Consider the following 98940-nt stretch of genomic DNA (forward strand, 5'->3'; position numbering starts at 1 on the left):
TATTTTTTTACTGTTTGCCTGAAATGTCAGCTATAAGCGTTAAAAACATACATTTTCTGGCCAGAAATTAACAATCAACACTCTTTTATCTATAATTTACGTTCTATAACTATTTTATTGGGTCCGTAATGACAATTAGAAGCTATAAAGGTGTAGAGCCAAAAATCAATTTAAATACCTATATAGACGAGTCGGCTGTATTAGTTGGTCAAATTGAAGTTGGCGCCGATTCAAGTATCTGGCCATTAGTTGCCGCGCGCGGTGATGTTAACTATATAAAGATTGGCGAACGTACAAATGTACAAGATGGTTCGGTGCTTCATGTAACGCGTAAAAGTAATTCAGTGCCAAATGGCTATCCGTTAATTATTGGCGATGAAGTCACAATTGGTCACAAAGCCATGTTACATGGTTGCGTACTAGGAAACCGCATCTTAGTTGGTATGGGCGCAATTATAATGGATAACGCGGTGGTAGAAGATGATGTCATTATTGGTGGAGGATCATTGGTTCCACCGAATAAAACGTTAGAGTCAGGTTATTTATATGTAGGTAGCCCAGTTAAACAAGCCCGAAAGCTAACAGAAGCAGAATTAGCTTTCCTTAAAGTATCTGCTGATAACTACGTTATATTAAAGAATGAATACCTAGAAGAGCTATAATAGCTCTTCTACTTTTATCTCGCCTTGATCATTGTATAGTTCGTCTTCAATTGCGCTTTCAGCAATATCTTCGTAGTCGAACTTTTTAGTTTCAAAGTCTTTTATTGCGCTTTCTTTAGATTGCTTGGTTAAATAAAAGCAGGTAATCAACTGTCCACTTACCTGTGCAAAAAAGTTTATACGTTTTGTATCCTCTATATATTCAACGCGGTCGACAAACAAAATAGACTGGTTCATTACAAAATTCCTGATTTTAGCTTTGCAATCACATTATCGGTTAACGGCTTAACACCTCGCCACACAAAAAATGCCTCAGCGGCTTGCCCCACCAGCATGCCAGAACCATCTAGCGTTGTTGCGCTTGGGTTTATGCTTTTAACCCAATCATTAAATGATGTGCGTTGTTGGCTATAAAACATGTCATATGCCAGTTCACACTGGGCAACAAAACGCTTAGAAATTGGCGGTACATCGCCTGTTATACTTGCTGAAGTAGAGTTGATTACAATATCGTAATCAATTTCAGGTTCGTGCTCGAAGCCATAGGCATCGATATCACCATATTTTGCAAATTCGTCTCTTAAGGTTTGCGCTTTCGCTTTTGTTCTATTGATTACTGTTAGCTTAGCTGGATTTTGTTGTAATAGAGGTAGCAATGCTCCTCTTGCTGCGCCGCCTGCACCAATTACCAATACTCGCTTTGATTGCAGCGTAAAGTTATTACTTAAGATGTCGTTTACTAAGCCAATACCATCTGTGTTATCACCAAGCAACGAACCATCTGAGCTAACCTTTATTGTGTTAACTGCGCCCGCACATTTAGCTCGCTCCGAAAGTTCATCTACTAACGCAAATGCTTGCTCTTTGAATGGCACAGTCACATTTGCTCCCTTACCACCACGTGCGACAAACTGCTCTACCGATTCCTTAAAGCCGTCAATCGGTGCTAAGATTGCGCTGTATTCGATTTGCTGATTTAGTTGGCTGGCAAACTCACTGTGAATTTTCGGTGATTTTGAATGCTCTATCGGGTTTCCGAATACCGCGTATTTATCCATTAGTTTTCTCGCATTGAGTTAGAGTTATGAAACAAATTTTAAGACGTATGTTTGGCACGACACAAAAACAAGATAAATCTCATCAATCTCCCTCTCCTGAAAAAACACCTTATGAGTTAATAGGACAAGAACAGGGTGCCCGCGCGCTAGCTAATCGATTTTACGACATTATGGCTGAAGAGGAATACGCAAAACCATTATATGATATGCATCCTCAACCTTTAGATAGAATTAGACAAGTGTTTTTCGAGTTTTTATCAGGTTGGCTTGGTGGACCTGATTTATTCGTAGAGAAATACGGGCACCCTATGTTGCGAAAGCGTCATATGCCCTTTCCTATTGATCAAGACTTGCGAAACCAATGGATGTTTTGTATGAACAAAGCACTTGATATTGAAGTTGATAACCCCGTATTGCGCGAAGGGCTTAAACAATCACTAGCGCAACTTGCGACACATATGATTAATCAGGGACGTTAACACTCATCATTAGATTGCGTTAAATCAATGCAGCTTCGTTGTTAATTGCGCATACTCAGTTTACTTAGTGCTTGAGAAAACTGTTATGCGTCACCACTCTATTCAACACAAAATTTTTGCATTACTTACGCTTACGGGTATTTTGGTGCTGGTTGCTAGCCTGCTTACTGGGCAAAAGCAACAAAGCGAACTTGCTCATCAAACCATTGAGCAAAATATCAAAATACTTGCCGACAACTATTTTGATTCGATAAACACCATGATGCTTACTGGCACTATGGCAAACCGAGAAATTTTGCGTCAAAAAATACTCAGTGAAGAACAGATAAAAGATATCCATATCATTCGCGGAGATAAAATAAATAAATTTTTTGGCCCAGGTGAAGCTAATCAAGCACCACAAAACCAACAAGAAAACGAAGCTTTAAACGGCACCGAACAAATCCACTTTAGCAAAAGCGAAGACGGCAGTAATTTAATTACATACTTAAAACCAGTTGTTGCCAGCGAAAATTATCGCGGCACCAATTGTTTAGGTTGCCATCAAGCCACTGAAGGCGAAATACTCGGTGCGGTGAAGATCAGTTACTCGCTTGATAAAGTAGATGCGGCAGTTACTCGTAATTCATGGGTTAGCTTTGCCATTCTGACAACAATATTCGTTATTACCTTTGCTACACTTGGCTGGTTATTTAGAAAGTTCTTAATTGAACGTCTTCGTGTAATTGGCAAATCAATGCGCCTAGCATCGCAAAATAACGATTTAACCATTCATGTAGAAGATAAAATCAATGATGAACTTGGACGTTTAGCAAATAACTTTAATTTAATGATGGCTGCATTTAAGGGAAATATTAGTCAGTTATCAGAGTCGTCCAAGGTGCTTATTCACAGCGCTGAAAAAATTTATGCATCAGCTGAAACAACAGAACACGCAATCAACCAGCAAAAGCAAGGCACAGACTCAGTTGCCGCTGCAATTAACGAGTTAGAATCTTCGTCGTCTGAAGTACGCAATACCACACATTTTGCATCGGAGCGTTCAGATACCAGTAATCATCTTGCTGAAAACAGTTTAGAAATTGCTGAAAGCACAGAAGAGAGCATTAACGGCCTTGCGTTAGAAGTGCGCACTGCAGCAAAACAAGTCAGTGAGCTACAAAACCGCACATTAGAAGTTGGCAAAGTACTGGAAGTGATCAGTAATATTGCAGAGCAAACTAACCTACTCGCGCTAAACGCAGCTATTGAAGCTGCGCGGGCAGGTGAAGCTGGCAGAGGATTTGCCGTTGTTGCTGATGAAGTACGCACACTCGCAAATCGCACCCATGACTCAACCGATGAAATAAAACGCACCATTGAGAATTTACAATCTGAAGCGTTAGACACTGTAAATACCATGAATCGCTCTAGTGAGGATGCGGATCAGCGAGCAGAACAAGTAAAAAAAGTAGCGTTAGCACTAAAAGATATTTCAGAGCATATGAAAGAAATTAACCAACTGAATACGCAAATTGCCGATGCAACAGAACAGCAAAACTTAGCGGCAGAAGAAATTAATCAGAGTGTGATTGCAATAAGTGATAACGCAGATACCTCGCTTGTGGATGCTCATGAAAGCAAGCAAGTTAGTGAAAACTTATTGTCGCTAGCAAGAGAGCTTGATCAACAAGTACGTAAATTTAAATTATAAGCACAAAAAAGCCGCAGAATTGCGGCTTTTATTAACCTCATATTTTTATAAGAAACTCTGAGGTTATTATTAAATTTGCAACCAATCCTTTGGCGACAAGTAATTCTCGTAGAGGTTGGCTTCTAAGCTATTTGGCTCAGGTTTAAAATCATATTCCCAACGCGCAAGCGGCGGCATAGACATTAAAATAGACTCAGTACGACCGCCTGTTTGCAACCCAAATAGTGTTCCTCTATCCCATACCAAATTAAATTCCACATAACGGCCACGGCGATAGAGCTGGAATTCACGTTGTTGCTCGGTGTGTGGGAAGTCTTTACGTTTTTCTATGATTGGTAGGTATGCGTCTAGATAACCGTTGCCAACAGCACGCATAAAGGCAAAGCAGCGGTCAAAGCCCCACTCATTTAAATCATCAAAAAATAAACCACCTACGCCACGGGTCTCATCGCGGTGCTTTAAGTAAAAGTATTCGTCACACCACTTTTTGTAGTCATCATAAACGGTCTCACCAAATGGCAAACATAATTTACAGGCTTCTTGGTGCCAATGTTTTACGTCTTCAAGCACAGGGTAAAAAGGTGTTAAGTCAAAACCACCACCAAACCACCAAATTGGGTCTTCACCTTCTTTTTCAGCTATAAAGAAACGAACATTGGCATGTGATGTGGGTACATGAGGGTTTTTTGGGTGGATAACTAACGATACACCGCATGCATGAAAACTTCGACCAGCAAGTTCTGGGCGATGCGCAGTAGCAGAGGCAGGCATTGATTCACCAAAGACGTGCGAATAGTTTACGCCTCCCTGCTCAATTACCGCACCATTTCTAATCACGCGTGTACGACCACCACCACCTTCTTCGCGTTGCCAAGCGTCTTCGACAAATTTAGCGCTACCATCGGCTTGCTCTAAAGCATCACAAATTTTGTCTTGTAAGGCCAATAAAAACTCTTTTACTACTTCTAAGTTAACGTGCGACATAATTACTCTCTAAACAACTGACCTGTAAATGCATCTTTAATCTGGCTTGGTTTGGTGTTGCCACCAAGTGCACCTTCAACATAAGCTGATACTTTATCGCCAAATGCACTTTTTGCTTCTTCTAATGTTAAAACAGGATCTTGTCCCGTTAGATTTGCGCTTGTTGATACTAATGGTTTACCAAACTCTTGGCATAACTGTTTTACTACTGGATGAGCTGTGACCCGAACAGCGATTGTATCAAACTGCCCCGTTAGCCATTTTGGTGTACTTTTTTTCGCTGGCATTACCCAAGTTACTGCTGCTGGCCACGACGAAAATATATCAGCGCGTTTATCCATGGGTATTTTATCATCATCAACATAGTCTAACAGTTGACCATAATTATCAGCGATGAGGATTAACCCTTTTTCTACTGGACGTTGTTTTATATCTAATAGCTTCATTACCGCAGTTTCGCTGTCAGGATCACAACCCAAACCGTAAACGGCTTCTGTAGGGTAAACAATTACACCGTCACTTTTAAGTGCAGATACAATCGGGTTTTCTAATAACTCGTTACTCACAACTCACTCCAATTCATAACGAGACTTTGTGGTTACAATGCTTTTGTGGGCACTGTAACATTAAGCCTTTTGCTGTTTTTTTCTCAACCATCACTTGCCAACCGCATTCAGGACACGATTGTGCAACTGGTTTATTATTTATAATATATTTGCATTTGGGGTACCCCCCACAGGAGTAAAATGTTTTACCCGATTTATTGCTGCGTTCAACTAGCTCAGATTTATTGCAGCTAGGACAAATAGGTAATGACTCTTTCGATTCTTCTTGTGCGACATAATGGCACTCAGGAAAGTTTGTGCAGCCAATAAACATGCCAAAGCGGCCATTTTTTACTGCTAAAGGCGATCCACAAAGAGGACATTCGCTGCCATCAAGTACTTTAAGAAGTGTTTCATGGTGTTCGACTAATGGGCGAGTATAATCACAATTAGGATAATTATTACATCCAACAAAGGCACCTTTTTTACTGTGCTTCACACTCGTTTCAGAGCCACACTTCGGACACACTTCGTGCTCTTTTTCTAAAGCATGTTCGTGAACAGAAAATAAAGAATGGTCAATCTTGCTCATAATTGTCAAAACGCAGGCGTAATTTTCGCAGAATTATACCATGCAAGCCTTGGCAAGATGCAAATTTAAACATTCTCGCTAGTGAATAGTACCGTTTTGCTCTTCAAACAGCAGGTCTTCCATTTGCGCATAGGCAATTTCTTTGCCTGGCACGTTAAACAACACCATTAGCACAACCCACTTTAAATCATCTAACTCGATAATTTCTTTATCAAGCGCAAAAATACGATCGATCACCATCTCTCGCGTGGTTGTGTCAATAACCGAAATTTGCTCCAAAAACATTAAAAAGCCACGACAAGTCAGATCCAGTTTGTCGCATTCTTGTTGCGTATAAATACGTACTGACTTGCCAGGGACGCGATTTAAGTAAGGGCATTCGTCGCTGTGTTGTAAATCTGCTAATTGTTCAAGCCAATCGAGCGCTTTATAAATTTCTCGATGATTAAACCCGGCTCGTAATAATTCATCTGTTAATTCACTTTGTTCAACGAAAATCTCTGTTTCACTGTGAATATAGTTCTCAAACAAATACATGAGGATATCAAACATTTTCAACTCCTCCCTATTCGGGTATAACCATCTAGTACACGAACAACTTGACCAGATAGCTCTAGATCTAATAATCGGGATAGCAGTTCATCCATTTGAATCCCTGAAAGTTGTTGCAATTTATCTACCGACGTCACTTCAAAGGTTAGGTGATCTAAAACAGAATCTGAAATCACATTTTTTTCAGTTTCATCTACTTTATATAGACAACTTTTTGGTAAAACGCTTAATTCTGAAAAAATATCATCGCAATTCTCTATTAATTTAGCGCCTTGTTTTATTAACGCATGGCACCCTTTTGCCAGTTCGTTATACACAGAACCTGGTACAGCAAAGACTTCACGGTTTTGCTCTAGTGCATATTTGGCAGTAATTAATGAACCGCTTTTTTGCTCTGCTTCAACCACGATAGCCCCCATGCAAAGCCCAGAAATAATGCGATTTCTACGCGGAAAGTTTATCGCTTGGGCAGAGGTTCCAGGTTTATACTCTGAAATTAACAAGCCATGCTCTGAAATGCTCTCATACAATTTACTCGTACGTTTGGGGTAACATAGGTCAACGCCAGTACCGAGTACGGCAATGGTTTTACCCTTTGCTTGCAATGCGCCTCTGTGCGCACAACTATCAATACCTCGGGCCATGCCAGAAACAATACAGAATTTATTAATCGCAAGACTATGCGCTATATCAAAGCTGACTTGCCTGCCGGTTTCAGTTGCATTTCTAGAACCAACAATTGCCAACTTAGGTGAGTCAAGTAATTGGATATCACCTTTACAAAAAAGCACCAAGGGTGGAGCGGGAATTTCTTTTAGTAATGCAGGATAATCAGAATGATGTAAATGGATAATTTGAATGCTCAACGCTTTGCATTGTTGAATAATTGAATCAACTTGCTGCCATTCAAAAGTCTCAATTGCGGTGGCTACTGCAGATTTGAGTCCTAATTCGCATAGTTCGTTACACGAGCGAGAGAAAAGCGCCTCGAAGCTTGTATGCGTTAGTAACTGCTTAGCAGTTTGAAAGCCGATTCCTTTAATCAAATAAAAAGCGAGCCAATATTCAAGCTCGCTTCGTATATTTCTTTGCATCTTCCCTCCTTAGAAGACGCGCCAAATATTTTTAGTTATCTACATGGATTGTGTCGCCAACGCGAACAGGTTCTAATGTTTTAGTAACGATCGCATAACTTACTTTATCGTAAACTTTAAACACCATTAACTCGCCAACTTTCTCTTCTGGCATCTCCCATTCGCGGCTATCCTCTCCGTCACCAAAAATACTCATTGCACGCTCGTATGCTGAAGCAGAGTCTTTATATTCAGGTCCATCTCGACCTACTACAACTGTAGGTGATGCTCTACGAATGTCCAATATATGGCCAGGTTTAAGCGAATTAATCTCACCGCGGTTAATTACAACTACATCCATAGTGCTAAATTCACGTAGTTTAGAAGTAGTATCTATAATCGTTCCCGAGATTGCAGAATCAGGACGCTGCATCATAAAGAATGCCGGTAAGGTTTGCCCTTCTAATGCAGGCATTAAGAAGTCACCCTGGCGTACTTCTCGCTTAACATTTTTCACGCGAGCTGACGCAGGTACTGCATTTTCTGCATCACCGGTTCTAAATGCACGCCCAGTGCCTACCAAAATAGCTTCATGGCCCAGTACTTCGTCGGTATCAGGATCGATATAAGGGTCACCTTGACGATAGATGCCATAGTACTGAGAACGCTCCAAGTTACCTTTCACGTAAATAATATTGTCTGTCTTCATATTTTTTACGCTGTGATTTGCCCCCAAAACAACTGGCCTTGCATCGATATCTTCTTTATCTAACGCTTGCTCATAAGTTAAGAAAGGACGAATTACTTCCAAAGGTAACGTTGGAATAGCATCACCTTTTTTCATAGTTTTACGAACACCAGGAGATAATCGCTTAAATTTTTGATTAATCACAAGCATTGGTCGCCCCTGTGAATCATAAACTAATGACAGTTTATCACCTGGGTAGATAAGGTGAGGGTTATCAATTTGTGGATTAAGGCGCCATAACTCAGGCCATAACCATGGCTGATCAAGATAAATGGCTGAGATATCCCAAAGGGTATCGCCTTTTTCTACAACATATTCTTTCGGGGCGTCCTTTCTGATCTGAAGCACATCAGCAAGAGTTGGAAACGCCATAGTTAATGCGACTATCGCAGCTGTCAGCTTTTTGACCATAACTAGCTTCCTTGAGCTGTTTTTTATTATTATTTACTTAAACCTGTAAAAGGTGAAGACAAATGGCTAAAATAAAAACATATCATAATTTGATGATTTTCGCATAGTTAAAATTAAGGTAAATATGGCTATTTTAGAAGTTTTACGCTTTCCAGACGAGAGATTACGCACAGTCGCACAAGAAGTTGCGCAAATTAATGATGATACTAAGAAAATTGTATCAGACATGCTTGAAACCATGTATGACGAAAACGGCATTGGTTTAGCCGCAACGCAAGTTGATATCCACCAGCGCATCGTTGTTATTGATGTATCAGAAGAAGGTGATGAGCCTTTGGTGCTCATTAATCCAGAAATCATCAAAAAAGATGGCAGTAAAATTAGCGAAGAAGGCTGCTTATCTGTACCTGGTTCTTACGCAAAAGTAGACCGCGCAGAAACAGTTACAATTAAAGCGTTTGATGAGAATGGCAACCAATATGAAAAAGATGCCGATGGCTTGCTTGCTGTATGTATTCAACATGAGTTAGACCATCTTAAAGGCATACTTTTCATTGATTACCTTTCACCTTTAAAGCGCCAACGTATTCGTAAAAAGCTAGAAAAAGAAGCAAAATTAGCAGCACGTGCTGGCTAACCTACCTGGAGTTAAAACTTGAGCAAACCTTTAAAAATTGTATTTGCGGGTACCCCTGATTTTGCCGCACAGCACCTCGATGCTTTGATAAAATCGCACCATGATGTGATCGCCGTTTACAGTCGGGCAGATCGCCCAGCTGGACGCGGAAAAAAGCTAAAAGCAAGTGAAGTAAAACAACTTGCTTTAACCCATGACATTCCAGTGTACCAGCCAGAGAATTTTAAGTCAGACGATGCCAAGCAGCAGTTAGCTGATTTGAATGCGGATATTATGGTAGTGGTTGCGTATGGCCTACTACTATCAAAAGCAGTTTTGGAAACACCTAAACTAGGCTGTATCAATGTGCATGGTTCAATTTTACCTCGCTGGCGTGGTGCTGCACCGATTCAACGCGCTATCTGGGCTGGTGATGCCGAAACAGGTGTAACCATTATGCAAATGGATGAAGGTTTAGATACCGGTGATATGATTTCCATAACCACCTGTCCAATTGAGGCGGCAGATACAAGTGCAAGCCTTTACAGCAAGCTTGCTGAACTTGGTCCCACAGCACTCATCGACACGTTAGCCACAATTGCCGATGGCACTGCAACTCCTGAAAAGCAAAATGATGAGCTTGCCAACTATGCGAAAAAACTAAGCAAAGAAGAAGCGAATATCGATTGGCACATGCCAGCCCAACAAATCGAACGTAATATACGCGCATTTAACCCTTGGCCAATTTGTTTTACGCAAATGCAAGGAAACACTGTAAAGATATATGCTGCTCAATTAGTTGAAAACACTGGTAACCCAGGTGAAATATTAGCAGCTGATAAAACAGGCATTACCGTTGCGACCACTGAAGGCGCGCTAAAGATCACGCAGCTTCAACCACAAGGTAAAAAGCCAATGTCGGCACAAGATTTTTTAAATGGTCGTGCTGATTGGGTAGCGGTTGGTTCAACTTTAGGTGACAACAATGAGTAGTGTTCGAGCTTATGCAGCTGAAACACTGCATCTTGTGGTTGATAAAGGCCATTCATTGTCGCAAGTATTGCCAAGGTACTCTGATAAACTACCGCCAAAAGAGCGCCCGCTTTTACAACAACTTTGTTATGGTGTGTTACGCTACTTACCAAGCTTAGAAAACTACTGTTCTCACTTGCTTGAAAAACCACTAAAAGGCAAGCAGCGCCCATTTCAGTTTTTACTTTATGTCGGTATTTATCAGCTTCAGCATATGCGTATTCCAGCGCATGCGGCACTTGATGAAACAGTAAATGCGGTTAAACCAATGCGTGCACCAGGCCTTAAAGGTTTAGTAAACGCAGTACTTCGCAACTTTCAGCGCCGCCAAAGCGAGCTGGAAAATTTAGCCGACCAAATTGACGCCTGCAAATACAACCACCCTGGCTGGTTCTTGAATAAGCTAAAGGCTGCTTATCCTGATAACTGGCAAGATATTGTTGAAGCAAACCAAGTGCAAGCACCAATGTGGCTGCGCGTTAATGGCAACTACCGTTCGCCTAAAGAATACCGCGAATTATTGCAAGATGCAGATATTGAAGCACATTTAGTTGAACAATTTGATGATGCGTTAGTACTTGAAAATGCAGTTGATGTATTTAAATTACCAGGCTTCGAATTAGGCCATAGCTCAGTACAAGATGGTGCAGCGCAACTTGCAGCAAGATTACTCGAGCCACAAGATGGCGACAAAATTCTTGATGCTTGCGCAGCGCCTGGTGGTAAAACATGCCATATTTTGGAGCTAGCGGAGTGTGATGTTACTGCTCTTGACCACGACGCAACCCGTCTTGAGCGCGTACAACAAAACCTAGAACGTATCGGCCTAAGCGCGAAGCTAATTAGTGCAGATGCCAGTCAACCCGACGATTGGTGGAATGGTGAGCAATTTGATCGTATTTTGTTAGATGTCCCCTGCTCTGCAACTGGTGTAATTCGTCGTCATCCTGATATTAAGTGGTTACGCCGAGCGTCTGATATTGAGCAGCTAGCACAATTACAAAGGCAAATACTTGAGCAAATCTGGCCATTATTAAAATCTGGTGGCACATTGGTGTATGCAACATGCTCTGTTTTACCGGAAGAAAATACCAACCAGATAAAACAGTTTTTAGCACAGCATGCTGATGCTAAGCATATCGCACTCAATTTAGCAGATACCATCGAGCAACCAGGCTGGCAATTACTGCCAGATGAGCATGATGGCTTTTTCTACGCGAAAATTGAAAAATTATAATTAAGGCGAAGCTCGCCAACTAAGCGATTGACAGTATGAAAATTATCATTTTAGGTGCCGGACAAGTTGGCGGTACCTTAGCAGAAAACCTTGTCGGTGAGAAAAACGAAATCACCGTGGTTGATATTAACCGAGAAAAGCTACGCGTATTACAGGATAAATATGACCTGCAAGTCGTATCAGGCCACAGCGCTCACCCTGAAATATTACGCCAAGCAGGTGCTGAAGATGCCGATATGATTATCGCCGTTACCAGTTCTGACGAAGTTAATATGATTGCCTGTCAAATCGCTTACAGTATTTTTAATACGCCAACAAAAATTGCGCGTATTCGCTCAGAGCAATACCTCAAATATAAAGAGCAGCTATTCCACAATCATGACCTACCGGTTGACCACTACATTGCGCCAGAACAACTGGTGACCCATTACATTCATCGCTTAATCGACTACCCAGGAGCACTGCAAGTGCTGCAATTTGCCGAAGGTAAATTATCACTGGTAGCGGTAAAAGCGTATTACGGTGGTTTGCTTGTTGGTTATGCACTATCAGCACTAAAAAAACACATTCCTAATGTTGAAACACGCGTTGCGGCAATTTACCGAAAAGGTAGACCAATTAAACCGCTTGGTACTACCGTAATTGAAGCCGATGACGAAATCTTTTTCGTTGCAGCAACAAAACATATTCGTGCGGTCATGAGTGAACTGCAAAAGCTTGAACAATCGTACAAAAAAATAATGATTGTGGGTGGTGGTAATATCGGCGCAGGCCTTGCCCGTACGCTAGAAAAAAGCCACAGCGTAAAGCTAATTGAACGCAACCCAGAACGAGCAGAATACTTATCAGGCAGACTGGATCGTACCGTGGTTTTTTGTGGCGATGCATCAGACCAAGAACTGTTATCTGAAGAGCATATCGAACAAGTTGATGTATTTATTGCCGTTACTAACGACGATGAAGCAAACATCATGTCTGCCATGCTGGCAAAACGCATGGGCGCACAGAAAACTATGGTGTTAATTCAACGTGGCGCATACGTTGACCTAGTACAAGGAGGTGAAATTGATATTGCTATTTCTCCACAACAAGCAACTATTTCAGCCTTGCTAACACATGTCCGACGCGGTGATATTGTTAACGTATACTCGCTACGTAAAGGCGCAGCAGAAGCGATTGAAGCGGTTGCTCATGGTGATGAAAACACCTCGAAAGTTGTCGGCAGAGCAATTCAAGACATTAAATTACCAGCAGGCACAACCATTGGTGCAATCGTGCGAAACGATGATGTTTTAATTGCCCATGACGATACAGTGATCCTCTCTGGTGACCACGTCATTATGTTCCTTATCGATAAAAAGCAAATTCACGTAGTTGAAAAACTGTTCCAAGTAAGTGCTATTTTCTTATAAATTTAAAGTAAAAATAGCACTTCCTTGCAAAGGTTTATTTATAAGCATTTCATTATAATTTCTGTTTATTTATTAACCTTTCGTTACATTATTGACTATTTACTCTAACTTGGAGCTAATAGGGGTACACATGAATGTGTAATACTACTATTGGAGACAAGTGAATGAATAAAAAAATAAAATCGTTGCTACTGAGTGCACTCGCACTACCATTTGTTAGCGCTGCAGCAATGGAAACGACAAGCCAAGAGCGTTCAGTACAAATCGCTGAGCAAAAACGCGCTCTAGCTCTGTCATTTGCAGAAAACTACGCAAGGCTAAAACCAAGCATTTTAGCATCAACATCAAGTTATGATTTAACCATTGAGACCTCTGAGCTGTCGTTAGCAAATAAAGAGATTCACACTCTTAAACAAGTTGAAACTCGCATTCGATCGGCAAAAGGCCTACCGCATAACCCTAGCTCAATTACCCAGCTAAGAGTTGCTGACTCAAGCATGCTTAACTCGTTAATGTCTGAAACACCGTTATTTGCATGGGCACCAGCAGGTAATGAGAAATCATGGCAATTTATTGAAGCATTTGATACCCAAGGTAACACCTATCACTTACCCGTAAATGAACTACCTGAACGCCCTGTGTTAATTGTTGAGCTAGACAACAAACAAGCATTATCGGAAGGTATTTCTGTACTAAAAAAAGCGCTGAAACCATTTAGCAGCGAACCAAAATTAGCATTGAATTCAACAACTCAATCAACAACAAATCCAATTCAAACCTCGGTGCTTAAATCCATTCATTTACAACATGATGAAGAGCCATGGGTATCAGGTAAAGCGGAAGTGTATAGCATTGTTACTGGTGTGAGTCCGTCTCGTGATGAGCCAGTGCTAGATATTGTCGATATGCCTTATCTTGATTACGATGGCACTACCTATAACCCTAATCAAATTATCATTTATTGGGACCGCTACCGTTGGCAAGCTGCTGATATTTTAATGATGGAACAGGATGACAACACAAACTATAAAGAACTAGCGAGCCGCTTGCTTGACGTTGCGACCGAGATTCTTAAAGCGATTCCAGACCCTGAAGTACAAGGCTATGCCATCATCCCACAGTTAACCAATAAAGTACTAGCAGCAATGCCTGACTCATGGTTTACCAATGATGATGACTATGTGGATGTATATTACACTTTGTTTGAAGGTCAACGCTATTCAAATCACAAAGGCGCTAGCTCAAATGCAACCATCACACTTGAGCCATTAACTATTCAGCCGCGTTAATCAACAGAGTACATTTAAACCAGAACCAAAGAGCGTCAATGACGCTCTTTTTTGTTTTTTGAGAGAGTTAAAGTTAATCATTCTGACGCTTTTAAAAAGTGCGTCAAAATTCGTCCTTGAAGCAATATTTCATGCGCGTTGCGCAGTAATTTTCACCCCTGAAAAGCGTTCGCGCCTAGGGAAACTTCGTTAGGTCTGGAATCAGCAACATAAATATTAAGTCGTCCTGACGTTATATTCCGGCTCGAAATCCATTTCTCGCGTTCGGCCAGCTGTGAAACTTCCTTTCGGTCTGGAAGAGGCAACATAAATACTAAGTCGTCCTGACGCTATATTCCGGTTCGCCCATCCAAGGGCTCACATTCGGCTCTAGTCTTGCTGTGCGCACTCGCAAGCCTCAAGACGAGCCTTATCCACGCCAGAATGTTGGGGTGAATAGTACGAGTAATGTGAAGATTTCGAGTCGGCCAAATACCATAGCGAGTGTCAGAATCCATTTTGCTGTATCGGTGATATCACCAAAGTGCGCTGCTACATCGCCTAAGCCGGGGCCTAAGTTATTTAAGCATGCAGCAGTTGCTGAGAATGCCGTAATGTTGTCCATTCCCGTTGCTAATAAACACAGCATAATGATGACAAATACCAAAGCATACGCTGAGAAAAAGCCCCATACAGCTTCGACTACTTTATCAGGTAACGCTTTGCGCCCAAGCTTAATAGAGTAAATTGCACGTGGGTGTACCAAGCGATTTAACTCACGAATACCCTGTAAGTACAGCAGGAATACACGCACTACTTTCATCCCGCCACCTGTTGAGCCTGCACAACCGCCAATAAAGCTTGAAAAAATAAGTAGGATAGGTAAAAACAGCGGCCACTGTGAGAAGCTATCGGTGGCAAAACCAGCCGTAGTACTAATTGAAACTGCTTGGAAAAGCGCTTGATCAAACGCTTGATCAGTCGAGGTATAAATACCCGCAGAAGTAAGCACAAAGAAACACAAAAGCACTAAACATGTTTGAATAAATAGGAATACTTTGAGCTCTGGGTCACGCCAATAAACACGAAAGTTTTTATTAGCTACTGCCGCATAATGCAGTGAAAAGTTCACGGCAGCGATTAATAAAAACACCACACAAATAATATTAATTAGTGGACTATTAAAATGGCCAATTGATGCATCATAGGTAGAAAAGCCCCCTATCGCAATAGTCGAAAAAGCATGACAAATGGCATCAAACCAATTCATCCCTGCCGCCCAATACGCCAAAGTACAGGCTGCAGTAAGTGATACATAAATGTACCAAAGGTGTTTTGCTGTATCGGCAATGCGCGGGGTCATTTTAGAATCTTTTACAGGCCCCGGTGTTTCAGCGCGGTAAAGCTGCATGCCACCTACACCAAGCATTGGCAGTACAGCGACGGCAAGTACGATGATACCCATACCACCAAGCCATTGCAGTTGCTGACGATAGAATAAAATCGCTTTCGGTAAATATTCAATACCCGTTAGAACAGTCGCCCCTGTGGTGGTAAGGCCCGAGAATGACTCAAACACCGAATCAGCTATAGATAGATTAGGTTCTTCTAAAAAGATCAGTGGTAACGAACCAAAGCTGCCCAGTACCAACCAAAATAAAACCACAATTAAGAAGCCTTCACGGGCTTTCAAATCCCCTCTTTGCTTACGGTTTGGGTAATAGGCAATTAGGCCGATAATGATACTGAAGACAAATGCCAGAACAAACGGCACACCACCACCATCTTTATAGATAAGCGAAACGAGCGCAGGCGGGATCATGGTGATACTGAATAAGGCAACTAACTGCCCTAAAATTTTAATTATTGTTCTGTATTGCATTACAAGAGTAAGAAACGAGCTATTTTAAGCTATTCTCTTACTGTTTTACTTTTAACTCAACAGCGCCATTGGATATTTCATAAATATCTTTTATTGCTTGCTCTGCATTTCGCTCATCTATCGCAATCTGCCATGCAATATTGGCGGAAAATTCTTTTTTAATATTACTGCCACTAAACTGGCTATTAATGTGCTGTTCAATTACGCCTTGTAGTGCATAACTCGATTCGCCAAGTAACGTCACCATAGGTACGCGAGTTAACAACTCAATATCACTCAATGCATTATTAAGCGAACCACCATATGCCCGCACCAGACCACCCGTGCCTAGCTTAATACCACCAAAATAACGTGTGATTACAGCGGTGATTTCTCCCAAGCCTGAGCCCATCAGCACATTCAACATTGGCTTGCCCGCCGTACCATTGGGTTCACCATCGTCAGAAAAACCCAACACATGACTGCCGCCAGGCTCGCCCGCTACATGTGCCCAACAGTTGTGACGCGCATCTGGGTATTCTTGATTGATACTTTTAATAAACGCTTTCGCATCGGTAATAGTTGGCGTATGCGCAATGTGCACAATAAACGTGCTTTTTTTAATTTCTTCACGATACAAGGTTCGTGTTGCTGGGTACTGGTATTCTTGAGTCATAACTTACAAAATAAAAAGGAGCCGAATGGCTCCTTAAAGTGTATCACTTGCTAATTAGATTAAGCTAAACCTAAATCGCGTGTCATATTTTCATTGCGGTCTTGGTGCACAATCACATTATCTTCAATACGAATACCACCAAATGGCTTAAACGACTCAACGGTTTTCCAATTGATATACTGATTGTTATCTGTTTGCGCCAAGTCGGCTAACAGTGAATCAATAAAGTACAGACCAGGTTCAATGGTAAACACTTGGTTCGCTTCAATTAAGCGCGTACAACGTAAAAATGGATGCCCCTCCGGTGGCGCTTGATGTGTACCGCGAGTATCTGCCATAAAGCCACCCATATCGTGCACTTGTAAACCTAAATGGTGGCCTAAACCATGTGGGAAGAAGGTCTTTGTAATGCCTTTTTCAACAATGGCATCAGCCGATAAGTTAACAATATTAAAGTCACTTAGAACTTGCGCTACTCGTTGATGGCAATCTAAATGAAGCTCACCGTACTTGATGCCTGGCTTTAACCCTTCACATAATGCTTGTTGGTGCATATTCATCGCACTCACTAACTCTGCAAACTGACCTTGCTGTTTAAAGTCATAAGTACGCGTAATATCAGCCGCATAACCGTTGAAATTTGCACCCGCATCAATCAAAAATGATAAATGTTGATCGGGCTTCGCAATATCTAAATGAGTGTAATGTAAAATCGCGCAGTTTTTGTTAAGGGCAACAATATTACCGTAAGGCATTTGGTTTTCAGTATGCTGCGTTGCCACAAGATACGCATGCTGAATTTCGTACTCCGAACCACCAGCAAAAAATGCGTCGCGCGCCGCTGTATGTCCAAGTACCGCTAAACGGTTTGCTTCGCGTAAACAAACTAGCTCGTAATCTGTTTTATAAGCACGGTGGTAGTGTAAGTAGTTTAAAACGCCTTCAGGGTTAATTGCGTTAAACCCTAACGCTTTCGCTACTTCAATATACTCACCAATATAAGCAAACCCTTCTTTATCATAAGGCAGTAATTGCTCAACTTGCTCTGGAGATTTTAATAAACAAATATCAAAGTATTCAGCCCAGAATTCATTTGGCTCATCTGGCACTTTATGCCAAAAGTCTACGGGGCGGTAGAAAATCAATTTTGGCTTATCAACGCCGTTTACCACTAACCAGCAATGAGGATTATCAATCACAGGTAGCCAAGCTTTAAACTGCGGATTTACTTTAAATGGGTAATCCATATCATCTAAGAATTGGCGTTTTGCTTGACCTGAGTGAATGATCAGACCATCAAGTCCTTCACGCGCTAAAACATCTTTGGTACGTGACTGTAAGGTTGCTATATGCGCTGCATAAGTTGTTGAAAGTTTATCCATTATTAATCCAGTTCAGTGTGTTCTAAAAACAAGTGTATCATCTTGGTCCACCATTCTTAAGGGGTGGACAAAAATCGAAAACACTTACTCTGTAAATTGATTAGCAATATATTTGCCAAAACTACCTTTTGATTTTCATTGAAATGAGTTCATCAAATAGGTTTTCTTTATTGCCTGAGCGCGTTGCATACACTTGACGATAAGCGTAAACATTTTTTACGTACTCACGTGTTTCACGATACGGTATTGCTTCAACCCATAGATCAAAATCGACCGCTTCTTGAGGTAACCAACGTTTCACTTTGTGATAACCCGCGTTATACGAGGCTGTCGCAATCACCTCGTTACCTTTACTTTTTTTCTTTAAATACTTGAGATACTGCGTACCCAAGCGAATATTAATATGAGGCTTTTTAAGTTGATTACGGCTGACGCTGCCTTTATTTACGTAGCGTGCGGTGCTTGGCAATAACTGCATTAAACCAATTGCCCCCGCGCTTGAATGAGCATCTGAGGCAAATGAGCTTTCACGTCGTGAAATCGCATAAGCCCATGTTTTATCAACCTTACTACGGCTACTAAACCGCTCAAACTGATCGCTGTAAGGCGTAGGAAAACGGAAATCAAGCATATTGTAAGCCTTTAGTTGGCTCATCACGCGAATAACACTATCATGCCACCCCATATCATTCGCTAAACTGGCTGCCGCTAGCTTTTCATCATCGGTAGAGCCTGCAATTAGCGAATTCCATTCACGGCGCGCTGAATAAAAACGATCTAGTTCATACAATGCTTTTGCTCGTTTAAAACCAGGGCTTTCACTAACAAGTTTTTGTGTTTGAGGATCAACAACCACGGGTTGGTATTCAAGCGAAACCGCTAAATCTAACCGTGATGCCGCTAAAAAGCCGTAGTAATCGCGCTTTTGGGCTAGCTCTTTCCACAACTGATTAGCTCGCTGTGTGTCACCAATCTTATGATATGCATATGCCAACCAGTATCGATAACCGTTATTCAGTGTTTTTCCCGTTGAATAGGCAATAATCCCTTGCCAATCTTGCTCGCGCAACATATTACTAAGCTGCCATTGCATTAGCTTGCTATCGTGTCTTTCTGGCGCCACTTTATTTAAGTAAAACTTTGCTTCTTTATGTTTTCCCGACGCCAACGAAAGCGCAAAAATATAATACAACGACTGTTTTTGTTGCTCGTTATAATCGAACATGGTTTCAAGCTTTTGCCATGCACGAATCGCTAAATCGCGATCGCGCCAAACCAAACGTTTAACGCCATAAAGTGCTATTTGGCCTTCTTTATCGGTACGCTTTTTGAAGCGATAAAGTCCGGCGGCGGCGGATGGATCTCGTCGTACTGTTTTATACAAATCAGCCAAGTAACGCTCGTTCTTCGGTAGCAAACGACTCAGATAGGCTAACAAACTGGTATTGCCTTTCTCCGATACCTTGGTAATACGTTGCCACACCAGTTCTTGATTTAAATGCCCTGCTTTTTTCCATTTTGAAAAAAGCACATCACATTCTTTAGGCTGTGATTTAGCAACGCTCCAAAGCTCATCCACTTGGTTAAAAATGGCCTCTTTGGGTGCACCAAGTTGTAACTGATAGTTTAGATAGGTGCATTGATACTCCGCTTTTCTGGTCGGACGATAAGCGTCGATATAAAGTGCTTTTTTATTGCTTTTCTTTAAATTATCTAACCATGCGTAACGCACTTTCCACTCAAGTGGAGTGCCTTGATAGGTATCTAAAAACTTTTTAATTTCTTGCTGGTTAGCAAGCCATGGTGAATTAGCGAGATAAGTGGCCTCAGCATAAGGCGCTAGCGGATGTGACGACTGTTTTAGCGCACGATAAAAATCACGCTTATCATTTTTCTTGGCGAGCTTTTCAAGTGCCAAGAAGTCTTTGTGCGCGGCTTTATCCGCGCTTGCGTTCAACGCTGAAGAAGAAAGTACCAAGCTAACAAGCGCTGTTAAAATCACCGATTTTTTCACTGTTTTGCTCTCTTTACCACAGAAATAAAAGGCGCTGTGGTTATCTATTTAAATAAATTTAAAAATGCGCTGCATAATTCTAGCGTTTACGCTAACTGCAGTAATGCCATCTTAATCAATGCAAACCTAAACGTCAGCCTTTTAAGCTTAATCCCCTTATTGATACGACCACTGACAACACTTACGTTAATTTTTTTGTCCGGTTTTTAATCTTATGTAAAAAGCCAACTAAAATTTTAATTGCAATTTAATCGCAAAGAAGCGACACTGCGTAAAAACCAAACTCATCGTACCAGTTGCGGTGCGAGAAATTAGGGAGCAATAATATGCTATTTCAAAGCGAATCTTTTCAGGTTGCTTTTGTTAAAGACAACATTGCTGAGTTTAAGTTCTGTGTTCCAGGCTCAGTAAATAAGCTTTCTCAGCAAACTCTTAGCGACTGTGGCGCTGCATTAAAAGAGCTAGCTGCTAACAAAGACATTAAAGGTATGATTTTCACCAGTGATAAAGATCACTTTATTGTTGGTGCTGACATTTTTGAATTTTTACCTACCTTTAAAAAATCTGAAGAAGAACTAACTCAGTGGATTAAAAATGCCACTGACGTTTTCGACCTACTCGAAGATTTACCTTTCCCAACTATTTCAGCAATCAATGGCATGGCCCTTGGTGGTGGTTGTGAATGGGTACTTGCTACTGACTTCCGCGTAGCGAGTGAAGAATTAAAAATGGGCTTACCTGAAGTTAAACTAGGCATTATGCCGGGCTTTGGTGGTACTGTTCGTCTACCGCGTATTATCGGTGCAGATAATGCGATGACGTGGATTACAACAGGTAAAGAACACCGTGCTAAGCAAGCGCTTGCTGTAGGTGCAGTTGATGCCGTTGTAGCAAAAGACAAACTGGTTGACTCAGCTATCAAAATGGTTGAGCTTGCGGCAAACGGTAAACTTGATTGGCAAGCAAAACGCCAAGCAAAGTTAGACCCACTTGCAATGAACCAAATGGAACAAGGCATGAGCTTTGCGACAGCGCAAGGCATGGTATTTGGTAAAACTAAAGGCCATTACCCTTCTCCGCTAATGGCTGTTGCAACGATTAAAACGGCTGCAAACCACGGCCGTGCTGAAGCTATGGCAATTGAGAATATAAATTTTGCAAAGCTAGCTAAAACTGATGAAGCAGCGGCGCAAGTAGGTATTTTCCTAGCAGACCAATTTATTAAATCTAAAGCTCGCAAACTTGCTAAAAACAGTTCAACTGATATCAAGCAAGCTGCTGTATTGGGTGCAGGTATTATGGGTGGCGGTATTGCATACCAGTCTGCTTATAAAGGCACGCCAATCATTATGAAAGACATCAACCAAGCTGCCCTTGATCTTGGTATGCAAGAAGCATCAAAACTGCTTGGCAATAAAGTTCAACGCGGTCATATGAAGCTTGAGCAAATGGTTGCAACTTTAGGCGCAATCAAACCAACGCTAAGCGATGACGATGTTAAAAAAGCAGACATCATTGTTGAAGCGGTTGTTGAAAATCCAAAGATTAAACAAGCTGTTCTTTCTCAACTAGAAAAAGACATGCCTGAAGGCACAGTGCTAACATCAAATACTTCAACAATTCGTATTGATGAATTAGCAAGTGCACTTGAAAAACCAGAAAATTTCTGTGGTATGCACTTCTTTAACCCTGTTCACCGTATGCCACTAGTTGAAATTATTCGCGGTGAAAAAACATCTGACGAAACCATTAATGCCGTTGTTGATTACGCATTAAAACTTGGTAAGTCACCGATTGTTGTAAATGACTGCCCTGGCTTCTTTGTAAACCGTGTTCTTTTCCCTTACTTTGCCGGTTTTAACCAATTAGTGGTTGAAGGTGCTGATTTTGCGAAAGCAGATAAAGTAATGGAAAACGTGTTTGGCTGGCCAATGGGCCCTGCTTACCTACTTGATGTTGTTGGTCTTGATACAGCAAATCACTGTACAGGTGTAATGGCAGACGGTTTCCCTGAGCGTATGGCTGAACAAGAAAAAGATCCTGTTGCACTGCTTGTTAAAGAAGGTCGTTTTGGTCAGAAGAACGGTAAAGGTTTTTACCAATATGCACCTGACCGTAAAGGTAAGCCTAAGAAAGCAAAAGATGCAGATGCAATTGCGCTACTAAGCACTATTTGCGATGCACCTAAGGAGTTTAGCAAAGAAGAAGTCATCGACCGTTGTATGATCCCTATGCTGAACGAAGTACTTCTGTGTTTACAAGAAAACATTGTTGCTTCACCACAAGAAGCAGATATGGCGCTTATTTACGGCTTAGGCTTCCCTCCATTCAGAGGTGGTGCTTTCCGTTATTTAGACCAAATTGGGTTAGCTAACTTTGTAGCAAAAGCGGATCAATACGCACACTTAGGTGCGATTTACCAAGTTTCTGATATCACGCGTCAGTGGGCAGAAGAAGGTCGTCAATTTTATTCAGTAGAGGGTGCATAATATGAAAACACCAGTAATTGTTGATTGTATTCGTACACCTATGGGTCGTTCTAAAAACGGTGTTTTTAGAAACGTACGTGCCGAAGATTTAAGTGCACAACTAATGAAAGGGTTAGTTGAACGTAACCCTGCTTTAAATCCAGCTGATATTAATGATATCTACTGGGGTTGTGTGCAACAAACCCTAGAACAAGGCTTTAACGTTGCGCGTAATGCGCAGCTGTTAGCAGGTATTCCTCACAGCGTACCAGCCACTACGGTTAACCGTTTATGTGGTTCATCAATGCAAGCATTACATGATGCAGCACGTGCAATTATGACTGGCTGTGGTGATGTTTATCTAGTTGGTGGTGTTGAACACATGGGTCACGTACCAATGAACCACGGTGTGGATTTCCACCCAGGATTATCAAAATCAGTAGCACAAGCTGCAGGCATGATGGGTTTAACTGCTGAATACCTAGGTAAGCAGCACGGCATCTCTCGTCAGCAACAAGATGAGTTTGCAGCACGCTCGCATGCACGCGCTCACGCAGCAACCGTTGAAGGTCGTTTCAAAAATGAAATCTACCCGATTACTGGCCACGATGCTGACGGTGCAATGATTTTAGTTGAAGACGATGAAGTTATTCGTCCTGAAACAACTGTAGAAGGCCTGTCACAACTTCGCCCTGTGTTTGACCCAGCAAATGGTACTGTAACAGCTGGTACATCATCAGCGCTTTCAGACGGTGCATCTGCAATGCTTATTATGAGCGAAGAAAAAGCTAACGAACTTGGCTTAACTATTCGTGCAAAAGTAAAAGCCATGGGTGTTGCTGGTTGCGATCCATCAATTATGGGTTACGGCCCTGTTCCAGCTTCTAAAAAGGCTTTAAAAGCTGCAGGCTTAACTATTGATGATATTGATGTAGCAGAGCTTAATGAAGCATTTGCGGCACAAGCTTTACCGGTACTGAAAGACTTAGGTTTAACTGATGTGGTTGACGCAAAAGTTAACCTAAACGGTGGTGCAATTTCACTTGGTCACCCACTTGGTTGTTCAGGTACACGTATCAGCACAACGCTTATTAATCTTATGGAAGACAAAGACGCAAAATATGGTCTTGCAACAATGTGTATTGGTTTAGGCCAAGGCATCGCAACTATTTTTGAACGCCCGTAAGATTTAAACAAAAACCGATTTATTCTTGGTGATAAGGCGCTGTCTCGAAAGAGCAGCGCCTTTTTTTATGCGCTGACAACTAGTTTTCTACTGTGTTGAACTAAAAAGCCCCATTCTTATGTGGGGCTTTTGTTTTTATCTCGAAAGTTGAGGCACTACTCTTTAATAATACCTATAACTCTGTCGTTTATTTTTAAATCGCCAGAAAGCAATTTCGTCGATTCAGTAGTGCCACTTGTATACCATAATTGATAGCCAAATTGATTATTCGGAGATGCGAAAAATACAATATCATCACCGCTTACTTGGTGAATATGGTCTTTTGATAACCGGTTTAATTTTAATGTCTCTGTTAGATTTACTAATTCACTTTCACTACCTTGTATATTAATAGTCCACAGAGATGTGTCTGAAATTAAGTAAATTCGCTGATTTACCAACTTGTAACTAAATTTCTCACCAAGATCACCAATAGAGGTCAGCTCGCCGTTTTCTATTCTGAATAATTCTGTATTCAATCTCGCAAAATCAATACCCGACAGTCCAAACACTTCGATATCTCCCTCTAAGTTTGAAATATCTAGTATTTGTTTCGTGCCACTTTCTGTGCCGTCGGTTCGCCATATCTGAGTACTATCATTGATAAAGTAAAGCAAGTTTTTAACTCTGTTAAAAAGGTGTCTTTTATAACAGTGGGTGTAGCTACAATAATCCGAAGGCTTTATATTCTCTTTAAGCTTTACCTCTTGTTTGGTTTGGTCATTCATTACGAAAAGATCAACAAGTGTGTTATCTCTTGTAAACTCTTCATTTTTTCTTGTGAAGAAAATATTTTCAGAATATCGATTTGTGTATGGCCATTCATATAAAGAGTAAGAATCAGATATTTTCAAAGGTGCACTTTTTGTTTGGTAATCAAATATAAATATTACATTGCCATCACTATAGACAAGTGCATTTTTTGACTTAAACAGTTCGTCTGTGTGTCCATAAATTTTATTGTCTTGAAGCACACTTTTTTCATTACTACCATCAAACTCAATTATATCTGAGAATGATCTGTAATAAATTTTGCCATCAATTTCATGTCGGTAGCGCTTGGGGATGTCAAACAATGAAATCCCATTAACCTCTTTCTCTATGGTGCCTTGCGCAGTGCCATCAGTGCTAGTTATTTTAGTAAGGTTATAACCCAAACCAGAGCATAAATATGTATGCACCTGATTGCTAGCAACCGCTAAATCATTAATACATGCACCTGCTTTTTCGAGTTCAGCAATACTTCCCTTAAATTCATATGCAAGCTCAATATTTTGATAGTCAAAGGCATAAAGACTCATTTGCTGGTCTGTAAGCGACATAAAATAGGCTATTTGATTTTCATCATCAACAACTGGATAACCCTTATATAAATTTGAAAGTGCTCCAGGTAATACTCGTGTTCCTGCTAATGTGCCATCAGATATCCAAGTATGACTATCACCACTTTGATTTTTGGCTAAATAGTAATGACGCTGACCAAGTTGAAATACATGTTGAAATTCAGTCAGATCGGCACTTAAATCTTCTATCATGAATGTTTCAGCATTTTTTATGCTGTTACCTTCATGCTCAAAGCTCACTAGCACTTGATTCCAACGCAATGTTACACGCTCACCAAGTAATCTAGCCTCAAGACTATAATTAGGCTTTTCGTTTTCTAAAAGCGTGGTTACTAAAACCGGTGACGTATTTGGACCACCTAAGAACCAAATTTCATTTTGGCTATTAGCCCAAACAATTGTGCCTCCTACATTTGCTGTTTCTTCTATTCCAAGGCCATGCTCAGATGAAATAATCAAAGAATGCTCGCCTGTTATGTTATCTAAGGAGTAAATTGCCTTATCAGAACTATAAATGAGCGCATTTCCAACAACACCCATAATTTTAAATTCATTTACAGGCACACTAACTTTGAATGTGCCAGCTTCAGTACCATTTGTAGTCCACAGCTCATCATATCGATTAGCATAATAACCTACTCCGAAGTAGAGCTGATTATCGACCCGAAAAAGTTCTGAACTTTCAGTGTCTCTGGCCCTCTGGAATTTAATAGAAAATAAACTTTCGGCCGTTTCGTTAGCAATGTTAGTAACGTTTAGCTCAGGGTACCTGTCATCATAATTTAAATAATCTGTATCGATAATTTGTTTTAGCGAAACGTGTTTATCAAGTAAAAACAAACCTTCGTTAGAACTTTCGATTTTACTTAACTTATCAAGTAACTTTTCTGTTCCTTGGCGTATAGAGGTGCCATTAGTCTTATATAAAGTTGTTGATGTTCCATAGGGAGTATTGTAACCCGCTCTAAAACGCAGTTCGTTATCTGCAATATGCACATCATTAAGAATGCTGCCATATAATGCGCCAGGATCTATATCAATATCGCCGCCTCTCACGGATGAAGAAATACCTAAATCTTGTAAATCCAGTACTGTACTGAGTTGTTTTGTTACCAAGTCAAATTTTATTAATGCGCCTGAGTTGGATGAATAGAAACTATTCTTATAGATGACGCCTTTTTGTTGCTTGATATATCCTGATGATTTGTTTTTAGTTAGGTCTTTTATTAATTGCGGAGTATTTTCAACGAAGTTTGAAACTCTCAACTCATTCCCAAACTCTTGATCTTCTGCTGTAAAAATCAGTTTTATATGGGGACTCTTAACCTTAAATAGCCCCTCTACCGAGCCAATATTGACAACAGTTGTATTCGTCTCTGAGTATTCATTTACCATGGTCCTAACTGAAATTTTTTGACCGTTATTCACTGTTGAGCTGCTACTACGGTACTCCCCTCCATCAATACGATATTCGCCATTTTCAATCGAAATTGCTGTTGCAGTGTTAATACCTGAAATTGTAATAGCTTCAGATTCAATCCATTTATTTAACAGAGCATTTTCAACCGTCGTAAATGTAAAGTTGTCTGGAATGCTATCAACAACTTCAGTTGGTGGTTTAGGTTTATCATTTGAAGAGCCACCACAAGCTGTGATCGCGAGAGAGATAACAGAAAGCAACAAAGCCGATTTAAGCTTCATTCTAACATTCCTTGTTTTTACTAATAAATTCAAACCATTGTATTTGATTAAGTTCTCTATTTAAATGAGTATTCTCACCTATTTTCGAATACATCAGGTATTGAGCGAATAGATTTATTCTTGGTGATAAGGCGCTGTCTCGAAAGAGCATCGCCTTTTTATGGGTAACTTTAAATAAGCTTAAAAAAGCACCTATTAAGTGACCCTAAAGGTGCTTATTAACTAGTCCGTATTGCCAACTCAACTAACAGTTAAGTTTCTAGCGTGCTAATGAGTCAGTAGAAAATGTACTTAGACTACCTAAGTCTGGTGCTAACCATACTCCTACGAATTTTAAACTAGAGCGAAACAACAGTACGATGAACTATTTCACCCTGCCACAATTTATTTAACTGGTGGTCTTTGTCTCTTATTTGCCACACAGTCCCCTCGTGATAGTTATAACTGCTCTTTCGTTTGTTATATCTAAGCGACTGTAGGTAAAGAGCATTTTTATCATCACTCTCGATAAATAAAATATAAAATGCATCTTTTTTATCTGCATTCATAAGTTGTTGTACTTGGTTTGTTGCTAAATCAACTGAAACTAGCGTGTGATATGTTTTTGCTACACCAGCTAAACTCTCCGAAACAGAAAGTTTCAAATAAAGCTTATTTGCCAAGACTTTTACCTGAAAACTATTATTCAAATCGTAATGCGACGCTGTGTATTTTACATTTAGATCAATAAAGCTTGATTCACCCTGGCTATCAACAGAAAGCAAACTTAAGTTGTCGCTGGCATCTTGGCAAAGTAACACGACTTTGTTGTGTTCACTGACTAAAACGCCGTGACTAACATCACATTGAGGTGCAATTTCAAACTTGTCTTCAGAGCTATCCGTAATACGGTGTATGTATAAAGGCATGTTTCCGCCTTCTACTTTACTTACAAGCGTTAGCGTACCTTTTTCAAATATTGTATTTTTTAACTTTGCTGGCTCTGTTACATCTCTAATGTAATAACTAACTTTATTTTCAAACCTTTCTCGCGTTCCCTCTTTAGTGCCATTACTTAATTTCAGTTTGCCATTGGCATACCTATAGTAAATCTGTGAACTATCCGTATTTGCATTAATTTGAACTAAACGAGCGTCATTAAAATCCACATCAATTTGCTCTTCTAATTTAGTTATGCTGCCAGTTGCAAGTGATATCGACCACACTTGTGTTGTCCAAGTCCAATTATCTATTTGATTTACAAAAACGAAGAGGTGCGTTTTTGTAAAATGCGTACGAATATCACCATGTTGATAAGCATCTTCATTATAGCGTGTCACTATCATGGTTTCGTTGTCATTATCTTGCGAACTTGCAAGCAAGAAGTTAGTGACTTTATTAGTCCCTGCACTGGTGCCATCAGAGCGCCATAATTGGTGAATTAGTTGCTCATCTGATAATTTTTCTACAGTGGTATAGTACAAGTTATCCTCAATCACAGTGGCATTTGCGAAGCGGCTGTTTTCATGGTTGTAGAGATCTAATATTTCATCATTTTTATAATTTTTTAACTCTGCCTGCCAAGTATTATTGGCAGTAAAAGCATAATCTTCAGCTAATTTTGAACCACTAAAAAACAACGAATTTAAACCTAGCTTAAAGGTGAGCAACTCGTCACTCTCCAAACTCGATAAACTGTACTGATGTTCATTTAATACATGACCAGTACCCCACAAGCCGTTACGACTAATGTTAACCAAGTTTTGTGTTGTAACATCATATTTGTACAGTGCTAGTGCTGAGTTTGAATTCGCACCATCTCTAACGTGTAAGAAAAGCCCATTGTTGAAAACATCGTAGTCTTGTAGCTGAAAACTGTCTGAGAAACTCAAAATTGATTGATAACCTCCTCCAGTAGTAGGCGCATAAAAGTCACTCTCATCAAAATAGAAAAGCCTATTATCAAACAACACTATGTCATTGGCATTTTCAGCGACTAAATTTACTACTTTGCTCGTTAAGCTAACTTTATACAATGCGCTGTGATTGCTACTTGATGGTTTAAACAGTACAAATAAATCATTATTAAGGCGCTGCACTTTTCGGATGTTTGATACAGACAGAGTGTCGGGAAATGCATCGCTAACTAAGCGATAAAATTCGCCAGTTAATAAATTCAAGTCAACTAACGCGGTGCTAGACGCAAGCGCCGGCGCTATTATTACCTGATTGTTAGAGGAATGAACAATGTAAAACGCTTCACTCGCTTGATACGAAACTTCAAACGACTGCTGTTTATTCATTGTGACAACCTGTGGATTCTCAATACCATGTAAATTTAAAACAAGACTATTATCAGCCACAATAAGTTGGGAAATTACGGCCATTGGGAATGCAGTCACAAGCACCTGCTCTCCCGAATAAGGATCTAAACGGAAAATAGCCGCGCCAGATTCATTATTCACCGTAAAGTAAAATGCCCCATTGAAAGACACAAGTTTATCTCGTTGAATTTTATCAATTTCAAATAGTAATTCGCCTTGTTCATTGTAAGCATAATGAACATCTGGACGATTAAAGATGCCATCGCCATAACTCGTAAACAAAATACTATTGTCAGTTTTTGCCTCAAACCGTGTAACATACTCTTTGTATATATCACTTCCCAAATCAAACTGCTCTAGATAAGCATGTCTTAATTTTGTTGTTTCATTTTGAACAGAGTTAAACAACATCAAACGATTGTTATCAATGTAAAACAATGAATCCCCCAGGCCTAGGTACTCATTTTTAAATTTCCTGGACTCAACAAACCCTTCGGCGGTGAGTGGAATAACTGGGGTAACTAAGTTGTTATCGGGTGAGATATGCCAAATTGAATCACCATAAGCAAAGTGCACTTTGCCTTGATAGTTGAACACTGTGTATTCCGTGCTGGAATAATGTTTTTTGTCTATCTGTTGGTTGGTGTCTGCAACTAACGCGACAGTATTACTTTTACCGTCGTATTTTCTTGGCTCAAAGCCATGCTTATATTCATAGCCTAAAAAGAACAACTTATGAGATTTCGTCGTCACATTGAGTGCCGCATCTTCCGATCCAATAAAAAGCTTTGCAGTTTCCATAGCTAAATAGTCAGATGGTGTTTTTAGCCTAATCTTCACCGTTTGATTATTGGTTATGGTTGCGGCATCTTTGACAAACTCACCACCGTCGATACTAAACTCTCCATTTTCGATCGAGATGGGGCTCGCGCTATTGATACCTGTCACGGTTACGGTTTCTGACTCAACCCACTCGCTTAACGGCGCATTTTCAATCGCCGAAAATGTAAAACTATCGGGAGTTGTATCAACAACGACAGTCGGTGGTTTTGGATTTTTATTAGATGGCCCACCACAAGCGGTGAGCGTAAGAGACATTGCAGAAAGCAATAAAGCATATTTAAGCTTCATTTTAACATTCCTTGTTTTAGCTAATAAATTCAAAATATTATGAATTAAATAAAGTGTAAATTCTATACAGAATAAGTTTGAGTTGGATATTCAGCAAACTACAAATTCGCTAAGGTTACTTTAGTTTTGTCACTCTGTAGTGGTCAACTAATTTTGGCCACAGTTTTAGAATCTTTATATCTTACTTCAGACTCATTTGGTGCTAGGCCAGCATTATAGTGATGCGGCCTAACGTAGTTGTAATATTCATTTATATAATCGCTAATACTGAATTTAGCTTCTTTAAAATTCTGATAGCCAACTGTTGGCATCCATTCTGTTTTAAAGCTTCTAAAAAAGCGCTCCATTGGTGCATTATCCCAGCAATTACCTCGACGGCTCATGCTTTGCGTGATTTTATAGCGCCATAATCTTTGACGATATTTCAGGCTTGTATAATGGCTGCCTTGGTCTGAATGGAATATCAGTCCGCTAGGCTTAGCACGACTTTCATAAGCTATTTCTAATGCTTTTAATGTTAGATTGGTGTCAGGCGAGAATGACATCGCCCATCCCACAACCTTGCGAGCAAATAAGTCGATAACAACTGCTAAATATGCCCAACGGTTTCCAGTCCAAACATAAGTGACATCACCGCACCACACAGTATTTGGCTCAACAACATCAAACTTCCTATCTAGTTTATTAGGTATCTCAAGATGCTCATTGCCACCACGTTTATATTTGTGCTGTGGTACTTGGCAGCTTGTTAAATTCAACTTGGTCATCAGCTTTGTAGCGCGATAACGGCTTAACTTATAACCATTGTTTGTAATTATTCCAGCAATGGTACGTGCGCCAGCAGAGCCATTGCTCAGCTTATGAATTGCTTTCACTTCAGCTTCTAAACGAAGTTGCTCCGGTGAAGGGGATGTGTCACTTTTAGCCCAATATTTATAGCTACTTCGGTGTACACTAAACACCTTACACAATACTGTGACAGGGTAACGCTCTCGTTGATTTAACTTCTCAATTAGCGAGAATTGTTCAGCGAGTCCGACATCAAGAGAGCTGTAGCCTTTTTTAGAATGTCCTTTTCTAATTCAATGCATTGTATTTGGGATATAAGAGATACAAGTATCGATTGCTTTAAACGCATATTGCTGTCCTTTGCTTGATTGTATTATTTTAACACTATCATCCTTTTCCGGCAGTATTAAAATCTGTTCATATTGTAATGAACGTATTCAATAAAATAACTATTGTCTTTCAAAAATTGTATTTTTGACTCTGTATGTGTATGTCTTTATCCTTACTTATTATAGCTATATGACCGAACTCCTTTTTTAAACACTACGGTTTACATCACACGCTTAGCCACCTACAATTCCGCCTCTACTTTTTAACAGGGCTAAATTTTCCATGACTGACTTTTCAAATGCAGATCACACGCTTGATGCAATTGGCTTACGTTGCCCTGAACCGGTGATGATGGTGCGTGGTGCAATTCGAAAAATGCAGCACGGAGAAACTTTAGTAGTGATTGCAGATGACCCATCAACAACACGTGACATCCCGTCTTTTTGTCGCTTTATGGATCACACCTTATTGGCACAAGAAGTAGAAAATGAACCGTACAAATATTTAATAAAAAAAGGGCTTTAAACGCCCTTTTTTTATTGCTCATAGCTAAGATAAGAGCTTGTTTAATTTAGCTCAGTTGCCTATTCAAAAATTTGGTTAATCGTTACCAGCGGCGTACTTTTGTTACGGAAGTTTATTGATACTTCATACCAACCCGCCTCATAAGGCGTAAAACTAAAATAGTTATACACACTGTCGCAGTTTGCTTGTACTGGAATACCTACTTCTAAAAACTTATCTAAGTCTTCATTTTTAAAGCCACAGTTATACCCTTGTGTCCAATTAGCGTCAGCTACTTTAAATTCGTATGCTTTACCAATTGAGCCAAACTTAACTTTTGTGCTATAAACATTGGCCGTTTGCTGTTTTAATTGATAGGCTTTTTGCGCTTCCCATAAAGTAAAGTCACCACGTAGATATAGTTTGGTATCAACATTACCCACATTACTTGTTTGATCTAATAGGCTATCGTCTGTGCTTGAGCAACCAACTAGTACCAAGCTAGCAAGTGCCATAATTGAAAGTGATGCTCTTTTCATTGTTGTTATCCGCGATTTTCTAAGCTTAATTACTATACTAAATATCGTATAATTTTATGCAAGCGGCTTTTGTACCTGTTGCGAATATTTCCGCTATAACTAAGCTAAATACAGAATAAGTGAAATAAAAAAGCCGGTGATTACACCGGCTTTTTCTGTGCGTTTTACTTACTTTTGTAACAGTGAAATATCCGCTACTTGTAAGAATAAACTTCTTAACTGACTAAGCATTGTTAAACGATTTAGTTTCACTGCTTCGTCGTCAGCCATAACCATTACGTTATCAAAGAAGGTATCCACGACTTCACGTAAATCTGCAAGACTTGCCAAAATAGTGTGGTAATCACGTGCTGCAAATGCTGGCGCTAACGCCGCTTGATAGTGCGCAACTTTCTCTGCTAATTGCTTTTCAGCGTCTTCAGCTAATAGGCTCTCATTAACAGTCTCAGCAAGTTCTGCTTCATTCTTAGCCAATATATTACCTACGCGCTTATTAGCCGCTGCAAGCGCTTCTGCTGCGTCTAAATCACGGAAGTGAGATACCGCTTTAACGCGTTGGTCAAAGTCTGCTGGCTTAGTTGGGCGACGTGCCAATACTGCTTGAATAATGTCAACACTAAAGCCTTCATCTTGATACCAGGCACGGAAACGACCAAGCATAAAATCAATTACATCAGATTCAACATTGTCATTGCTAAGCTTATCGCCAAATAGCGATTTTGCTTTTGCAATTAAATCTACTAAGTCTAGGTTATAGCTCTTTTCAACAATAATACGCAATACACCTAGTGATGCTCGGCGTAGCGCAAATGGGTCAGAGCCTTTTGGCGCTTGACCAATACCGAAAATACCTACAATCGTATCGAGCTTATCAGCCATCGCAACTGCAGCTGATACACCTGTACTTGGTAACTCGTCACCTGCAAAACGTGGCATGTATTGCTCGTAAAGTGCTTTCGCCACTTCCACATCTTCACCGTCGTGCGTTGCATAGTGCATACCCATAACACCTTGCGTATCGGTAAATTCAAATACCATAGATGTCATAAGGTCGCATTTTGCCAGTAGACTTGCACGTTTAGATTTTTCAACGTCTGCTTCGATTTGCTCAGCAATGTAACCAGCAAGCTCGGTAATGCGGTCAGTTTTATCTTTAATGGTACCTAGCTGCTTTTGGAAAATCGCTTGGTCTAACTCAGGTAAGCGATCGATTAGCGGGCGCTTACGGTCAGTATTAAAGAAGAACTCAGCATCCGCTAAACGAGGACGAACAACCTTTTCATTACCTTCAATTACGTAACGAGGCTCTTTTGATTCAATGTTTGAAACAAAGATAAAGTTAGGTAATAACTTTTTGTTTTCGTCGTAAACTGGGAAGTATTTCTGGTCACCTTTCATGGTGTACACAAGTGCTTCTGAAGGTACTTTTAAGAACTCTTCTTCAAACTTAGCCGTCAGTACAACAGGCCATTCAACCAGCGAAGTTACCTCTTCAACTAAGTCTCCTTCTAAGTCCGCAATACCACCTACAGCTTGCGCTGCTTTTTGTGCGTCGGCAAGAATAATCGCTTTACGAGCTTCGTAATCAGCCATTACTTTACCGCGCTCTTCTAAAATAGCAGGATATTGCTCGGCAGAATCAATGGTAAACTCTTGTTCACCCATAAAGCGGTGACCACGAATAGTTCTATCTGATGCGACACCTAAAATCTCACCCGCAACTAACTCGTTACCCATTAACATTGTTAATGTTTTAACTGGGCGAATAAATTGCGTTGTTTTATTACCCCAACGCATTGGCTTGGCGATTGGTAATTTAGCAAGCGCTTGCGCTGCAAGCTCAACGATAATTTCGCTAGTCGCTTTACCTTTTACTTCTTGTTTGAATAAAAGCCACTCGCCTTTTTCTGTTTTTAAACGGTCAGCTTGCTCAACGGTAATACCATTACCGCGCGCCCAACCTTGGGCTGCTTTTGTCGCATTTCCGTCTTCATCGAATGCAACTGAAATTGCTGGGCCACGTTTTTCAACTACTTTGTCAGATTGAGACTCAGCAAGTGCCGCTACTTTTAGCGCTAAACGACGCGGTGCAGCGAACCACTTTACGCCTTCATGACTTAACTCAGCAGCTTTTAACTCTGCTTCAAAATTTGACGCAAAGCTTTCCGCTAGCGTACGAAGCTGTGTTGGTGGTAATTCTTCAGTGCCTAATTCAATTAAAAATTCTTTTGCCATGATTACTTCTCCTCACCACTTTTTTTACACATTGGGAAACCTAACGCTTCACGCGATGCGTAATACGCTTCAGCAGTTGCTTTAGTAAGGTTGCGAATACGAAGAATATAGCGTTGACGTTCTGTCACTGAAATTGCTTTACGTGCATCTAACAAGTTAAATGCGTGCGCCGCTTTCAAAATGCGCTCATATGCTGGAAGTGGTAACGGAGTTTCTAGTGCTAATAATTCTTGTGATTCTTTTTCACATTGATCAAAGAAACCAAATAAGAAGTCAACATCAGCATGCTCAAAGTTATAAGTCGATTGCTCAACTTCGTTTTGATGAAAAATATCGCCATATGTTACTTTGCTTCCATCTGGGGCATGGTTCCATACTAGGTCATATACTGAATCAACTTCTTGAATGTACATAGCTAAACGTTCAATACCGTATGTGATTTCACCTGTTACAGGCTTACACTCAAGGCCACCTACTTGCTGGAAATAAGTAAACTGAGTTACTTCCATACCATTTAACCACACTTCCCAGCCAAGACCCCAAGCACCTAATGTTGGGTTTTCCCAGTTATCTTCTACGAAGCGAATATCGTGTACTAGAGGGTCAATACCCAATATTTCTAAAGAGCCTAAATAGAGCTCCTGAATGTTATCTGGTGACGGTTTTAACGCAACTTGGAACTGGTAGTAATGTTGAAGGCGGTTCGGGTTTTCACCGTAGCGACCATCCGTAGGGCGACGTGACGGCTGAACGTATGCAGTAGACATTGGCTCCGGGCCAAGTGCACGCAAACATGTCATTGGGTGCGATGTACCCGCACCTACTTCCATATCGAGTGGCTGAACGATAGTACAGCCGTTTTGTGCCCAGTAATCCTGTAATGCTAGGATCATTCCCTGGAAGGTTTTGATATCGTATTTTTGCATTGGCTTTAGCTGATATTTTAATCTGAAAAATTACGCCACAGTATACCGCGGCAGCAAACAGGTTTTAAGCGATTTGTTGATTTACAGCCAATAAAAAAGGGCCATTTAGGCCCTTTTATGAAAAATATTCACTATATTCTAAACATCTAAGTTAACAACTTTAAGCGCGTTTTGTTCGATAAACTCACGACGCGGCTCAACTTGGTCACCCATTAACGTCGAGAATAATTGGTCAGCTGCAATCGCATCTTCAATAGTTACTTTCAACATACGGCGTACTTCAGGGTCCATTGTAGTTTCCCAAAGCTGATCTGGGTTCATCTCACCAAGACCTTTGTATCGTTGAATGTATAAACCACGTTTAGATTCAGCAATTAACCAATTAAGCGCTTCAACAAAGCTTGAAACCTGTAAGGTCTTTTCACCACGTTGAATATAGCCACCCTCTTCAATTAGGTTGCCAATTTGCTCACCCGTTTTCGCAATTGCTAAATAATCACGAGACGTTAGGAATTCGTAATTCAATACATGTTCACGGTCTACACCGTGCTGACGAATTACAATATTTGGATAGAATAAGTTACGCTCTTCATCTTTCTTCACTTGTGCCGTGAATAAAGTTGCGTCGGTATCTTTTTCCGTTAAGTAAGCAACTAGATTATCCGTCCACTCACGTACATGCGCTTCGTTCGCTAAATCAGCTTCATTAATTTTAGCTGAGTAAACTAATGAATTAAGTACACTCAATGGATACTTACGTGTTAGGCGCGTGATAATTGTTTCGGTCGCTTGATAATCTTTAACTAACGATTCTAACGCCGTATCTTTAATTGCAGGCGCATCTTCATTAACGTATAGCGAAGAGTTATCTAACGCCAATGTTGTTAAGTATTCAATTAACGCTGGATCATCTTTGATGTAACGCTCTTGCTTGCCTTTTTTCACTTTATAAAGTGGTGGCTGAGCAATATATACGTAACCACGCTCAACAATCTCAGGCATTTGGCGATAGAAGAAGGTCAATAGTAACGTACGAATGTGCGAACCATCGACGTCGGCATCGGTCATGATAATAATGCTGTGATAACGCAGCTTTTCAGGGTTATATTCATCACGGCCAATACCACAACCTAATGCTGTAATTAGCGTTGCAACTTCCTGCGAAGATAGCATCTTATCAAAACGCGCTTTTTCAACGTTTAGAATTTTACCTTTCAGCGGTAGAATCGCCTGATTCTTACGGTTACGACCTTGCTTAGCCGAGCCGCCCGCTGAGTCACCCTCCACTATATATAGTTCAGAAAGTGCTGGGTCTTTTTCTTGGCAGTCTGCTAATTTACCTGGTAAACCTGCTAGGTCCATTGCACCTTTACGGCGTGTCATTTCACGCGCTTTACGTGCTGCTTCACGTGCACGTGCTGCATCAATAATCTTAGTAACTACAATTTTCGCATCTTGTGGGTTTTCTAATAAGTATTCACTTAATTTTTCACCCATTGCTTGTTCTACAGCCGATTTAACTTCACTTGATACAAGCTTGTCTTTCGTCTGAGATGAGAACTTTGGATCGGGTACTTTAACAGAAATAACCGCAGTTAAACCTTCACGGGCATCGTCACCTGATGCACTGCTTTTCTCTTTCTTATTAAAGCCTTCTTTTTCCATATACGTATTTAATGTACGCGTTAAGGCGCTTCTAAAGCCCGCTAAGTGCGTACCACCATCACGTTGTGGAATGTTATTTGTGAAGCAGTAAATACCTTCTTGGAAACCATCGTTCCACTGCATTGCTACTTCTACACTAATACCGTCTTCTTCACGTGTTGAAGTGAAGTGGAAAACATTTTGGTTAACCGGTGTTTTATTGGTATTTAGAAATTCAACAAACGCTTGAATACCACCTTCATATTTAAAGTGGTCTTTCTTTTCATCACGCTCATCTGCAAGAATGATACTTACACCTGAGTTCAGGAATGAAAGTTCACGTAAACGCTTTGCAAGAATATCGTAATGGAAGTTTACATCACTGAATGTTTCTGAGCTTGGCCAAAAACGGATTTCAGTACCGTTTGTTTCAGATTCACCCACTACTGCTAATGGCGCAGCAGGTTCACCCATATTATAAATTTGCTCGTGAATTTTACCTTCACGGCGAATGGTTAGTTTTAGCTTTTCAGAAAGTGCATTTACTACTGAAACACCTACACCGTGCAAACCACCCGATACTTTATATGAGTTGTCATCGAATTTACCACCAGCGTGAAGTACCGTCATAATAACTTCAGCTGCAGATACACCTTCTTCTTCGTGAATTTCTGTCGGAATACCACGACCATTATCGCGTACCGATACAGAACCATCAGAGTGGATAGTTACATAAACATCATCACAGAAGCCTGCTAATGCTTCATCAATTGAGTTATCAACGACTTCAAACACCATATGATGAAGACCCGTTCCATCATCCGTGTCACCTATGTACATCCCAGGACGCTTTCTTACTGCATCCAGTCCTTTTAGTACTTTAATACTCGACGAATCGTAATTTTCAGACATGGTTTCTTCCAATTAACTTGTTATTAGTTTGCCATGTTTCACGTGGAACACTTTCATATTTTTATTTAGAGGTTCCACCACAGCTGAAATACTGTCGTAATCAATAGCGCTTATAAACAGCTGTGAATTTGAATGAGCGAGTAACTCACTTACAGCTTGTTTTGTTTCACTGCTTAATTCAGACGGTAAATCATCAATTAAAAAAAGTGATTGTTTATCTGTTTCACTTTCAATCAGGCTATTTTGACAAATCTTTAGCGCATACATCAAAAGCTTCAACTGCCCCCGTGACAAAAAATTATCAACTGCGATACCGTCAATTAAAAAGTTGATATCGGCTTTATGAGGGCCTTTACTGGTGTAACCCAGTTTTGCGTCTCTTTCGAAGTTTTTACCCAGTTGCTCAGCTAAATCATCTTCAGCTTTCCAACCTGGAGAAAAATCAAAAGTAAGACTTTTAAATAATTCAATCTGACTAACTATCTTATCAAAAAACAGGTTAGATAACCTAGTTATATATGTGGTTCTAAGTGTATTTATCTTTGTCGCGATTGTGACAAATTCTTTATCCCAGAACTGAATTTGTTGCTCAAATCCATGTGGTTTTTGCTTTAACAGCGCATTGCGTTGTTTCAATAATTTATTAAAACGATACCAATGATAATAAAACTCTTGTTCCACGTGGAACAATCCTAAATCTAAAAAGCGACGGCGTTCTTTTGGACCACCAAAAAACAGCTCAAAACTTTCTGGGGTAATCACTTGCACAGGAAGCACTTCTGCAAGCTGTGCCATGCGGTCACAGCGCTTTCCATGCACTTTTGCCAGAGTATCACCGGAGCGTTCTTTTTGCAGCCCTACAGGGATTTGTAGGCTGTTAAATTGCTTTTTGCCATGTAGTACCATGGCATTTTTTTGATGTTGAATTACAGCTTTAAATTTAGAAGTGCGGAAGGATTTACCGTGAGACAGAAAATAAATGGCTTCAAGTAAACTACTTTTGCCACTGCCATTCTCTCCAATAATCACATTAACTTCAGGAGAGGGTTCAAAGCTCAGCGCTTCAATATTACGAAAATTTGAAACATTAAAGGTAACTAAGCTCATTTAATTATACTTACTCCAACCACTATAAACGCATCGGCATTACAACGTACATGGCGCCTTCGTCGCCCTGCCCTTCAATTAATGCACTGCTATTTGAATCAAGTAAGGTAAATAAAACGTCGTCGGTTTTAATGGTATTTAATACTTCTAATAAGTACGACACATTAAAACCAATTTCTAAATCAGGGCCTTGGTACATTACTTCTACGGTTTCTTCCGCCTGTTCCTGCTCTGGGTTATTGGCAGAAATCGTTAGCTCGCCTGAAGTAAGGTTTAACCTTACACCGCGGAATTTTTCGTTTGAAAGAATCGATACTCGGGCAAATGCGCTGCGTAACCACTCGCGATTAGCCACAATTTGTTTGTCGCCACCACGTGGTAATACGCGACGATAATCAGGGAAACGACCATCAACTAATTTAGATGTAAAGATAAATGCCTGGTCGATAATACGAACATGATTAGCACCTAACTGAATTTCAACAACTTCATCGTCAACAATCAATAAGCGCATAATTTCTTGTACGCCTTTACGTGGAATAATTACCTGACGTTGAGTATTAAGTGATGCTTCTAATGGTTTTTGCGCTAATGCTAAACGGTGGCCATCGGTTGCAACCGTTTTAACTACATCGTTTTCGATTTCCAGTGACATACCATTCAGATAATATCTAACATCTTGATTTGCCATAGAAAAACTTGTACTTTCAAGTAATTTCCTAAGTTCTAAACGCGTTAGGTTAAGGGTTACTTCGCTGTCCCAGTTTTCTAAATTAGGGAAGTCTTCCGCCGCTAATGTCGCTAGTGAAAAACGACTTTTGCCAGACGTAAGTAAAACTTGCGCATCTTGAATAGTTAGCGTGATATCAGAACCATCAGGCAAGCTCTTACAAATATCCAATAGTTTTTTAGCCGGTAATGTAAGCTTACAATCTGCTACTGGTTCAGCTAAAACCACACTTGCTACAAGTTCTATTTCAAGATCGGTACCTGTGAAATAAAGTACACCTTCTTTTACCTCTAACAACACATTAGATAGAATCGGTAACGTATGTTTGCGCTCAATCGCTCCTGAAACCTGCATTAAAGGTTGTAAAAATTGCTCGCGCGAAATAGTAATTTTCATGCTGTACTCGTCCTAAGATGACAAAGTTCTAATCAAGTTTTGATAATCTTCTTTTACTTCGTGAGACTCTTCACGAAGTGACTTCACTTTTCTACATGCATGTAGCACGGTTGTATGATCTCGTCCGCCAAACGCATCGCCGATTTCAGGCAAACTGTGATTGGTTAATTCTTTTGATAATGCCATTGCGACTTGGCGTGGTCTTGCAACTGAACGACTGCGACGTTTTGATAATAAGTCAGAAACGCGAATACGGTAGTACTCTGCTACTGTTCTTTGAATATTATCAATTGTTACTAGTTTATCTTGTAGCGCGAGTAAATCACGCAGCGCTTCTTTTACAAAGTCGATAGTAATTGGCCTACCGGTAAAGTTAGCATTGGCAATTACGCGGTTTAATGCCCCTTCTAGTTCACGTACGTTAGAACGCAAACGCTTGGCAATAAAAAATGCTACTTCTTCAGGTAATTTAATTTGGCTTTGCTGCGCCTTCTTCATCAAGATGGCAACGCGCGTTTCAAGCTCTGGTGGCTCAATCGCAATGGTTAAACCCCAGCCAAATCGTGATTTAAGGCGATCCTCTACCCCTTCAATTTCTTTTGGATAGCGGTCTGAGGTTAAAATAATTTGTTGGTTACCTTCTAATAATGCATTAAAGGTATGAAAGAACTCTTCTTGTGAACGTTCTTTATTAGCAAAAAACTGAATATCATCGATAAGTAATGCGTCAACGCTACGGTAGTAACGTTTAAATTCTTCAATCGCATTATTTTGCAGCGCTTTTACCATATCTTGTACAAAACGCTCAGAATGCATATATACAATTTTTGCATTCTCTTTTTTGTCTAAGATGCCATTACCCACAGCATGTAATAAGTGGGTTTTACCTAAACCTGTGCCACCATATATAAAAACAGGGTTAAAAGCCGAACCAGGGTTATCAGCAACCTGCGTTGCCGCAGCTTTTGCTAATTGGTTCGATTTACCTTCAACAAAGCTATCAAAGGTATAGTTTTCTTTGATATTTGATTTAGGCATGTTTTTAGGTGCAGGCTCAACAGGCGCTTTGTTTTCTTTTTTAACGGGCGCTTCAACTGCTGTTTTTTCTTGCGCTGGTGTTTGTGGTGCAGCAGGCTTGCTAATATTAACCGTACTGCCAACTTCAAAACGCAATTCCGGCGCTTCGTCACCACAAATCTCAATTAATAACTCGTTAATACGGTTTAGGTACTTTTCACGCACCCAATCAAGTACAAAACGGTTAGGCGCATAAATAGTGAGGGTATCTTCAGTGCTTTCTGCCTGTAGCGGACGCACCCACATACTAAATTGTTGTGATGGCAGTTCATCTTGTAAAACGTAAAGACAGCTTTGCCAAACCGACAAATACACGGCAACCCCCAATAATATTCCCGCTCACCAAAATAGAGCAGAAATTAAGCATCAAATCCAAGTTAAGACTGCCATTATGAAGCTAGTTTATCCACAACATCAACATTGATTTTTATATTTTTTATGATCTGACACAGGTAAATATATAACTTATTATTTTTAAATGCTTTTTAGTTAAAAATTAATGTGGATAAATTATTAATAAAAAGCTTGATCAAAATGATTAAAGTAGATCTATAAAAGTTTTCCAAAGAAAAGTCGCAATTTTTACACTATCATTGTGGAAAACTTTATTTTAAAATTGATCCTCGCTGGATCAAACAGAGAAATACAGTACGATCTCGTCTTATATAAAGGTAAATGTAACTACCTTGTTAAGAATAGAACGGCTTTAATTCAATGCCTATAATTAACGCGACTATTGTGCGTTTTTTATTGACTTTGTGTGTGCTTCTCTATAACATCTCGCGCTCGCAATGGCACCTGTGCCAGGATCGCGACCTGCATAGGATGTTTTAACTTTTAACCGATCGGATGGAATATAGTTATGAAAAGAACTTTTCAACCTAGCGTTCTTAAGCGTAAACGTACTCACGGTTTCCGTGCACGTATGGCGACTAAAAATGGTCGTAAAGTTTTAGCACGTCGTCGTGCTAAGGGCCGTAAGGTTCTTTCTGCTTAATATAGTGGAAGACTTTCGCTTTGGTAGGGAGTTACGTCTGTTAACTCCCTCACACTACTCCCGCATCTTCAATGAGCCTGCACGTGCAGCAAATCAACACTTTACTCTTTTAGCAAAACGAAATGATCTAGACCATCCACGTCTAGGTTTAACCATAGCTAAAAAACGCGTTAAAAAAGCGGTACAACGTAATCGCATTAAACGCCTTGCCCGTGAAAATTTCCGCTTAAACCGCCATCAACTCGACAATATTGATATTGTTTTAATGGTTAAAACTGGCGTTGATGAATTATCTAACGAAGAGTTACACAAGCAATTAACTAAGCTTTGGCGCAAAATTAATGAGCGTTGCCAACCTGGCTATAAGCCAAAACCACGCCCTAATCACTGGCAAAAAAACAAAAACGCAAAAAAACCGAATAACAAAGCCTAATAAACCTGTTGTTGCATAGCAAAACTAGGCAAATTTAGGTAAAGTTAGCTCACCTTTTAATCAGGCACTTTTTCATTAAATGCACTTTTTATTTGCTCTGCCGAGTAATCTGATGATCTTAATTATTAAGGTGTATCAAAAACTACTCAGTCCACTGCTTGGCCAAAACTGTCGTTTTACCCCGACATGTTCAAGTTATGCGATAGATGCAATAAAAATACATGGATTTGTAAAAGGGAGTTGGTTCGCAGCGAAACGCATTATAAAATGTCACCCTTTGCATCCAGGTGGGGATGATCCCGTGCCTGATAAACAAAATTCACTTAAACAACACCGCGAGAAATAAGAGCTGTTATGGAATCACAACGCACGTTTTTATTTATCGGTTTTCTTTTGGTAAGTTTTCTTTTATTCCAACAATGGAATATGGATAACAACCCACAAGTAAATACCGAGACAAGTGCTACAACGCAAACATCTACAAACCAGTCTGCCAACAATGACTTTGTTCCACAGTCATCAACTGGCGACTTACCTGTAGCGAACGTCGCAAACTCACGTCAAATTATTGATGTAACAACCGATGTATTTTCTGTAAAACTTGATACCTTTGGTGGCGATATCATCGAAACCAAGCTATTAAACTTCAAAGAAAAAATCGATAGCGATAACCCATTTATGTTGCTTGGCGTGTTAGACGGCAATCAATATTTCTCACAAAGTGGCTTAATTGGTTTACACGGACCAGATGCATCATCTGACGGTCGCCCAACATACCAAGCAGCACAAACAAGTTACCAGCTAAAAGGTGATGAGCTACGTGTACCACTTACATTTGTTAAAGACGGTGTTAGCTATACCAAAACATATATTTTCACAGCGGGTCGTTACGATGTTGCCGTTGAATATCAAATTGCTAACAACACAGCTGAAACAAAGCAAGTTCAGTTATTTACGCAAATTAAGCGTTCGATCACCGAAAAAGGTGGCATGATTGACCAAACATATTTAGGTACAGCTTACGGTACTGCAGAAGAGCCTTACGAAAAGTACAGCTTTGATGACATTAAAGAGCGTGACCTAAATATTAACACTACAGCGGGTTATATCAGCTTTATCCAGCACTACTTTGTAAGTGCATGGGTGCCAAACCAAGAGCAACAAAATAACATCTACACTAAGGCTCGCAGCGATAATTCAGTTATTATCGGTTTAAAAGGTCCACTAGAAAACGTTGCAGCAAATAGCACACATACAATTAGCTCTACTTATTATATGGGTCCTAAAGATTCAGCTACGCTTGAAGCGTTACAAACAGACTTAGACCTAACCGTAGACTACGGCTGGCTATGGTTTATTTCACAGCCACTACACTCATTACTAATGTGGTTATATGGCTTAATTGGTAGCCTAGGTTTAGCAATCATCGCGATTACTGTTATCGTAAAAATGGTGCTTTACCCACTTACTAAAGCCCAGTACACCTCAATGGCTAAAATGCGTAACCTTCAGCCAAAAATTATGGCACTTAAAGATCGTTACGGCGATGACCGTCAGAAGATGGGTCAAGCAATGATGGAAATGTACCGCAAAGAAAAAGTTAACCCTATGGGTGGCTGTTTCCCACTATTGCTACAAATGCCAATCTTCCTAGGTTTATTCTATGTATTCATGGAATCAGTAGAAATTCGTCACACTGAATTTTTATACCTAAATGACTTAGCAGCAATGGACCCATACTTCATCTTACCAATTCTATTTGGTGCAAGTATGTTCCTAATGCAAAAGCTACAGCCAATGACGGTTACTGATCCAATGCAGCAGAAAATGATGACTTGGATGCCTGTAATGTTCTCAGTATTCTTTATCTGGTTCCCATCAGGTCTTGTAATGTACTGGCTAGTATCTAACTTAATTTCAATTGCTCAGATGCTATACATCTACAAAGGCATGGAAAAGAAAGGTATCTCGGTTAAATCATAAACCGAACTAAATAAATGAAAGGCGGCACAGTGTGTCGCCTTTTTTATGCACGCCAGTTACAATATAAGTAACTAAAGCTATCAACTCATCTCTATGTTTAATCAAGATACCATCGTTGCACAAGCAACAGCGCCAGGCAAAGGCGGCGTTGGCATTATTCGTGTTTCAGGCAAACTGTCACAACAGGTTGCTGAAAAAATCTTAGGCAAATGCCCAAAGCCACGTTATGCCGACTACCTATCGTTTAATACCTTACAGGGTGAGCAACTCGACCAAGGTATAGCACTTTACTTCAAAGGCCCTAATTCTTTTACTGGTGAAGACATACTTGAACTACAAGGCCATGGTGGCCCAGTAATTATTGATATGCTGCTGCGCGAAATCACGCAAATTGACGGTGTACGTTTAGCTAAACCAGGTGAATTCAGTGAGCGTGCATTCTTAAACGACAAGATGGATTTAACCCAAGCTGAGGCGATTGCAGATTTAATTAATGCCAATTCAGAGCAAGCAGCCAAAAGCGCTCTACACTCGCTGCAGGGGCAATTTTCAAAACATATCGACACGCTAGTAGAACAAGTTATTCACCTGCGCATGTATGTTGAAGCTGCCATAGATTTCCCCGATGAAGAAATCGACTTTTTATCAGATGGTAAAGTCGCCAACGACCTTAACGCGATAATCGAACAGCTCGACAACGTAACAGCACAAGCCAAGCAAGGTGCAATTATGCGTGAAGGTATGCGCGTAGTAATTGCTGGTCGCCCTAATGCAGGTAAATCGAGCTTACTTAATGCCCTTGCTGGTCGTGAAGCTGCCATTGTTACTGATATTGCCGGCACCACACGCGACGTTTTACGCGAACACATCGATATTGACGGTATGCCGCTGCATATTATCGACACCGCAGGTCTGCGTGAAAGTCCAGATGTAGTTGAGCAAATTGGTATTGAGCGCGCTTGGCAAGAAATTAATCAAGCCGATCGCGTATTGTTTATGGTTGATAGCACCGAAACAAACGAAACCGATCCTGCAAAAATTTGGCCTGAATTTGCTGAGAAATTACCACAAAGTATGGGTATCAGTGTTATTCGAAACAAAGCGGATTTATCGGGCGAAAGTATTCAAATTGATGATTCACTAGAATCACCAGTACTGAGCGTTAGCGCTAACAGTGGTGAAGGTGTGGAACTTGTTAAGTCTCATTTAAAACAAATCATGGGTTTCCAAGGCGCTACCGAAGGCAGCTTTATGGCACGCCGCCGTCACCTTGATGCTTTAGAAAGTGCAGCGTATCACCTATCAACAGGCAAAGATCAGTTAGAAATGCACATTGCAGGTGAAATATTGGCAGAAGAGCTACGTTTAACCCAGCAATATCTCAACGAGATCACCGGTGAATTCTCCTCTGATGATTTGCTTGGCAAAATATTCAGCTCATTCTGTATCGGTAAATGATAAATTAGGTTATAGAATTGAGGTTTCAGATGCTGGGTATAACTCAGCATCACTAATCATTTTTCGAGATTTCAGCATTCGCTACAAAGACTGTAAAACACCAGTTGCGAAATGACCTCTTATTGAGCTTATATCAATATCTCAACCCGCTAATTCAATACTAATTTGTAACTCTTCAATGCTTGATACTCAATTAAACAGCTTTGTTCGCCGTATTGAAAAAGCTAACGAATTAAAAGCACTGATCAAATCATCCGGCGCTCAGTTAAATCGTAAAGGCCGCTCACGACACTGGCGACTACAAGGTGATTGGCCGCAATTTCAAAACATCATCCAACAAGCACAATCATTCGAAGAACCCAGCTGGCAATGGGTGATTGAAACACTTAAAAGTAATCAGCCAAGACCGCTAATAACTGACTTAGTTGAAATCGTTAAAAACAATCCAAATATCACACAACAGCAGCTTATTAGCCAGACCGACTGCACGCTGGTGGAAGCAAGAAAAGCTTTTGATGTGGTTGAATGGGAAGAATGAGGGTTTAAACTGATTCTTATCGCGTGCCCCAAGAAAATAGGCATCTAGTCGCAACAACAGCATTCATAATCATACATTTACCTCCATGTATTTAATAACCCCTTCCATGGGGTCATGTCACTTTTCTTTATTACAAGCTCCCTCTTTCCATCTAAAGACTGCCTACGGCATTCTAATTTTTTCCAGACAAATTAGTGCTTCGCTAAAGATAAAATAACCACAAATTTATAGGGAATAAATTTGAACAGCAAAGCTGGCCCGCAGGGAGAAATACAGGGATGTATTTCGTAAAAGAAAGGCGACCGTAAAAATCAAACTTTGTCCTCTAATCAGATTTTAATTTAAGATAAGCGCCATAAATCGATTTCCCTATCTCAGCATGGCTTGCTCGACTCGCTCCGCTTCCTGTCTCACATTATCAATTAAAATCAGGTTCTCGGGTTTGATTAAAACGGAACAGGTTTTCAAACACCTGAAGTGGAAAAGTAAAATTAGCCTATAGTAACCAAATTTAGAAACTTGAACCTGCGACTCTGATCAAATTGATTCGCAAGAAATAAGTCTCTTATGTGAAACAAGTTAATTCTCTGTTTAATTGAATTGAGATGTTAATATTTTATAAATAATATTCTTATCTAAAATTTTATGAAAGCTAAAAAAGGAATTTTACTTACAAGCTTAATCATATTTGCAATTGAACTTCTACCGTACTTTTTGGATGAAGTTATTATTGCTGTAACACCACCAATATCAAGCTTGTTATCAATTTTTATAAGTGACTTTTCAGCAAAAATAATCACATTAGTCATCTTATTTATAATTTTAGTAAAACTAGCAATTTCATTTAAGAAAATATCAAACGAAAGCATTATCCTACTTCATGATAAGGAACCGTTAAAAGAAACTCAAAAAGAACTAGGTAGCAAGACTCATACGTTTAAAGGGATTAAAATAACAATTATTGGATATTTTTATTGTTATTTATTTACTTCGATAATTTTGATTTTTATCTTTGCAGATACAGTTTATAGATTATTGAATCAATCAAATAGCAATCTAATCCTATTTATTACTTATGCGGTTATTGTTTTCTTTTATTTTGGTAAAGCCGCAATTAGATTTAGAGATAGACATAAAGAAGTAATCACTCTTTTTGAAGATGGTATAAATGTTCCTGGTAAAGGAAATTTCACTTGGTCTGAGTTACAAGTTTCCCAAAATAAATCTAATAATTATGCGAGTTTTAAGATTAGGCTAGGTTATGGGAAAGTATGTGTGATACCACAATGGTTAGATGGTTATACATATCTCTATAAAGCACTCTATGACAATAAAGTTAGAGGCTCAAGCAATAAATTAAATATTTATAAAACATCATTAAAGGGCTATAAAAAATTCAATCGAAATCCTGTTTATATATATGATCCTAAAAAAGATCTCATTTCAAATGAATAAATGTTCGAGTTTTAAATAAGCAATATGTGAAAATATAGATTAATAAATTAACAAATATATCAACATTATAAGCTTTTATTTAAATTGCAGCTGACTTTCATTGCGCTTTAATCAAACACGAACAGCAAATTTGAATTGATAATACGAAACAGGAAGCGTAGCGAGTCGAGTAAGCCATGCTGAGATAGGGATATCGATTCATGGCGTTTATCATAAAATTCAAATTTGTTGTGAGGATCAGTTTGATTTCGCGGTCGCCTTTCTTTTGGTTACTTTATCTTTGGCGAAGCAAAGAAAAGTGACATGAAGCCCATGGATGGGCTTTATCAAAATACAGGGAAGTAAGAATATAATGTTTCGAACAATCCTAAAACCTCCCTCTCAACACCTCAAACGTTGCAATAAACAACCAACTTCTTATAAGTTTCTAACCTGAAAACTGCCCTGCCCGAGCTTTTTTAATAACATTGCAAGGCGATCTAAGCGCCATGATCTAAGCTCATCTACCCTCGCTTGGCGAATGGTATAACCCTTTCCTGTTTGCGTATTAATCGCAAATAAGTGATACTTATTCGCCTCCAGGTTCGATTCTTGCGCTATAAAATCTGTCATAGAGCCAGTTTCAACCAAACGAACAAACTCACCTTCTTTGATCCGATAAAAATCAATCACTACATATCACCAATATTGATATTACATATTGCCATTTTGTCACAATGCGATCGAAAAAACAGATCAAACTTCGATTGGTCATGCTAAAAGATCGACAGTTTTTAGAATATTTGGATCTTAAAACCAATTAGTTAGATCTAATAAAAAAGCCGATCTCGATCTGCATTGAATAGATCTATCCACAACGTGCTTAAACTTGATGTTTTAATCAATGCTAAATGGATTTATATAGTCTTTGTTAAAGAGTAATAAAGAGGTTAGCAACGAGTTTTACACAGATTGATCTCAAATTTATTAAAACATTCTAAATAATAAAAAACACGTAATAACAACAACCTAAACAAAATATGTTGATTAAACAAACAAACTATTTCTATCCACTGTGAATAAGATCTTTTAACTAAGCTATTTATACCTTAAGATCGAGAAAAATACCTGATCAACTCATCATGAAAAATCTAAGCATTATTGTTGGTAGCCAAATGGGTTCGGCAGAATATGTCGCAGAACAGATCCAAGAGGCGTTAGTAGAACATGACATTCATACCACTGTGCACGAGCATCCTGTACTTTCAGAGATCAAAGATAATGCTTGGTTAATATGCACTTCAACCCATGGTGCAGGTGAGTTACCAGATAACATTCAAAGCTTTGCGTCTGATTTAGCTGAAGTAGAACAACTTACACATCTAACATATGCGGTAATCGGTTTAGGCGATTCTAGCTACGATCAATTTAATCAGGCAGCGAAAGAGCTAGATCAACACCTAGCTAATAAAGGCGCTGTAAAGCTTGTCGATCGCTTAGAAGTTGACGCCCAATCGGAAGAATTACCTGAAGATATTGCACTGGCTTGGCTTCCGCAGTTGTTAGCCAAGCTATAATCACAGCACTAGGCTATTGATCATATGAAAAGGTTATTCACAATTTTTAATATATTTAGATCGAATTGTGGATAACCCTTGATCTAACCTTGTATTTATAGATGATTATGCATTGGATAGAATTTTCACTTGATCGATATGTTGATAACTAGGCAAGTTGATCAGTGCTTTTAAAGTACTTGATCCGATCATATCAACATCAATTGATCTGACTTAACTTACTGAAAGTAAAGTTGTAGTTAGAGTTATCAACAGAAACAGGGCTACTATATAATAAAAATAACAAGATCTTTCTAAAGATCATTTATTTTATATTAGATCAGCTCTTTATATCGTGTTCATTATTTAATCGTTTCACTTCTTAGAATTTCTAGGTAGAATACGCATCCTTTCAAAATCTAACTCGGATATTACGCAGGATCCTTTACATGCTATTTCATGAACAATTTGACGTTATTGTTGTTGGTGGTGGACATGCTGGTACAGAAGCAGCACTCGCTTCTTCACGCATGGGAATGAAAACATTACTGTTGACTCATAATATTGATACCTTAGGTCAAATGTCATGTAATCCTGCGATCGGTGGGATCGGTAAAGGCCATTTGGTTAAAGAAATCGATGCACTAGGTGGCGCTATGGCACAAGCGATCGATAAAGGTGGCATTCAATTTAGAACGCTTAATTCTTCTAAAGGCCCAGCGGTGCGTGCTACACGAGCACAAGCTGACAGAAAGCTTTACAAAGAAGCAATTCAGCAAACTTTGCAAAACCAAGAAAACCTTACCATTTTCCAACAATCGTGTGATGATCTCATCGTTGATGGCGATACCGTAAAAGGTGTTGTAACTCAAATGGGGCTTAGGTTTGAAGCGCCAAGCGTGGTTTTAACTGTAGGCACTTTCTTAGGTGGTACAATTCACATTGGTATGGAAAACTTTAGCGGTGGTCGTGCTGGTGATCCACCGTCTATTGCCCTTGCTAAGCGTTTACGTGAATTACCATTCCGTGTTGATCGTTTAAAAACAGGTACGCCGCCACGTATTGATGCACGTACTGTTGATTTTTCAGTAATGCAGCCTCAACCAGGTGATACGCCAACACCAGTGTTCTCATTTATGGGCAAACAATCTGATCACCCAACGCAGATCCCTTGCTATATCACTTACACTAATGAAAAAACGCATGACGTTATTCGCAATAACCTTGATCGTTCACCAATGTATGCTGGTGTAATTGAAGGCATTGGCCCACGTTATTGTCCATCGATTGAAGATAAGATCATGCGTTTTGCAGACAAAGACAAGCACCAGATCTTTGTTGAGCCGGAAGGCCTTACTACACACGAATTATATCCAAATGGTATTTCGACAAGTTTACCGTTTGATGTGCAAATGCAGATCGTAAGATCGATTAAAGGCTTTGAAAATGCCCATATTTGCCGTCCTGGTTATGCAATTGAATATGATTTCTTCGATCCTCGTGATTTAAAGCAATCTTTAGAAACTAAGTTTATTAATGGCTTATTCTTTGCCGGCCAAATTAACGGTACTACCGGTTATGAAGAAGCCGGCGCACAGGGCTTAATTGCAGGTATGAATGCTGCGTTACAAGTGCAAGGTAAAGATGCTTGGACACCACGCCGTGATGAAGCATACACAGGTGTACTGATTGATGACTTAGCAACGCTTGGTACAAAAGAACCGTACCGCATGTTTACAAGTCGTGCTGAATACCGTTTATTATTGCGCGAAGACAATGCCGATCTACGCTTAACAGCAAAGGGCCGTGAACTTGGTTTAGTTGACGATGCACGTTGGCAGGCATTCAATGAAAAGATCGAAGTGATGGAGCTTGAGTCTCAACGCTTAAAAGATACGTGGATCCATAAAGATCACCCTGCACTTGAAAATGTTAATGCCTTACTGAAAATGCCATTAACGCGTGAAGCAAGTCTTGCTGATCTGGTTAAGCGCCCTGAAGTGAGTTACAACGATCTGGTTGCGATTGACGGCTTAGCACCTGAAACTAATAATGCACAAGCGCATGAGCAAGTTGAGATTCAAATTAAATACGCAGGTTATATTGCACGTCAGCAAGACGAAATCGATAAGCAATTACGCCATGAGAATACCTTATTGCCAGCTGATTTTGATTACAGCAAGGTATCGGGTTTATCAAATGAGGTTGTTGCCAAGTTAACTGATGTACGTCCAACTACTATCGGCCAAGCATCACGAATTTCAGGTATAACACCTGCAGCAATTTCGCTATTATTAGTGTACTTAAAAAAACAAGGTTTATTACGCAAATCAGCTTAGTGCTGATTTGCTGCTTTCTGGGTTCATTACGTGATTCGCAATAAATTAGACGCCTTATTGGCAAAAACATCCATTTCATTATCTGAAACGCAAAAACAGCAACTGGTTAGTTATGTTGAAATGCTTGATAAGTGGAATAAAGCTTACAACTTAACATCTGTTCGAGATCCACAAGAAATGGTGGTTAAACACATTCTTGATTCACTGGTTGTGGCACCGCATTTAGACGGCAATCACTATATTGATGTTGGTACAGGCCCTGGCTTACCAGGTGTGGTGTTAGCAATTGCTCATCCTGATAAACAATTTGTGTTATTAGATAGCCTTGGCAAACGCATTCGTTTTTTAAATCAAGTTAAGCTAAATTTAAAGCTTAAAAATATTACTCCGGTGCAATCTCGCGTTGAAAAATATCAACCAGAACAACCATTTGATGGCGTTTTAAGTCGTGCCTTTGCATCTTTGCAAGATATGGTAGACTGGTGTCAGCACTTAGTGGATCACTCTGGTCGTTTTATTGCGCTAAAAGGGCAATTTCCTGAACAAGAAATTGACCAATTACCGGCCTCGATTGAATACCAAGATAAAGTAGTATTAACAGTGCCTGAGCTGGATGCCGAAAGGCATTTAATAATTCTAAAAAAGAACTAATTTGTTAGGGGACACCGTGGCTAGAATCATTGCAATTGCAAACCAAAAAGGTGGGGTTGGCAAAACCACCACTGCGGTAAATTTAGCAGCGTCAATGGCTGCTACTAAGCGTAAAGTGCTGTTAATCGACCTCGATCCACAAGGTAATGCGACTATGGGTAGCGGCGTCGACAAATACGATGAAATTGCCACTACTTACGATCTGCTTGTTGAAGAAAAACCTTTCGATGAAGTTGTTATCAAAGAAACCTCTGGCGAATATCACTTAATTGCAGCAAATGGCGACGTAACTGCTGCTGAAGTGAAGCTTATGGAAATGTACGCGCGAGAAATTCGCTTGCGCAATGCGCTTGAAAAAGTAGCAGACCAGTACGAGTTTATCTTTATTGACTGCCCTCCTTCGTTAAACATGTTAACGGTAAATGCAATGGCCGCAGCAGACTCGGTATTGGTACCTATGCAATGCGAGTATTTTGCATTAGAAGGTTTAACAGCGCTGATGGATACCATCACGCAGCTTGCTAAATTAGTAAATCCAAAATTAGAAATTGAAGGCATCTTGCGAACCATGTACGATCCGCGTAATCGTCTAGCAAATGACGTGTCTGACCAATTAAAACAACATTTTGGTGAAAAAGTATACCGTACGGTAATCCCTCGTAATGTACGCTTAGCTGAAGCGCCAAGTTTTGGTGCGCCTGCAATGTACTACGATCGCGCATCAAGTGGTGCTAAAGCATATCTTGCATTAGCCGGAGAAATGCTGCGTCGTAAAGAGAAAAAAAGTCAGGCCGTTGCTTAATTTCTGAGGAAAATGAATGTCTCCTAAAAAACGTGGTTTAGGGCGCGGCTTGGATGCCCTGTTAACATCTGCAAAACCAAAAGCGCAGGATGTTCAAGATCAATCAGTCGCGCAAACTGACGGTGTTAATGAATCTGCAAAAGCGACGCCGCCAAGTGAACTACAAAAACTCCCGATTGAATTCTTACATCCAGGAAAATATCAGCCGCGTAAAGACATGTCAGAAGAGGCACTTGAAGAACTGGCCTCTTCAATCCGCGCACAAGGGGTGATTCAGCCAATTGTGGTGCGTCCAATTGCACATAATAGCTACGAGATTATTGCCGGTGAACGTCGCTGGCGTGCGGCACAACTTGCTAAATTAGAAGTTGTTCCTTGTTTAATCAAAGAAGTGCCTGACGAAGCGGCTGTTGCCATAGCATTAATTGAAAATATTCAACGTGAAGACTTAAATGCGATGGAAGAAGCGGTTGCTCTTGACCGTTTATTGAACGAATTTGAGCTGACACATCAACAAGTTGCTGATGCGGTAGGTAAATCACGTACAACCGTAACTAATTTGCTGCGTTTAAATAATCTCAATGAAGATGTTAAACGTTTGCTAGAACACGGCGACATTGAAATGGGTCATGCCCGCTGTTTATTAGCACTTGATGGTGAAGATCAGTCGGCCACTGCGCGTATCGTAGTCGCAAAAGCGCTTACCGTACGTGAAACAGAAAAACTAGTGCGTTCAGTGCTTGAACCTAAGCCTGAAGCGCAACCAAAAGAAAAAGATCCAGATGTATTGCAGTTAGAACAGCAGCTTGCTCAAAACTTAGGGGCTAAAGTTGAAATTAACTACAATCAGAAAGGCAAAGGTAAACTGGTTATTTCGTATACCTCTCTTGATGAACTTGACGGTATTTTAGAGAAAATCAATTAACGTTATATTAATTTTCGATATACATTTCATTAATATTAACTAATAGTCTAAAAATACCTTAAATTTTGCATAAAAATCACGGTTTAAAGCCTGTTTATGCACCTTCCAAAAGCCTATAAATAAACGGCTTTCAAGTTGCAAATCTGGCAAAAATAAGTATAATTTTGCCAGTTTTTTGTACCCTGTTTCATTGTGCATCGTGAAGGTTGATTATTTTTGTGGCAAATTCTTTAGCAAAACCTTTACGAACCAAAGCACTGAAGTTTATTTATTTGCAGGGCGTAGTAGCACTTGTGAGTGCGTTAGTAGTTTGGCTTGTTTGGGGAGTGTTAGCGGGTAAATCGGCGTTAATGGGCGGATTTGTCGCGTTGCTTCCCAATTTTGTATATACCCTTTATGCGTTTCGCTTTGCAGGGGCCAGACAAGTACAACAAGTATATTCCTCGATTAAACGAGGAGCTGGATTAAAGTATTTATTAACCATTTTGCTATTCGCACTGGTACTTAAGTCGTCAACAGTGGTGTTGTTACCATTTTTCTCGGTTTATGTGTTGGTGATGATTGTGAGCTGGTTTGCACCGATTTTTTTTCATTAACTTTTGGGATAAAACATGGCTGAAGAAGTAACTCTATCGAGTCACATTCAGCACCACTTAACAAATGCTAAGATGTGTTCGACCGATGCTGGTCTTGCCTTCAACAAAGCATGTGCTGACAGTGGTTTCTGGACGTGGCATATCGATACCCTTGCTTGGTCTATCGGATTAGGGATCTTATTTTTATGGATCTTCCGTAGTGCAGCAAATAAAGCAACTACCGGTGTACCGGGTAAGTTTCAATGTTTCATTGAGATGATTGTTGAGTTTGTTGGCGACAACGTACGTGATACTTACCATGGTAAGAGCGCGTTAATTGCTCCGCTTGCACTGACCATCTTTGTTTGGGTTTTCTTAATGAACCTAATGGACTTAATTCCTGTTGACTTCTTACCTGCGTTTGCTGGCTTTGTTGGCGAATCAGCGTTTGGTGTGGATTCACACGATGTCTACATGAAGATAGTACCAACCACAGATATTAATATGACTGCTGCATTAGCATTAGGCGTATTCTTCCTGATGATTGGCTACTCAATTAAAATTAAAGGCATCAAAGGTTTCATCGCTGAACTTACGCTTCACCCATTCAGCACTAAGAACAAAATCGGTATGTTGTTCTTAATCCCGTGTAACCTTCTATTAGAAACAATCGCACTAATTGCTAAGCCGTTTTCACTTGCACTGCGTTTGTTCGGTAACCTGTATGCAGGTGAGCTTATCTTCATCCTAATCGGTGCAGTTGGCTTAATGCAGTTACCATTACACTTTATTTGGGCAGTTTTCCATATCTTAGTTATCGTTCTTCAAGCATTCGTATTTATGATGCTGACGATTGTTTACCTAAGCATGGCAAGCTCAGACAACCACTAATTTATACACTTTTTTAATTTAACTTTTAATTTACATTTTGGAGATAAAAATGGAACTAATGATTGGTCTTAAGTACATCGCTGTGGCTCTACTTATCGGTTTCGGTGCTATCGGTACTGCAATCGGCTTCGGTAACATGGGTGGTAAATTCCTAGAAGCATGTGCTCGTCAGCCTGAACTAGCGCCTTCACTACAAGTTAAAATGTTCATCCTAGCTGGTCTTATCGATGCGGTAGCAATGATCGGTGTAGGTATCGCAATGGTATTGTTGTTCGTACTTTAATTTTATTAATCGTTGAACAGCAAACTATTTAAGGAGGAGCGGTCGTGAACTTAACTGCCACTCTAATTGGTGAATTAATTGCGTTTACGGTTTTCGTACTTTTCTGTATGAAATATGTATGGCCACCGCTAAACGGCGCAATTGAAGCTCGCCAGAAAAAAATTGAAGAAGGTTTAGCTGCTACAGACAGAGCTGAAAAAGACTTAGAGCTTGCTCAGCAGAAAGCAGCTGACCAGCTTAAAGAAGCGAAAGCGCAAGCAGCTGACATTATTGAACAAGCTAAAAAGCGTGCGACACAAATCGTTGATGACGAGACATCTCGTGGTCAAGAGGAGCGTCAAGCTATCATTGCTCAAGGTCACTCAGAAGTAGAAGCTGAGCGTAACCGTGCTAAAGAAGAACTACGTAAACAAGTTGCTACTCTAGCAGTTGTTGGCGCAGAGAAAATTTTAGAGCGCGAGATCAATGAAGCGGCACATAGCGACATCGTTGAAAAACTTGTTGCGCAGCTTTAATAGGAGGGTATGAGCATGTCTGAATTGACTACCATCGCTCGCCCATACGCGAAAGCGGCTTTTGACCTAGCGGTTGAAAAAGGTGCTGTAGAAAGTTGGAATGAAATGTTGTTCTTCGCTGGCGCATTAGCTAGCGATGAGCAGGTTAAAGCCCTGCTTTCAAGCATCCCATCTGCAAAAGAGCAAGCTGATGTAATCATCAAGCTTGGTGCTGAGCAGATCAACGAACTGGGTCAGAATCTTATCAAGCTAATGGCCGAAAATGAGCGTTTAGCCGCTATTCCTGCTGTTGCTACGTTATATGCTGAGTTTAAATCAGAATATGACAAAGAAATCGACGTTGACGTGGTTTCTGCAACTGAGCTTTCTGCAGAGCAGAAAGCTACTCTTAGCGCAGCATTGGAAAAACGCTTCGCACGCAAAGTTAAGCTGAATTGTAGTGTTGATGCTAACACTATGGGCGGTCTAGTGATTAAAGCTGGCGATACTGTGATTGATGGAACAGTACGCGGCAAGCTAAATCGTCTTTCAACAACACTACAATCGTAATTGGGAAGAAGAGCATGCAACTTAATTCCACTGAAATTTCAGAACTAATCAAAAAACGTATTGAGCAGTTCGAAGTTGTAAGTGAAGCACGTAACGAAGGTACGATTGTATCTGTTACTGACGGTATCATCCGCATTCACGGTCTAGCTGACTGTATGCAAGGTGAGATGATCGAGCTTCCAGGCAACCGTTATGCTATCGCACTAAACCTTGAGCGCGACTCAGTAGGTGCAGTAGTAATGGGTCCATACGCAGACCTTAAAGAAGGCGTAAAAGTACAAGCAACAGGTCGTATCCTTGAAGTACCAGTTGGCCCTAAACTACTTGGTCGTGTTGTTAACACACTAGGTGAGCCAATTGATGGTAAAGGCGCTGTTGAAGCTGCAGGTTTCGAACCTGTAGAAAAGATTGCACCAGGTGTAATCGAGCGTCAATCAGTAGACGAGCCAGTACAAACTGGTTATAAGTCTATCGATGCGATGATTCCAGTAGGTCGTGGTCAGCGTGAGCTAGTAATCGGTGACCGTCAGACTGGTAAAACTGCACTAGCAATCGATGCTATCATCAACCAAAAAGACACAGGCGTTAAGTGTGTGTACGTAGCGGTTGGTCAAAAAGCATCTACAATTGCTAACGTAGTACGTAAGTTAGAAGAGCACGGTGCACTTGAAAACACTATCGTTGTTGTTGCATCTGCTTCTGAATCAGCTGCGCTACAATTCCTAGCGCCATTTGCTGGTTGTACTATGGGTGAATACTTCCGTGACCGCGGTGAAGATGCATTAATCGTATATGATGATCTGTCTAAGCAAGCTGTTGCTTACCGTCAGATCTCACTACTACTTAAGCGTCCACCAGGCCGTGAAGCATACCCAGGTGACGTATTCTACCTTCACTCACGTCTTCTAGAGCGTGCATCACGTGTAAACGCTGATTACGTTGAGAAGTACACTAACGGTGAAGTGAAAGGTAAGACAGGTTCGTTAACTGCACTTCCAATCATTGAGACTCAAGGTGGTGACGTATCTGCGTTCGTACCTACAAACGTTATCTCAATCACCGATGGTCAGATCTTCCTAGAAACTGACCTATTCAACGCAGGTATCCGTCCAGCGGTTAACGCTGGTATCTCGGTATCGCGTGTTGGTGGTGCAGCACAAACTAAGATCGTTAAGAAACTAGGTGGTGGTATCCGTCTAGCGCTAGCACAGTATCGTGAACTAGCAGCGTTCTCACAGTTTGCGTCAGACCTTGACGATGCAACTCGTGCTCAATTAGAGCATGGTGAGCGTGTTACTGAGCTTATGAAGCAAAAGCAGTACGCTCCAATGTCTGTTGCTGAAATGTCTCTGTCATTATTCGCTGCTGAAAAAGGTTATCTAAAAGACATCGAAATCAACAAAGTACTTGATTTCGAAGCTGCGTTAATCTCTTTCGCTAACAGTGAATATTCAGCGCTTATGACTGAAATCAACGAAACGGGTAACTACAACGCCGAGATCGAAGCTCAACTTAAAGAGCTTTTAGAGAAGTGTAAATCTACACAAACTTGGTAAGTTATTAATGGTGACTTCGGTCACCACTGATTCGGAGATAAGTCATGGCCGGCGGAAAAGAGATAAAATCACAGATCGGGAGTATTAAAAATACTCAGAAGATCACCAGCGCAATGGAGATGGTTGCCGCTTCTAAAATGAAGAGGGCACAAGATCGCGTGGCATCAAGCCGCCCATACGCTGAAAATATACGCAAAGTGATCGGTCGTGTTGCTCAGGCTAACTTAGACTTTAAACACCCGTTTTTAGAAGAACGTGATGTAAAGAAAGTTGGTTACATTATTGTTTCTACTGACCGCGGTCTATGTGGCGGCTTAAACTCAAACGAGTTTAAGAAAGTTGCACTAGACGTTAAAGCGTGGAAAGAAAAAGGCGTTGACGCTGAATTTGCTGCCCTAGGTAGCAAAGCAGCAGGCTTTTTCCAGCGTTTTGGCGGTGAGCTATTAGCAAGCAGAGCAGGGCTTGGTGATTCTCCTTCAATTCAGGACGTAATTGGTCCTGTAAAAGTAATGCTTGATGCATACTCTGAAGGAAAAATTGACCGCTTGTTTGTTGTTTACAACAACTTTGTAAACACCATGAAGCAAGAGCCAGTGATCGATCAGTTATTACCTTTGCCTAAAGCTGACGAAGAAGTTTCTAGCCACTCTTGGGATTACTTATATGAGCCAAACCCAGAGGCAATTTTAGAAACTCTTATTAAACGCTTTATCGAGTCTCAGGTATATCAGAGTGTTGTTGAAAACGCTGCATCTGAACAAGCTGCACGTATGGTTGCGATGAAAGCTGCAACAGACAACGCAGGTGACTTAATTGATGAGTTACAACTGGTATACAACAAAGCACGACAAGCCGCGATTACACAAGAAATTAGTGAAATCGTGTCAGGTTCAGCAGCCGTTTAACGGTTGGCAAAGTTAACGAGAGGAATAGACATGAGTTTAGGTAAGGTCGTCCAAATTATCGGCGCCGTTGTGGACATCGAGTTTCCACAAGACAACGTGCCAGCCGTATATGACGCACTAAAAGTAACAAGCGGTGAGCTTGCTGGTTTGACTTTAGAAGTTCAACAGCAGCTTGGCGGCGGTGTGGTACGTGGTATCGCACTAGGTACTACAGACGGTTTACGTCGTGGTACTGAAGTAGACACAACTGGCGAGCCTATCAAGGTTCCAGTTGGTACAGCGACACTAGGTCGTATCATGAACGTACTTGGTGACCCAATTGATGAAGCGGGTCCAATCGGTGAAGAAGAGCGTTACTCTATCCACCGTGAAGCACCAAGCTACGAAGATCAGAGCAGCTCAGTTGAACTTTTAGAGACTGGTATCAAGGTAATCGACCTTGTATGTCCATTCGCTAAAGGTGGTAAAGTTGGTCTTTTCGGTGGTGCGGGTGTTGGTAAAACAGTAAACATGATGGAACTTATCCGTAACATCGCAATCGAGCACAGCGGTTACTCAGTATTCGCAGGTGTTGGTGAGCGTACTCGTGAGGGTAATGACTTCTACCATGAAATGAACGAATCAAACGTACTTGATAAAGTATCGCTTGTTTACGGTCAGATGAACGAGCCACCGGGTAACCGTCTACGTGTTGCTCTTACAGGTCTTACAATGGCTGAGAAGTTCCGTGACGAAGGTCGCGACGTACTTTTCTTCGTTGATAACATCTACCGTTACACACTAGCGGGTACAGAAGTATCAGCACTTCTAGGTCGTATGCCATCAGCGGTAGGTTACCAGCCTACACTAGCTGAAGAAATGGGTGTACTTCAGGAGCGTATCGCATCAACTAAGACTGGTTCAATCACGTCTATCCAAGCAGTATATGTACCTGCGGATGACTTAACGGATCCATCTCCAGCGACTACGTTCGCTCACTTAGATGCGACAGTTGTACTTTCTCGTGATATCGCGTCACTCGGTATTTACCCAGCGATCGATCCACTTGATTCATCATCTCGTCAGCTTGACCCATTAGTAATCGGTCAAGAGCACTATGACGTTGCACGTGGTGTTCAAACAGTTCTTCAGCGTTATAAAGAACTTAAAGACATCATCGCAATCCTAGGTATGGACGAGCTATCTGATGAAGATAAGCAAGTTGTATCACGTGCTCGTAAGATCCAGCGTTTCCTATCTCAGCCGTTCTTCGTAGCTGAGGTATTCACAGGTGCACCTGGTAAATACGTATCACTGAAAGATACTCTTGAGGGCTTCAAAGGCATCCTAGGCGGTGACTATGACGATCTTCCAGAGCAAGCGTTCTACATGGTTGGTTCAATCGACGAAGCGATCGAAAAAGCCAAAGACATGTAATTAGGGGGCTGTTATGGCAATGACTATACATCTTGACGTAGTAAGCGCAGAAGAGACTATTTTCTCTGGTCGCGTTGAATCACTTCAAGTATCAGGTAGTGAAGGTGAGCTAGGTATTTTACATGGCCACGCACCACTACTAACACCCCTAAAGCCAGGTATGGTTAACTTTGTTAAGCAAAACGGCGAAGAAGAAATGATTTACATTGCAGGCGGTACATTAGAAGTACAACCTGGCACTGTAACCGTTCTTTCAGACGTTGCAACACGTGCAGAAGACTTAGATGAAGCAACTGCATTAGAAGCGAAGCGTCAAGCTGAAGAGCACATGGCGAACGCATCTGCTGCAGACTTCAACTATGCTGAAGCGGCAATTGAGCTTTCAAAAGCGATTGCGCAGATCAAAGTACTTCAGTCTCGTAAGAAGTAATCAAACCTCATATGGTTTAGTAAAAAACCCGCCAATTGGCGGGTTTTTTGTTTTTTCATTTTCTAAATTGAGGTATATAAGAATCACAACTTGTTACTCAAGGAAGTAAGATGGAACTCAATTTAACGCCAGTCGAACAACGCATTATTGGCTGCTTACTGGAAAAACAACAAACCACGCCAGATCAGTACCCTCTTTCGCTCAATGGGCTCACTAACGCATGCAATCAAAAGTCTAATCGAGATCCAGTATTAGGTTTATCTGAGTCAGATGTGCAAGATGGTTTAGATTCACTTGTTGCAAAACGCTTAGTGACTGTTGATGAAGGGTTGTCGGGTCGCGTTAGTAAATATGCCCACCGCTTTTGTAATACAGAGTTCGGTTCTATAAAGCTAACCGATCAGCAAAAGGCGATTGTTTGCTTAATGTTGGTACGCGGTGCACAAACGCCTGGCGAGCTTAGAACGCGTTCTAACCGTTTAGCGGAGTTTAGCAATGTAATGGAAGTAGAAAGTGCCCTTAACGCATTAGCGGAACAAGAATATGTTGTGAAGTTGGAGCGCGAACCAGGTAAACGCGAATCACGTTTTATGCATTTATTTGGTGATGCCGATATTTCTGAACTAACAGCAGTGAATTCGAATGCGCAATCGACGGTTGTGGCTAGCCATCAAAGTGATGAAATGGCACAATTAAGATTAGAAGTCGCTCAATTACGCAGCGAACTTGCAGAGATAAAATCACATCTAGGTTTATAACATTGGAGATAAACAGTGCGCGCTGAAATCATGGCTGAAATGAAGGTACTCCCTTCAATCGATCCACAAGCAGAAATTACACGTCGAATTGCTTTTATTAAATCTAAGCTGGTGGAGTCAGGTACACGCAGTTTAGTGCTTGGCATCTCTGGTGGTGTTGACTCATCAACGTGTGGCAAACTGTGTCAGTTGGCGATTGATGAATTAAACCAAGAAAACGCAACGGATAAATACCAGTTTATCGCCATGCGTTTACCTTATGGTGTGCAAGCAGATGAAGATGAAGCGCAACTGGCTGTCGACTTTATTCAGCCATCAAAGCGTGTAACAGTCAATATTAAGCCTGCAACCGATGGTATGCATTCAGAAGCGCTAGCAGGCCTTGAGAGCGCAGGAATTGAGCCACCAGCACAAAGTGCAATTGATTTTACCAAAGGCAACGTAAAGGCGCGTCAGCGCATGATAGCGCAATATGAAATTGCTGGGTTAACGCAAGGTTTAGTGGTTGGCACAGATCACAGTGCCGAAAACATCACAGGTTTCTATACTAAGTTTGGTGATGGTGCATGTGACTTAGCGCCATTGTTTGGTCTGTCTAAGCGTCAAGTCCGCTTGTTAGCTAAAACACTTGGTGCGCCAGAATTACTGGTAACCAAAACACCAACTGCTGATTTAGAGTGTGAGCGCCCAGGCCTTGCTGATGAAGATGCTCTTGGCGTGAGCTATGATCAGATTGATGACTTCTTAGAAGGCAAAGAAGTATCGAATGAAGTTGAAGAAAAGCTTATCGCGATTTATAAGCGTACCCAGCATAAGCGTCAGCCAATCCCAACAGTTTATGATTAATCTTTATAATTTATAAAGGAAAGGCGCTCAAAATGAGCGCCTTTTTGTTTTATCGAGAGAGCGTTACGCTTTTAATGCTTTCTCAATTAGCATATCAATATAGGCTTTTTGTGCTTTCGCAGCATCTGAAGCGCCCCAAGATAGGCTTGCACCTTGAATATCTTGTAGTTGCTTAAATGCGGCTGCTTTTGCCAAGTTATCGTGCTTTGATGGCTTGTTGATACCCGCAATTTTAATTAACGACTGCACATACTCAGTTTGTACGTTGTGGCTTACTGATGACGCTGACTTTGCATCAACAAAAACGGCAGCGGTTAAGTCATTTAAGAAGCTATTCACATCGTATTCGTTACCGTATTTAGTGGTATCCGAAATACGCGTCATTACATTTGGGTGTAATAGCTGAGCTAATACATTCTTTTGCATGCGAAGTACCATCGCGTGGTATTTAGGATCTTCGTTTTTACCATAATGACTAAAGCCGCGACGCTGGTGTTGCATCTTGTTAAGCAGAGGTTCCATTGCTGATAGTGTATCTGGTGCAAATACTAGATCAGTTAATACGTTCATCGCCTCTTTTTGTTTAGCAAGTGGCACTGGCGTGTAAGGTTGTGTATTGCTACCAACATTGTCACGCTCTACGTAAACACCACCAATGTAACGTGATACAACGCCTGCTTGAGCGCGGTATTGACCAAATAGCATATTTGCTTTGATCAGCAGCTCTTGATACGACTCACCGTCATTTAGCGCTGTTTGCTCAAGTTTACCGAATGTTTGGTTTACTAATTCCATACGATCTTTAGCATACGCCACAGCGTTTGATGACATATCGCCAATCATTACGCGAGGGTCTATATGACGACCAGGTGCGCGCATATCGTCGGCATCATTACCAAATGCTAAACCGTGTTCGCTAGAACGTTTTAAAATTGATTCTAAACGCGCCGCTTCTGCCGTAGCATCAGTTAAACTTTGTGAGTAACCATACTCAATTGCCCAATCATCGTAAGGGCCAGGCTTATCTTGGAAGTAATCGCCTTGAGTCATGCCTTTTGGTGCAATGTTCGCAGGCGTGTAGTCCATCACTGAACCGGTTAAAATGCCTTGCGTTTTAGCTTTGTCATGAACTTCTTTCTCATCCCATAAAATAGATGCTTTCATATTGTGGTTAAGACCCAGCGTATGCCCTACTTCGTGAAGAATAAGCATCTTTAAGCCTTGCTCTAAAATTTCTTTCTTCTCGATATCGGTTGTTGCTAGCGAGTTAGCTAACATCATGCCCTGTTGTAATTCATGGCCTTGGCTGCAATGTAACCCTTCTTGGCTTGCGGTCTCATGGTTGTGCGCGTTTGATGACGCCGCTTGGCTGTATAAGCTGTCCATCATCCAACGGTTTTTCATAAACACGTATTCAAGCATTATGTCAGAACCTAAAATTTGGCCTGTTAACGGGTTAGCAAGTGATGGGCCGTAACCGCCAAATGGAGGACGTGGTGAAGAGGTCCAACGCAATACGTTGTAGTTAATGTCGCCTGCGTCCCAATCTGCATCGTCCGGTTGTACTTTTACTTCAATAGCGTTTTTAAAACCTGCTTTTTCAAATGCTAAGTTCCATGCTAATACACCCTCTTTTACTGTTTCGCGCCATTCAACAGGTGTGGTGTTTTCAATCCACCACGTAATTGGCTCAACAGGCTCAGAAATCGCGGCATTAGGATCTTTTTTAACGAGATTCCAACGGTTAATGTAATCTTGATATGGCGCCCAGTCGCTAGTCGTCATATCATCAAATTGCTGACCAAAGTAGCCAACGCGTGAATCATCTTTACGCGGTTGGTAATCGTTTTGCGGCAATTCAATAAATGAGTGCTGCACTTTAATTGATACCGTGCGTGGATCCGTTACTGATTGCGTACCGCGTACGCTTGGGTTGGCATTTTTAAATACATAATCAACAACAACATCTAAGTTGTTTGTGTAATTACGGTTACTAAGAATACGCGATTTTTTGTCGTCTAGCTTACCTGGGTTAAAACGCTTTTTAGCGTTTTTATCACCAGCGCGTTTCCAAGGAGATACCTTATGCAGTGCTTCACTCTTGAACAGTTTATCTACTTTAAGTGCAAATTTACCGTCTTCTTCTTTTTCGATTTTTAAGCTTGCAAGTACTGCTTCACTGATATTTGCATCGCTTGCTTTGGCAATTGCATTATTAGGATCAAACTTATAGCGTGGTGTTTTGCTTATAATATCAATGCGATCAAAGTGACGGCGGAACTCAATTAATTTGGTTTCGCGGTAAGAGCCACGTACGTGGCCTGCATCAATTACACCGTCAACCGTATGTGCAAAGTAAACGTAAGGCTTGTTTAAGTTTGCCTCACTAATCACCATCATGGTTTCGCCTGTTTTCTTATCTTGATAAAGATTAAATAACCCTTCAGAAGCGGTTTTTTTCTCAAGCATTTCTGCGAGTGTTTTATCTTTCTTTTCGTCTTTTTTCTTGTCGTCTTTTGCCATTGCTGCGCCGCTGGTGGCGAAGCTTAGAGCTACAGCAAGTGTAAGTAGCTTTAATTTCATTGTGTTTCCCTTGGTACTTTTAAAGTGAAATTTTTTGTTTTTATCAATAAATGAGTCTACCCAAAGCAAAAATGGATTTAAAACGTAAAAAGTAACTTAATGTTAACGATGCTTAATTTTGCTAAACTGCGGCTATTACTAACGCTAATATTTTGGGTTTTCTGCTCACTCCATGACAACTTTACGTTTAGACCGTACAGCTAGTGCACCAATTGCGACTAAAACAGCAAAAACACTTCGTTCACACAATCAAGAACGCATAGACAACTACTACTGGATGCGCGATGACGCACGCGCTGAACAAGCCGTGCTTGAACACTTAATCGCTGAAAATAGCTATTGCGATGCAGTATTAAAACCAAGTGAAACACTGCAAACCGAATTGTTTGAAGAGCTTAAAGGGCGCATTGAAAAAGATGACAGCACAGTACCGGTAAAGGATGGTGATTATTGGTATCACAGTGAAGTAACTGGTGACGAAGAATATGCGCGTCATTACCGAGCCACCAGCGCAACTGGCGACAATAAAACCCTTTTATTAGATGTGAATATGCTTGCTAGTGAACATGAGTTTTACGACTTAGGTGAAATTGGCATTAGCCCAAATGATGAATTACTCGCGTATTCAGAAGATACCGATAGCCGCCGTATTTACACCGTACGTTTTAAGCATATTGATTCAAATACCTATTTAGATGATGTACTTGAAAATAATGAAGGCCAAATTGTTTGGGCCAATGATAATAAAACAGTATTTTATGTAAGGAAGGACTTACAAACCTTGCTGGGCTATCAAGTCTACCGTCATGTCCTGGGTACATCACAAAATGATGATGTGCTGGTTTATGAAGAAGATGATCACAGTTTTTACATGGGACTTGGCAAAAGCCGTGACGATAGTCTACTAATGATAGATCTTGCCGCTACCGAAACTACCGATTGCTTAGTGCTTGATGCCAACAACCCACTTGGCGAGTTTAAACGCTTAATTCCTCGTGAAGAAAACCATATTTACGATATTGATAAGTTGGGCGACGAATACGTTATTTATTCCAACTGGCAGGCGAAGAACTTTTGCATTTTTACTGCTACCGCGCAAACTATTCAAGACAAATCACTGTGGCAATCGTTTGTGGCGCACCGTACTAATGTACTGGTTGAAGGTGTTGAGTTATTTACTCAGTTTAAAGTCGTGACAGAGCGCGAATTGGGCCAAATTCGTTTTGTTATCTACCCAAATAATGGCGACAGTTTTGCCCTTGCGTTTGATGATCCGTGTTTCTATGCTGGCATTGGCGATAACCCTGAGCCAAATACCGATAAAGCGCGCATTTTTTATTCGAGCTTAACGACACCGAGCAGCTTATTTGAGTTTGACCTTAATACGGGTGAAAAACGTGTATTGAAGCAGCAAAAAGTCTTAGGTGAATTTGATGCAGCTAATTATCAAGCTGAGCGCTTGATGATCACTAGCCGCGATGGTGTCGATATTCCAGTATCGCTGGTTTACCGCAAAGACATGTTTAAACAAGATGGCACAAATCCGCTGTACCAATATGGTTATGGCGCTTATGGCATTACCATCGACCCTAACTTTTCGGCGCATAATCTAAGCTTGCTTGATAGAGGATTTGTTTATGCTATCTCGCATGTTCGAGGCTCTGAAATGCTTGGTCGCGAATGGTACGAGCAAGGTAAAATGCAACATAAGCAAAATAGTTTTAATGATTTTATCGATGTAACCCGAGCGCTGGTTGAAAGTGGCTACGGTGCTAAAGATAAAGTGTTTGCTTCGGGCGGCAGCGCTGGTGGTTTATTAATGGGCGCTGTGGTTAACCAAGCGCCAGAGCTTTATTTAGGTATTGATTGCACCGTTCCTTTCTTAGATGTGTTAACCACCATGTTAGATGAAAGCATTCCACTAACGACTAATGAATATGATGAGTGGGGCAATCCAAATGAACGCGATGCCTATGAATGGATTAAAGCGTATTCGCCATACGATAATATTAGCGCACAAGACTACCCGAATATTTTAGTAACCACCGGTTTTCATGACTCGCAAGTTCAGTATTGGGAACCGATGAAATGGGTTGCTAAGTTACGTGAGTACAAAACAGATAATAACTTACTATTATTTAAAACCGATATGGATAGCGGTCACGGTGGCGCATCTGGGCGTTTTAAAAGCTTAAAAGAGCGAGCGCTAGTACTTGCTTTCTTCCTTTCGTTACTTTCAGAGAAATAGTATGCAGCCCTACTCTAAAGCCTGTGAGAATAATAAAGATCCGATTTTATCCATTATTAAATCGGCATTTTCTAATACAACCAGTGTTTTAGAGATAGGTTCAGGCAGTGGCCAACACGCGGTGTATTTTGCCCCTGCACTTGCTCACCTTAGTTGGCAAACCAGCGATGTTTTAGCAAATCATCAAGGTATGATGGCATGGCTTGATGCCTTTCCATCACCTAACTTATTGCCGCCGCTAGCACTTGATATTGCAGAGCCTTGGCAAATAGCACAATACGATGGCATGTTTACCGCCAATACCTTGCATATCGTTAGCCCTCAACTTGTTGAAGCGTTTTTTGAAAAAGTGAATCGCTTTTTAGCGCAAAATGGCACGCTGTGTATTTATGGACCATTTAACTACCATGGTGAGTTTACATCACCGTCAAATGCAGAGTTTGATCAATGGTTAAAAGTGAAAGACAACACCCGTGGTATTCGAGATTTTGAATGGATCTGCCAACTTGCTGTAAAAGCGGGTCTTGAATTGATTACCGATCATGAAATGCCAGCAAACAACCGTTTGCTAGAGTTTATTAAGCGTTATTAACGTTTCCCATAAAGCGTATTCCCACACATTGTTTACATTCGTATAAGTTATTAGATAATTTTAGATCAGCTTATGTTGTAAATTGAGGTAGTATTTTGTTATTCCAATAAAAACCTAAAGGTTGGTTTGATGAGTAACGTATTCAAAATATTAGGTAGTTTACTATTTTTTATAAATGCTAGTAGCTTTGCAAATTGCTTATCTCAAAGTGCAGACGTTAAGTTAATCAACCAGTCAATTAGCGAGGGTAGCTATCGGTTTTTAGCTAAATCCGATGTTGCTAAAGTACTTGATTTATCTGACCTTAATTTCGAAGATTATTTAGTGCAAACCGAGCAGCAAATAACAGCGCTCAATCCCCGTGCAAATATACCCTGTCCAGTTAATAACTATGTTTTAAACCAGCAAAATATCAGCGCACCAACCATTACTGATTTAGTAAAACCGTATCAGTTAACGCACGCAAATAGCGATAAAGTGGTGCTGCTAATCCATGGTTTAACCGATTCGCCGTATAGTTTTCATGATTTGTCCGCGTTTTACCACCAGCAAGGATTTAATGTGCGTACTGTATTGCTGCCAGGTCACGGCACTGCAGCAGAACATTTACGCTATGTAGATTACAACGATTGGCGCGCACTGAGTGCATTTGCGATTGAACAATCACTTAATGATTTTGAGCAGGTATATTTAGGCGGCTTCTCAACGGGTGCTGGTCTTATTTTAGATTATATGCTTACGCGAAAGTCTCTGAGCCCGAAATTGTCTGGTGTAATGTTGTTTGCGCCAGCAACAAAGGCCAAAAATTCAATGTCGTGGCTTGCGCAGTACATTGATTATGTGCCTTTTTTAAATTGGCTTGATAAAGACGCAGATGTTGATTTTGCCAAGTATGAATCATTTCCGATTAATGCTGGTGCACAAGTACATCATTTAATGAGCGATGTGTATCCACTGAAAAAACGTCATATTACGCACAATATACCTATGTTTGTTGCCGTGCCTGAGCATGATATGACGATTGATACTGCCGCGACTCTTGATTTACTGCTCCAGTGGCAGCGTAAAACCCCTACACCACTCACTTTGGTTTATTACGGCGAACGTGACAACGCAAATCAGCTGAGCGCATTTGAAAATGTAAAACTAGTAACACCTCAGTGTATGCCAAAGTGTGATGACCAACTACAAATGGCTCATACTGCAATTCCAAATGCGCCAAGCAATATCCATTATGGTGAGCATGCAGTATATCGAAACTGCGGCCATTACTTGGCGGACGCAGAAAAATACAATGCTTGCAAAGTAACGCCTAATATTCCAGCCTCAGAAAAAACACCGCTTGCAGGGCAAAAGCATGTGCTTTTTCAACGTTTAAGTTACAACCCTTATTATTCTGAATTAACTAACGAACTCGCACTGTTTTTAGCTAAATAAGGTTATGCGGCTTGGTATTGCGCAAGATTAGCTTTTTACCAAGTCTACATTAAACTTAGTGCTAGCTGTTCGGTACTCGAATGTACTTAGTTAACTTCTAAAACAATAAATATAAAAAATAAAAGATGCAGCAAAATAACTCTCATACAACCGACCTATGGCGAAGCTTTATTGAAGTAGATGGCTTACACAGCGCTGAACTAAAACGCCGAGTTTTTTCGTTTTTGGCAATGTCTGGTATCGCTTTGGTAGTGTTTTCAGGGTTGTTGTTAGCGAATTTTCAAACTTACCCGTGGCTTTTGAGCATTACTTTGTTGGGCGCACTCATTGCCGTATTTATTAATGTGGTGATTTACTTTAGTACTCGACAACTTAAATATTGCAGTATTGGCATTGCGCTTACAGTCTTGCTACTAAGTATTTTATTGGTTTACACCGGCGGTAAGGAAAACACTGCGCTTTATTGGATTATGTTTTATCCAGTTGTGGTATTTACTATGTTGGGTGTTCGGTCCGGATTATTGCTTACAGCACTTGCGTTAAGTGCCATTGTTTTTCAGTTATATGGCCCAGATTTTGGCCAAGCAAATTATGGCCATGTTGAAAAATCGCGATTTTTATCGGGCTTTTCACTAGTGGTATTTTTTGCATTTATTAGTGAATATTTTCGCGATAAAAGTCATCAAGCCATAACTAATATTACCTATAATCAAAAACAAAAAGCCAATACCGATGCGTTAACGGGTTTGCCAAATCGTCGATTTATTGATGCGATTTTCTTAACCAAAATGGAAAAAAATACCACGGAATTGCTGCCCATGGCGGTGATTATGTGTGATATCGACCGCTTTAAAGCCGTAAATGATAATTATGGTCACGATATTGGTGATAAAACACTGATGCACATAGCTAAATTAATGCAAAATCAATTACGCTATTCAGATGTAGTAGCGCGCTACGGCGGTGAAGAATTTATTATCTGCTTGCCCCACGCATCGATGCGTCAAGCTGTGCAAATCGCAGAAAAACTAAGAAAGAATATTGAAGATCATCCGGTTAATTTGGAAAGTGGCGAGAACTTAGCGCTAACTGCCAGTTTTGGCGTGGCAGAAGTACATTCAGTGGTTGCCTTTTACAATGCGGTAAAACAAGCTGACGAGGCCTTATATAGCGCCAAACGAAGTGGTCGCAACCGTGTCGCGACGCTTTAGCACCAAAGGATAACACAGCAAGTGCTGTGTTATCGCGTTATTTTCACCTTGTAAACTGCAATCTGCTTTTCAATGTAGCTTTCGCTGTCTGCTGGCATAAATGCTTTTGAAAGATAAGTTTGTTGGCCTTTGTAATTAACAAACAGCATGCCTTTTGGTGTGTGAATGATTTCTTTGATCTGATCCCATTCAAGCAGTGACTCGGTATAGGGGTTTTTACTTTCAATGCCATCTTCATTTAGGGTGATTGTGACAGTCGAGTTAGATGCCCTGCTCCACATCTGGCGCGTAAGCCACCAAGGACGGCGATAGTAGAAACTAATAAATTCTAAAATGCCTAAACCAACCATAATGTAAGGTGCTACACCACCAATATCGGTAAAGATAATAAGGCCCATTCCAATGCCAATAAAGCTGCCGGCAAAGCCGTATTTTGGTGTTTGGTGAGGGCTGTGTGGCAGTGATTCGTCAAAACACTCTTCAAGGTATGCTTTGTCGAGCGTGAATTGGTAACTAATGGTCATTGGTATTTAACTTTTACTCATAAATAAAGCGAGAGATAACATTAATGGCGTTAGGTTTGCCGCAGCAGCTACCATGCCCATCGCAGGTAAATGCTGTGCTATGTTATCACCTAATCGGAACAAGTATACCAAGGAAAGCAAACAAAGTCCGAGAGGCAGTAAAGCGATTAACGCAAGCTTAGGCAGTAGGCCAATCATTACTAAACACACTACGCCAGCAAATGCCGAAAACAATGACAGCGCAAAAACCCAGCGAGCAACGTTAACGCCATAGTAAATAGCGATATGTTTGCGGCCAACGCTTTTGTCGGCGACTATGTCGGGTAGTTGGTTTATTAACAGCAGATTGTTGGTGATTAAAAACGGCACTAAACTAATCGCGACTAATGAGTAACTAATATTACCCGTTTGCACTAAATATGCGCCAACAGGCATTAGAATAGCAAAGCCGATACCCGGTGCAATAAAACATAGCCAAGGGTGTTTATTAAGCACCTTGGTATAACTCACTACTATCAATAGGCCAAGTAAACCAATTGGAACTAGCGCAGCGCCAATGCGAAAAATAAAAAGTACACCAATTAATATCACCGCAATTACAGAGCCAACAGCATACCGCTTAACTATCGGGGCGAGAGTTGGATTTTGCTTTAATAAACCGCTGCCACCGCTAAAAGGTGTTGGCGTGGTGTTTAAATCTAAACCACTTTGAAAATCTTGATATTCATTGATGGTATTCACCGCAATTGCTGCGAGTATTGCGCCAAGCACGCTTAGTAGCGCATCGAACATATCAATAGTTATGCCTTGATAAGCACAGTATGCGAGTCCAACTAAACACGACAGCGGCGCTAGCGTTAAAAACGGTGGGCGAATTGCGGGCAGCGCGGCTATGTATTTATTCATGGCTCATTCCTAATTAAGTTTATATTCTTCCTTAAGCGCGAGATGCTGATTTTTCAATTTATCTAAACTCGCTTGAAATGCTTCAACTATTTCATCGGGTGTATCTTTACTAAAGGCAATGTAATCATCAATCACCTTAAGCAATAGAATACGCTGAAATAGATTGCTGCCAAGCTTTCTTTGTTTTATAGCAGCGTTTAATCCTGAGCGTGAAATAGCTAATAAGTCGACACGCTCTGCTTTAAACAAGGCTAGCGCATCATCCATGCTTTTAGCTGCGATTATTTGTTGACGTGGAAAATCAGTTTCGTAGATAAGACTTTGCGTTACGTCATTTCGAATAACCGCAATAGATTTATCATAAACTTGGGTAATATCTGTAATAAACAAGCCGGTGTTCGGCTGCGCAATAATGTAATACTCAGCGGTAAATAACGGCCCTACCCATTTAAATTTTGCTGCACGATCAGGTGTTTTAGACATGGCAAATAATGCGGTATTTGGTTTATCGCTAACTTCTTTATAGCCACGTGCCCAGGGCACAACTAATATGGGTTGCTCGGCGATACCTTGATCGTGCCAAATGAATTTTAATAAATCGACCGATAAGCCGATTAATTGGTCGTTGTAATAATAACTTGAAGGCGGGTAAAGCTCGGTGTAGTAAGTGATTGGGTGCGTTTTTTCAGCAGCCGCAAGGTGTTGCGTGATAAGCAAACAAATCGCAACAAAAGCTAAACTAATTTTTATATTTAAAAATCGAAAGAACGGCACTGCACTACATAATTACTACTTTTGTTTTACTCTAGCTTATTGAATTACATAGAACAATGCATTTTATTCAATCATCTTTGACCTAGTACAAGTTAATTGGTAATTCTTTCAAGTGGTTGGCGCATCGCCAATTGTTGCGTGAAATACCGCATTGGAATAGTAATCAAGGCAACCAAAATACAAATCAAATAAATACTAAGCTGCTCACTGGTGTAATGTACTAGTCCAAACACACCGACTTCTAATACACAAATCACTGCAAAAAGAGCGATATTCTTTAGATTTATACAGCCTGAAAAGTACACGATTAATAAAGGCGCAAACGCTAAAAACATTGTTGTTGCAAATACGGTTAAAAAGGCGATTTTCATTGCTTCTTGCGCATCTTGCTTAAATAAAGTGATGGCAAACATTGCAGCAAAAATAAGCACTGTATTACGCAATACCACTTTATCAAATGCGTAAATAATGTGTTTGATCAACTGACTAGTGCTGTCAAAACAGTGAGCTATTGATTTTATTTGATGTTTAAGTTGGTTGAACTCTTGGTAAACCGGAAATTGGCACCCGAGCACGAGCGATAACAACATAAAGTTTATAAGTACTTCGTTATCTGTGGTGGCAAATAAAAAGCCAAAAATCGCAGCAAAATAGCCACCTAAATAACCAATTTTCGTTTGTGGGTAACATACTGCCCACGCAATATCTTTGTTAAATGACTTTTTAAATTTAGCGGTAAAAGTAGCTAATTTTTGATTCCACCAAATGACTGATTGGCGGTCAGTTGGTACTAGAGTTTTACTGAGTTTAGTTCTGCCAGTTGGTGACTGAAAGGCGTTATAGATTGCGTAGCAAGCGGTTAAAAAAATGATTATTTGGGTTATTTCATGCGTTGCTTCAAACATCATTAAAATTAATAGGGATGAGCTAAACAAGTTACGCAAAATATTGTGTACAACTGAGCCGCTCGAGTTTACTAGTAGTCCAATAATCGAAAAGCTAACCGGTATTAAAATGTAATGCAGTGAAAGCTCACTGCTCAATGTAATAAAAGAACTCACTAGTAATGCACCAATCACCGCTAAAATAAGTGCGCTTTTTAATATTGAGAAACGGTAAAGCGTATTTACAGCCCATAGGTAATGCGTTTTTAGTTTTGCCAACCCAATTCCCAGCAAAAAGCCAAAAAATAGTGATGGTAAACAGGTTATTAGCAAATAGGTTTTTACATAGCGAAAGGTGCTTGGATCGAGCGATTTTTGCAGCCACAACACATTAAATACGACTGAAAGCACAAGCATAAATGGCAGTGTTACTGTGCCACTGCGCATTAAAATCCACGCGTTTGATTTAAACAAACTCATTTGCCACCTCCAAATACCAGTCTTCTAGGTTGATTGGCAGAATCGTGGCATCAATATCGTAAAAAGCACACCACTCGTCTATCGGCTTATTCAATGGTGCAATAATGCAAGTGTTGGTTGTGTCACCAAATTGTTGAATTCTGCTAATCGACGTGTCTTTTTCCAGCAGGTTAACTTTTGATTTATTCGTAAAGCTAAGTTTGGCAATGCTTGCCTTGAGCGCATCAAGCTCGTAGTAGTGGCGGATCACACCAAATTGCAGTACCGCAACGCGATTGGCGATGCGTTCTAAGTCAGACACAATATGAGTTGAGAAAATCACCGTAGTGCCGTGCTCACAGCACAAATCGATCACTTCTTTTAAAAAGGCGCGGCGCATATTGGGATCAAGGTGTGCAACAGGCTCGTCTAAGATCAGCAGTTCAGGGCGAATTGATAATGCCTGCACCACGTCTAGCATTTGTTTTTGGCCACCAGAAAGCTTGCCAATTACCTGATCATGGCTGATGCGCCAGCGCTTTAGCAAAGTTTCGCAATAGGCTTTATCCCACGATGGAAAAAACTGACTAATGTAATCAATGTATTGCGCTACTTTCATCCATTCAAACGCAGAACTGGTTTGTGCTACATAGCCAATTTTTTGTTTTTTACTCTGCGGTAATTCATGCCATTCATAACCCCATAGTTTAATTGTGCCTTGATCTAATTGGCGCAGGCCCATAATCGATTCTAATAAGGTGCTTTTACCGGCGGCATTTTTTCCAAGTAAGCCAACAATATCGCCTTCGTTAACTTGCCAATTCAGTTTATCGATTACGCGCAAGCTTTTGTATGATTTGATGGCCTTTTCAATGGTGATAATCGGTTGAGTCATAGTTACGTCCTGTTGCTTAGCGCAGAAAGTGCATCTTGTACTAGGGTTATAATCGCGTCGTCAGAAAGCTTTTGCTGCTTTGCTAACGTTAAAAATTGATCTCGCTGAGTGAGCAGCGCATCACTGTAATTACTAATGTTGTGTTGCTCGGCAACCAACATGCCAATGCCTTTTCGCCTTTCCAGCACACCTTGTTGTTCTAATTGCGAGAATGCTTTAGAAATCGTCATTGGGTTTACTTGTAAGCTAGATGCCATTACACGTACCGAAGGCAACTGTTGACCCGGTTGTAACAATCCCGCACGAATGCCCTGCTTGGTTTGCTCCATCACCTGACGATAAAGCGCACTCGATGCTTGGGTATTTATGGTGTAAATTGCATGAATTAAATCTATGCTCATAGTATATTAGTAATTTATAGGTGTATTAATACACTAATACAGTTTAAAATTAAGTCAATAAATAAAATGAAATTAATAGCAATGCTTAACTACCCTGTAGTGATCCATTATTGCGGTGATGATGAATTGGAATATGTTGAAAGCCAGCATCAGATGCAGGATTTACTGGGCAGTCTAGTGATAAATGACGGCGTGATTGATAGCAGCGGAAACTACTATCGTGTTATCAGCAATAGCGAGCTTTTGCAGATAAATTCGTTCAACTTAGAAGAATTTACGCTGTTATTGCAAAAACATGCCTTTGCTTTAGCAAATTGCTGTATTACTAAAATGCACTTTGCCAGTTTTGCAGAAGGCTTCGCCTTTGTTAAACAGAGCGATTAAGCCTAGTTAACCTGAGATCGAGTTAGTTAATTTGCTCTGGCGATAAGCGCTTAATATCACCTTCGATAGCTTCCATGCGTGCGATAGTGAGTTGCTCGTACGGATCAATATCAAAATGCCAAATTAAATTACCTTGTTTTACCAGTGTAATATCGCTTGGGTTAGTAAGATCAAGTCGCCAAATTTTATCTTGCTTTGACCATGATGATTGCCAATACAGTGCATTGTTTTTAATGCGAATGTTGTGCAATAAATTCGTTTGCTCGCGGCTAAGTTTTGCTAGGTTTTCGCCGTTTTCAGTTAAATCTATTTTGCTAATTAAGTGATTGTCTTGTAGTACTAACCAGCGGCTGTTACTGCTATCGAAATAGGCAAACTGTGCATTTAAATCAATACTTTTAAGCATTCTGCCTTGTAAATCATAGAGCTGTATTTTGGTGCCATCAAAGGCGTAAACCGTTTGCATATCATACCAGCCGGCATTTTTTATGGTACTATTTAGCTCAGTGGTAAACTGCAAAATCAGGCTTTTGCGATCATATAGCGCTAAATCCATATCGCGGTTCGACAGCAGCATGCTTAAATCCGGACGCCATTCTAAAAACTTAACGTATTCATAGCCCTTGTGATTAGAAAGGCGCGATACCTTGTTGTCAGCATGCAAATATACTTCACACACGCCGCTGCGGCGCGACATAAATGCGGTTTCACCTAAACTATTACTGACAGGTAAATAATCGATGCTTGAGGTTGAGAAAATCGGCAAGTTGTCTTTATCTCGAATATTCACCTGCCAGCTTTCAATTGCGGTGTAGATATCACCGTTTTTATCAATTGAAGCACTGGTGAAAAGACCTTGAGCGGTGTTGTAAATAGGGTAGCTTTGGCCATCGCGGTGCGTTGCTATTAAATTATGGCGCTGACTTTCATCGTTACTGACAATGGCACCGTTATTTGGATTATATGCTACAAGCCAAACTGGAAATGGCCAGCTAAGCGCTTCTTTGCCATCGAGTGATACCAGCTTGCTGGTATGGTCAATATAATTAAATAGAAAATAAACACGATTATCCCATGCCGAAATAGCCCCTTTATATTCAGCTTGGGCAGGGCGCTCAAGTGGCATCGCAATGAGTTCTTCGGTACCAATGCGGTACAGGTAGGGCACTAATACACCTTGCTGTAAGATGCTTAAAATAAGCTCGTCATTTGATTTCCAAACAGGCGGTTTTGCAGATTCACACACGATGCCGTTAGCGCGATGGCTGGTGGCACCTTGCGGTGAAATAATTGAAAGTTCACATTTATCTTCAATAAATTGCCAATACGCTAATAGCTTTCCTTTGTGTTGCCAAGCGGGAAAACCAACACGATGCGCAAAAGTGCGATTGAATAACTGTTGGCCCTGCTTATCTGTAATGGTGAGGGTTTTAATATCTTTTATATATGCCATTAAATCGTGTTCGCGATGTACGCTGACATCAAATTCTAACCCTAAATCGTAGCTCACATCATGAAGTTCATAATGTGGAATTTTAAACTCGCTTTCTTGGCTATTAAAAAACGCCCAAACGCTAAAACACACGACTAAAATCGGCAGCACCGCTAATAGTGGGTGAAACTTTCGACTACTGCGTTCTATGGTTTTTACTTGCGCTGGCGCATTGCTAACAAGCTCAACATCGGCAATAAAACAGTAACCCTTTTTCGGCACTGTTTTTATAAAGCGAGGATTGCGTGAACTATCACTTAGTAGTTTTCGCAGTTTAGTTAACAGTTGATACAGGCTGTTTTGTTCAACTATGGTGTTTGGCCATAACGCGGTTTGAATGTGTTCTTTTGAAATAACTTGCTGCGCATTATTTATTAGCATTGCAAGTAACTGAGACACTTGCGGTTCAAGTTTTTCTATTTGGCCTGTTTGCCACAGGCAAAGCTCATCTTTAGATGCATTAAATTCAAACTCTGCAAATCTAAATGTACCTTGTCTTGGGGGATGAGCGTTTTCCATAGCTGTTTAAACAGGCCTTTTATAGTTTTAATAACAAAAATACGGTTTTGCAGATTAAAGTCAATAAATATAAGACTTCTAGCAGCTTTATTAAGAAAAAAATCAGCTTTTTAAGCAGCTTTTTCTGCTGATATGTAATGCAAATAAACCGCATATGAGCCGTTATGAAAAATCCGTTAATTTACTCTTTTACACTTGTGAGCTTTGCCACACTGGCCGAGCAATCGGCAATCATATTAGATGGTCAGCTCGCTGAAAATATATGGCAGGATGCCACTCAATACCAAACCTTTTATCAGGTAGTGCCAGCCACCTTGTCAGAACATAAAAATAAAGTGGAAGGGCGAGTCTACAGCGATGAAAAAGGCATGTATATCGGCATGATTAATTATCAGCCTAGGGAGCAGCGTAAAAAGCAATACAACTTGCAAGATGCGTTTATGCAAGCTGACTTCAATCGCTTTGTTATCGATTTTTCAGGCGATGGTAGTGGCGCGTATTTATTTGCGGTAACGCTGGGGGGCGGTATTCAAGATGCAGTACTAACGCCGCAATTAGCAACCGACTATGATTGGGATGGCGCTTGGCAGTCTGCATTTTATGAAGCCGATGATTTTTGGTCGATAGAAGCGTTTATACCATGGCATGCAGTGTCGTTTCGCCATAAACAAGATGACAGCGGTTATTCTCAAGTGGGTGTATCGCTTCAGCTTTATGATTTAGCTAAAAACTATATTTATGGTTCGCAGCCACAAACTACCGGCAATAGCGATTTTTATATTGAAATGCCAAAAGTACAGGTGAAAATACCACAGAGTCAGCAGTGGGCATTTGTGCCTTATGCCAGCTATTCAAACGATTTTGTGGCGAATGATGGCGATGCAAACTTAGGGTTTGATTTAGTCTATAAGCCGAATCACCATCAAAAGCTAAGTGTTGCGGTGAATCCTGATTTTGGTCAGGTCGACAGTGACGAGGTGGTGCTGAATTATTCCGCAGTGGAAACATTACGCACCGATAAGCGTCCGTTTTTCACTCAAGATATTAGCGTGTTTAGCATTCCGTCTGAGCGAAATACAAAGCTTATTCACACTCGTCGTATTGGTGCGGGCAGTGATGATAACAGTGAATTAATCACACCTATTGATGTGGCTGCGCGCTTTGTCCATCAAGGCGAAAATTTGCAGTTGGCGGGTTTTGTTGTAGCGGAAGATAATTTAGCCTCAGACGCGGGTAAAGACTTTTACGCAGGACGCATTAATTACACCCAGCAAACGGCGCAGCAAAATTGGCAAACCGGTGTGCTTGCAACTAAAACCAAGCGCCCATGGTTAGATAGAGATGCCTACAGTTACGCTTGGGATAGTCAGTATCAAAGTGATACCTGGTCAGGTCAGGTTGCATTAATGCATACGGATATAAGCGAGCAGGGAGTAAGCACACAAGGTACTGGTATATCGCTAAATGCAAAGTACCAATTTAATGTAAACACATCAATTTCAGCTAATTACCTAAGACTTGATGATAGTTTTGATAATAATGACTTAGGATACAGCGAACGTAATAATTGGCGTGCCAGTGAAATCAACTTTAGCCATGCTATCAACACTGAGAATAAGTGGTTTAATCGCGTACTACAAAAGGCCAGTATTAATTATCACACCGATGATAATGGCTTAAAGCTAACCAGTAATCAGCAATATTTAGTCAACTTAAATTTAGAAAATGGCGGCCAATTTGAAACCATAATTAATTATTATGCGGGAGCATGGCACGATAACTTAGGCTATGGCACGGATGCAGTTTATGTTGATGATAATTGGACTTCGCGCGTGATGTACATAAGCCCCTATACAGGTATGTTTAGCTGGGCAGCGAGTTACCAAAATGATCAAGAGGGGTTAAATGGCCGTGCTGATCAGTATGCTGTTGATTTAACGTTAATGCCTCACCCAAATTGGCGCATTGCATTTAACAATTACTTCCGTACTGGTGATGGCTGGTTGGTAGCAAATCAACAAAATGTGATTACTGAATACGACCGAGATTACTATGCAAATCACATTAAAATTTCAGGTTTAATTTTAGATAACCTTGAATTTAGTTCGACCTTTCAATGGGCGAGTTTGAAGGCGCAAAGTAAGCAGGTTTATCGTGTTTCACAAAATGGTTTGCAAGCCGATACTCGCGATACCAGCTTTGATGACTCGCGTTTCAACTTGCAACTAAAACTGCGCTATAAAATGGGCGCATATTCAGACATTTATTTGGTTTATGGACGTGGTGGTAACGAATTAATTGAACGGGATTTAACTAATAACCGCTTTGCAACATTAGAGCGCAATTGGCAGCAGCCCGATCAAGAGTTTGTTACATTTAAAGTGCGCTATCTGTTTTAGCTAACATCAAAGCAAAAACCTAACTGCCCTAGGTTTTTGCTTTTTTCTTACCTTTTACAAGTTTTATCCAAAACGCTAGCTCAAACAACACACCTAATATAATTACCAAAAAAGTACCGCTTTGAAACGAAACGGTATAAAAGAAAATAGCGGTGATAAGCAGTGCCGCTAAAATTAGGTAGTGAGTAACAGTTGAAAACATATCGATTCCTTCAGTTGTTTTCTTACGCGTTGGCTTTAAATAGCAACTGATTTTGGCCTGCCGACTTTAAATAAAAGCGAATTTCTTGGCCTAATCGAGTTGTTACCTGGCTGATAATAAAATCACCCATTTTTTCAAGCTTAGCTAAGTAGTTAGTGCGATTTTTAAATGACTGCTTAATTAAGGTTTGCTTTTGTCCATTGATATAAAGCTTTGCATCCTGCTGATCATTTTTTGTTAAGCGTATTTGCTGTCCAGCTAACACTAATTTATATGTTTTAAGCATAATGCCTCCTTAATTCGTTAAGGCTAGACTAAGCAAAAATTAAAAACGATGAGCTTAAAAGTGTTTAAAGGCGATATTCGGTGATAACTGGATTTATTAAACCTGGGTTATGGGCGATTGGCCCATTGATTGATCATATTGAGTAAGTCTTTCTCAACCAAAGGTTTAGATAAAAAGTCATTCATACCAGCGGCTAAACATTTATCTTTGGTTTCACTCTGGTTGCTGGCTGTTAACGCAATAATTGGGGTATTTGTATCAAATTGGCGTATTTGCTTAGTGGCATCAAAGCCATCTAATTCAGGCATTAAGCAGTCCATTAAAATAATATCAAATCGATGCTCTTTTGCTTTCGTCACGGCTTCAAGACCATTATTTGCTGTTGTCACAGTGTGCTCAGCAAGCATCGCTTTTGCGATATGTTGGTTTAGTGGCACATCGTCTACCAGTAAAATAGCTGCATTGACTACTTTTTCAATAGTGTGTGCGGCGTCTAGATTTAGCTTTGGTTTTTCAGCCTCATCACACGGTAGAGTCACAACGAAACGTGATCCTTGACCAAGTTTACTGGCAACTTCAATTGCGCCATTCATTTGTTTTACTAGGGCATTACAAATGGCTAAACCTAGGCCAGTGCCGCCATATTTACGGGTTGTACTGGCATCTGCTTGAACAAACTTAGTGAATAAGGAGTCAATTTGCGCTTCGCTTAAACCTATGCCGGTATCAACAATCGTGATGGTGAGTAAATATTTGCCTTGCCCAGTTGCGGTTAATTCTACCGACACCGACACAGTGCCTTGCTCGGTAAATTTAATCGCATTACTAATTAAGTTGATTAATACCTGTTTTACGCGCACATCATCAAGTGCCACATAAGATGTTTGATTAGTGTAATTTGCGATAATACTAACGTCTTTTTCCATCGCCGATACATTAAACATATCGACAACGTTTTTTAGCATTTGGTTGATTTCACACGCCACGGGGTGCAATACAAGTTTGCCTGCCTCGATTTTCGAGATATCTAAAATATCATTAATGGTCGCGAGCAATTGCTGCCCCGAGCTGGTAATTACATCAAGTTGTTGCTGTTGTTGTTCGGTCATTGATGTTTTGGCAAGCAGTGTTGCTGTGCCAAGTACGCCATTTAACGGCGTGCGAATTTCGTGACTCATGACCGCGAGGAAATCTGACTTAGCTTGCGCGGCCAATTGGCTTTTTTCGGTTTCTTTCTTTAATTCGGCCTGCTTGGATAATAAATTATCGAGTAAATCGTTATATGCATTGACCAGTTCGCCAATTTCATCGCTGCGTTGAACAGATACTTTTTTGGGTTTACGAGATTTAATACCAGCGCGAATAGACTTTAAGAGTTGATATAGCGGCACAATTGCTTGGGAGCGAATCACATAAATACTCATTGCCATGGTGATTGAAAAGCCAAATAGGGCAGCGAAGAAAATATATTGGTTAGACAGTGCAATATAGTTGCCTAATTGTTTAGTGTTTATCACCAAAATAACAATGAGATCTTCAAGTGAACGGCGGTCTTCTGATACCGCTTCAAAGCTGGCTAAATAAATTAGTTGGTTATCAAAATAAAAGTAGTCGGGCGCTTGGTTAAAGTTTAGGTTATCGAGTAATTGGCTAAAGCGAAAATGAGAAGAGGTAAATGATTCGCCAATTAATTCTGCTTGGTTGCTTGCTAAAATAACCCCTGAATCTGCTTTAGCAATAAGAACATGATCTACCGCGTCGTTTGCACCTATTGCACTTGTAACTCGTTTAAAGTTTGCGATGCTAATACGGTTGGCTGTGGCAACAACAATGCTTTCAATAATTAACTCGGCTTCATGCTTCATCATTGCTTTAGAAAGCTGGGTTGCATTGTGTTTATTAAACAATACTAACCCCGCTAACACGGTGATATAGATAATACTGAGCAGTAAAGTTATTCGCTTTCCGAGCGTTAAGCCTTCAGTCACTTATTTTCCCTATAGATAAAAACTGCGAGAGCGCTTTGCACTCAAAATTTATACTATTTGTTTCATTTAGCACAGTACACACTTGCTGCATGTTTTGCGATAAGCCTTTTGGCGAGAGTATCTCTCGTTGATCATTTGCGGATAAGACTTTTAAATCTTGAAAAGCTGCGGCAAATTCATCCGCACTGATGCCTTCACGTTTAGCCATAATATTGTTTGCTTCGATGGGGTGTTGCTTTGCGTAATCAAGCGCCGCTTGCCATGCTCTATGAAAGCGTGTTATCCACTCTGGGTTTTGTTCAACTAGCTCGCTTGAAACCGTTACCACATCTAAAATTGTTTTAGGTATTTCACTCGAATCAAATACCTTTTGTAATTCAAACTCATTTAATAATAAGTTGGAATAGGGCGGGTATGTTACGTAAGCATCAATGATATCTTTATCAAATGCGTCGGGCGCATCAAGCTGCTCGATGTTTAGCATTTCAATGTCATTCAGCGCCAAGTCGTGTTTCGCTAGGGCTTGATGCAAAAAGAACGAGCCTAGCGAACCAAGCTCAACACCTACACGTTTATTTTTAATTTGGCTAAATTCACTAATGTCTGACTTTGCTAAAATCATATCGCCGCCGTTTGAATAGTCGGTCACTAATACAATGGATATTGATTTTTTATGCTGCGCAGCTAATGATACAGCTTCGATCATGGTGCTGGTCATGGCATTTGCTTTGCCTTGTCTGAAAAAGCGTTTTACTTCAGCCAGTGACGGTGCTTCAATTATTTCTATATCTAATCCTGCTTGTTTAAATAGCCCTTTTTCATTCGCTAAATATAAAAACTCGTACCCTGGCCATGGATTGATTGCCAATTTGATTTTTGGATTATGAGGCTGAGAGCATGAGCTCAATAACAGGCTTATTAAAATAAGTAGTATCAGGTGGATTGGTTTCATTATTTGTCTTCGCCTAACGCTTTTTTATTTAGTATAGAAAACCTTATGATAAGTGGTATAAATCAAAGTAAAAATATGAAATTCTTCAATATTCTAAAATATTCAGCTGTTTATTTTCCAATGACTAGCCAAGAATAAGCGTGTTTGCTGGCCAGCGACGGACAATTAACGAATTAAGGAATATAAAATGACATTAGGCGAAAAGATTAAACAGTTAAGACAAGAAAAAGGGTTAAGCCAACCTGAATTAGCAGCTGAAGCCGGTATTGAACAATCGTATTTATCAAAGTTAGAAAATGATAAATCGTTACCATCGAATGATATCTTTCGTAAAATACTCGTTGCGTTTCAGGTGTCACTAAATGACTTTGTAACAGACGAATTAGTGCAAAATGATATGTCACGGCTAAAGCAAATTCCTGATATAGAGCAGTTTACTGCACAAAAATCACAAAACCAATTTGCGCAAAGGCGCAACTTTTTATTGGCAGCTAGCTTAAGCATTGTGTTGGCAGCGACCTTATTTTTTATTGGTTACAGCAAACTTATTTTTAATGAGTATGTTTACCACTATGAATCGATTGGCGTAGTGAAAGACGATGAACCAGCAGATATATTTTCGCGGTGGGAAAGGTATTATTTAAATACAGGTGAGGAGTTGTCGGCATTACAAAGGCAGAAAAAACATAAATCCTTAAGCTTAGAAATGGCAAAACGTCGCGTTACATTAGTGCAAATGACACCCGAATATAAAGGCCCAAGCTATACCGAAACAGTCGCAGGGGGCAGACGCATTTATAAGCTTGATAACTTAATGAGTAAAAAGATTCGCCGCCCAGTTAATTCATGGTTGCAAGTACTTGGCGTACTGTTATTTGCATCAGGCATTATGGGTTTTGTATTAGAAAGGCGATTATTTAAACTGAACTAGGGTTAATAAAGTAAGCCGATCATGTTAAAGCACTTAATGGCTTATTAAGTGCTTAACATTTTACCTTAGAGCAACTGAGTTAATAAAAACGTCATCCACATTGCCATAAGTAATAGTGCACTTAAGCCAAACGCATAGGTACGCTTTTTTAAATTACGTGCAGAGATATGCTCAAAGGCATGCCAAAACCGTAGCGCAACATAACACCAAGCTGCAATTATCCAAGTGAATGTTTCAATAGAATGAAACGATAAAAAGCCTAATAGCATAAAAAATAAAACTGGCTGTTGAAACTGATTGTCGTAACTGCGCCCTGCTAACAGAATATCTTGTGGCATTTCGCGATAATCGAGATTTTGTACGGTTTTATAATTTAGCTGTTTTTTACGCACTGCAAGAATGCGCTTTGCTGCTGCGCGGATCAGTAAACTAAAGGTCAGTACTAGCAGTGCCAAAATAGGGCCGTATATCCAAATCATGTGTCTTTTTCTCCTTAAGTAAACACGGTAAGACCTAGTGTATTGCTAAAAAGCTTGCTATAACGTGTCTTAACTGACTAAAAAAGGTTAATTAAAGACATGCATAAAATTGGTATATTGGTTAATCAAGGTGTGATGGCAACCGCAGTTACAGGTGTAATTGATGTACTCAATGTGGCGAATGGTGTATACAAAAAACGCACTGGCGCAAATGCAGATGCCTTTAGTTGGCAGTTAATCGGTGTCGATAAAAAATACGTAGAATCGAGCCAAGGGTTGGTGTTTAAAGCGGATGTATGGCTTGAAGAAACCAGTGAATTTGATGTGTTGATTTGGCCTGGCAGCCAATACCGCAGCGATCAGGATCTCTGGCAGCTATGCAAAAGCCTAAAGCCGTTTCATCCGCATATTGTTAAGCTCGCAGAAAATGCTGAACTGGTAATGTCGGGGTGCACTGCTGTTCCGCTGCTGGCGCACACAGGCTTACTGGCTGATAAAAAAATTACCGCTAGCTGGTGGCTAGATAGTTTTTTTCAGCGTCACATAAAAGGATGCAAACTCGATACGAGTGAAATGTTGCGACTTGATGGTAAGTTTTTAACCTGTGGTGCCACATCGAGCTTCCTGCTATTAACTTGGTATTTGGTGCGTCATTACTTAGGTAAAGATATTGCCGATACAGTTGCTCGTTATTTATTGATAGATACGGAGCAGGTAAAACAAAGCGCATTTTTTGCGTTAAATGATTTACCTGAGCACCAAGATGGGGAAATGAGAAAGCTAGAGCAGTGGATCTGCGATCACTTGGATAGCAGTATTGATGTATCCACTATGGCGTATAAGCTTAATATTAGTGAGCGCACATTAACTCGTCGATTCAAAAAGCTGTTAGGCGTTGCGCCCATGCAGTATGTGCAAATTGCACGCATTGAACGCGCGTGTGGTTTGTTAAAAACAACCAATAAAACGGCGCAGCAAATTGCGTTGGGTTTAGGTTATCAAGATGATGCCGCGTTTCGTAAATTATTTATTAAACATAAAGGCGTTGGTATGGGCGAGTACCGTAGAAATAAAGAGTTTTTTGAATTGTAAAAAAAAGGGCAAGTGCCCCCTTTTTTATTTCATTAAATTAACTTCAACTTTGCCGTCTTTTATAACAAGCTCAACCTGTTCCATTGTACTGATGTTCTCAAGAGGATTGCCTTTTACCGCAATCACATCGGCAAACTTCCCAGCGTCTAGCGAACCAAGAGAATTTTGTTGTTTAAGTAACGTTGCGGCATTAATGGTAGCCGCCTGTAGCGCTTGTAGTTCAGTCATGCCAAATTTCACCATGCGGCTAAATTGGTGACCGTTGTCACCGTGAGGATATACACCTGCGTCAGATGCAAACACCATATTCACCCCAGCTTTTACCGCTTTAGTGAAACTTGCACGCTGGCGCGATCCTACTTTACGTTCTTTATTCAAACTTTCTTCTAGAATGCCGGCTTTTTTGCCCTCGCTAAGAATATATTCAGTATTGTAAATATCCATCGAGAAGTAAGTGCCTTTTTCAAGCGCTAACTGGATTGCCTCATCATCCACAAAGCTGACATGCTCAACCGAGTTAACACCTGCTTTAATTGCCGATTTAATACCATCGGTACCATGGGCGTGTGCTGCTACCGTTAGGCCGCGTAAATGGGCTTCATCAACAATCGCAGTCATTTCTTCTTGCGAATACTGTTGTGCGCCCACTTTGGTGCCTTTTGATAGCACGCCACCCGTAGCGCAAAATTTAATAACATCAGCGCCGTATTTGATGTTTTCACGCACTTTTGCTCGCACTGCCCAAGGGCCGTCGGCAACACCTTGACTCGTCACCGCATGTTCATGGGTTAATAAATTATTGTCACAGTGGCCACCAGTAACGCCTAGGCTTGGCCCAGCCGCAAAAATACGAGGGCCGGGTACATCGCCATCTTTAATTGCATCTTTTAGCGCGATATCGGCGTAACCAGGTGCGCCTAGGTTACGTACCGATGTAAAACCTGCCTCTAATGTACGTTTTGCATTACGCACACCGGTAATTGCAGAACGTTGCGTAGTGCGTTGCAGGCGTTTGTAACCGTGTACTTGGGCGTCACTTGTTAAATGCACATGCATATCAAAAAGCCCTGGCAATAGTGTGTAGCCTTTTAGTTCCATTACTTTGGCATCAGGTGCGTAAGCTTTACGATTGCTTTTGCTAAGGCTCACAATTTTATTATCTTCAATGACCAGTGTGGCCGGTTTAATTAATTTACCTGTGTTGATATCGAGTGCGGCATCGGCATTTAATACGAGCTGCTCCGCCATTGCTGAAAAACTACTGAGTGTTGCTAACGCAATAAGTGTACGTTTAAACATAATTACAAACTCCTGCTGATTTTTATTTGTTATCCCATAGCTGTTCGCAATAGTGAAGAAAAACTCGATAATTAACCAAGTTAAAAATCCACACGGCGAAAATAAACGTAACATCATGGATATAGGCTAAAATTATCTGCAAAATTGAGTTATATTTAGCGTGCATAAAATCAACAGGAAGTCATAAATGAAAGCGTTACTCGTCAAAATTTTAGTACCAATCGGTATTTTTATTATCGGAGCCTTAGGTTTTAGTTTAATCAAAGCAAGTGCCGCCGATGATGGCGAGAAAAAGCCTGTTGATACCCGTCCTACGGTAAGTGTTTCAACATTAAAAGCGGTTGAGCATCAAGTTGTACTAACCAGTTTTGGCGAGGTAAAACCGCTAGAAACAACGCGTTTAGCGGCGCAAGTTTCGGGCGAAGTGATGTCTTGGCATAAGAACTTTGTCGCGGGTGGTTTAGTAAAACGTGGTGAAGTGTTGTTCACCATTGAAAAAGATAATTATCAGGCTGCATTGTTGCAAGCCGAAGCCGCACTTACTAGTGCACAAGCAGCATTAATAGAAGAGCAAGCAAAAGCACAAGTTGCGGAAGATGAAGCCAAACGCTTTCCGAATAAACCACGCACCGATTTATTCTTAAGAAAACCACAAGTGCTTAGCGCACAAGCACAAGTGAAATCAGCGCAAGCTGCATTAATGCGTGCACAACGTGACCTTGCTGATTGCGAAGTAAAAGCGCCTTACGATGCACTAATTATTTCGCGTGATATTGGCGTTGGCCAGTTTGTTAACAAAGGCACTCAAGTAGCCCAGCTAAACAACATTGAAACCGCTGAAATCATTTTACCGATTGCTGGTTTTGATAGTTTATTTTTGCCTTCACCGCTTGCTGAAACACCGGTAAATATTTCTTATAAAGGCGTTAACGGTTTTGCTCGCCAAGGTAAAATTGCACGTGACTTAGGAATAATTGATAGCGCAACGCGAATGAGCCATATCGTGGTTCAGGTTGACGATCCATATAATCTTAAAAGCCAAGGTAGCGACTTAAAATTTGGCAAATATGTGGAAGTGTCGTTTAGCGGTCAGCAACTATCGCAAGTATTTAAATTGCCACAAGAACTTGTGAATAACCGTACTGTATGGGTTGTTGATAACGAGCAAAAGCTGCAAGCCAAAGAAGTGAATATATTGCGCAGTGAAGGGGCATTCTTTTTGATTGATAAAGGCCTTACTAATGATGAGAAGCTAGTACTAACATTGCCTGAATACCCGCAGCAGGGCATGGCGGTAAAGCTAGCAGCAAGTAAATCAAGCGAAGCGCTAAAGTAAGGGCAAACCATGAAACACAATCAACAAACAGGGTTAATTGCCTTTTTTGCCAATAACTCAGTTGCCGCCAACTTAATGATGTTTTTCATTATTTTAATGGGCATTGTGAGCTATGCAACGATTCAGCGACAAATGTTTCCCAGCATTGAAATTAACTATATTACGGTTAATGCCAACTACCCAGGCGCTTCGCCACAAGAAATTGAAGAAGGCATTTTAATCAAGATTGAAGAGTCGATTAAAGACATTACTGAAATTGAAAAAAGCATTTCGCGTGCGTTTCGTAATGGCGGTAGCGTAACCCTAGAGATCGACCCTGATAAAAACTTGGCTGAAGTACTCGATAAAGTAAAACTGAGAGTGGATGGCATTGCCACTTTTCCTGCGGGAATGGAGCCCGTTACCGTTTCGCAGATAGAATTTCAGCAAGATGTTATCAATATGGCGTTAGTCGGGGATTTACCGCTCATTCAGCTAAAACCAATTGCACGCCAAGTTGAGACGGAATTGCTGCAATTAAAAAATGTGTCACTGGTTAACTTAAGCACGCCAGACGATGAAATAGCGGTTGAAATTCAACCCGATCAGCTGCGTAAATATAATCTCACCTTAAGCCAAGTAAGTGATGCGATTCGTCGTTATTCTGCCAACATTTCAGCAGGTCAACTGAAAACCGACTCGGGCATTATTTCTGTGCGAGTGGAAAATCAGTTTTATAAAGGCGATGAATTCCGTCAGATCCCCGTGAAGGTGGGCAACAATGGCGCAAAAGTATTGCTGGGTGATATTGCGGAAATTAAAGACGAATTTGTTGAAGGTGAACGCTATTTCCAAATGTCGGGTGCCAATGCGATTTCTTTGTCGGTAAAAGCAACGAAAGATCAGAATATGATTCCAGTTGCGGAATCGGTAAATCGCTATATCGAAGAGCGCAATAAAACACTGCCACCGGGCGTGCAGCTTGAAAGCATTGTTGATATGACATATTACCTCAATGCGCGTCTCGATATGATGCTGAAAAACCTATTTCAAGGTGCGATTTTAGTAGCTTTAATGCTAACCCTATTCTTACGCTTTAAATTGGCACTTTGGGTTATGGTGGGTCTGCCAGTGTGCTTCCTGGGTGCCATGATGATGATGCCGATGGTCGGCGTAAGCATTAATATTGTATCGCTTTTCGCCTTTATTATGGTGCTGGGTATTGTGGTTGATGACGCCATTGTAATTGGCGAAAGTGCCTACAGTGAAATTGAACGGTCCGGCCCCGGCGTAACAAGTGTGGTGCGTGGTGCGCAGCGGGTAGCGACACCTGCTACTTTTGGTGTACTGACCACCATTGCGGTATTTGCGCCGTTTACGCTATCAAGTGGACCTGAAAGTGCATTTTTTGTCAGTATCGCTGCAGTTTCTATTTTGTGCTTAATCTTTAGCTTGATTGAATCTAAGCTAATTTTACCCGCCCACTTGGCGCACACCCATTTTAGTGAAGTAAAAGCAGATGGCTTTAGAGCCAAGTTTAACAAGCGATTTTTTGGCTTTGTAAATGGCCCTTATCAGCGTTTTGTTATTAAGTGTGTGGAATGGCGCTACGCTGTATTTGCTGTTTTTGTTGCGTTACTAATGATTAGTGTCGGTTTGCTTGCAGGTAACTATGTGCGCGTTGTACCAACACCAAAAGTACCACATGACTTCCCAACGATTCGTATTGAAATGAACGATAACGTTTCAGATATGCAAACGATTTCAGCGCTGCAAACAATTGAAGCTGTGATCACTCAAATAGATAAAGAAACCCAAGCAAATACCGGACAAACTATGATCCGCGACATGTTGGTGTTTAACCAAGGTCGTACTGAAGGCCAACTTGTTGTTCCTTTGGTTGATGAAGAGTTACGACCATACAATACATTTGAGTTATCGCGTCGTTGGCGTGAAGCATTACCCGAAATTCCGGGGCTTAAATCAATTAATATTCAAGATGATGTAAACGGTGGCGGTAATGATGGCGAATTTGGTTATCTGTTATTTGGCCCAGATATCGATATTTTAAATGCCGCAGGCCGTCAGTTTATTGCTATGCTGCAACAACAAAAAGGCTTGTTTGATATTAGCTCGACAATCGACCCTGCCAGCAAAGAAGTGCAAATCAGCTTAAAGCCTGTTGCGTACGATCTAGGGCTTAATCTTGCCAATATTGCTAATCAGGTAGGCGCAAGCTTTTATGGTGGCGAAGCGCAGCGAGTCATTCGTAATGGTGAAGAAGTGCGTGTAATGGTGCGTTATCCTAAATTAACACGCGAAGCGTACTCGTCACTTAAATATACCGTTATCACAACACCTAGCGGCAAAGAAGTTATGCTAGGTGATGTTGTTGATTTAGTTGAAAAGCCGGGTATTAGTTACATTCGCCGTGAAGGCGGTTATCGTAGTGTGTATATTTGGGGCGCAATTGATGAAGAAGTGGTTGAGCCTGACGCCGTTGTTAAATCGGTTAAAGACGAGTTATTACCACAACTTAAAGAGCAGTTCCCAACAGTAAAATCTGAACTTGGTGGCTCAATTGAAGAGCAGCAAGCGCAGGCCAATGAGCAGAAACTGTTTTTCGTAGCTGGTATGTTTATTGTTTATATTTTGCTGGCAGTGCCACTGAAGAGTTATTTCCAGCCGTTAATTATTATGTCGGTGATTCCATTCAGTATGGTGGGAGCAATTTGGGGGCATTTCTCGTTTGGTTTAGATATTTCATTGATGTCGACCTTTGGTCTTATTGCTGCAGCTGGGGTGGTTATTAATGACTCCCTAGTTATGACCGATTTTGTTAACCAAATGCGAGCGCAAGGCGCATCGATAAAAGAGGCGGTAACAAAAGCGGGGTGTGCACGTTTTCGCGCAATTACACTGACCTCAATCACCACGTTTGTTGGGGTATTGCCAATTATGTTTGAAACTAGCTTACAAGCGCGCTTTGTTATCCCAATGGCAGTTGCTCTTGGCTTCTCGGTGCTGTTTGCCACATTGGTAACACTAGTGCTAGTGCCATGTATGTACCTTATCTTACAAGATCTTGGTAATGGGGTTGCTTGGTTATGGAAAAAAACCACCAACCTTTTCGGAAGGAAAACCAGCTTGCAAAATTAACTGAAAAAGCCCTATTTATTAGGGCTTTTTTAATTGCTTTAAATCGCTATAAATCTGAATAGTTTTTAGCAATTCAATTTTCCTCGACTACACTTTTTAAGAACACTTATATTGCGGCTAAAAATCGTACACGAATTATAGCTACGGAACGCATAAGGATTATAAAGTGGAGTTTCGTTTGAAAAATACCTTATCTCACTCAGCTGAGTGTTTACGCAAAGCAGTACCGTTAATGGTTAAGTACAATATTGCAGTTACCCCCGCAAATTATGCGCTTTGGTATAGCTATGTATCTGGCAACCATCCCAAGTTAAATCAAAAGCTGGATTCTGCATTAAGAACCTTTGGTACTTGCCCGCCTGCATTGTCACGGGATTTATTTGAAGAGTTTTTATCAGACAAAGATCTTGAGCTGTTTGATTCAGTTGCTGAAGACATTAATGCGGTTGTTGCAGAGGTTGAAAAAAACGTTGGGCAAACCTTAAATTCAGCCAATGACTTTAGTGAAGTTTTGAGCTCATGTAATCAAGAGCTGAGCGATTTTTCAAAAGAAGACGCATCAGAACGAGATATTTTAGAATTAGTTAATAAGCTGTCGGAAGAATCAAAAAGCATGCAGCATACAACCGAGCGTTTTCAGCAGCAATTACGTGCTGCATATCAAGAGATTTCTAAACTGCGCAGCGAGCTTAATGAATCGAAAAGAGCGGCATCGAAAGATGGTTTAACAGGCCTTAATAATCGTAAGTCATTCGATGAAGATCTCGACTTATTGTGTAACAGTCACCACAGTGTTTTAAAGCTCTATTTAACCATTGTGGATATCGATAATTTTAAACAGTTTAACGACGATTTCGGTCATCAAAAAGGCGATCTCGTACTAAAAGTGGTGGCTGAAAGATTAAAGAAACACGCCGATGAACTTAATGCTGCGTATCGCTATGGTGGTGAAGAGTTTTGTATTTTGAGCCAATTTAAAGATAAGCGCTCAGCGGTTAATTATTTAGAAAAAATTCGTGTCGATATTGAGCGTTTGGCATTAAAAGACAATAAAACCGGCAAGTCATTACGCAGTATTTCAGCCAGTTTTGGTGTAGCTGAGTTTGATGGTGAATCGTGTGAAATGCTTCTCGAGCGTGCAGATAAAGCACTGTATAAAGCGAAAGAATCAGGTAGAAACTGCATTATTGTTGCTTAAGGTACAGCGATGACAACGTTAATTGAAATGTTAGCAATGCAAAGAGCGCAAAGCGAAGGGCGTCTTAAAGTGACGGCTGATGATATTATGTGGGCGCAAGCCAACATAGATTGTTTTGAAGCGTTGCGGGATTGTATGGGATTAGATGTTGCCGATAATGACGTACTATTTGACCACCAAATACACAGCTCTGAACGTTTACCTGAGTAACCTGAAGAGTGTTATAAATTGCCAATTATTTCATACAAGGTAAAGGCAACTTCAAGACCAATGAGCAGTAGCAAAAAGCTTAGTAACACGGATTTAGGTACTTTTGCGCAGCAGTATGCGCCAAGAGGTGCGCCTACCACTACAACCGGAATCGCCGCCAATACATATTGAGATATTGGCGCGGTTATCGCGTTTAAATATAAGAAATTTATACTGCTAGCAAATACTGATGTTACTGCCATAACGATGACCGACGTGGCAGTCGCGACCTTTAAATCAGCTTTAAAATGCAGCATTAACAAGGCAAAAATAGCGATATCTGCCCCTGAGCCAATCAAGCCGCTGACTATACCTCCTAACAACGCCACAAATACCACTAACGCATTTTTCTTTTTACAGCTTAAGTTTATATCTAATTGCTGTTTACCTTTCCAATGAGCACGAAGCAGGGTGATGGCAAAGACTAATAAAAAGACGCTAAACAGTGATTTTGTGACCAATCTAGGCAGAAGTTCAGCAATAAACAACAAGCTGATAGCGACGCCGGGTAATGCGCCAAAAAGCGCAAGCAATACAACCGAACGGTAATATTTGATGCCGCTAAATATAATGGTGAGACTGGCAGCTGTCATCCCAAAGCTCTGAATCGCGAGTGAAAATACTTTCGCAGTAGCAGGTTCAATGGCCAGCACTTTCGTCATGACTGGAAAAGCAACGGCACCGCCGCCAAGCGCTGTGCCGCCAGCAACAAATGACCCGAATGCCATAGTAATCGCAATACTAATTTGCGACATAAAATTAGCCAATGCACTGTTAATTCCCTGCATGAATAGCCAGCAAATATAAGTGCTAGCTAAAAATAAAAGGGGAATGTATTGACGGTAGCTTCGGTTTTTAAAATCCATGGACAGCGCTGTCATTTTTAATTGTTTACAAAATAGCAAAGTATTTGATGCAAAGACAAGGTAAATAATTAAAGCGTTACCTTGGCGTGTGCTATCGGCTGACTTACATAGAATATGCGACGCAGCTTCTGCTTTGCATAAAACCCTATCAAGCTGTTGCAAAAACGAACTTGAAAGGTCAACAGACCCTAATACAAAAATGAATTTACTGAAGCCAGCAATCAATAAATGGCATGTTACAGATCTAAGCGTCGTGAAAAACAGTATAAATCTCGGTGTAATTTAGTTTAATTTGCTTAACCACTTAATAAATCAAGAAGTTAGGTTTATAGTTAAATTAGAAACAAAAAACCTCAACAATAATTTATTAAAACTATATGGCAACAATATTAATTACCGGCGCTGCGCAGCGTATTGGCCTTGATTTAGCAAAGCATTTTTTAAATAAAGGCGACAAACTGATTATTACTTATCGCACTAAACATGCGTCAGTAAATGAGTTGTTGGAGCTTGGCGCTATTTGTTTAGCATGTGACTTTGAGCAAAGTGATGCCGTAGAAAAGTTGGTAGAACAAGTTAAAAGCCATACTAACGAACTCAGTGCGATTATTCATAATGCATCAAGTTGGGATTGCGAAAGCAAGAACCCTGACTTTAATAGTTTATTTGATAACATGATGAATATTCATGCAAAAGTGCCTTATTTATTAAACTTAGCGCTTATGCCTTTATTACAAAATAGCAGCGACGAACACAGTAATATTATCCATATTACTGATTACGTAGTTGAAAAAGGTAGCCCAAAGCATATTGCTTATGCCGCGAGCAAAGCGGCGCTTGATAATTTAACGCGTTCTTTTTCTGCCAAGTTAGCGCCAAAAGTGAAAGTAAATTCGATTGCGCCGTCATTAATTATTTTTAATGACCATGATGACGATGCTTACCGTGCAAAAACCCTTAAAAAATCGATTATGGCGTTAGAGCCCGGCACAGCAGAAGTTATTAATGGTATCGAAATGATTCTAAACAGCAATTATATGACAGGACGCACATTGCAACTCGATGGTGGTCGCCACCTAAAATAGGATAGAACAATGGAAAAGAAACTAGCTGAAAACTACCGACAAATTATTGAAGCGGTTGGCGAGAATCCAGAGCGCGAAGGCCTGCTTGATACGCCAAAACGAGCTGCCAAGGCAATGGAGTACCTGACACAAGGTTATCGCCAAACGCTTGACGAAATTACCAACAATGCAGTGTTTACTTCAGATGCCGACGATATGGTGTTGATACAAGATATTGAGCTGTATTCTATGTGTGAGCATCATTTATTACCCTTTGTTGGTCGTTGTCATATTGCCTATATTCCCGATGGTAAAGTACTTGGGCTATCAAAGTTTGCGCGTATTGTTGATATGTTTGCACGCCGCTTTCAAATTCAAGAACAGCTTACGCATCAAATTGCTGAAGCGGTGCAACAAGTTACCAACGCGAAAGGTGTGGGTGTTATTGTTGAGGCCAAACACATGTGCATGATGATGCGCGGTGTAGAGAAACAAAACTCTAAAATGCGCACGTCTGTAATGTTGGGGAATTTCCGTGAAGATCCAAAAACACGCAATGAATTCTTGCAGTTAGTTAAGGGGTAATTATGCTCAATGCGATTATAAATATAACGAATTTACGCCTGCGCACTTACATTGGCTTTAACCCTGAAGAGCGTGAAAAAAAGCAAGATGTAGTGATTAATATTGAAGTGCATTATCCGGCCGATATGGCCTGTGTTACCGACCAAGTAGACCAAGCGGTAAACTACAAAGACATCACCAAAGCAGTGATTGAGCTGGTGGAAAACGGCCACTTTTTGCTGCTTGAAAAATTGGTGGCCGATGTACTTGAAGAGTGCCATCGCCATTCAAGTGTGACATTTGCCAAAGTATCTATCGATAAGCCACATGCATTGCGCTTTGCTGATTCGGTATCGCTTACACTTGCATGGCAAAAGCCAAGCTAAAAAAATTGTAGCGCCATAGCGATAACTATGGCGTATCGAAGTGCTTTTCCAATAGCTACAAGCAATACGAAAATAGAAAACGGCACCCGCATAATGCCAGCAACAAAGGTGAGTGGATCGCCCACAATGGGCAGCCAAGCTAATAATAAACTGGCTCTGCCGTAACGATTAAAGCTTTGCTGTGCTTTTTCTAGTTGTTGCTCAGATACTGCAAACCACTTTCTATCTTTAAAGCGATTAAGCTCCTTTCCTAACCACCAATTAACGCAGCTACCTAAAATGTTGCCCAATGTTGCACTAAACCACAGCAAAGCAATGTTGTATTGTTGCTGGGTGAGATAAGCAAGCATGCCTTCAGAGGCTGTGGGAAGTAGTGTTGCAGCAATAAATGCGGTAAAAAATAGTGATAGGTAGCTCAAACAAGGACTTAAATATTACTCAGTGATAGCTTGACGCATGATGCTAAATTTTTAACACTGAGTCCAGCGTAAATAATTATATGGAATATAAATGAAATACCTATTACCTCTGATGTTGCTAGGAACGCTAGCAGGTTGTGCGCAAACGCCAAAAAATCAAACCACCTACCAGAAACCCAATTACGAAACCTATATTGCTCAAGGTGAATCTTTTCCTATCTCACAATTTAACGATATGAAAGGTGAGACGGTTGAGTTGGCCGAAGACAAGCGCAAGTTAGTGTTACTTTTCGCCACTTGGTGTAGTGATTCGCAGCGTTTTGTTAAACAGTTAATGGCATCGCCACTTATCGCAGACCCTGATCTACAGATTATTGCGATTGGTCGAGAAGAAGATGCGCAAAGCTTAGTGAACTTTTCAGAAAAGTTTGCAACTAACTTCACCATGGTGGCTGATCCAGAGCGCAAAATTTATAGTCAATTTGCCAACGCGGGTGTGCCACGCATTATTTTGTTAGATAAGCAAAACCGCGTCGTTTCAACCTTGATTGGTGAAGCGCCAAACACCATTGAAAAAGTACTTTGGTAACAAAAGAATACATCATTTGAATCTTATAACGCGTAAATTCGCGGATTGGTCGTTTCCAGTTGCAGCATTGAATGGGATGCTGTATTAATTGGTAAGTTAATAATATTAGGGGCAAACTATGAAATTAAGAACATTAGTTCTTGCAGCTGCAATTGCTGCACCAGCACTTGCAAACGCTAACCCTGCATTCAAAGAAGCAGAGGATGCTATCGAATACCGTCAACAAGCGTTTCAGTTAATCCGTACGCAAATCGCAAATATGGGCGATATGTTGAAAGGTAAAGTTGAATTTAACGCGGAAACTTTCCAAATGCGTGCTAACAATGCTGCAGCATTATCAAAAATGCCTTGGGAAGCGTTTTACGCGGGCACAGACAAAGGCGATACGTCTGCACTAGCAGCTGTATGGTCAGACAATGAAACGTTTATGCAAAAAGCAAATGCGTTCGCTGATTATGCAGATAAACTAGCAGTTGCTGCACAGTCAGGTGACCCAAAAGTAATTAAACCTGCATTTGGCGCTTGGGCAAAAGGCTGTAAAGATTGTCACAAGTCTTTCAAAGATTAATTGCTTAAGTTAATCGCAAAAAAAGGTCAGCATATGCTTAATGCAGATCGTTTAAGCTAATTGAACGATCTTTCAGAGGCTTCATAATAGGCCACAACGCAAGTAGTGGCCTATTTTTATGTCTGATTTTA

The 98940-nt window shown here is 40.5% G+C and carries 89 protein-coding genes and 1 pseudogene; 51 read left to right on the top strand and 39 right to left on the bottom strand.

Annotation, left to right across the window (positions count from 1 at the left end):
- Positions 1-128: 128 nt before the first annotated feature.
- Positions 129-662 (top strand): gamma carbonic anhydrase family protein, encoded by a 534-nt coding sequence (locus tag L1068_RS15755; protein ID WP_237131014.1) that lies wholly within the window; start codon positions 129-131, stop codon positions 660-662.
- Here the strand turns inward: L1068_RS15755 and L1068_RS15760 are convergent.
- Positions 657-899 carry a DUF1488 domain-containing protein gene (locus L1068_RS15760; RefSeq protein ID WP_237131015.1) on the bottom strand — a complete coding sequence of 81 codons (243 nt, stop codon included), beginning with the start codon at positions 897-899 and terminating at the stop codon, positions 657-659. The genes L1068_RS15755 and L1068_RS15760 overlap by 6 nt on opposite strands.
- The gene (gene aroE, locus L1068_RS15765) at positions 899-1720 is read right to left on the bottom strand and encodes a shikimate dehydrogenase (RefSeq protein ID WP_237131016.1); all 822 of its coding nucleotides are present in this window, start codon (positions 1718-1720) and stop codon (positions 899-901) included. The genes L1068_RS15760 and aroE overlap by 1 nt, the downstream gene beginning before the upstream one ends.
- 26 nt (positions 1721-1746) lie before the next feature.
- On the opposite strand from aroE, the gene L1068_RS15770 reads away from it, so the two are divergent.
- Positions 1747-2199, top strand: a complete 453-nt coding sequence (locus tag L1068_RS15770; protein ID WP_237131017.1) for a group II truncated hemoglobin — start codon at positions 1747-1749, stop codon at positions 2197-2199.
- Between the two features lie 85 nt (positions 2200-2284).
- Positions 2285-3892 carry a methyl-accepting chemotaxis protein gene (locus L1068_RS15775; protein ID WP_237131018.1) on the top strand — a complete coding sequence of 536 codons (1608 nt, stop codon included), beginning with the start codon at positions 2285-2287 and terminating at the stop codon, positions 3890-3892.
- 69 nt (positions 3893-3961) lie between these two features.
- On the opposite strand, the gene hemF is transcribed toward L1068_RS15775, so the two are convergent.
- The 6 genes from hemF to L1068_RS15805 all read right to left on the bottom strand — a co-directional run bounded on the left by hemF (position 3962) and on the right by L1068_RS15805 (position 8797).
- Entirely contained in the window at positions 3962-4876 is a 915-nt protein-coding gene (gene hemF / locus L1068_RS15780; RefSeq protein ID WP_237131019.1) for an oxygen-dependent coproporphyrinogen oxidase, read from the bottom strand.
- A gap of 2 nt (positions 4877-4878) precedes the next feature.
- A complete protein-coding gene (locus L1068_RS15785; protein WP_237131020.1) occupies positions 4879-5442 on the bottom strand; it encodes an L-threonylcarbamoyladenylate synthase in 564 nt (187 codons plus the stop codon).
- A gap of 13 nt (positions 5443-5455) precedes the next feature.
- Positions 5456-6013, bottom strand: coding sequence for a topoisomerase DNA-binding C4 zinc finger domain-containing protein (locus tag L1068_RS15790; protein WP_237131021.1), 558 nt, complete (start codon positions 6011-6013; stop codon positions 5456-5458).
- Between the two features lie 78 nt (positions 6014-6091).
- The gene (locus L1068_RS15795; protein ID WP_010561289.1) at positions 6092-6565 is read right to left on the bottom strand and encodes a DUF494 family protein; all 474 of its coding nucleotides are present in this window, start codon (positions 6563-6565) and stop codon (positions 6092-6094) included.
- A gap of 2 nt (positions 6566-6567) precedes the next feature.
- Positions 6568-7659, bottom strand: a complete 1092-nt coding sequence (gene dprA / locus L1068_RS15800; RefSeq protein ID WP_237131022.1) for a DNA-processing protein DprA — start codon at positions 7657-7659, stop codon at positions 6568-6570.
- Positions 7660-7690: 31 nt separating this feature from the next.
- Positions 7691-8797 (bottom strand): LysM domain-containing protein, encoded by a 1107-nt coding sequence (locus L1068_RS15805; RefSeq protein WP_237131023.1) that lies wholly within the window; start codon positions 8795-8797, stop codon positions 7691-7693.
- Between the two features lie 124 nt (positions 8798-8921).
- Between L1068_RS15805 and def the strand changes: the two genes are divergently transcribed.
- From def to L1068_RS15830, 5 genes are all read left to right on the top strand, one after another.
- On the top strand, positions 8922-9434 hold the full coding sequence (gene def, locus L1068_RS15810; RefSeq protein WP_237131024.1) for a peptide deformylase: 513 nt from the start codon (positions 8922-8924) through the stop codon (positions 9432-9434).
- Between the two features lie 18 nt (positions 9435-9452).
- Positions 9453-10406, top strand: a complete 954-nt coding sequence (gene fmt / locus L1068_RS15815) for a methionyl-tRNA formyltransferase (protein WP_237131025.1) — start codon at positions 9453-9455, stop codon at positions 10404-10406.
- Entirely contained in the window at positions 10390-11682 is a 1293-nt protein-coding gene (gene rsmB, locus L1068_RS15820) for a 16S rRNA (cytosine(967)-C(5))-methyltransferase RsmB (RefSeq protein ID WP_237131026.1), read from the top strand. The genes fmt and rsmB overlap by 17 nt, the downstream gene beginning before the upstream one ends.
- A 35-nt stretch (positions 11683-11717) precedes the next feature.
- Positions 11718-13094, top strand: a complete 1377-nt coding sequence (trkA, locus tag L1068_RS15825) for a Trk system potassium transporter TrkA (RefSeq protein ID WP_237131027.1) — start codon at positions 11718-11720, stop codon at positions 13092-13094.
- Between the two features lie 164 nt (positions 13095-13258).
- Positions 13259-14383, top strand: a complete 1125-nt coding sequence (locus L1068_RS15830) for a DUF3103 family protein (RefSeq protein WP_237131028.1) — start codon at positions 13259-13261, stop codon at positions 14381-14383.
- 409 nt (positions 14384-14792) lie between these two features.
- Here the strand turns inward: L1068_RS15830 and L1068_RS15835 are convergent, their stop codons facing one another.
- The 4 genes from L1068_RS15835 to L1068_RS15850 all read right to left on the bottom strand — a co-directional run bounded on the left by L1068_RS15835 (position 14793) and on the right by L1068_RS15850 (position 20295).
- Entirely contained in the window at positions 14793-16244 is a 1452-nt protein-coding gene (locus tag L1068_RS15835; protein ID WP_010561297.1) for a TrkH family potassium uptake protein, read from the bottom strand.
- A gap of 37 nt (positions 16245-16281) precedes the next feature.
- A complete protein-coding gene (locus L1068_RS15840) occupies positions 16282-16899 on the bottom strand; it encodes a YigZ family protein (RefSeq protein WP_237131029.1) in 618 nt (205 codons plus the stop codon).
- 59 nt (positions 16900-16958) lie between these two features.
- Positions 16959-18281, bottom strand: coding sequence for a Xaa-Pro dipeptidase (gene pepQ / locus L1068_RS15845; RefSeq protein ID WP_237131030.1), 1323 nt, complete (start codon positions 18279-18281; stop codon positions 16959-16961).
- Between the two features lie 121 nt (positions 18282-18402).
- A complete protein-coding gene (locus L1068_RS15850; protein ID WP_237131031.1) occupies positions 18403-20295 on the bottom strand; it encodes a transglycosylase SLT domain-containing protein in 1893 nt (630 codons plus the stop codon).
- A gap of 326 nt (positions 20296-20621) precedes the next feature.
- On the opposite strand from L1068_RS15850, the gene fadB reads away from it, so the two are divergent.
- Together fadB and fadA are read left to right on the top strand one after the other, a co-directional pair.
- Positions 20622-22784 (top strand): fatty acid oxidation complex subunit alpha FadB, encoded by a 2163-nt coding sequence (fadB, locus tag L1068_RS15855; RefSeq protein WP_237131032.1) that lies wholly within the window; start codon positions 20622-20624, stop codon positions 22782-22784.
- Position 22785: 1 nt separating this feature from the next.
- Entirely contained in the window at positions 22786-23949 is a 1164-nt protein-coding gene (fadA, locus tag L1068_RS15860; protein WP_237131033.1) for an acetyl-CoA C-acyltransferase FadA, read from the top strand.
- Between the two features lie 155 nt (positions 23950-24104).
- Here the strand turns inward: fadA and L1068_RS15865 are convergent, their stop codons facing one another.
- The 3 genes and pseudogenes from L1068_RS15865 to L1068_RS15875 form a co-directional block, all read right to left on the bottom strand.
- Positions 24105-27032, bottom strand: a complete 2928-nt coding sequence (locus tag L1068_RS15865) for a hypothetical protein (RefSeq protein WP_237131034.1) — start codon at positions 27030-27032, stop codon at positions 24105-24107.
- A 338-nt stretch (positions 27033-27370) separates the two neighbouring features.
- Positions 27371-30466, bottom strand: coding sequence for a hypothetical protein (locus L1068_RS15870; RefSeq protein WP_237131035.1), 3096 nt, complete (start codon positions 30464-30466; stop codon positions 27371-27373).
- A gap of 143 nt (positions 30467-30609) precedes the next feature.
- A pseudogene (locus L1068_RS15875) lies at positions 30610-31538 on the bottom strand (IS3 family transposase); the annotation flags it as partial.
- Between the two features lie 329 nt (positions 31539-31867).
- Here L1068_RS15875 and tusA point away from each other — a divergent pair.
- A complete protein-coding gene (gene tusA, locus L1068_RS15880; RefSeq protein ID WP_010561303.1) occupies positions 31868-32110 on the top strand; it encodes a sulfurtransferase TusA in 243 nt (80 codons plus the stop codon).
- A 59-nt stretch (positions 32111-32169) separates the two neighbouring features.
- On the opposite strand, the gene L1068_RS15885 is transcribed toward tusA, so the two are convergent.
- From L1068_RS15885 to dnaA, 7 genes are all read right to left on the bottom strand, one after another.
- Positions 32170-32628 (bottom strand): hypothetical protein, encoded by a 459-nt coding sequence (locus tag L1068_RS15885; protein ID WP_237131036.1) that lies wholly within the window; start codon positions 32626-32628, stop codon positions 32170-32172.
- A gap of 168 nt (positions 32629-32796) precedes the next feature.
- Entirely contained in the window at positions 32797-34863 is a 2067-nt protein-coding gene (glyS, locus tag L1068_RS15890; protein ID WP_237131037.1) for a glycine--tRNA ligase subunit beta, read from the bottom strand.
- A 2-nt stretch (positions 34864-34865) separates the two neighbouring features.
- The gene (gene glyQ / locus L1068_RS15895; RefSeq protein WP_237131038.1) at positions 34866-35789 is read right to left on the bottom strand and encodes a glycine--tRNA ligase subunit alpha; all 924 of its coding nucleotides are present in this window, start codon (positions 35787-35789) and stop codon (positions 34866-34868) included.
- A 138-nt stretch (positions 35790-35927) separates the two neighbouring features.
- A complete protein-coding gene (gene gyrB, locus L1068_RS15900) occupies positions 35928-38345 on the bottom strand; it encodes a DNA topoisomerase (ATP-hydrolyzing) subunit B (RefSeq protein WP_138630195.1) in 2418 nt (805 codons plus the stop codon).
- A gap of 12 nt (positions 38346-38357) precedes the next feature.
- On the bottom strand, positions 38358-39452 hold the full coding sequence (gene recF / locus L1068_RS15905) for a DNA replication/repair protein RecF (RefSeq protein WP_237131039.1): 1095 nt from the start codon (positions 39450-39452) through the stop codon (positions 38358-38360).
- 22 nt (positions 39453-39474) lie between these two features.
- Positions 39475-40578 (bottom strand): DNA polymerase III subunit beta, encoded by a 1104-nt coding sequence (dnaN, locus tag L1068_RS15910; RefSeq protein WP_237131040.1) that lies wholly within the window; start codon positions 40576-40578, stop codon positions 39475-39477.
- Between the two features lie 12 nt (positions 40579-40590).
- A complete protein-coding gene (gene dnaA / locus L1068_RS15915) occupies positions 40591-41970 on the bottom strand; it encodes a chromosomal replication initiator protein DnaA (RefSeq protein ID WP_237131041.1) in 1380 nt (459 codons plus the stop codon).
- Between the two features lie 547 nt (positions 41971-42517).
- On the opposite strand from dnaA, the gene rpmH reads away from it, so the two are divergent.
- From rpmH to L1068_RS15950, 7 genes are all read left to right on the top strand, one after another.
- Positions 42518-42652, top strand: coding sequence for a 50S ribosomal protein L34 (gene rpmH, locus L1068_RS15920; protein ID WP_010376846.1), 135 nt, complete (start codon positions 42518-42520; stop codon positions 42650-42652).
- A 4-nt stretch (positions 42653-42656) separates the two neighbouring features.
- On the top strand, positions 42657-43085 hold the full coding sequence (gene rnpA, locus L1068_RS15925; protein ID WP_010561311.1) for a ribonuclease P protein component: 429 nt from the start codon (positions 42657-42659) through the stop codon (positions 43083-43085).
- 79 nt (positions 43086-43164) lie between these two features.
- The gene (gene yidD / locus L1068_RS15930; RefSeq protein WP_010561312.1) at positions 43165-43431 is read left to right on the top strand and encodes a membrane protein insertion efficiency factor YidD; all 267 of its coding nucleotides are present in this window, start codon (positions 43165-43167) and stop codon (positions 43429-43431) included.
- An 8-nt stretch (positions 43432-43439) separates the two neighbouring features.
- Positions 43440-45068 carry a membrane protein insertase YidC gene (gene yidC / locus L1068_RS15935; protein WP_100914466.1) on the top strand — a complete coding sequence of 543 codons (1629 nt, stop codon included), beginning with the start codon at positions 43440-43442 and terminating at the stop codon, positions 45066-45068.
- Positions 45069-45161: 93 nt separating this feature from the next.
- Entirely contained in the window at positions 45162-46526 is a 1365-nt protein-coding gene (mnmE, locus tag L1068_RS15940) for a tRNA uridine-5-carboxymethylaminomethyl(34) synthesis GTPase MnmE (RefSeq protein ID WP_237131042.1), read from the top strand.
- Positions 46527-46704: 178 nt separating this feature from the next.
- The gene (locus L1068_RS15945) at positions 46705-47064 is read left to right on the top strand and encodes a ribosome recycling factor family protein (RefSeq protein WP_237131043.1); all 360 of its coding nucleotides are present in this window, start codon (positions 46705-46707) and stop codon (positions 47062-47064) included.
- A 645-nt stretch (positions 47065-47709) separates the two neighbouring features.
- A complete protein-coding gene (locus L1068_RS15950; protein ID WP_237131044.1) occupies positions 47710-48519 on the top strand; it encodes a hypothetical protein in 810 nt (269 codons plus the stop codon).
- A gap of 417 nt (positions 48520-48936) precedes the next feature.
- Here L1068_RS15950 and L1068_RS15955 read toward each other — a convergent pair whose 3' ends face one another.
- Positions 48937-49191, bottom strand: a complete 255-nt coding sequence (locus L1068_RS15955) for a hypothetical protein (protein ID WP_105173033.1) — start codon at positions 49189-49191, stop codon at positions 48937-48939.
- Between the two features lie 449 nt (positions 49192-49640).
- Between L1068_RS15955 and mioC the strand changes: the two genes are divergently transcribed.
- The 16 genes from mioC (at position 49641) to nadE (ending at position 63495) form a co-directional block, all read left to right on the top strand.
- Positions 49641-50075 (top strand): FMN-binding protein MioC, encoded by a 435-nt coding sequence (gene mioC, locus L1068_RS15960; RefSeq protein ID WP_237131045.1) that lies wholly within the window; start codon positions 49641-49643, stop codon positions 50073-50075.
- A gap of 428 nt (positions 50076-50503) precedes the next feature.
- The gene (gene mnmG, locus L1068_RS15965; RefSeq protein WP_237131046.1) at positions 50504-52393 is read left to right on the top strand and encodes a tRNA uridine-5-carboxymethylaminomethyl(34) synthesis enzyme MnmG; all 1890 of its coding nucleotides are present in this window, start codon (positions 50504-50506) and stop codon (positions 52391-52393) included.
- A gap of 30 nt (positions 52394-52423) precedes the next feature.
- Entirely contained in the window at positions 52424-53044 is a 621-nt protein-coding gene (gene rsmG, locus L1068_RS15970; protein WP_237131047.1) for a 16S rRNA (guanine(527)-N(7))-methyltransferase RsmG, read from the top strand.
- 16 nt (positions 53045-53060) lie between these two features.
- A complete protein-coding gene (locus L1068_RS15975) occupies positions 53061-53846 on the top strand; it encodes an AAA family ATPase (protein ID WP_237131048.1) in 786 nt (261 codons plus the stop codon).
- Between the two features lie 16 nt (positions 53847-53862).
- On the top strand, positions 53863-54771 hold the full coding sequence (locus tag L1068_RS15980; RefSeq protein WP_105173036.1) for a ParB/RepB/Spo0J family partition protein: 909 nt from the start codon (positions 53863-53865) through the stop codon (positions 54769-54771).
- Positions 54772-54989: 218 nt separating this feature from the next.
- Complete coding sequence (locus L1068_RS15985) at positions 54990-55367, top strand: ATP synthase subunit I (protein WP_237131049.1); 378 nt, start codon at positions 54990-54992, stop codon at positions 55365-55367.
- A gap of 15 nt (positions 55368-55382) precedes the next feature.
- Positions 55383-56237 (top strand): F0F1 ATP synthase subunit A, encoded by an 855-nt coding sequence (atpB, locus tag L1068_RS15990; protein WP_237131050.1) that lies wholly within the window; start codon positions 55383-55385, stop codon positions 56235-56237.
- Positions 56238-56286: 49 nt separating this feature from the next.
- Positions 56287-56520 (top strand): F0F1 ATP synthase subunit C, encoded by a 234-nt coding sequence (gene atpE / locus L1068_RS15995; RefSeq protein WP_010561330.1) that lies wholly within the window; start codon positions 56287-56289, stop codon positions 56518-56520.
- 44 nt (positions 56521-56564) lie between these two features.
- On the top strand, positions 56565-57035 hold the full coding sequence (gene atpF / locus L1068_RS16000) for a F0F1 ATP synthase subunit B (RefSeq protein WP_010561331.1): 471 nt from the start codon (positions 56565-56567) through the stop codon (positions 57033-57035).
- Positions 57036-57050: 15 nt separating this feature from the next.
- A complete protein-coding gene (gene atpH / locus L1068_RS16005; protein ID WP_237131051.1) occupies positions 57051-57584 on the top strand; it encodes a F0F1 ATP synthase subunit delta in 534 nt (177 codons plus the stop codon).
- 14 nt (positions 57585-57598) lie between these two features.
- Positions 57599-59140 (top strand): F0F1 ATP synthase subunit alpha, encoded by a 1542-nt coding sequence (gene atpA / locus L1068_RS16010; protein WP_010561333.1) that lies wholly within the window; start codon positions 57599-57601, stop codon positions 59138-59140.
- 44 nt (positions 59141-59184) lie between these two features.
- Positions 59185-60045 carry a F0F1 ATP synthase subunit gamma gene (atpG, locus tag L1068_RS16015; RefSeq protein ID WP_237131052.1) on the top strand — a complete coding sequence of 287 codons (861 nt, stop codon included), beginning with the start codon at positions 59185-59187 and terminating at the stop codon, positions 60043-60045.
- A 30-nt stretch (positions 60046-60075) separates the two neighbouring features.
- Complete coding sequence (gene atpD, locus L1068_RS16020; protein WP_054979385.1) at positions 60076-61461, top strand: F0F1 ATP synthase subunit beta; 1386 nt, start codon at positions 60076-60078, stop codon at positions 61459-61461.
- Positions 61462-61474: 13 nt separating this feature from the next.
- Entirely contained in the window at positions 61475-61891 is a 417-nt protein-coding gene (locus L1068_RS16025; RefSeq protein ID WP_237131053.1) for a F0F1 ATP synthase subunit epsilon, read from the top strand.
- A gap of 110 nt (positions 61892-62001) precedes the next feature.
- The gene (locus L1068_RS16030; protein ID WP_237131054.1) at positions 62002-62649 is read left to right on the top strand and encodes a DUF480 domain-containing protein; all 648 of its coding nucleotides are present in this window, start codon (positions 62002-62004) and stop codon (positions 62647-62649) included.
- Between the two features lie 15 nt (positions 62650-62664).
- Positions 62665-63495 (top strand): ammonia-dependent NAD(+) synthetase, encoded by an 831-nt coding sequence (gene nadE, locus L1068_RS16035; RefSeq protein WP_237131055.1) that lies wholly within the window; start codon positions 62665-62667, stop codon positions 63493-63495.
- Between the two features lie 63 nt (positions 63496-63558).
- Here nadE and L1068_RS16040 read toward each other — a convergent pair whose 3' ends face one another.
- Positions 63559-66078 (bottom strand): zinc-dependent metalloprotease, encoded by a 2520-nt coding sequence (locus L1068_RS16040; protein WP_237131056.1) that lies wholly within the window; start codon positions 66076-66078, stop codon positions 63559-63561.
- Between the two features lie 172 nt (positions 66079-66250).
- Between L1068_RS16040 and L1068_RS16045 the strand changes: the two genes are divergently transcribed.
- The 4 genes from L1068_RS16045 to L1068_RS16060 all read left to right on the top strand — a co-directional run bounded on the left by L1068_RS16045 (position 66251) and on the right by L1068_RS16060 (position 71566).
- A complete protein-coding gene (locus tag L1068_RS16045) occupies positions 66251-68326 on the top strand; it encodes a S9 family peptidase (RefSeq protein ID WP_237131057.1) in 2076 nt (691 codons plus the stop codon).
- A 1-nt stretch (position 68327) separates the two neighbouring features.
- Positions 68328-68918: a DUF938 domain-containing protein gene (locus L1068_RS16050; protein ID WP_237131058.1), complete on the top strand. Its 591-nt coding sequence runs from the start codon at positions 68328-68330 to the stop codon at positions 68916-68918.
- Positions 68919-69047: 129 nt separating this feature from the next.
- A complete protein-coding gene (locus L1068_RS16055) occupies positions 69048-70355 on the top strand; it encodes an alpha/beta fold hydrolase (protein ID WP_237131059.1) in 1308 nt (435 codons plus the stop codon).
- A 125-nt stretch (positions 70356-70480) separates the two neighbouring features.
- The gene (locus tag L1068_RS16060) at positions 70481-71566 is read left to right on the top strand and encodes a GGDEF domain-containing protein (protein ID WP_237131060.1); all 1086 of its coding nucleotides are present in this window, start codon (positions 70481-70483) and stop codon (positions 71564-71566) included.
- 29 nt (positions 71567-71595) lie between these two features.
- Here the strand turns inward: L1068_RS16060 and L1068_RS16065 are convergent, their stop codons facing one another.
- The 6 genes from L1068_RS16065 to L1068_RS16090 form a co-directional block, all read right to left on the bottom strand.
- Positions 71596-72090, bottom strand: coding sequence for a YcxB family protein (locus L1068_RS16065; protein ID WP_054979375.1), 495 nt, complete (start codon positions 72088-72090; stop codon positions 71596-71598).
- 6 nt (positions 72091-72096) lie between these two features.
- Positions 72097-72996, bottom strand: a complete 900-nt coding sequence (locus tag L1068_RS16070; protein ID WP_237131061.1) for a prenyltransferase — start codon at positions 72994-72996, stop codon at positions 72097-72099.
- A 9-nt stretch (positions 72997-73005) separates the two neighbouring features.
- Positions 73006-73713, bottom strand: a complete 708-nt coding sequence (locus L1068_RS16075; RefSeq protein ID WP_237131062.1) for a transporter substrate-binding domain-containing protein — start codon at positions 73711-73713, stop codon at positions 73006-73008.
- A gap of 149 nt (positions 73714-73862) precedes the next feature.
- Entirely contained in the window at positions 73863-75134 is a 1272-nt protein-coding gene (locus L1068_RS16080) for a hypothetical protein (protein WP_237131063.1), read from the bottom strand.
- Positions 75121-76008 carry an ABC transporter ATP-binding protein gene (locus L1068_RS16085; RefSeq protein WP_237131064.1) on the bottom strand — a complete coding sequence of 296 codons (888 nt, stop codon included), beginning with the start codon at positions 76006-76008 and terminating at the stop codon, positions 75121-75123. The genes L1068_RS16080 and L1068_RS16085 overlap by 14 nt, the downstream gene beginning before the upstream one ends.
- Positions 76009-76010: 2 nt before the next feature.
- Entirely contained in the window at positions 76011-76409 is a 399-nt protein-coding gene (locus tag L1068_RS16090; protein ID WP_237131065.1) for a GntR family transcriptional regulator, read from the bottom strand.
- Between the two features lie 66 nt (positions 76410-76475).
- On the opposite strand from L1068_RS16090, the gene L1068_RS16095 reads away from it, so the two are divergent.
- Positions 76476-76793: a DUF4144 domain-containing protein gene (locus tag L1068_RS16095; RefSeq protein WP_237131066.1), complete on the top strand. Its 318-nt coding sequence runs from the start codon at positions 76476-76478 to the stop codon at positions 76791-76793.
- A 22-nt stretch (positions 76794-76815) separates the two neighbouring features.
- Here the strand turns inward: L1068_RS16095 and L1068_RS16100 are convergent, their stop codons facing one another.
- Entirely contained in the window at positions 76816-78804 is a 1989-nt protein-coding gene (locus L1068_RS16100) for a winged helix-turn-helix domain-containing protein (RefSeq protein WP_237131067.1), read from the bottom strand.
- Between the two features lie 164 nt (positions 78805-78968).
- Here L1068_RS16100 and L1068_RS16105 point away from each other — a divergent pair, with 164 nt between their 5' ends.
- Positions 78969-81203 (top strand): DUF5916 domain-containing protein, encoded by a 2235-nt coding sequence (locus tag L1068_RS16105; protein WP_237131068.1) that lies wholly within the window; start codon positions 78969-78971, stop codon positions 81201-81203.
- 28 nt (positions 81204-81231) lie between these two features.
- Here L1068_RS16105 and L1068_RS16110 read toward each other — a convergent pair whose 3' ends face one another.
- The 4 genes from L1068_RS16110 to L1068_RS16125 form a co-directional block, all read right to left on the bottom strand.
- Positions 81232-81405: a hypothetical protein gene (locus L1068_RS16110; RefSeq protein ID WP_010561356.1), complete on the bottom strand. Its 174-nt coding sequence runs from the start codon at positions 81403-81405 to the stop codon at positions 81232-81234.
- A 22-nt stretch (positions 81406-81427) separates the two neighbouring features.
- Positions 81428-81691, bottom strand: a complete 264-nt coding sequence (locus tag L1068_RS16115; protein WP_010561357.1) for a hypothetical protein — start codon at positions 81689-81691, stop codon at positions 81428-81430.
- 107 nt (positions 81692-81798) lie between these two features.
- On the bottom strand, positions 81799-83679 hold the full coding sequence (locus tag L1068_RS21985; RefSeq protein ID WP_237131069.1) for an ATP-binding protein: 1881 nt from the start codon (positions 83677-83679) through the stop codon (positions 81799-81801).
- Positions 83672-84631, bottom strand: coding sequence for an ABC transporter substrate-binding protein (locus L1068_RS16125; RefSeq protein WP_237131070.1), 960 nt, complete (start codon positions 84629-84631; stop codon positions 83672-83674). Before L1068_RS16125 ends, L1068_RS21985 begins: the two co-directional genes overlap by 8 nt.
- A 187-nt stretch (positions 84632-84818) precedes the next feature.
- Here L1068_RS16125 and L1068_RS16130 point away from each other — a divergent pair, with 187 nt between their 5' ends.
- Complete coding sequence (locus L1068_RS16130) at positions 84819-85562, top strand: helix-turn-helix transcriptional regulator (RefSeq protein ID WP_237131071.1); 744 nt, start codon at positions 84819-84821, stop codon at positions 85560-85562.
- Between the two features lie 65 nt (positions 85563-85627).
- On the opposite strand, the gene L1068_RS16135 is transcribed toward L1068_RS16130, so the two are convergent.
- The gene (locus tag L1068_RS16135; protein ID WP_237131072.1) at positions 85628-86041 is read right to left on the bottom strand and encodes an MAPEG family protein; all 414 of its coding nucleotides are present in this window, start codon (positions 86039-86041) and stop codon (positions 85628-85630) included.
- Between the two features lie 99 nt (positions 86042-86140).
- Between L1068_RS16135 and L1068_RS16140 the strand changes: the two genes are divergently transcribed.
- The gene (locus tag L1068_RS16140; RefSeq protein WP_237131073.1) at positions 86141-87133 is read left to right on the top strand and encodes a helix-turn-helix domain-containing protein; all 993 of its coding nucleotides are present in this window, start codon (positions 86141-86143) and stop codon (positions 87131-87133) included.
- 24 nt (positions 87134-87157) lie between these two features.
- On the opposite strand, the gene L1068_RS16145 is transcribed toward L1068_RS16140, so the two are convergent.
- Positions 87158-88432: an amidohydrolase family protein gene (locus L1068_RS16145; RefSeq protein WP_237131074.1), complete on the bottom strand. Its 1275-nt coding sequence runs from the start codon at positions 88430-88432 to the stop codon at positions 87158-87160.
- A 187-nt stretch (positions 88433-88619) separates the two neighbouring features.
- Here L1068_RS16145 and L1068_RS16150 point away from each other — a divergent pair, with 187 nt between their 5' ends.
- From L1068_RS16150 to L1068_RS16165, 4 genes are all read left to right on the top strand, one after another.
- Positions 88620-89768, top strand: coding sequence for an efflux RND transporter periplasmic adaptor subunit (locus tag L1068_RS16150; protein WP_237131075.1), 1149 nt, complete (start codon positions 88620-88622; stop codon positions 89766-89768).
- A 9-nt stretch (positions 89769-89777) separates the two neighbouring features.
- Complete coding sequence (locus L1068_RS16155; RefSeq protein ID WP_237131076.1) at positions 89778-92906, top strand: efflux RND transporter permease subunit; 3129 nt, start codon at positions 89778-89780, stop codon at positions 92904-92906.
- Between the two features lie 178 nt (positions 92907-93084).
- Positions 93085-94104 (top strand): GGDEF domain-containing protein, encoded by a 1020-nt coding sequence (locus tag L1068_RS16160; RefSeq protein WP_237131077.1) that lies wholly within the window; start codon positions 93085-93087, stop codon positions 94102-94104.
- 9 nt (positions 94105-94113) lie between these two features.
- Positions 94114-94314: a hypothetical protein gene (locus L1068_RS16165; RefSeq protein WP_237131078.1), complete on the top strand. Its 201-nt coding sequence runs from the start codon at positions 94114-94116 to the stop codon at positions 94312-94314.
- Positions 94315-94325: 11 nt separating this feature from the next.
- On the opposite strand, the gene L1068_RS16170 is transcribed toward L1068_RS16165, so the two are convergent.
- On the bottom strand, positions 94326-95108 hold the full coding sequence (locus L1068_RS16170; protein ID WP_237131079.1) for a sulfite exporter TauE/SafE family protein: 783 nt from the start codon (positions 95106-95108) through the stop codon (positions 94326-94328).
- 488 nt (positions 95109-95596) lie between these two features.
- Here L1068_RS16170 and folM point away from each other — a divergent pair, with 488 nt between their 5' ends.
- The 3 genes from folM to folX are packed head-to-tail and all read left to right on the top strand — an operon-like array spanning position 95597 to position 97233.
- Positions 95597-96304, top strand: a complete 708-nt coding sequence (gene folM, locus L1068_RS16175) for a dihydromonapterin reductase (protein WP_237131080.1) — start codon at positions 95597-95599, stop codon at positions 96302-96304.
- 9 nt (positions 96305-96313) lie between these two features.
- On the top strand, positions 96314-96868 hold the full coding sequence (gene folE, locus L1068_RS16180) for a GTP cyclohydrolase I FolE (RefSeq protein WP_237131081.1): 555 nt from the start codon (positions 96314-96316) through the stop codon (positions 96866-96868).
- Positions 96869-96870: 2 nt separating this feature from the next.
- Complete coding sequence (folX, locus tag L1068_RS16185) at positions 96871-97233, top strand: dihydroneopterin triphosphate 2'-epimerase (RefSeq protein ID WP_010561371.1); 363 nt, start codon at positions 96871-96873, stop codon at positions 97231-97233.
- Here folX and L1068_RS16190 read toward each other — a convergent pair.
- A complete protein-coding gene (locus L1068_RS16190; RefSeq protein WP_237131082.1) occupies positions 97230-97652 on the bottom strand; it encodes a YqaA family protein in 423 nt (140 codons plus the stop codon). The two genes, folX and L1068_RS16190, sit on opposite strands and share 4 nt — an antisense overlap.
- 91 nt (positions 97653-97743) lie before the next feature.
- On the opposite strand from L1068_RS16190, the gene L1068_RS16195 reads away from it, so the two are divergent.
- Positions 97744-98241, top strand: a complete 498-nt coding sequence (locus L1068_RS16195; protein WP_054979355.1) for a TlpA disulfide reductase family protein — start codon at positions 97744-97746, stop codon at positions 98239-98241.
- Between the two features lie 118 nt (positions 98242-98359).
- On the top strand, positions 98360-98809 hold the full coding sequence (locus L1068_RS16200) for a cytochrome c (protein WP_010561374.1): 450 nt from the start codon (positions 98360-98362) through the stop codon (positions 98807-98809).
- The last annotated feature ends 131 nt before the right edge of the window (positions 98810-98940 follow it).

It is taken from the genome of Pseudoalteromonas sp. MMG024 (genome assembly GCF_021654175.1).
Classification (GTDB): Bacteria; Pseudomonadota; Gammaproteobacteria; order Enterobacterales; family Alteromonadaceae; genus Pseudoalteromonas.

Coding starts and splice junctions, on each gene's coding strand:
- L1068_RS16095 (WP_237131066.1), top strand. CDS start 76,476: ATGAAATTAATAGCAATGCTTAACTACCCTGTAGTGATCCATTATTGC.
- L1068_RS15760 (WP_237131015.1), bottom strand. CDS start 899: ATGAACCAGTCTATTTTGTTTGTCGACCGCGTTGAATATATAGAGGAT.
- L1068_RS16040 (WP_237131056.1), bottom strand. CDS start 66,078: ATGAAATTAAAGCTACTTACACTTGCTGTAGCTCTAAGCTTCGCCACC.
- L1068_RS16130 (WP_237131071.1), top strand. CDS start 84,819: ATGACATTAGGCGAAAAGATTAAACAGTTAAGACAAGAAAAAGGGTTA.
- glyS (WP_237131037.1), bottom strand. CDS start 34,863: ATGGCAAAAGAATTTTTAATTGAATTAGGCACTGAAGAATTACCACCA.
- atpE (WP_010561330.1), top strand. CDS start 56,287: ATGGAACTAATGATTGGTCTTAAGTACATCGCTGTGGCTCTACTTATC.
- pepQ (WP_237131030.1), bottom strand. CDS start 18,281: ATGGATAAACTTTCAACAACTTATGCAGCGCATATAGCAACCTTACAG.
- L1068_RS15755 (WP_237131014.1), top strand. CDS start 129: ATGACAATTAGAAGCTATAAAGGTGTAGAGCCAAAAATCAATTTAAAT.
- L1068_RS16170 (WP_237131079.1), bottom strand. CDS start 95,108: ATGTCGCAAATTAGTATTGCGATTACTATGGCATTCGGGTCATTTGTT.
- L1068_RS15885 (WP_237131036.1), bottom strand. CDS start 32,628: ATGAAAAGAGCATCACTTTCAATTATGGCACTTGCTAGCTTGGTACTA.
- mnmG (WP_237131046.1), top strand. CDS start 50,504: ATGCTATTTCATGAACAATTTGACGTTATTGTTGTTGGTGGTGGACAT.
- L1068_RS16200 (WP_010561374.1), top strand. CDS start 98,360: ATGAAATTAAGAACATTAGTTCTTGCAGCTGCAATTGCTGCACCAGCA.
- L1068_RS15945 (WP_237131043.1), top strand. CDS start 46,705: ATGCTTGATACTCAATTAAACAGCTTTGTTCGCCGTATTGAAAAAGCT.
- gyrB (WP_138630195.1), bottom strand. CDS start 38,345: ATGTCTGAAAATTACGATTCGTCGAGTATTAAAGTACTAAAAGGACTG.
- L1068_RS15950 (WP_237131044.1), top strand. CDS start 47,710: ATGAAAGCTAAAAAAGGAATTTTACTTACAAGCTTAATCATATTTGCA.
- L1068_RS16080 (WP_237131063.1), bottom strand. CDS start 75,134: ATGAGTTTGTTTAAATCAAACGCGTGGATTTTAATGCGCAGTGGCACA.
- L1068_RS15980 (WP_105173036.1), top strand. CDS start 53,863: ATGTCTCCTAAAAAACGTGGTTTAGGGCGCGGCTTGGATGCCCTGTTA.
- folX (WP_010561371.1), top strand. CDS start 96,871: ATGCTCAATGCGATTATAAATATAACGAATTTACGCCTGCGCACTTAC.
- L1068_RS15830 (WP_237131028.1), top strand. CDS start 13,259: ATGAATAAAAAAATAAAATCGTTGCTACTGAGTGCACTCGCACTACCA.
- L1068_RS16135 (WP_237131072.1), bottom strand. CDS start 86,041: ATGATTTGGATATACGGCCCTATTTTGGCACTGCTAGTACTGACCTTT.
- aroE (WP_237131016.1), bottom strand. CDS start 1,720: ATGGATAAATACGCGGTATTCGGAAACCCGATAGAGCATTCAAAATCA.
- L1068_RS16100 (WP_237131067.1), bottom strand. CDS start 78,804: ATGGAAAACGCTCATCCCCCAAGACAAGGTACATTTAGATTTGCAGAG.
- yidC (WP_100914466.1), top strand. CDS start 43,440: ATGGAATCACAACGCACGTTTTTATTTATCGGTTTTCTTTTGGTAAGT.
- L1068_RS15870 (WP_237131035.1), bottom strand. CDS start 30,466: ATGAAGCTTAAATATGCTTTATTGCTTTCTGCAATGTCTCTTACGCTC.
- L1068_RS15835 (WP_010561297.1), bottom strand. CDS start 16,244: ATGCAATACAGAACAATAATTAAAATTTTAGGGCAGTTAGTTGCCTTA.
- trkA (WP_237131027.1), top strand. CDS start 11,718: ATGAAAATTATCATTTTAGGTGCCGGACAAGTTGGCGGTACCTTAGCA.
- L1068_RS16195 (WP_054979355.1), top strand. CDS start 97,744: ATGAAATACCTATTACCTCTGATGTTGCTAGGAACGCTAGCAGGTTGT.
- L1068_RS16055 (WP_237131059.1), top strand. CDS start 69,048: ATGAGTAACGTATTCAAAATATTAGGTAGTTTACTATTTTTTATAAAT.
- L1068_RS16150 (WP_237131075.1), top strand. CDS start 88,620: ATGAAAGCGTTACTCGTCAAAATTTTAGTACCAATCGGTATTTTTATT.
- L1068_RS16050 (WP_237131058.1), top strand. CDS start 68,328: ATGCAGCCCTACTCTAAAGCCTGTGAGAATAATAAAGATCCGATTTTA.
- mioC (WP_237131045.1), top strand. CDS start 49,641: ATGAAAAATCTAAGCATTATTGTTGGTAGCCAAATGGGTTCGGCAGAA.
- L1068_RS16070 (WP_237131061.1), bottom strand. CDS start 72,996: ATGAATAAATACATAGCCGCGCTGCCCGCAATTCGCCCACCGTTTTTA.
- folM (WP_237131080.1), top strand. CDS start 95,597: ATGGCAACAATATTAATTACCGGCGCTGCGCAGCGTATTGGCCTTGAT.
- atpB (WP_237131050.1), top strand. CDS start 55,383: ATGGCTGAAGAAGTAACTCTATCGAGTCACATTCAGCACCACTTAACA.
- L1068_RS16090 (WP_237131065.1), bottom strand. CDS start 76,409: ATGAGCATAGATTTAATTCATGCAATTTACACCATAAATACCCAAGCA.
- L1068_RS15805 (WP_237131023.1), bottom strand. CDS start 8,797: ATGGTCAAAAAGCTGACAGCTGCGATAGTCGCATTAACTATGGCGTTT.
- L1068_RS15795 (WP_010561289.1), bottom strand. CDS start 6,565: ATGTTTGATATCCTCATGTATTTGTTTGAGAACTATATTCACAGTGAA.
- L1068_RS16110 (WP_010561356.1), bottom strand. CDS start 81,405: ATGTTTTCAACTGTTACTCACTACCTAATTTTAGCGGCACTGCTTATC.
- L1068_RS15865 (WP_237131034.1), bottom strand. CDS start 27,032: ATGAAGCTTAAATCGGCTTTGTTGCTTTCTGTTATCTCTCTCGCGATC.
- L1068_RS16060 (WP_237131060.1), top strand. CDS start 70,481: ATGCAGCAAAATAACTCTCATACAACCGACCTATGGCGAAGCTTTATT.
- L1068_RS15790 (WP_237131021.1), bottom strand. CDS start 6,013: ATGAGCAAGATTGACCATTCTTTATTTTCTGTTCACGAACATGCTTTA.
- L1068_RS16025 (WP_237131053.1), top strand. CDS start 61,475: ATGGCAATGACTATACATCTTGACGTAGTAAGCGCAGAAGAGACTATT.
- atpG (WP_237131052.1), top strand. CDS start 59,185: ATGGCCGGCGGAAAAGAGATAAAATCACAGATCGGGAGTATTAAAAAT.
- L1068_RS16045 (WP_237131057.1), top strand. CDS start 66,251: ATGACAACTTTACGTTTAGACCGTACAGCTAGTGCACCAATTGCGACT.
- tusA (WP_010561303.1), top strand. CDS start 31,868: ATGACTGACTTTTCAAATGCAGATCACACGCTTGATGCAATTGGCTTA.
- yidD (WP_010561312.1), top strand. CDS start 43,165: ATGCACTTTTTATTTGCTCTGCCGAGTAATCTGATGATCTTAATTATT.
- L1068_RS16030 (WP_237131054.1), top strand. CDS start 62,002: ATGGAACTCAATTTAACGCCAGTCGAACAACGCATTATTGGCTGCTTA.
- def (WP_237131024.1), top strand. CDS start 8,922: ATGGCTATTTTAGAAGTTTTACGCTTTCCAGACGAGAGATTACGCACA.
- L1068_RS15770 (WP_237131017.1), top strand. CDS start 1,747: ATGAAACAAATTTTAAGACGTATGTTTGGCACGACACAAAAACAAGAT.
- glyQ (WP_237131038.1), bottom strand. CDS start 35,789: ATGCAAAAATACGATATCAAAACCTTCCAGGGAATGATCCTAGCATTA.
- mnmE (WP_237131042.1), top strand. CDS start 45,162: ATGTTTAATCAAGATACCATCGTTGCACAAGCAACAGCGCCAGGCAAA.
- L1068_RS16085 (WP_237131064.1), bottom strand. CDS start 76,008: ATGACTCAACCGATTATCACCATTGAAAAGGCCATCAAATCATACAAA.
- L1068_RS15840 (WP_237131029.1), bottom strand. CDS start 16,899: ATGACTCAAGAATACCAGTACCCAGCAACACGAACCTTGTATCGTGAA.
- atpD (WP_054979385.1), top strand. CDS start 60,076: ATGAGTTTAGGTAAGGTCGTCCAAATTATCGGCGCCGTTGTGGACATC.
- L1068_RS16125 (WP_237131070.1), bottom strand. CDS start 84,631: ATGAAACCAATCCACCTGATACTACTTATTTTAATAAGCCTGTTATTG.
- folE (WP_237131081.1), top strand. CDS start 96,314: ATGGAAAAGAAACTAGCTGAAAACTACCGACAAATTATTGAAGCGGTT.
- rpmH (WP_010376846.1), top strand. CDS start 42,518: ATGAAAAGAACTTTTCAACCTAGCGTTCTTAAGCGTAAACGTACTCAC.
- L1068_RS16140 (WP_237131073.1), top strand. CDS start 86,141: ATGCATAAAATTGGTATATTGGTTAATCAAGGTGTGATGGCAACCGCA.
- atpA (WP_010561333.1), top strand. CDS start 57,599: ATGCAACTTAATTCCACTGAAATTTCAGAACTAATCAAAAAACGTATT.
- dnaN (WP_237131040.1), bottom strand. CDS start 40,578: ATGAAAATTACTATTTCGCGCGAGCAATTTTTACAACCTTTAATGCAG.
- L1068_RS16105 (WP_237131068.1), top strand. CDS start 78,969: ATGAAAAATCCGTTAATTTACTCTTTTACACTTGTGAGCTTTGCCACA.
- atpH (WP_237131051.1), top strand. CDS start 57,051: ATGTCTGAATTGACTACCATCGCTCGCCCATACGCGAAAGCGGCTTTT.
- dprA (WP_237131022.1), bottom strand. CDS start 7,659: ATGCAAAGAAATATACGAAGCGAGCTTGAATATTGGCTCGCTTTTTAT.
- L1068_RS16165 (WP_237131078.1), top strand. CDS start 94,114: ATGACAACGTTAATTGAAATGTTAGCAATGCAAAGAGCGCAAAGCGAA.
- L1068_RS16115 (WP_010561357.1), bottom strand. CDS start 81,691: ATGCTTAAAACATATAAATTAGTGTTAGCTGGACAGCAAATACGCTTA.
- L1068_RS15775 (WP_237131018.1), top strand. CDS start 2,285: ATGCGTCACCACTCTATTCAACACAAAATTTTTGCATTACTTACGCTT.
- fadB (WP_237131032.1), top strand. CDS start 20,622: ATGCTATTTCAAAGCGAATCTTTTCAGGTTGCTTTTGTTAAAGACAAC.
- L1068_RS16145 (WP_237131074.1), bottom strand. CDS start 88,432: ATGTTTAAACGTACACTTATTGCGTTAGCAACACTCAGTAGTTTTTCA.
- L1068_RS16155 (WP_237131076.1), top strand. CDS start 89,778: ATGAAACACAATCAACAAACAGGGTTAATTGCCTTTTTTGCCAATAAC.
- hemF (WP_237131019.1), bottom strand. CDS start 4,876: ATGTCGCACGTTAACTTAGAAGTAGTAAAAGAGTTTTTATTGGCCTTA.
- L1068_RS16065 (WP_054979375.1), bottom strand. CDS start 72,090: ATGACCATTAGTTACCAATTCACGCTCGACAAAGCATACCTTGAAGAG.
- recF (WP_237131039.1), bottom strand. CDS start 39,452: ATGAGCTTAGTTACCTTTAATGTTTCAAATTTTCGTAATATTGAAGCG.
- fadA (WP_237131033.1), top strand. CDS start 22,786: ATGAAAACACCAGTAATTGTTGATTGTATTCGTACACCTATGGGTCGT.